This window comes from Streptomyces sp. NPDC042364, assembly GCF_056437585.1.
Genome location: NZ_JBWKAJ010000003.1, coordinates 113984 through 229326 on the forward strand (window position 1 = coordinate 113984; position 115343 = coordinate 229326).

The following is a 115343-nucleotide window of genomic DNA, read 5'->3' on the forward strand; positions in this document are numbered from 1 at the left end:
CGGGTTGTGCGCCGCGTCCAGCACGACCGTCGGGGACCGCCGTACGACCTCCAGCCGGCCCGGCGACGACACCGACGCGAACGCCTTGCGGACCGTCTCCGCGTCCAGCGGTTCCGGCCGCTGCGATCCGACGCCGAAGAACGCCTCGACGGCGGCGAGGGCGACGGCCGCGTTGTGCGCCTGGTAGGGGCCGTGCAGCGGGAGGTAGACCTCGGGGTACTCGCCGCCCAGCCCGCGCAGGGTGAGCATCTGCCCGCCGACGGCGACCTGCCGCGAGACGACCCCGAACTCCAGGCCCTCGCGGGCCACGGTCGCGTCGACCTCCACGGCCTTCTTCAGCATGACCTGCGCCGCGTCGACCGGCTGCTGCGCCAGGATCACGGTCGCGTCCTGCTTGATGATCCCGGACTTCTCGTCGGCGATCTCGGCGGGCGTCGTGCCCAGCCGGTCCGTGTGGTCCAGGTCGATGGGCGTGATGACGGCGACGTCCCCGTCGATGACGTTGGTGGCGTCCCAGGAGCCGCCCATCCCGACCTCGACGACGGCCACGTCCACCGGCGCGTCGGCGAAGGCGGCGTACGCCATGCCGGTGAGCACCTCGAAGAAGGAGAGCCGGTACTCCTGGGAGCCGTCCACCATCTCGATGTACGGCTTGATGTCCTGGTAGGTCTCGACGAAGCGCTCGGCGGAGATCGGCGCGCCGTCCAGGCTGATGCGCTCGGTGATCGACTGGACGTGGGGGGAGGTGTAGCGGCCGGTGCGCAGGTCGAAGGCGCCGAGCAGCGCCTCGATCATGCGGGCGGTGGAGGTCTTGCCGTTGGTGCCGGTGATGTGGATCGAGGGGTACGACCGCTGCGGCTCGCCCAGGACGTCCATCAGCGCGGCGATCCGCTGGACCGACGGCTCCAGCTTGGTCTCGCCCCAGCGGGTCGCGAGGTCGGCCTCGACCTCGCGCAGTGCCTTGTCGACCTCCGGGTCCTCGGGCCGCGAGGGTACGTCGGCCTGCGGGGCGCCGCCCTGCGCACGCAGGGTGCGGCTGCCGGCCTCGATCACCGCGAGGTCCGGGTCACGGTCCGTCTCGGCGGCGACGATCTCCTCGAAGGGGTCGATCGGCTCGGGCTCCTGGTCACTGCGTTCGCTCACGACGTCAGTCTACGGGTGGGGCTTCGCCGGGCCGGGGCGCCTCTCGGCTCGAGGATGCGGGTCGTGTGGCGGCCGCGGGCGCGTCACGGTTGCTCGCGCAGTTCCCCACGCCCCCGGTGTACGGCGGCTGCATGTCGCCCTGCTCAGCTGCGGGCAGTCGTGCCCCTGGGGTGGCCGGGGCGGGGCGCGGGCGGCGCCTCGTGAGCGTCCCGTTGCACGGCCCACCCCCGGCAAGCGGAAACCCCCGGTGCGCAGGAAGCACCGGGGGCCTTCGCCGCCTGCGAACGGCTACGCCTTCGGGAGGCGCTCCAGCTGCGCCTGGATGCGGGCGATGTCCTCCTCCGCCTTCGCCAGGCGGGTGCGGATCTTGTCGACGACGTGGTCGGGGGCCTTCGCCAGGAACGCGGCGTTGCCGAGCTTGGCGTTGGCCTGCGCCTTCTCCTTCTCGGCCGCGGCGAGGTCCTTGGCCAGCCGCTTGCGCTCCGCCGCCACGTCGATCGTGCCGGACAGGTCCAGCGCGACGACGGCCCCCGCGACCGGCAGGGTCGCCGTGGCCGAGAAGCCCTCGCCCTCCGGCTGGAGCCGCAGCAACTGGCGGATGGCCGCCTCGTGGGGAGCCAGCGCCGTACCGTCCAGGGTCAGCCTGGCCGGGACCCGCTGGCCCGGCTGGAGGCCCTGGTCGGCACGGAAGCGGCGGACCTCGGTGATGACGGACCGGAGGCTCTCGATCTCGCGTTCGGCGCCCTGGTCGCGGAACCCGCTGTCCGTCGGCCACTCGGCGACGACGACCGACTCGCCGCCCGTGAGGGTGGTCCACAGCGTCTCCGTGACGAACGGGACGACCGGGTGGAGCAGCTTCAGCGTGACGTCGAGGACCTCGCCGAGGACCCGCTTGCTGACCTCGGCCGCCTCGCCGCCCGCGGCGAACGTCGTCTTGGACAGCTCGACGTACCAGTCGAAGACCTCGTCCCACGCGAAGTGGAACAGGGCGTCCGACAGCTTGGCGAACTGGAAGTCGTCGTAGTAAGCGTCGACTTCGGCGACCACCGAGTTCAGCCGGGAGAGGATCCAGCGGTCCGTGGACGACATGGCCGACGGGTCCGGCAGCGGCCCCTCCACCGTCGCGCCGTTCATCAGCGCGAAGCGCGTGGCGTTCCAGATCTTGTTGGCGAAGTTGCGGGAGCCCTGGACCCAGTCCTCGCCGATCGGGACGTCGACACCCGGGTTGGCGCCGCGGGCCAGGGTGAACCGGAGCGCGTCGGAGCCGTACTTGTCCATCCAGTCCAGCGGGTTGACCGCGTTGCCGAAGGACTTCGACATCTTCTTGCCGAACTGGTCGCGGACCATGCCGTGCAGGGCGATGGTGTGGAACGGCGGGGTGCCGTCCATCGCGTACAGGCCGAACATCATCATCCGGGCGACCCAGAAGAAGAGGATGTCGTAGCCGGTGACCAGGACGGAGTTCGGGTAGAACTTCGCGAGCGACTCGGTCTGCTCGGGCCAGCCGAGCGTGGAGAACGGCCACAGGCCAGAGGAGAACCAGGTGTCGAGGACGTCGGTGTCCTGACGCCAGCCCTCGCCGCTCGGCGGCTCCTCGTCCGGTCCGACGCAGACGACCTCGCCCTGAGGGCCGTACCAGACCGGGATGCGGTGGCCCCACCACAACTGCCGCGAGATGCACCAGTCGTGGAGGTTGTCGACCCAGTCGAAGTAGCGCTTCTCCATCTCCTGGGGGTGGATCTTGACGCGTCCGTCGCGGACGGCGTCGCCGGCGGCCTTCGCCAGCGGGCCGACCTTGACCCACCACTGCAGGGAAAGGCGCGGCTCGATCGTCGTCTTGCACCGCGAGCAGTGGCCGACGGAGTGGACGTACGGCCGCTTCTCGGCGACGATCCGGCCCTCGGCGCGCAGCGCGGCGACGATCGCGGAGCGGGCCTCGAGGCGGTCCAGGCCCTGGAAGGGGCCGTGAGCGGTGATGACGGCGTGCTCGTCCATGATCGTGATGGACGGCAGGCCGTGCCGCTGGCCGATCTCGAAGTCGTTCGGGTCGTGCGCCGGGGTCACCTTGACGGCACCCGTGCCGAACTCGGGGTCGACGTGCTCGTCGGCGACGACCGGGATGGAGCGGTCGGTCAGCGGCAGCTTGACCAGCTTGCCGATCAGGTGCTTGTACCGCTCGTCCCCGGGGTGGACGGCGACAGCCGTGTCACCGAGCATCGTCTCGGCGCGGGTCGTGGCGACGACGATCGTCTCGTCCCCGTCGCCGTACTTCATGGAGACGAGCTCGCCGTCGTCGTCCTGGTACTCGACCTCGATGTCCGAGATGGCGGTCAGGCACCGAGGGCACCAGTTGATGATGCGCTCGGCGCGGTAGATCAACTCGTCGTCGTAGAGCCGCTTGAAGATGGTCTGGACGGCCTGGGACAGGCCCTCGTCCATGGTGAACCGCTCACGCGACCAGGCGACGCCATCTCCCAGGCGCCGCATCTGTCCGCTGATCTGCCCGCCGGACTCGCCCTTCCACTGCCAGACGCGCTCGACGAACGTCTCACGGCCCAGGTCGTGCCGGGACTTGTTCTCCTTGGCGAGCTCGCGCTCGACGACGTTCTGCGTGGCGATACCGGCATGGTCCATGCCGGGCTGCCACAGCGTCTCGAAGCCTTGCATCCGCTTACGGCGGGTCAGGGCGTCGATGAGCGTGTGCTCGAAGGCGTGCCCGAGGTGCAGGCTGCCCGTGACGTTCGGCGGCGGGATGACGATGGCGTACGGCGGCTTGTCGCTCTTCTCGTCCGCCTCGAAGTAACCACGCTCTACCCAGCGCTCGTACAGCGTCCCCTCTACGTCGGCCGGCGCGTACTGGGTCGGCAGGTCGGTGCTGGGCGCTGGAGGCTGCTGCTGAGCGTTCTCGGTCACGCGCTCAGTTTAGAGGTGTCACGGGGCGGTCCCGAAACCCGATTCTTCGGTAACGGTGTGACCCCCGGTGCGTGGGACCCAGCGACTTTGCGCCAGGATGTCAGGAACACATAAGCATCTGGAGGGGAACCCAGAAAATGAGTCACAACCAGCCGGGCCCGTACGGCGGGCAGCCCCAGCAGCCCGGGCCGTACGGTCAGCCGGGCCCCTACGGCCAGCAGCCGCAGGCCGCCCCCCAGCCCGGCTACGGCTACCCGCAGCAGGCTCCCCCGCAGCAGCCGGGCTACGGGTACCCGCAGCAGGCTCCCCACGGTGTTCCGCCCCAGACCCCGCCCTACGGCCAGCCGCAGGCGCCCTACGGCCAGCAGCCGGGCTACCCGACCGTGCCCCAGCCCCCGGTCGCCCCCGGCGGTGGCGGCAAGAAGGTCGGCATCATCCTGGGCGCGGTGGCCGTGGTCGCCGCGGTCGCGGTCGGCGCGTACTTCGTCTTCGGTGGCAGCGGCGCGGACATCGCGGACGACGGCCCGCACAAGCTGACGACGCCGGAGACGGTGCTCAGTGAGTACAAGAAGTCCTCGGACGGCGGCGACGGCATGACCGACGAGGAGCTCAAGGAGGCCGAGACCGCCACGGGCATCAAGGACGCCAAGGACGTCAGTGCCAACTACGAGGTGAAGAACGAGGCCAATCCGCTGGGCGGCAAGGCACTTACCTTCGGTGGCCTCTACGGGGAGATCGAGGATCCGGAGAAGGCGGTCGACGCGTTCTTCCTCTTCATGAAGCAGGACGTGGAGAAGGAGAGCGACGGGGCGGTCACCTTCAAGGGCAGCCCCAAGGAGTACACACCGGAGGCACTCGACGGCGCCATCCTGAAGTGCCAGGAGGCCGTGGTCGACAACTCCGAGAGCACGACGTCGGGCATGCCGAAGGAGATCAACGTCGTGTACTGCCTCTGGGGCGACTACAGCACGCTCGGCTTCGCCATGCCCATGGAGTACTCGGACGTCGCGGCGGGCAAGGCCTCCACTCCCGAAGAGGTGGCCGACATCACCGCCAAGCTTCGCAAGGAAGTCCGCGTCGCGGCCTGATTCCGCACCTCGGTGCCTGAGGGGCCCCGGTCGCCTGACCGGGGCCCCTCAGAACGTGCCTGTGCAGCCGACGCGTTACGCCGTCTTCTGCTCCCCCGGCCCCCGGCCGCGGGCGTCGCGGGGGATCAGGGTCGGGTTGACGTTCGAGTGGACGACGTCGGCGGTGATGACGACCCTCGCCACGTCCTTGCGGGACGGGACCTCGTACATGACCGACATCAGGACTTCCTCCATGATGGCGCGCAGGCCGCGCGCGCCCGTCTGGCGGAGGATGGCCTGGTCGGCGATGGCCTCCAGGGCCTCGCGCTCGAAGTCCAGCTCCACGCCGTCGAGTTCGAAGAGGCGCTGGTACTGCTTCACCAGGGCGTTGCGGGGCTCCACCAGGATCTGGAGGAGCGCCTCGCGGTCCAGGTTGTGGACCGAGGTGATGACGGGGAGGCGGCCGATGAACTCGGGGATCATGCCGAACTTCACCAGGTCCTCGGGCATGACGTCCTCGAACTGGTCCTTGGACTCCAGCTCCCGCTTCGAGCGGATCGTCGCGCCGAAGCCGATGCCCTTGGCACCCGCCCGCGACTCGATGATCTTCTCCAGGCCGGCGAACGCGCCGCCCACGATGAACAGGACGTTCGTCGTGTCGATCTGGATGAACTCCTGGTGCGGGTGCTTGCGGCCGCCCTGCGGCGGGACCGAGGCCGTGGTGCCTTCGAGGATCTTGAGCAGCGCCTGCTGGACGCCCTCGCCGCTCACGTCCCGCGTGATCGAGGGGTTCTCGCTCTTCCGCGCGACCTTGTCGATCTCATCGATGTAGATGATCCCGGTCTCGGCCTTCTTGACGTCGTAGTCGGCGGCCTGGATGAGCTTCAGGAGGATGTTCTCCACGTCCTCGCCCACATAGCCCGCCTCCGTCAGCGCCGTCGCGTCCGCGATGGCGAACGGGACGTTCAGCATGCGGGCCAGCGTCTGGGCGAGCAGGGTCTTGCCGGAGCCGGTGGGGCCGAGGAGCAGGATGTTGGACTTGGCCAACTCGATGGCGTCCTCGCGGCTTTGGCCGCCGCCGTTCTCGCCGGCCTGGACGCGCTTGTAGTGGTTGTACACCGCGACCGACAGGGCCTTCTTGGCGGCCTCCTGGCCGACCACGTACCCCTCGAGGAACTCGTAGATCTCGCGGGGCTTCGGGAGTTCCTCCCAGCGGACCTCACTGGTCTCCGCGAGCTCTTCCTCGATGATCTCGTTGCAGAGGTCGATGCACTCGTCGCAGATGTACACACCGGGCCCTGCGATGAGCTTCTTGACCTGCTTCTGGCTCTTGCCGCAGAACGAGCACTTGAGCAGATCGCCGCCGTCACCGATGCGTGCCACGGTGTGCTTCCCCTTCGCCTGGGAGACGCCTGGACGATTGGAATCCAGCGGCTCCTGGTGCTGCCTTATGTCGACGGTACCTTGCCGGGCCCCCCGTTCGGGCCCCCCTTGGCACGGTTCGCTTTGACGTGCACCTTGTCGTGCACTGGGTCAAACGGTGCCAACCATGCCAAGGGGCGGCGAACAATACAGGCTTTCCGCCGTCAGCGGACGCTGTTGTTGTTCATCTTCCGCGTGGAGATGATCTGGTCGATCAGGCCGTACGAGAGCGCGTCCTCGGCCGTGAGGATCTTGTCGCGCTCGATGTCCTCGCGGATCTTCTCGATCGGCGTGGTGGAGTGCTTGGCCAGCATCTCCTCCAGCTGCGCACGCATCCGGAGGATCTCGTTGGCGGCGATCTCCAGGTCGGAGACCTGGCCGCGGCCGGTCTCGCTGTACGGCTGGTGGATCAGCACGCGCGCGTTCGGCAGCGCCATGCGCTTGCCGGGCGTGCCGGCGGCCAGCAGGATCGCGGCGGCGGAGGCCGCCTGGCCCATGCAGACCGTCTGGATGTCCGGCTTCACGAACTGCATCGTGTCGTAGATCGCGGTGAGCGCCGTGAAGGAGCCGCCGGGGCTGTTGATGTAGACCGAGATGTCACGGTCGGGGTCCATCGACTCCAGGCACAGCAGCTGCGCCATGACGTCGTTGGCGGAGGCGTCGTCGATCTGGACGCCGAGGAAGATCACCCGCTCCTCGAAGAGCTTCGCGTACGGGTCGTACTCGCGGATGCCCTGCGAGGTGCGCTCGACGAAGCGCGGGATCACATAGCGGGACTCGGCCGTGGGGCCGGTGTACTGGGAGCTCGCACGGTCGTAGAGGCCGTGGCCGGGAAAGTCGTTCACTGTGGGTCTCCTGGGAGCCTGAGAGGGGCTGAGGCGGTCGGCTGGGGCTGTTCGGGGGGTGTGGGTCGGCTGCCGCCGGGCTGTGTGCCGCCGTACGTCCGTGACGGCCGTCGCACGGCCGCCGTACGCCTCGTACGGTGCCCGGAGCCGCTCCCTCCGCCGCAGGCCCTCGTACGGGCTCCTACGGCGGTCGGGCGCGGCCGGGCTCGCGCACGGCGGCGCGCGGCACGGCGGGTGCCGTTACGCCTGCCCGGCCCCGGTGCCGCCGCCGCCCGGCATGCCGGCGGCCGTGGCGATGACGTCGTCGATGAGGCCGTACTCCTTGGCCTCGAAGGCGTCGAACCAGCGGTCGCGGTCCGAGTCGCGGGTGATCTGCTCGACCGACTGGCCGGTGTGCTGCGACGTGAGCTCGGCCATGCGCTTCTTGGTGTGCAGCAGCCGCTCGGCGTGGATCTTGATGTCCGAGGCCGAGCCGGCGAGGCCGGCGGAGGGCTGGTGGATCAGGATCTCGGCGTTCGGGAGCGCGAAGCGCTTGCCGGGCGTGCCCGCGCTGAGGAGGAACTGACCCATCGAGGCCGCGAGGCCCATGGCGATGGTCACCACGTCGTTCTTGATGTACTGCATGGTGTCGTAGATCGCCATGCCGGCCGTGATCGAACCGCCCGGGCTGTTGATGTACAGGTAAATGTCCTTGTCCGGGTCGGCGGCAAGGAGCAGCAGCTGTGCGGTGATCTTGTTCGCGATGTCGTCGTCGACCGGCTGGCCGAGGAAGATGATCCGCTCGTTGAGCAGCCGGTTGTAGACATGGTCGCCGAGGCCACCGCCGATGGAAGGTTCGCCGGCGGCGGAGGGCATCAGATTCGTCACGTATCCACCTGCTCGTCTTACGACGGCGCCGGGCCGTCTCACGTTTCCCTGCGGGGGCCTCCGGCGGTTTCGCCGAGTGCTCCGGCCCCGTATTCATGGACCCTAACGCGGAGGCTCCGCCGGGGAATCCCGCAAAGGGAACTGTTCGCTGTCAGCGCATGCGCTCCGCTGGTGGAGCGGGGGCGCCGTGTCACCCCCGGCCCCCAGGGGCGCGGGGAACTGCGCGACCGGGCCGTGAAGAGCCGCACTCGCCGATCGGCCCGGCGCGGCAGGGGTGACTGCGGCCCGTCCGTGGCCGGTGGCGCAGTTCCCCGCGCCCACCGGGTAGACCGACGGGCCCCCGGATCACAAGTGATCCGGGGGCCCGTCGTGGCGTTACGAGCGGAGCGCTCAGGCCTCGTTCTTCTCCTCGGCGGCGGCCTCGGGGGCCTCCTCGGAAGCCTCGGCCGCAGCCGGGGTCTCCTCGGCGGAGCCCTCGGCGGTCTCGTCCTCGTCCTCGTCGTCGAGGTCGACGAGCTCGCCGTTGGTGTCCTTCACCGTGGAGGCCTCGACGACCAGGGCCAGGGCCTTGCCGCGGGCGACCTCGCCGACCAGGAGCTGGACCTGGTTGTTCTGGACGACGGCCTGGGCGAACTGGTCGGGGGACATGCCGGAGGAGGCGGCGCGGCGCATGAGGTGCTCGGTGAGCTCCTCCTGGTTGACGCTCAACTTCTCCTTGGAGACCAGCTCGTCGAGGACGAACTGGGTCTTGATGCCCTTGATCGCGGCCTCGCGCGTCTCGGTCTCGAACTCCTCCTCGGTCTTGCCCTGGATCTCCAGGTACTTCGCGAGGTCGAGGCCCATCTGGCCGAGCTGGTGGTGCTCCAGGTTGTGCTTGCGGGTGTTGATCTCGTCCTCGAGCAGCTTCTCGGGGACGGGCACCTCGACCAGCTCCAGCAGCTTCTCCAGGACGCGCTCCTGGGCCTGCGTGGCCTGGTCGTACTGCTTCATGTTCTCCAGGCGCTTGCGGCTGTCCGCGCGCAGCTCCTCGAGGGTGTCGAACTCGGAGGCGAGCTGGGCGAACTCGTCGTCCAGCTCCGGCAGCTCACGGGCGGCGACCTGGGTGACCTTGACGGTGACCTCGGCCTCCTTGCCCGCCGCCGAGCCGCCCTTGAGCTCGGAGGTGAAGGTGGCCTCGACCCCGGCCTCCAGGCCCTTCACGGCGTCGTCGATGCCGTCCAGCAGCTCACCCGAGCCGATGGTGTACGAGACGCCCTCGGCGACACCGTCCTCCAGGACCTCACCGTCGACCTTGGCCTGCAGGTCGATCGTGACGACGTCACCGTCCTCGGCGGCGCGCTCGACCGGGGAGGTGGAGGCGAAGCGCTCACGGAGCTGCTCGACCGCCTTCTCGATGTCCTCGTCGGTGACCTCGACGGCGTCGACCTCGACCTCGATGCCGGAGAAGTCCGGGATCTCGATGGTCGGGCGGACGTCGACCTCGGCGGTGAAGTTCAGCGTCTCGCCGTCCTTCAGCTCCGTGATGTCGACCTCGGGCTGACCGAGGACGTTGAGCTCGGCCTCGTTGACCGCCTCGGTGTAGAGCTTCGGAAGCGCGTCGTTGACAGCCTCCTCGAGCACGGCGCCGCGACCGAACCGCTGGTCGATGACCCGGGCCGGGATCTTGCCCTTGCGGAAGCCCTTCACCGTGACCTGCTGGTTGATCTTCTTGTACGCCGCGTCGAGGCTGTCCTTGAGCTCCTCGAAGGGCACCTCGACAGTGAGCCGAACCCGAGTCGGGTTCAGGGTCTCCACGGCGCTCTTCACGGTTCGGTCTCCTTGTGGCTGACTTCTTGGGGTTCTGCTGGGCCCCCTGCCGGGATCCGGCAGAGCCTCAGCGGATTAGCGGCCCTTGAGAGACGTGAGAGTGCAGACACACGGGCGCGCAGCTTGCATAGTAACCGCAGGCGGTACACGCCCCAAAAGGTGATCTTGAGACACCGGGTGCCCCGCGGGTCGTGCCCTGGCAGGTCCCGGCCGGGTGGCCCGGCGGGTTCCGGCTGGTGGTCGGGGTGGCGGGATTTGAACCCACGGCCTTCCGCTCCCAAAGCGGACGCGCTACCAAGCTGCGCCACACCCCGTCTGGTGCGACACGTAGGGTACATGCCCGGGGCCAGGGGAGCCGCAGTATTCGCCGAGTGCGCGGGCGCGTACGCGGGCGGACATGCGGGTCGGCCCGGAAGGGGTGTGCGACGAGGGCGTCCGACCCGCTACGATGCCTTCTGTGCCGCGGTCTCCCGACCTGCGGCGCGACCTGTGCGGGCGTAGCTCAATGGTAGAGCCCTAGTCTTCCAAACTAGCTACGCGGGTTCGATTCCCGTCGCCCGCTCTGTACGACTCAGGGCCAGGTGAGAGGTTCAGTCCTCCGCCTGGCCCTGATCGTTTTCCGAGGGCTTCGACCAGCCCGCCGAGCACCCTCCGGCGCTCGCTGGTCCCCATGGCCCCGTGAGCCGCCTTCCGGCCCGCCACGCGTGATCACCGGGCACAGGCCGACGGGGGGGCCGGGGCGCGGTCGCGTGTCGCGCCGGCAGCGGGGCCGAAGTGGTGGTTCGCCGGTCGCGGCCCTAGAACTGGATCGAGTTGATCGTTTCCGCTATCGAGTTCAGGAAACGCTGGATGTCGTCGGCCATGCCGGTGGAGGCGAGGAAGAAGCCGAAGAGAATGGCGACCACGGCCGGGCCGGCCTTGATCGTCCCGCCTCGCATCAGGACGACGAGGATGATCCCCAGCAACAGAACCACTGACAGCGAAATGGCCACAACAGATCACACCCTCGGTCGGTCCGCACTCCCGGCCCGGGGCGCCGACCCCACGCGCACCCCGCCAGAACCATCGTGCCACCAACCAGGCCGTCCTATGCGGCAGGTGAGGCAACGTCGGCCACAGCGACGCCGAACCGTAGCCGGGCCGGGGACCGGCAAGAGCGCGCCGGGACGGAATTCACCGTGATCGTTTCCGTGCACACACATCCCGTTCGCAGGTAATTCGAATTGTTGCCACAGACACATCAAGGGCCTTGCGGAGAACGGTAATCAACCGGACATTCCACCGGAGTCGCCCGAGCATGTTATGCACCGTTTAGTCCGGATGAATACGGACAGAAGGTACCGGCGTCGCGCTCCTCGATGTACGGACGGTCACGCTCTGACTGATGCTCACTTCACCGAATCCGGGGTACCCGGAGAGCAGACGCAGTCCCCAATACGGGATTAACGTCGATGGTTTTACTGAATCGCACAGACAACGCTAGGGTGCCTCAGATGTTCACCGCTGCCTCGTCCCCCCCTTGCGCAGCGAGTGCTCGGACCGGCCCGCGCAGTTACCGGCGGGAGGGTCCGTGACGAACTCGCTGCGACCGCACGGCCACACCAGCGCGCCGCTCCCCCCGGCACAGCCGCCGGCGGACGGAGTGCCGAGTCCGCGCTCGCTGAAGTCCTCGTCCCCCCACACAGCCCCGAGCGGGCCCACCCCGGACACCAGACCGGCCAGACAACGCGACGCGTTCTTCGACAACGCCAAGTACCTGGCCATCGTGCTCGTCGCGATGGGCCACGCCTGGGAGCCGCTGACCGACCACAGTCGCGCCGCCGAGGCCCTGTACATGGTCGTCTACACCTTCCACATGCCGGCGTTCATCATCATCTCCGGCTACTTCTCGCGCAGTTTCGACATGCGCCCCGACCGGCTGCGGCGGCTGGTCACCGGAATCGCCGTACCGTACGTGCTGTTCGAGATCGCGTACTCGGTCTTCAAGCGGTACGCCGACGACGACCCGTCGCACCCGATCAGTCTGCTCGACCCCTGGTACCTCACCTGGTTCCTGATCGCGCTGTTCGTCTGGCGGCTGACGACGCCGCTGTGGAAGGTCGTGCGCTGGCCGGTGCCGCTCGCGCTCGCCATCGCGGCGCTCGCCTCCGTGTCGCCGGACATCGGTGACGACCTCGATCTGCAGCGCGTCCTGCAGTTCCTGCCGTTCTTCGTGGTGGGCCTGTTCATGAAGCCGGCGCACTTCCAGTTCATGCGCCGCCGTGAGGTGCGGGTCCTGTCCGTGCCGGTGCTGGCGAGCGCGCTGGCGATGGCGTACTGGCTGGGCCCGGACATGAACTCGGCCTGGTTCTACCACCGGGACAGCGCCCAGGAGCTGGGCGCCCCGTGGTGGGCCGGTGTCGTGATGACCTTCGCGCTGTTCGGCTGCTCCATGGTGCTGACCACGTGCTTCTTCGCCTGGGTGCCCCGGCGGAAGATGTGGTTCACCGTGCTGGGCGCGGGCACCCTGTACGGCTACCTGCTGCACGGGTTCCTCGCGAAGGGCTCGCGCTTCTGGGACTGGTACGACCTGCACGCGTGGATCTACCAGCCGCTCGGCGAACTCTTCGTCACCTTCTTCGCGGCCGCCGTCATCACCGTGCTGTGCACGCCGCCGGTGCAGCGGATGTTCCGGTTCGCGATGGAGCCGAGGATGGAGTGGGCCTTCAAGCGGGACGCGACCGAGCTGGCCCGCGAGCGTGGGAAGGCCGGCGCCAGGACCTGAGTCCTCAGCCGTCGCCGTTGTCCGTGACCTCCTCGGTCGCCGGTTCGTCCGGCAGACCGAGGAGGTTTCGCATGTGGGCGTACTTGTGGGTCAGCCGGGCGCGGGTGAACTCGTCCAGCACGGCCAGACGGGCCGGGTTCGCGTTGTGGGCGAGGTCGGACTGCTTGACGAGGAGGGCGCCGGGGGTGGCGAGGATGCGCGCCGCGTACGCCTCGGGGTCTTCTCCGGGACGCTTGGTGAGGGCCAGCACGATGTTCTTCGTACGGGCGGTGAGGGGGGCCTCGGCGAGCCAGTCCTCGGTGAGGGCCTCGTCCTCGATGGCGTCGTGGAGCCACGCCGCGGCGATCTGGTCCTCGTCGCCGCCGCGGGCGGCCACGCCGTGGGCCACCGCCTGGAGGTGCTCGGTGTAGGGGCGGCCCGCCTTGTCGGTCTGGTCGGCGTGCGCGCTGCGGGCGAGGGCCTCTATGTCCGGGAGAGGGAGGGGCATGGGGTGGGCTCCTGTGGCGTGTTCGAGCGGGCGGGATCGGGTGGTCGGCCGCTGGGTCCCCGCGCCCTCGGGGACGCTCACCGTCACTTCGGGGCCGTGGGGCCCTCTCGGCAGATCAGGAGCAGGGCACGGTCGTCGTTCACGTCCTTGGCCACCGCCTCGATGAGATGCCAGGCGGCGCCGTGGAAGCCGCCGGGGACGTAGCGGTCGGCTTCGCCGGTCAGGCGGTCGATGCCCTCGACTATGTCGCGGTCGGAGGTCTCGACGAGGCCGTCGGTGAACAGCATGAGGACGTCTCCGGGGCGCAACGAGCCCTTCACGGGGTCGAACTGGGCACCGTCGTAGACGCCGAGGAGCGGGCCCTCGGCGGCCTTCTCCTCCCAGCGGCCGGTGCCGGCGCTGAGCTGGAGGCCGGGCGGGTGGCCGGCGGAGAAGAGTTCGTAGTCGCCGGAGTCGAGGTCCAGGACGAGGTGGATGGAGGTCGCGAAGCCCTCGTCCCAGTCCTGGCGGAGGAGGTAGCCGTTGGCCGCCGGGAGGAACGCGTGCGGTGGGAGCGATCCCAGCAGCCCGCCGAAGGCGCCGGAGAGAAGGAGGGCGCGGGAGCCGGCGTCCATGCCCTTGCCGGAGACGTCGGTGAGGACCACTTCGAGGGTGCGGCCGCCGTTCGTACGGGCCGCGACGACGAAGTCACCGGAGAACGACTGGCCGCCCGCGGGGCGCAGCGCCATCTCGCGGTGCCAGCCCGCGGGCAGCTGCGGCAACTTGCTCTGTACCCGGATGCGTTCGCGGAGGTCGAAGAGCATGGTGCCGCCGCGGCGCCAGGGGACGCCGACGCGGCTGCGGAACTGGGCGATGAGCAGGCCGAAGAAGCCGCAGGCGGCGACCACGAGCACTATGCCGGGCGTCACTCTGGCCGGGCCCTCGGTGTAGGGGCCGAGCTGCACGGACTCGACGATCAGCGCGGTGGCGGCGGCCGCGTACAGGCCGAGCAGGCTGGCGGGTCGCAGCAGGAGGCCGCCCGCGACGATGGGCAGGACCAGCGCGGCGGGTGAGAACCACACCGGGTCGATCATCGTGAGCATCGCGATGAGGGGGATCATCAGCAGCAGCGCGGCCAGCGCGACCCAGTCGGAGCCGTCGCCCCGGAAGTAGTCGACCGCGGATTTGCGCATGCCGGTGCGGGCCCGGTGAACCAGCTTCTTCATCCGGGCCGTGAACGTATCGGCCGCCGCGCGCCGCTCTCGTCCTGCTGCCATTGTTCGGGACCTTATCCATCGGACCAGCCCCTGTGCACAGGAGGTCCTACTTGTCCCCCTTCCGAGGGCCGGTTCACGACGAATCTCACACAGATCTCACACGGGAGCCCGGTCCTGCGGCTCTCGCGCGGCACCTGTGAAGGATCCCACGACGTGCCCGCACGGGACGGGGAAATTCACTCGCTCGTATCGAATCGCGCTGCTACGCATGGCACATGACGACTGAGCTGCGGGCGCTGCGCAAGGACGACTGGAATGTCTGGTACGCGAATCTCCTCCGTGCCTTCGGAGGGATGCAGGCGCCGGCCGAGGAGCGCGACCTCGACGAGTCGCTCATCGACCACGACCGTGCGCTCGGCGCCTGGGACGGCGGCCAATGCGTGGGTTCGGCCGCGGCGTTCGACTTCCGGATCACGGTGCCCGGCGGCGCGTCCGTCCCGGCGGCGGGCGTCACGATGGTGGGCGTCGCGGCGACACACCGGCGGCGCGGGGTTCTGACCTCCATGATGCGGCGGCAGTTGGCGGACGTCCGCGCCTGGGGTGAGCCGCTGGCCGTGCTGGTCGCGTCGGAGCCGGCGATCTACGGCCGCTTCGGGTACGGCGTCGCCACGCAGCGGCTCGGCGTCGACATCGACACCACTCGGGTACGGCTGTCCGTACCGCCCGGCACCGATGACGTACGGCTGCGGTACGCCGACCCGGCCGAGGTCCTCGACGCGTGTGAGGCGGTGTACGCGCGCCGGGTGCCGGAGCGGCCGGGGATGCTGGTGCGGCGGCCGGGCTGGGAGCAGGTGGAACTGCTCGACACGGACCGGCACCGGGCCGGTGGCTCGCCGTTGCAGTGCGTGGTGGCCGAGCGGGGTGACGGGGACGAGGGACTCGTCGGGTACGCGCGGTTCCGGATCAAGCCGGACTGGGGGCCGAGCGGTGCCGCGGGGGTGGTCCGGCTGAGCGCGCTGGAGGCAGTGGATCCGGCCGCGCACGCCGCGTTGTGGCGGTTCCTCCTCGACATCGACCTCACGTCGTCGGTCGTCGCGCACCGGCGGCCCGTGGACGAGCCGTGGCTGCACATGGTGTCGGACGTGCGGCGGTGCGGGCTGCGGGTGCAGGACGATCTGCACGTACGGCTCGTGGACGTCGGCGCGGCACTGCGGGCGCGGACGTACCAGGCGCCGGTGGATGTGGTGTTGGAGGTCGAGGACGCCTTCTGCCCCTGGAACGCGGGGCGTTGGCGACTCGTCGGCGATGCGAAGGGGGCGAGTTGCGAACGGTCCGAGGAGGCCGCCGATCTCGCCCTCTCGGTACGGGAGTTGGCGTCGGCGTATCTGGGCGGGGTGAGCCTCGCGTCGCTGGGGGCGGCCGGGAGGGTACGGGAGCTGCGGGAGGGGGCGCTCGCGGAGGCGTCCCTGGGGTTCCTCTCGTCGACCGTGGCGCCCTGGTTGCCGCACTCGTTCTGACGCCGGGTGCCCTCCGGCTCCGTCAGCCGTGCTGGCAGGTCGGGCACCAGAAGAGGTTGCGGGCGGCGAGACCGGCGGTGCGGATCTCGCCGCCACAGATGTGGCAGGGCAGACGGGCCCTGCGGTACACGTACACCTCGCCGCCGTGGTCGTCGACGCGGGGCGGACGGCCCATGGCTTCCGGGGTGTGTTCCGGGCGGACGGTGTCGATGCGGTTGTTGCGGACGCCCTCGCGCATGAGGGCGACGAGGTCGGCCCAGATCGCGTCCCATTCCGCCGGGGTGATGTCCTTGCCGGCGCGGTACGGGTCGATGGCGTGCCGGAACAGGACCTCCGCGCGGTAGACGTTGCCGACGCCCGCGATGATCTTCTGGTCCATGAGGAGCGCGGCGATCGTCGTACGGCTGCGGGAGATACGGGCGTACGCGAGGGCCGGGTCGGCGTCCGGGCGGAGCGGGTCCGGGCCGAGGCGGGCGTGCACGGCCTGCTTCTCGGCGTCCGTGATCAGGGCGCAGGTCGTGGGGCCGCGGAGATCCACGTACGACGTGTCGTTCCGCAGGCGGAGACGGACCGTGTCGGTGGGCGGGGGCGCGGGTGCGGGGCCGAAGTCGACCTTGCCGAAGAGGCCGAGGTGGATGTGGACCCAGTCCTCCGCGTCGGGGGCGCCGAAGTGGAGGAAGAGGTGCTTGCCGTGGGCCTCGGCGGCGGTGAGCGGGGTGCCGGTGAGGAGGGCGGCGGCGTCGGCGAACTTGCCCTGGGGGCTGGTGACATGGGTGGCCGTGCCGTTGCCGAAGTGGGTGAGGTAGTCCTCGGCCAGGCGATGAATCGTGTGGCCTTCCGGCACGGGGCCCTCCGGGGGTGGGGCGGGGCGCCTGGGAGTGGGGGGCGCGGGGGGCGTTGGCGGGTGCGGGTGGGTGGGGGTTGTTCGCGCAGTTCCCCGCGCCCCTGAAGGCTGGGCCTGGCGGCCAGCCTTCATCCTGAATGCCCGCACCCCGAGTTGTCAGGCGTCCTACGGCTGGGGGTGGTGCGCCGGGATCGGCGGGAGGTCGCCGGTCGTCTCGTACGCCGCCAGCATGTCGATGCGGCGGATGTGACGCTCGTCACCGGAGAACGGCGTGTTGAGGAACGTCTCGACGAACTTGGTCGCGTCCTCCTGGGAGTGCATACGCGCCCCGACGGCCACGACGTTGGCGTTGTTGTGCTCGCGCCCCAGCGCGGCCGTCTCGGCGCTCCACGCGAGCGCGGCCCGCACCCCGGCCACCTTGTTCGCGGCGATCTGCTCCCCGTTGCCGGATCCGCCGATGACGATGCCCAGGGAGCCGGGGTCGGCGGCCGTGCGCTCCGCCGCGCGGAGGCAGAACGGCGGGTAGTCGTCCTGGGCGTCGTAGATGTGGGGACCGCAGTCGACGGCCTCGTGACCGGCGGCCTTCAGCCACTCGACGAGGTGGTTCTTGAGTTCGTATCCGGCGTGATCGGAGCCGAGGTAGACGCGCATGGTCCGAGTGTGACACGCCCGTTCCGTCGCGGCGCGATGGGGGGCCGGGCCTCATAAAGAGTGAGCCACACCACGGAACCTCAAGTAAACCTCAAGTAACAATCTGGATTCAAAGGTTCAGGATTGCTTTCACCTCCGATTCACTGGACCGATCTTTACGGAGGCTCACGCGGCACCCCGGCCGCCTCTCGTGTCCCGCTCTCACGAGAGTCATCGGGGGAATGCGTGGGCAGACGCACGGAAGTCCCCACGACGGCGCAAAGGAAACTCCCCCATGACCTCGCAGCCGACTCTGCCGGCCGACACCGGCACAGGCTCCTCCTCTCCCCCCTCCCCCGGCCTCCACGCCGGTCTCAAGAACCGCCATCTGTCGATGATCGCGATCGGAGGTGTGATCGGGGCGGGTCTCTTCGTCGGGTCGAGCTCCGGTATCGCGACCGCCGGTCCCGGCATCCTGCTGTCCTACGCCCTGGTCGGCACGATGGTCGTGCTGGTCATGCGGATGCTCGGTGAGATGTCCGCGGCGAACCCCACCTCCGGGTCGTTCTCCGCGCACGCCGACCGTGCGCTGGGGCGCTGGGCCGGCTTCTCGATCGGCTGGCTGTACTGGTTCTTCTGGGTCGTCGTCCTGGCGGTGGAGGCGACCGCGGGCGCGGTGATCCTGGAGGGCTGGATCCCGGCGATACCGCAGTGGGGCTGGGCTTTGATCGTCATGGTGGTGCTGACCGCCACCAACCTGGTCTCGGTGGGCTCCTACGGTGAGTTCGAGTTCTGGTTCGCCGGCATCAAGGTCGTCGCGATCGCCGCGTTCATCGTGGTGGGCGGGCTGGCCGTGTTCGGCGTGCTGCCGGGTGTGGAGGCGGAGAAGGCCGGTCTGGCGAACCTGACCGACCACGGCGGGTTCCTGCCCAACGGTCCCGGCGCCATCCTCATCGGCGTGCTGCTGGTGGTCTTCTCGTTCATGGGCAGTGAGATCGCCACGCTCGCCGCCGGGGAGACGGAGGACCCGCAGAAGGCCGTCACGAAGTCGACGAACAGCATCATCTGGCGTATCGGCGTGTTCTACCTGGGCTCGATCTTCGTCGTGGTCGCCCTGCTGCCGTGGAACGACCCCTCGATCAAGGAGAAGGGTTCCTACGTCGCCGCGCTGGACTCGCTCGGGATCGCCCACGCGGGGCAGATCATGAACTTCATCGTGTTGACGTCGGTGCTGTCCTGCCTCAACTCGGGCCTCTACACGGCCTCCCGGATGGCGTTCTCCCTGGGCGAGCGCGGGGACGCGCCGCGGTCGTTCGGGCGGACCACGTCGCGGGGCGTACCGATGACGGCGATCCTGGCCTCGGTGGTCTTCGGCTTCGTCGCGGTGATCTTCAACTACTTCTTCCCCGAGGGCGTGTTCCTGTTCCTCGTGAACTCCTCCGGCGCGGTCGCCCTGTTCGTGTGGCTGGTGATCTGCTTCTCCCAGCTGCGGATGCGCAGGATCATCGAGCGCGAGACCCCGGAGAAGCTCGTCGTGAGGATGTGGCTGTACCCGTATCTGACGTGGGCCACCATCGGGCTGATCCTCTTCGTCCTCGCGTACATGCTCACCGACACGGAGCACGGCAACCGGGAGATCCTGCTGCTCTCGCTGCTGGTCGCGGCCGTCGTCGTCGGCATCTCCCTGGTCAAGGAGAAGATCAGCGGGCGGACGGCGGACGCCACGGCCGAGGTCGCCGACAAGGTGCGGTGAACGGCTCGCCCGCGGTTCCTCGTGGGCGGTGCGCGGTTCGTTGCCGGTGATCGGCGGTTCGTCGAGAAGGGCTTCACAGGGGTGTGAAGCCCTTCTCGACCTTTTTGTAGACGGGGAGGGCCCGGTCCTCGATGTCGGGGTGGTACCAGGTGGTGAGCTGGTAGGACTTGCCGCCGGTGTTGAAGCCCAGGGAGCGGACGTGCCACGGGAGTCCCTGGGCGGTGACGGTGTACTCCCAGACGACGGCCGGCTTGCCGCGGAACTCGGTCTCCGCCAGGCGGATCCTTTGGTAGCCGGGGCCCTTGCCGGTGCTCTCCTCCTTCTTCTTCCACTGGTCCATCAGGTCACCGCGGGCGAGGGATGCCTTGCCGACGATCTCCTGGCGGCCGTCCGGCGAGGTGTAGTGGACCTCGGCACCGGCATGCACCTCGCGGGAGAAGCCGTCGGGCGGGACCCAGGCGAAGACCCCGGCCTCGGTACGGGCGCCCGGCGGGAGGGTCGGAGGGCGTGAGGTGCCGGCGACGGTGGGGGACGCACTGGACTTCGTCGAGGGGGGCGCCTGCTTCCTGTAGTCGGACGATGCGCCGAGCGTCGGCACGAGCACGGCCGCGAGGACTCCGGCCACGGCCGCCCCTGCGGCCGCGGTCAGCACCGTACGGCGCCTGCTCCGCCGGGGTTCGGCGGGTCTGGCCGGGATCGGGGGGCCGAGCAGGTCGCCCGGGGGCGCGGGTGCGGGCCGGGGCCGGGTGGGGAGTTCGGGGGTGTTCGGGGACGGTGCCCCGCAGGAGGCTTCGGGTTCGTGATCCGGCTCCGGCGGCGTCTGGGAGGCGTTCCGCTCCGTCGGCGTCGGCCGGACGGGGGCGGGCGTCCCTACGAGTGTGGGTTCGTGCAGGGGCTGCGACGGGGTCACCGGGGTCTCCTCGACGGCCTCCTCCGTCGCCGCCTCCGGGCTGTCGGGCCCCGGCTGCCCCGCGGCGGCCTCGGCGTCCTCCCCTGTCCCGTCCGGAGGTTCCGGGACGACCGTCCCGACGACCGGCGGTCCCGGACCGAGCCTCCCGGTCTCCCGCGGATCGGTGGCGTCCGCCCCGGCGGCCCGCGGGTCGGCTCCGTCCCTCCCGGCCCCCGGTGGACCGGCTCCGGCCGTCCCGGCGGCCCGTGGGTCGGCTCCGGCCGGTGCCGCGACGCGTGGACCGGATCCGTTCCTGCCGGCGGCCGGTGGACCGGCGCCGTCCGCCCCGGCGGCCCGTGGACCGGATCCGGTCGTCCCGACGACCTGCGGGTCGGTGCCGTCCGCCCCGACCGCCCGCGGACCGGCTCCGGCCGCCCCAGCCCCCCGCGGACCGGCGCCACCCGTCCCGACCACCGGCGGTTCCGGACCGAGCCTCCCCGTCCCCCGCGGATCAGCGGCGTCCGCCCCGACCGCCCGCGGACCGGCTCCGGCCGTCCCGGCGGGCCGTGAACCGGCGCCACCCGTCCCGACCACCGGCGGTTCCGGACCGAGCCTCCCCGTCCCCCGCGGATCAGTGGCGTCCGCCCCGACCGCCCGTGAACCGGCTCCGGCCGCCCCGGCCCCCCGCGGACCGGCGCCACCCGTCCCGACCACCGGCGGTTCCGGACCGAGCCTCCCCGTCCCCCGCGGATCAGTGGCGTCCGCCCCGACCGCCCGCAGACCGGCTCCGGCCGTCCCAGCCCCCCGCGGACCGGCGCCATCCGCCCCGGCGACCCGCGGACCTGCTCCGACCTCCCCCGCGACGCGCGGATCGGCGCCCCGGGGCTCCGGGGTTGCACTCCGTGCGGCCGGGGGCTTCGGGGCGGGCGCTCCCGTGGCTGGGGCGGGTGGGGGCGTCGCGATGGTGTGGAGGGCTGCCGTCAGTTCGGCCAGGCCGGGGCGTAGGCCCGGTTCCTTTTCCAGGAGGGCGGCGAGGACTTCGCGCAGGTCTCCTGCCGAGGCCGGGAGTTCGGGCTCCTCGTAGAGGACGGCGTGCAAGGTGGCGAGGGTCGTGGCGCGGGAGAAGGGGGAGCAGCCGCCGAGGGCGGCGCAGAGGGTGGCGCCCAGGGACCAGAGGTCGGAGGGCGGGCCCTGGGGGCGGCCGGAGATCCGCTCGGGGGCCATGTAGTCGGGGGAACCGACGAGCATGCCGGCCATGGTGAGGGCTTCGGTGTCCTGGATGGCGGCGATGCCGAAGTCGGTGAGGACGACGCGGCGGCCACCCGCGCGCCGGACGAGGACGTTGGCCGGTTTGATGTCGCGGTGCAGCACGCCCTGCGCGTGCACCTGCCCCAGCGCGTCGACGAGTTCGAGGCCGATGCGGGCCGTCTCGCGCACGTCCAGGGGGCCGTCCTCGGACACCAGCCGCTCCAGGGAGCGTCCGTCGACCAGTTCCATGACGATCCAGAGCCGCTCGCCCTCGTCGACGACGTCGTAGACGCGGACGACATGGGGGTGGTCGATGCGGGCCGTGGCCCTGGCCTCCCGCAGGGTCCGCTCGCGTCGGGTGCGGCTGTCCTCCGGGTCGAGGCCGTCGATACGCATTTCCTTGACCGCTACCTGTCGGTCGAGCATTTCGTCGGCGGCGCGCCACACCCGCCCCATTCCGCCCTGGCCAATGCTTTCGACCAGCGTATAACGGCCGGCCACCACAAATCCCGGCTCACCGCCCCTCGATATTCCCGGCACCCCCATGCCCCCCTTCGAACGACACGTGCCCACATCCGCAACAGCCGAACCGAAAAGTCGCGCATTGGTCACACTTCTCGCCGCTCCAGCATAGTGGCGAGAAATCTTGTGGTACCTCTTCAATGGCCGTGAATTCAGGCACGGCCAGGGGGACGCAAGGGGGATGGAACATGAGTTCTCGTCGTGGGACGGCCAGGACGCACAGGACGGCCGTCGCGGGGTCGCTGCTCACCGCGGCGTTCTCGTCGGTGATGGTCCTCGGCTTCACGGCCTCGGCGGATGACGAGGGGGGACTGAGTGATCACGGCGGAAAGGCAGTCGACGCGGCACCGGCGGGCGTGAAGCTGTCGACACTGCTGTCCAAGGAGATCAAGGTCGACAACAGCTCCCAGGAAACGGAGATCACCGGGGTCGTGAAGAACGAGGGAAGCAAGGCGAGCGGGAAAATCCGCCTGCTCGTGGTCGGTTTCGACGGTCTGACGGTCAAGAATGTCGAAGGCTGCACGGAAATCACGACGGGCGATCTTCCCGACGGGGCCAACAGTGGTTTCGCCTGCGCGATCGACGATCTGGCGGCCGGAAAGTCGAAGACTTATGCGATCGACGCCACGTACGACCTGAAGAAGAGGGGAAACATCTGTCTGCCGGTGCAGAACGCCGACGGCTCGAAGACGTTCTGGCAGCAGGGACCGGTGCCGTTCGGCACGACGAACCAGTCGCCCAACGAGCCGGCCACTCCGCTGCTTCTCGGCACCGACAACAGCCCGGTCACGCCGGGCGGCGGTGACGGAGGCGCCGGGGACGGCGGGGACGGCAAGGACGACAGGCCCGAGCAGTTGCCGCAGACCGGTCCCGCCGACCGGGTCCTGCCGTTCGGCATGGTCGGCGCCGCGCTGATCTCGGCCGGTGCGACGGGCCTGTGGTGGAACCACCGGGGCGCACGGCGGGAGGTGTGACGCGTCGGCAGATGACCGGCGGTGCGCCTCACCCGGCCCCTGGGTGGTTCGCCGTGTCCGCGGAGTGCCTCCGCGGTGCGTCCGCCCTCGGCCACGGAGGCACCGTCTGCGTCCGGGGCCCGAAAACCTGACGGAAGGTGTCATGTAATCCGGGCACAGTCTCCGCCGCAGGAGCGACCCACGGCGGAGGAGACCCTTGAACGTGCGAGAACTGAAGGCGGCGGGCCGGCTGGTGCTGGTGCCCGGTGACGCCGGCTACGAGGAGGAGGTCGCCGGATTCCAGACCGGGTTCGCCCGGCGGCCGGACGTGGTCGTCGGGGCGTCCTCGACCGCCGACGTGGTGGCGGCCGTGACGTACGCGGCCGGAGCGGGGCTGCCCGTGGAGGTGCAGGCGACCGGGCACGGGACGCCGGGGCCGTACGAGGGCGGCATGCTGATCACGACCCGGCGGATGGACGGCGTGAGCGTCGACCCGGTGACGCGAACCGCCCATGTCGGGGCGGGAGTCCGCTGGGGGCAGGTCGTCGCGGCGGCCGGGCCTCACGGCCTCGCCCCGCTCAACGGCTCGTCGCCGGGGGTGGGCGCCGTGGGCTACACCCTGGGCGGCGGACTGGGCATCCTGGCCCGGGAGTTCGGGTACGCGGCGGATCATGTGCGCGCGCTCGACGTCGTGACCGCGGAGGGCCGGGCACGACGGGTCGCTCCCGAGTCGGAGCCCGGGCTGTACTGGGCGCTGCTCGGCGGCGGCCACAGGCTGGGGATCGTCACCGGGATGGAGATCGGGCTCGTACCGGTGGCCCGGCTCTACGGCGGCTCGCTCTCCTTCGACGGGCGCGAGGTCGACCCGGCGGCGGTGCTGCGGGCGTACGAACGCTGGACGCGGACCGTGCCGGACTCGCTGACCTCGTCGTGGGCGGCGGTTGCGTACCCGGACGCGCCCGGGCTGCCGGAGCGGCTGCGGGGACGGTATGTGATCTCGGTCCGGGTGGCCCACACCGGCGGCGACGGGGACCGGCTGGTCGCTCCGCTGCGGAAGGCGGGGCCCGTGTGCGCGGACACACTGCGGGAGATGCCGTACGGCGAGAGCCACACCATCCACAACGACCCGGATGTGCCGCACGTCAACCACGGGGACAGCGCGGTGCTGAGCGAGCTGGATGTCGACGCCGTGGCACGGGTGCTGGGGCGTACCGGGCCGGGGGCGGACGCGATGTGCGTCGCGCAGGTCAACCATCTGGGCGGGGCGCTCGCGAAGGGCGCGCCCAACGCGGTGCCGTACCGGGACGGGAGGTTCCTGATGCGGCTGGTGGCGATGGCCGGGCGGGAGAAGGCCCGGACGATCCTCGACCCGGCGTTCGCGCTGCTGAGCCCCTGGACGCTCGGGCGCACGGTCAACTTCGCGTTCGGGGCGGGCGATCGCCCGGACGGGCTGCACGACGCGGAGACGCGCGAGAGGCTCGCCACGGTGAAGTCGGAGTACGACCCGGCGAGCCTCTTCTGGGGCGGTGGCGTCACGGCGTGAGCGACGCCCCCGCCGGGGGTCACGACGTCACTTGCCGAGCAGCTTCCACGCGGTGGGCAGCGCGCCCATCGCCAGCGCGGCCTTGAGGGCGTCGCCGATCAGGAACGGGGTGAGGCCGACCGCGACGGCGGTGGTCAGGGTGATGTCGGCGGTGGCGGCGAGGTAGGGGACGCCGACGGCGTAGATGATGGCCTCGCCCACGAGCATCGTGCCGGCCATGCGCGGCACGGAGCGGTCGGCACCCCGGCGGGCGAGGGCACCCACGGCGGCGGAGGCGAGGATCATGCCGAGGATGTAGCCGAAGGAGACGCCGACGCCGGAGGTGCCGTTCGCGAACCACGGGACACCGAGGAGACCGGCGAGCGCGTACAGGGCGAGGGAGGCCACACCGCGGCCGGCGCCGAGCGCGGTGCCCACGAGCAGCGCGGCGAAGGTCTGGCCGGTCACCGGGACCGGGGAGCCCGGCACGGGCACGGCGATCTGCGCGGCGAGTCCGGTGAGGGCGGCGCCGCCGGCCACCAGCGCGATGTCCCGTACACGGGAGGCGGGAAGCAGGTCGGCGAGGACCTGACCGGTGCGGGCGGGGGCGACGGCCGTACTCATGGGGACTCCGCGAGGGTTGAGGGTGAAGAAGGGTGTACGTGGCATCGAACACGGTGACGCTATCCCAGCGGTCATGAACAGGACACCGTCAGCCGTCCACAAAGGAGGGAACGACCGCGTGGTGGGCTTTCGACAATGACCTTGGGTTACACCGGGCGCGGCGTGACGCCGGTCACGAGGTGGAGTGGCTTTCGCCACGCTTGCAGGACCCGTCGGATCTGTAGGGTTTCACCAATCGGGTGGTGGGGATGGACAGGTGCCGTCTCGCCCGTCGGTCGCCGTCTGGGCAGAGGTTGGCCGTTTTGCTAGCTTCGAGCGCATGGTTGCCCAGGCCCGGTACTTCTCGTCGCGTCGCTACGTCGACCTGCGACGCGTGGGCACGGCCACCTGTCGCCGCCCCGGGTGAGGCGGCTCCGGCGCGCCTCCCCTCTCACGACGGCGCAGTGTCGGACCCGTACCCGAGGATGATCGCGATGCCCAGTACCGCGGCAGCACCCACTCTTCCCCTTTCCGTTCCCCGTCGCTCCCCTGCTCCCTCCCCCGCTCCCTCCCGTTCCTCTCCCGTGCCCCGCGCCGCCGACAGCGACCGGCGGCGGACCAGTGCCAGCGTCGTACTGCGGTCCGTGCTGGAGCACGGACCGGTGGCGCGCAGCACCATCGCGCGGGTGACGGGGCTGTCGCCGGCCTCGGTGACCGACCACTGCGCCGGGCTGGCGCGGCTGGGTCTCATCCGCGAGGCCGAACCGCCCCGGCAGTCCAAGGGGTCCGGGCGCCCGCACGTACCGCTCGACCTGGACGGCTCGCGGTTCGCGGTGGCCGGGGTGCATGTGGCGGTGCCCTACACCACGGTCGCGCTGCTCGATCTGCGCGGACGGGTGCTGGCCCAGCGGGAGATGAAGCACGCGGGCACCACCGATCCGGCCGTGGTGCTGGCACGCGCCGCCGAGGGGATCGCGGCGCTCTCGGCGGACCTGCCGGGGCGCCGGGCCCTCGGGGTCGGGTTCGCGGCCGGCGGCTGGGTGGACCGGGAGACCGGGACCGTGGTGGAGCATCCGATGCTCGGCTGGCGCGAGGTGCCGGTGCGGGAGGTGCTCGGTGCCCGCACGGGGCTGCCGGTTCATGTGGACGGGCACGCGCGGGCGTTGGTCGGCGCGGAGCGGCTCTTCGGGCGGGCCCGGGGCAGCCGGAGCGTGCTGCACCTGTTCGCCGGGAACGTGGTGGACGCGGCGTTCGCGACCAACGACGAGGTGCACCACGGTCCGCGCTCCCAGTCCGGGGCGATCGCCCATCTGCCGCTGCCCGGCGGCACGGAGCCCTGCGACTGCGGGCGGACCGGCTGCCTCCAGGCGGAGTTGAGCGAGCGGACGCTGTGCCGGCGGGCCCGGCAGGCGGGCGTCATCACCGGGGTGAACCCGACGCATGTGGTGGACGCGGCCGCCGGCGGCGACCCGGTGGCCGTACGGCTGCTGGTGGAGCGGGCTCGGTCGGTGGGGCGCGCCGTGGGGTTGCTGCTCGACGTGCTGAACCCGGAGACCGTCGTCGTCACCGAGATCGGGGTCGTCGCCCGCGAGGACTGTCTCGCCGCGCTGCGGGGCGCGGTCGCGCACGACCGGGCGGCGGACGTACGGCCGACGAGCTTCCCGAACGCCGTGCCGGCCACGGCGGGCGGCGCGGTGGCGCTGGACGTGCTCTATCGCGATCCGCTGGCCGCCGCGTCCCGGTGAATTAATTCAGAAACTCCGAATGTTGACAGCCATGACGCGGGACCGGGAACATCATTTCCATGCTTCTCACGACCTGTCGCACCCTCTGTTGCTGACACGTTGACGCGCCCCGGGCGCGTTCTTCCTCCTGTGTGGACGCCCTCTTCTCCGGCCTTCTCCCGCAGTGAGTTCTTCCTTTCCGGCGTCCCCTCGCCGTGATTTTCCGTGTGCGTTCCGGCATCGCACTTTTCCTGTGAACCCCAGGGGGTCCTCCCATGCCTTCCTCCGCCCTGCCCGGTCTCGACCGGCGCCTCTTCCTCACCTCCCTGCTCGGCGTCGGCGCCGCCGCCGTCGGGCTGAGCGGCTGCGCCGACAGCAGCGCGGCGACCGCCGACGCCGCCGCGGACACGCCGCTGGCGACCAAGGTCCCCCCGGGCACCCGCCTGAAGATCGCCTCGTTCCAGGACCAGCAGCAGCTGCAACTGAAACTGGCGGGGCTGGACGATCTGCCTTTCAAGGTGAGCAGTTGGGCGAACATCGGGGCCGGCCCCGATGTCATCAACGCCTTCCGCTCGGGTTCCCTGGATGTCGCCAACAACGCGGGAATTCCGCCGATCCAGGCGCATTACCAGGGTTACGACGCGAAGATTGTCGCGATCAACATCACCCGCAAGCCGAACTATCTCTTCGCCACCAAGCCCGGCAGCGACATCGGCTCCGTCAAGGAATTCAAGGGCAGGAAGCTCGCCTTCTCCCAGGGTCAGGCGCAGGGTGTCGTCCTGCTGCGGGCGTTGAAGAAGGCGGGGATCGCGTACGACGACGTGAAGCTCGTCCCGCTGACCAGCAACCAGTTCCTGACGGCCCTCCAGTCCGGCCAGGTGGACATCGCGCCGCTCGGCAACCAGCAGGCGCCCGCCTATCTCCAGCAGTACGGGGCGAAGGGCGCCCGCACCATCACGACCGACGTGGTGGACCTGCTCAACCTGCTGTGGGCGCCGACGTCCGTGCTGGCCGACTCGGCGAAGGCCGCGGCGGTTGCCGCGTACATCCCCTACTGGGCGAAGGGCGCCGTCTGGCAGTACGAGCACCCGGAGATCTGGAACGAGGAGTTCTACGTCAAGACGCAGAACCTGACCGCAGCCCAGGCCGAGTCGATCAGCGATCTGGCGAACAAGCCGCTTTTCCCGCCCCGTTGGGACGAGGCCATCAGGTGGGAGCAGGAGACGGCGGATCTGCTCGCGGAGGGCGGCTTCGTGAAGAAGTTCGACGTCGGCACGCTCTTCGACCGCCGCTTCGAAGCCATCGCGGCGAAGTCCGTGCCCGCGGAGTACCGGAGGTGACGGCCATGACCACCAGCGCCACGAGAACAACGACCACCACGAACACCACGTCCACCACGAGTACGGCGAGTACGGCGAGTACGGCGAAGAGGGCGAACGCGGCGGGTTCGGCCGACACGGCCGGGGCCACGGCGGACGAGGTGACCGCGCAGGACACGGTCGCCGCGCCCGACGCGGTCGGCCCGCCCGTCCCCGTCGCGGAGGCGGCCCAGGTCCGCAGGCGTCGCCGGCTCTCCCCCGGCAGGCGGCTGCCCGCCTCCCGGCTCGTCGGCCCGTTCCTCTTCCTCGCCCTGTGGGCTGCGGCCTCCGCCGCCGGGCAGCTGGACCCGGCGGCGATCCCCGCCCCGTGGACCGTGCTGGAGACCGGTGTCCGCCTGTGGACCGACGGGACCCTGCCCACCGACGTCCTGACCTCGCTGCGACGGGCCGGGGCCGGGTTCGCGATCGGGCTGACCGCCGGGATCGCACTCGCCCTGGCCTCGGGGCTCAGCCGGGTGGGCGAGGCGCTGATCGACGGGACGGTGCAGCTGAACCGGGCGATTCCGACCCTCGGCCTGATCCCGCTGTTCATCCTCTGGCTGGGCATCGGCGAGACCTTCAAGATCGCGATCATCGCCATCGTCGTCTACATCCCGATCTATCTGAACACGCATGCCGCGCTGGCCGGCATCGACAGCCGCTTCGTGGAACTCGCCGAGGTGCAGGGCCTGTCGCGGCTCCGGTTCGTCCGGGAGATCGTCGTCCCCGGCGCGCTGCCCGGCTTCTTCGTCGGACTGCGGCTCGGGGTGACCGGCTCCTGGCTGGGCCTGGTCGTGCTGGAGCAGATCAACGCCACCAACGGACTCGGCTACATGATGTTCCAGGCCCAGAACTACGGCCAGAGCGACGTCATCCTCGTCGGCCTGGTCGTCTACGGGATCTTCGGCCTGGTCTCCGACAGCGCGGTCCGTCTCATCGAACGGAGGGTGCTGTCATGGCGACGCACACTGAGCAGCTGACGACCACCGGCGCGGCGGCGACCGCCACGGCCGAGCGGAGCGCCGTTCGGCTGCGGGGACTGACCCGGTCGTTCGACGGGCGGGCGGTCCTCGACGGTATCGACCTCGACATCCCCGCCGGGCAGTTCGTGGCCCTGCTCGGGCACAGCGGCTCCGGCAAGAGCACCCTGCTGCGGGCGGTCGCGGGCCTCGACCACGAGGTGACGGGCAGCGGCGGGCTCACCGCGCCGCAGCGGGTGTCGGTGGTGTTCCAGGACTCCCGGCTGCTGCCCTGGCGGCGGGTGCTGGACAACGTGCTGCTGGGCACCGAGGGCGAGGAGAAGGGGCGGGCCGCCCTCGCCGAGGTGGGCCTGAAGGGCAGGGAGCGCGCCTGGCCCAACGAGCTGTCCGGCGGTGAGGCCCAGCGTGCCGCGCTCGCCCGCTCCCTCGTCCGGGAGCCGGAACTGCTGCTGGCCGACGAGCCGTTCGGCGCGCTGGACGCGCTGACCCGGATCAGGATGCACGCCCTGCTGCGGGAGCTGTGGGAGCGCCACCGCCCCTCCGTCCTGCTCGTCACCCACGACGTCGACGAGGCGATCGTGCTCGCCGACCGGGTGCTGGTGCTGGAGCACGGCCGGATCGGCCTCGACCTGGCCATCGACCGCCCGCATCCGCGCTCGTACCGCGATCCGCTGCTGGGCGAGTACCGGGAGCGGCTGCTGGCCGCGCTCGGGGTGACCGAGAGCCCGGACGGGTCCACGGAGGCCGGCCGGTGAGCGCGGAGGACCGGCCGGCCGCCCGCCATGGACCAGTGGCGGCCGCCGAGGACCGGGCGGCGAGCGCCACGAACCCGACAGGGACCGCCGAGGACCGGAAAGCGACCGCGGAGGACCACCCAGTGACGTCGAAGGACCACCGATGACCACCAGACAGCTTCACCTGAACGCGTTCCTGATGAACACCGGCCACCACGAGGCGTCGTGGCGGCTGCCCGAGAGCGACCCGTACGCGCATGTCGAACTGGACCACTACGTCCGGCTCGCGAGGACCGCCGAGCGCGGCACCTTCGACTCGCTCTTCCTCGCCGACAGCCCCCAGCTGTGGGGAAACCTCGCGCAGCGTCCCGCCGGGGCACTGGAGCCGCTCACCCTGCTGACGGCCCTGGCGACGGCGACCGAGCACATCGGTCTGATCGCCACCGCGTCGACCTCCTACAACTCCCCCTACAACCTGGCCCGCAAGTTCGCCTCCCTCGACATCATCAGCCGGGGCCGGGCGGGCTGGAACATCGTCACCACCGCGGGTGCCGAGGCGGCCCGCAACTTCGGCCTGGACGCCGAGCCCGCCCACGCCCAGCGGTACGCCCGGGCGGCCGAGTTCCTCGATGTGGCGCTGAAGCTGTGGGACAGCTGGGAGGACGACGCCATCGTCGCCGACAAGGCGGCCGGCGTCTGGGGCGACGACGCCAAGATCCATCCGCCCCGGCACAAGGGGACGTACTTCAGCGTCGAGGGCGCCCTCAACGTGCCGCGCTCCCCGCAGGGCTACCCGCTGCTCGTGCAGGCCGGGTCCAGCGAGGACGGCAAGGAGTTCGCGGCCCGGTACGCGGAGGCGGTGTTCACCGCCCAGCAGACGATCGAGGACGCGCAGGGCTTCTACGCCGACCTCAAGGCCCGTACCGCGGCGGCCGGCCGCGACCCGGATCACATCAAGGTGCTGCCCGGCATCGTGCCGGTGCTCGGCTCCACCGAAGCCGAGGCGCTGGCGAACGAGCAGGTGCTGGAGGACCACATCGTGTACGCGCACGGGGTGGGCCGTCTGGAGGCGCTGCTCCAACTGGACCCCGGGACTCTGGAGTTGGACTCGCTCCTGCCGGACGGTCTGCCGCCGGAGAGCGCCGTCGAGGGCGCCAAGAGCCGCTACACGCTCGTCGTCGAACTGGCCCGGCGCGAGCGGCTCACCGTACGGCAGCTGATCGGGCGGCTCGGTGGCGGGCGCGGCCATCTGACCTTCGCCGGGACGCCCGAGCAGGTCGCCGACGAGATCGAGACCTGGTTCACGCGGGGCGCCGCCGACGGCTTCAACATCATGCCCGCGGTCCTGCCGTCCGGCCTGGACGCCTTCGTCGACCACGTCGTCCCGATCCTGCGCGCCCGCGGTCTGCTCCGCACGGAGTACGAGGACGGGCCGCGCCAGACCCTGCGGGAGCGCTACGGCCTCCCGCGCCCCGCCAACCAGTACGCCGGCCCCGCCCGGGAAACCGCCCTCGTCTGAAAGGACCCGCACATGTCCGACCTCCAGATCCGCAAGATCAGCGGGAACATCGGCGCCAAGGTGGCCGGGGTGGACATCGCCCGGCCGCTCGACGACGGGACGGTCACCGCGCTCCGGGAGGCCCTCAACGTCCACAAGGCCCTGGTGTTCGACGTGGTGAACCTCGACGACGAGAGCCAGCAGGCGTTCGTCCGCCACTTCGGCGACATCACCACCGCCCATCCGACCGTGCCGTCCGTCGACGGCACCCCGAACGTCCTGCCCGTCGACAGCGAGCGGGGCCGCGCCGCCAACCACTGGCACACCGCGCGGTGCCCGAGGAGGCCGTCGACGAGCAGCGGGCCGCCGCCCGCGCCCAGTTCACGTCCGTCAAGTACCGCACGGTCCACCCGATCGTCCGCGTCCACCCTCCCCCACTTCTCGGCTTCGCTCGAAGCGGGGGGACCCCCATCCGGCGAACGCGGGCTGTTCATCGGCGGGTTCGCGCAGCGGATCGTCGGACCGCCGCCGGGCGAGTCCCGCAAACTCCTCGACCTGTTCCAGGCGTACGTCACCCGCCCGGAGAACGTCCTGCGCCACCGCTGGTCGGAGAACCAGCTCGTCATCTTCGACAACCGCATCACCCAGCACTACGCCATCGACAACTACGACGGTCTGCCGCGCCGGCTGCACCGGGTGACCGTCGCCGATGACGTGCCGGTGGGCGTCGAGGGGAAGGAGAGCCACTCCATCGAGGGGGACGCGGCGCACTACACCCCGGCGGCCGCCTCCGTAGCCGCCTGACCACCCTGCGTGCCGGACGCGTCCGGATAGCGGACGGCCCCTTCGTGCGCACGGAGGGGCTGTCCAGACTGTGGGCGTTTTTGCCCTCTCACGCATTGGACGAGCCGCGCCCATGCCCAGCAGCACCGTCAAGGCTCCACAGGAGCAGGACGCCTCCCTGTCCCACGGCCTCAAACAGCGCCACTTGTCGATGATCGCCCTCGGCGGGGTGATCGGCGCGGGGCTCTTCGTCGGTTCCGGGGCGGGAATCGCCGCCGCCGGTCCGTCGATCGTCCTCGCGTACGCCCTCTCCGGGCTCCTCGTGATGCTGGTGATGCGGATGCTCGGCGAGATGTCCGCCGCGTATCCCTCGTCGGGCTCCTTCTCGGCACACGCCGAACGCGCCGTCGGCCCGTGGGCGGGCTTCACCGCCGGCTGGTCGTTCTGGGTGCTGCTGTGCACCGCCGTCGGCCTGGAGGGCATCGGCGCCGCGAAGATCGTGACCGGGTGGCTGCCCGGGACGCCCGAGTGGGCCTGGGTCGCGCTGTTCATGCTGGTGTTCCTCGGCACCAACCTGGCGGCCGTGAAGAACTTCGGCGAGTTCGAGTTCTGGTTCGCCGCCCTGAAGGTCGGCGCGATCACCCTGTTCCTGGTGCTCGGCGTGCTGGCCGTGGCCGGGGTCCTCCCCGGCGGCGACACGCCCGGCCTCGCCAACCTCACCGGCGAGGGCGGCCTGCTGCCCAACGGCACGGACGGCCTCGTCGTCGGCCTGCTGGCCTCGATCTTCGCGTACGGCGGTCTGGAGACCGTGACGATCGCGGCGGCCGAGTCGGAGAACCCCGTGAAGGGCGTCGCGACCGCCGTCCGCACGGCGATGTGGCGCATCGCCGTCTTCTACATCGGCTCCATGGCCGTCATCGTGACGCTGGTCCCGTGGGACTCGAAGGCGGTCGTCGAGAAGGGCCCGTACGTCGCCGCCCTCGACCACATCGGCATCCCCGGCGCCGGACAACTGATGAACGTGGTGGTGTTCGTGGCGCTGCTGAGCGCGATGAACGCCAACATCTACGGCTCCTCGCGCATCGCGTACTCCCTGGTGGAGCGCGGGCAGGGTCCGAGGTTCCTCGGCCGGGTCTCGGGCGGGGTCCCCCGGGTCGCGGTGCTGGCCTCCAGCGTCTTCGGTTTCCTCTGCGTCGTGCTGAGCTACTGGCGGCCCGACGACGTCTTCGCCTGGCTGCTGAACATGATCGGCGCGGTGATCCTCGTCGTCTGGATCCTCATCGCCGTCTCGCAGTTGCTGCTGCGCCGCCGCATCGAACGCGAGGCCCCCGAGCGGCTCGTCGTCCGCATGTGGGCGTTCCCCTGGCTGACGTGGGTGGCGCTGGCCGGAATGGCGGCGGTGTTCGTCCTCATGGCACGGGAGCCGGAGACCCGGGTGCAGTTGTACGGGTCGGGCGGGATGACGGCGGTGCTGGCGGCCGTGGGGTACGGGTGGCAGCGGGCGCGCGCAGACCGCTGACGCGCCCTCGCCGACGCAGGGCCCTCGCACGGAGGACGGACGGTCCGGTGCGAGGGCCCTTTCGCGTGCCCGGGCACGCGACACCATCCTCTTGCTGTTAGCGTGCAGTTGCAAGTAAATTGCAATAAGAGGTCGGAGGGGACCCGCCATGCCCGTCTACACGCTTCCTGAACTGCCGTACGACTACGCGGCGCTCGCGCCCGTGATCAGCCCGGAGATCATCGAGCTGCACCACGACAAGCACCACGCGGCGTACGTGAAGGGGGCCAACGACACGCTGGAGCAGCTGGCGGAGGCGCGGGACAAGGAGTCGTGGGCGGCGATCAACGGCCTGGAGAAGAATCTGGCCTTCCATCTCTCCGGGCACATCCTGCACTCCGTCTACTGGCAGAACATGACGGGTGACGGCGGCGGCGAGCCGCTGGCCGTGGACGGGGTGGGCGAGCTGGCTGACGCGATCACCGAGTCGTTCGGGTCGTTCGCCGCCTTCAAAGCGCAGCTGTCGAAGGCGGCGGCGACGACGCAGGGCTCGGGCTGGGGTGTGCTGGCGTACGAGCCGCTGAGCGGGCGGCTGATCGTCGAGCAGGTCTACGACCACCAGGGCAACGTCGGGCAGGGGTCGACGCCGATCCTCGTCTTCGACGCCTGGGAGCACGCCTTCTACCTGCAGTACCGGAACCAGAAGGTCGACTTCATCGAGGCGATGTGGCAGGTCGTCAACTGGCAGGACGTGGCCAGGCGGTACGCCGCCGCGAAGTCCCGCGCGGACGTGTTGCTGCTGGCCCCCTGAGACGGGGTTCCCGGTCTCCTGCTCGTGATCGTCTTCTCACCGTTCACCGGGCAGGCGGAGGAAGGGAGGTCCCCCGCGAGGACGTGACTCGCGGGGGACCTCCTGCTTCGGGGGGTCTTTCGGCGCAGGCTCTTCCGTTAAAGGCGGTTTCAGCGCAATTCTTGGGGGATGGCGACGCCGAGACGACTGACCTGCCAGACCTGCCGCTCCGAGGAACCGCACGAGCCGCTGACCCCCAAGGAACGCGACTGGCTCCAGGGACAGCTGGGCAACCGGGTCCCGGACAACTACTACAAGTGCGTCAACAACCGCCCCGACGGCAGGGTCTGTCTCAACCTGCGCACCCACGGCAACGAGAAGCACTTCAGGCTGACCAAGCGCCTGCCCGACGACCTGGAGTGAGCCGTACGGAGTGAGCCGTCTGGAATGAGCCGCAGGTCAGGGCGCGTTGTCAGACCCCGCTGTCACTCTTCACCCCATGGACGTGAACGAGTTCTGGAGCATCGTCGACGAGGCGCGCCGCACGGCAGTCGCCCCCGAGGGGCCGGACGGCGCCGAGGCCGTCGCCGAGCGGGCCGCCGCGCTGCTGGCGGCCCGGCCGGCCGCCGAGATCGTGGCCGCGCAGCAGATCCTGTGGGACCTGCTGGGCGCGTCGTACCGCGCTCCCCTGTGGGCCGCGGCGTACACGATCAACGGCGGTTGCTCGGACGACGGCTTCGACTACTTCCGGGGCTGGCTCGTGCTCCAGGGCCGCGCGGTCTTCGAGCGTGCCGTCGCCGACCCCGACTCCCTCGCCGAGCTGCCCGTCATCCGGCGGGCGGCCGAGGAGTGGACCGAGGTCGAGTGCGAGAGCACGCTCGGGATCGCCTGGGACGCCCACCGCGAGGCCACCGGCGAGGACCTGCCCCCTGACAGCTTCCGCATCCGCTACCCGGAGCTGGACCCGTCCTGGGACTACGACTTCGGTGACTGGGCGGAGACGGAGCGCCGGCTGCCCCGGCTGACCGCCCTGTATGCCAAGCACCTGGCGCGGTGAAGGCGGCCCTGCCCCCCCGGCCGCGGTCGGGTCGGGGGCAGGTCCGGTCCGGTCCGGTCAGACCAGGTTGCTGAAGTCGGGGCCCTTGGTGCGGGTGCGCTTGATCTCGTAGAAACCCGGGACCGAGGCGACGAGGAGGGTGCCGTCCCAGAGCTTGGCGGCCTCCTCGCCCTGCGGGGCGGGGGTGACGACCGGGCCGAAGAAGGCGATCTGCCGGCCGTCGGGGCCGGGGACCGCGATGACGGGCGTGCCGACGTCCTGGCCGACCTTCTCGATGCCCTCCTTGTGGGAGGCGCGCAGCTGCGGCTCGTACGGGGTGGAGTCCCAGTGGTCCATCAGGGAGTCGGGCAGCCCGACCTCCTTCAGCGCCGCGGCGACGACCTCCTTGCCGGCGCCCTCGCCCTGGTTGTGGGCGCGCGTGCCGATCGCCGTGTAGAGGTCGCCGAGGACCTCGGCGCCGTGCTCCTCCTGGGCGGCTATGACCACGCGGACCGGGCCCCAGGCCTTGGTCTCCAGCAGCTCGCGGTATTCCTCGGGGAGTTCGTCCAGCTTGTTCTCGTTGAGGACCGCGAGGCTCATCAGATGCCAGCGCACCTCGATGTCCCGCACCTTCTCCACCTCCAGGACCCAACGCGAGGTCATCCACGCCCAGGGGCACAGGGGGTCGAACCAGAAGTCGACGGGAGTCTTGCCGGAGGTCTGCTCGGACATGGTTCTCCTCGGAAAGAGCAAGGTGCGGTGGTCGGTTTACAGCGCAACAACCCGCAACACCGGCGACCGCTCGCCTCATTCCCGGCTGCCGGGCGTCAGGAGCACATGGCAGGATCGGCCCTGTCCGCATACTGAACACCACCCCCGAGGGAGTGCCGCCCGTGCCCGGTGAGAATCTGTCCCGCGACGAGGCCCAGGAGCGGGCCGCGCTGCTGTCCGTCGACGGCTACGAGGTCTCCCTCGACCTGCGGTCCGCCGTCGGCGACCGGGGTGACGAACCGCGGACCTTCCGCTCGGTGACGACCATCCGCTTCCGGTGCGCCGACCCCGGCGCCACCAGCTTCGCCGACCTGGTCGCGCCGAGTGTGACGTCGGTCTCCCTCAACGGCAAGGACCTCGACCCCAGCGAGGTCTTCGACGGCTCCCGGATCGTCCTGGACGACCTGGCCGCCGAGAACGAGCTGGTGGTCGACGCCCAGTGCGCCTACTCGCGCACCGGCGAGGGCATGCACCGCTTCGTCGACCCGGAGGACGGCGAGGTCTACCTCTACACGCAGTACGAGCCCGCCGACTCCCGCCGGGTCTTCGCGGGCTTCGAGCAGCCGGACCTCAAGGCCCCGTTCCGCTTCGAGGTGCGGGCGCCCGAGGACTGGGTGGTGTGGAGCAACGGGGTCGGCGAGCGGACCGACGGGGTGTGGCGCTTCGCGGAGACCAAGCCGATCTCGACCTACATCACCGCCGTGGTCGCCGGCCCGTACCACTACGTCACCGACTCCTACGAGCGGGTCCTCGCGGACGGTACACGGCTGGAGATCCCCCTCGGCGCGATGTGCCGCAAGGGCCTCGCCCCCTACTTCGACTCCGACGACGTCTTCGCGATCACCAAGCAGGGTCTGGACTTCTTCCACGACCACTTCGACTACCCGTACCCGTTCGGGAAGTACGACCAGGCGTTCGTGCCCGAGTACAACCTCGGCGCGATGGAGAACCCCGGGCTCGTCACCTTCCGCGAGGAGTTCATCTTCCGCGGGAAGGTGACCCGGGCGTCGTACGAGCGGCGGGCCAACGTCATCCTGCACGAGATGGCGCACATGTGGTTCGGCGACCTCGTGACCATGGTGTGGTGGGACGACCTGTGGCTGAAGGAGTCCTTCGCGGACTTCATGGGCTCCTTCTCGATGGTCGAGGCCACCCGCTTCACCAACGGCTGGGTCACCTTCGCCAACAACCGCAAGTCCTGGGCGTACCGCGCCGACCAGCTGCCCTCCACCCACCCCGTCACGGCGGACATCCGTGACCTGGAGGACGCCAAGCTCAACTTCGACGGCATCACCTACGCCAAGGGCGCGTCCGTCCTGAAGCAGCTGGTGGCGTACGTGGGGCGCGAGGCGTTCCTGGAGGGCGCCCGCCGCTACTTCAAGCGCAACGCGTACGGCAACACCCGGCTCGGTGACCTGCTGTCGGTCCTGGAGGAGACCAGCGGCCGGGACATGGCGGCCTGGTCGCGGGCCTGGCTGGAGACGGCCGGGGTGAACTCCCTCACACCGCAGGTGCTGCTCGACGCCGAGGGCAGGATCGACGAGCTGGCCGTGGTGCAGGAGGCCGCAGAGTCCCACCCGGAGCTGCGGCCGCACCGGGTGGCGATCGGGCTGTACCGGCGCGGCGGCGACGGAGCGCTGGAGCGGTACGCGCGGGCCGAGGCGGACGTCGACGGGGCGCGCACGGTCGTGACCGAGCTGGCCGGGGCCGAGGCGCCGGAGCTGGTGCTGGTCAACGACGACGACCTCACGTACTGCAAGATCCGCTTCGACGCGGGGTCGCTGGACACGCTGCGGGCCGGGCTCGGTGACATCTCCGACCCGCTGGCGCGCGCGCTGTGCTGGTCGGCCCTGTGGAACCTCACCCGGGACGCGCTGCTCCCGGCGCGGGACTTCGTCGACCTGGTGCTGCGGTTCGCCGGCCGGGAGTCCGACATCGGCGTCCTGCAGATGCTGCACGCCTGGGCGAACTCGGCCCTCACCTTCTACGCGGCGCCCGAGTGGCGGGAGACCGGCGCCCGGCTGCTGGCGGAGGGTGCCCTGCGGGAGCTGCGGGCCGCCGAGCCCGGCAGCCAGCACCAGCTGACCTGGGCGCGGTTCTTCGCGGCGGTGGCGTCCGGCGAACCCGACCTCGGGGTGCTCCAGGGGCTGCTCGCCGGGACCGAGAAGGTCGACGGGCTGGAGGTCGACCAGGAGCTGCGGTGGGCGCTCCTGGAGCCGCTCGCGACCTACGGGGTGGCCGGTGAGGGGATCCTCGCGGCGGAGCTGGCCCGGGATGACACGGCGTCCGGCAAGCGGCACCAGGTGCGGTGCCTGGCGGCGCGGCCGTCGGCCGCGGTGAAGGCTCAGGCGTGGGCGTCGGTGGTGGAGTCGGACGTGCTGTCGAACGCGCTGGTGGAGGCGACCATCGCGGGGTTCGCGCGGCCGTCGCAGCGGGAGCTGGTGGCGCCCTACGCGGAGCGGTACTTCGAGGTGATCGAGCGGGTGTGGGCCGAGCGGTCCATCCAGATCGGGATGGATGTGGTGCGGGGGCTGTTCCCGTCACTGCAGGACTCCCCGGCGACCCTGGAGGCCACGGACGCCTGGCTCGCCGCCCACGAGGGAGCGGCGCCCGCGCTGCGCCGACTGGTGGTGGAGGCCCGCGACGACCTCGCGCGGGCACTGCGGGCGCAGGCGTGCGATGCGGAGGCGGGGACGGGGACCGCGGGGTAACCGCCGCCGCACCGCCTCGGTGTCTCGCACCCGGCTGCCGCCGCAGGGCGGGGCCGGGTGCCCCCACCGGCGCTTGCGGGATGCCGCCGCACCCGAACTCGCCCCCGGCCGGGCAGCCACATGCCGTCCGCCGTCGCCGTACGACGCCGTGTCTCCGAATTCATCGGCGTCAACTCCACTCCCCTGATTCCGCGTTACGAAATTCGGGTAGTCGGAGCCGTAACCTTTTCCGATCAGCGGGTGGACCAGCGACTATCGACAGTCGAACACATGTCCTTTAGTGCAGGGTTGTCCGGATTTGTCGACAGCTCTGTAACAGGGGTTCAGAGGCGCTGACAGCGCGGGAACCTCCGGTCATGAACCACAACACCCCGCTCTCCTCCCGCGCCCTCCGCCGGCTCACGGACGTGCACCGCCGCGTACTGACAGCCGCGCAGTTGCGCGCGCAGGGTGTCACCCCGGCCGAGACGAACGAGCAGTGCCGGCAAGGTGGTCCCTGGCAGCAGCTCCTGCCCGGCGTCTATCTGCTGCACCCCGGCCCGCCCACCTCCGAGGAGCGGCTGCACGCCGTCCTGTCGTACGCGGCCCGCACCCCGTTCCGCGAGGCGGCCACCGGCGTCCCGGCGCAGCCGAACGCCGAGGGCCCCCGCGCGACACCCCGCTACCCGGACGCCGTGATCACGGGCCTCGCGGCCCTGACGCTGCACGGTTTCTCGTCCACGCCCCCGCTGCTGTCCCTGGACACCATCGACGTCCTGGTCTCGCGCCTGCGCCGGCTGCGCACCGTCGGTTGCGCCCGCGTCATCCGCACCGCGACCGTACCGGCCCCGTCGTACGTGACCGGTCTGCCCGTGGCCCCCGTCCCGCGCGCCCTGGCCGACGCGGTGGCTGAACTGGCCGACGCGGACTCCGTACGCCGACTGCTGACGGAGGCGGTACGCGGTGGCCACGCGGAGCCGGCGGCGGTCGTGCGGGAGCTGACGCAGGCGCGGCTGCTTGACCGTCCCCATGTCGTGGAAGCGGTGGACTCGCTGCTCGCCGAGGGACGGGCGATCGCGGAGGACGATCTGTACCTGATGGTCAGGGAGTTCGGCCTGCCCGACCCGGTCTGGAACGTGGACCTCCGGCTCCCCGGCGGTCCGCACCTCGGCGGACTCGACGCGTACTGGCCGGAACAGGCCGTCGCGGTGGAGCTGGACACACGGACCCCGCGGCAGGAGGACGACGCGCTCCGGTCCGAGTACGCCCGCAAGCGCGAGACGCTGGAACGGCTCGGCATCACCGTCGTCCACATCACTCCCCGCAGGCTGAACGACGCCCTGGAGCAGCAGGCGGCGGTCGTCCGCACCGCGCTGATGGCGTCGTCCGACCGCGATCCGGCCGCGTACGTGGTGGTGCTTCCCCGGTAATCCGGGACCCCGCCCACACCGGGGCGGGTCCGCAGGAGGGGAGAGGAAGGGCCGCCGCTCACGGCGGCCCTTCCTTGTGTCCGGGGCCCCGCGCATGCCCCCTGCCGTGCCCGGCGGCCTACTTGCCGCAGAACTCCGCCTCCACGATCGCCTCGCTGTTCCCCGTCCAGTCGCTGTTCAGGTTGAAGGTGAGGGAGTGCCGGCCGTCGGGGGTGGTGACGGACTCGGAGAGGGAGCCGTGGATGCCGCCGCTGTGGCCCCACAGTCGCACGCCGCAGGAGAGCTTGTGCTCGATGAGGCCCAGGCCGTACCCGCCGAGTCCCTCGACGGAGGTCGTCGTCTTCATCGCGTCGAGCTGCTTCTTCGGCAGCAGCCGGCCACGCAGCAGCGCCGAGTAGAAGCGGTTCAGGTCGGCGGGGTTGGACACCAGTTCACCGGCGGCCCCCGCCACGGAGGGGTTGAGCTTCGTGACGTCGTACGTCCTGCCGTCCGCGGTCTCGGCGAGCTTGGAGTAGGCGCGGCTGTGCGGCCCCGGCAGGGTGGGGGCGGTGCCGGGCACCTTCGTGCCGCGCAGACCGAGGGGTTGGATGATGCGGTCGCGGACCTCGTCGCCGTACGGGTTGCCCGTCACCTTCTCGATCACCAGTCCGGCGAGCAGGTAGTTGGTGTTGGAGTAGTTCCACGACGTCCCGGGCGCGAAGTCCGGTTTGTGCTTCATGGCGACGGCGATCAGCTGCCGAGGCGTCCAGGTGCGGTAGCGGTTCTTGAGGAAGCCCTCCGCGAGGAAGGCGTCCCGGCGCAACCGCTCGTCGGATGTGTAGTCGAAGATCCCGCTGGTGTGGTTGAGGAGCTGCCGGACCGTCACCCGGCGGCCGTCGTGGCCGTTGCCGCGGACCAGGCCGGGCAGCCACCTGTCCACCTTGTCGTCCAGGGACAGCCTGCCCTCGGCTTCCAACTGGAGCAGGACCGTCGCCACGAAGGTCTTCGTGATGCTGCCCGCGCGGAAGCGGTCCTGGGCACTGCGCGGCCGGCCCGTCCTCAGGTCGCCCACGCCCGCCGTCGCCTTCCACACGCCGTGGGCGTCCTTCGCCTGGAGGGCGATGCCCACGACGCCGTCCTTCACATTGGCGTCCATCGCCGCGCGGGTCGCGCCGTGGCCGCCTCTCGCGGAGGCGGGCTCGGCCGCCGCCACCGGGGCGGCGAGCGCCACCGCCGCGACCACCGCGGTCGCCGCCACCAGACCCGTACGTACTGTCATCGTTCCCCCTGTGTCCGAGAAGATCATCCGGTCACGGAGGAGGACCACGGCGATCCGGCCGGGGTTGACAGCCGCACTCGCGTTGAGCGGATTTCAGCCCTTCCGGAGTACCAGCTCGGCATTGCGGTCACCTGGGGTTCCGGTGAGGGTGTCACGGCGGCCCGGCGCGTTGAACGACAGCTCGCGGTACAGGGCCGCCAGCCCGGTCTGGCTGAGGTCCGTGAAGCTGGTGGAGTGCGGGGCGGCCGACTCGATCAGGGTCGTGAACAGGGAGATCGTGCCGTCCTTGTTGTCCACCAGCTCGATCACCCGCGCCAGCTGGGGGAAGTCGATGTGGGAGGCGGTCGAGATCTCCCAGAACGAGCCGCCGCCGGCGTACCGGTGCGGGGTGATGCGGTTGCGGTGGCTGTGGCCGTTGACCCAGGCCAGGACGTTGCGGTGGCGGCCCAGGAGGGCCAGCACCTCGTCGCCGCCGTGCCGGGCCTCCTTCGGGCGGGAGGGGTCCTTGCGGAGGTTGCGCATGGTCCTGCTGGTGTGGTGGCTGAAGACCACGGCGTAGGTGCCCTTCCTGCCGTGCTCCTTCAGCGTCCGTTCCAGCCACTTCAGTTGGGCCGTGCCGAGCGAGCCCTCGTAGTGGCCGCCGGGATCGGTGGAGTCGAGGCTGATTCCGATGACGTCGTCGGCGATCCGGAAGACGTAGTACTGGGTGCGGGCGTCGAGGTTGGCCTGCGAGTAGCCGTGACCGACGGGCCCGGCGCCGGTGCGGGCCGGGTCGAGGTGGGCCTTCAGGTACTCCAGGGGCGTGAAGGGTGCCCGCCCCTCGTCCGGGGTGACCGAACGCATCCTCTTCGCCTGGGACTTGAGCACGGCCTTCCAGTCGGCTCCGCGAGGGTCGCCGCCGCTCCTCACGTTGTCCCAGAGGGCCTTGCCGACCTGCTCGTCCAGGGTCATCAGCTTCCTGCCGCCGACCGCGAAGTCGGCGAAGAAGGAGTCGCCGGGCGCGTAGCAGCCGCCGGGGAGTGAATCGTGGTTGCCGACCGTGGAATACCAGGGGACGTTCAGGCCGGGGCTGTTGACCTCACGGATCGCGGCGGCGAGGAAGCCGTTCAGACGGGGGAAGCCGAGCTTCTTGTCGGCGTCGCGAAGGGTGGAGTCCGGCTGCCAGTACAGCTTGAGGCCGCTGTCCTGGACGCCCTCGTAGCGGCGCGGGTCACCGGAGTTGGGGGTGACACGGCCACCGCTCATCACCTTCAGGAACCAGTCCAGTTCCGTCCTGGAGTTGTTGTCGGTGTTGTCGCCGGTCGTCATCACGAAGTGCAGCGGCGAGCCGGTGACGGGGGCGCCCCGCAGCGAGTTGACCCGCTCGACCAGCGAGACCGCCCCGGCCACGGAGAGGGCCTCCTGCGGACGCCAGGCGCTGGCGGTCTGGGCCCGCAGATACTCGTAGCGCAGCGGGTGCTGCACGTCGACGACATGCAGATCGGTGAACTGGACGAAGGAAGCGAGAGCCGTACGGCGCTTCTCCCGGCCGGACTTGGGCGTCGCGAGGTCGGAGCGCACGACCCGCTTCCAGGCGGGTCCGTCGCCGAGCCGGCGGTATCCGGAGGCGTTGCGCGGCGCCGCGACCGAGGCGAGGGTGGTGCCCCGTGTGTACGGCGCGAGCGGGGCGGCCGGGGCCTTTCGGTTGGAGAGGTTCGCCAGGGGGACCTCGGTGGCGTTCTCGGCGGCAGCGGCGGCGTGGGCGTCCGTCTCCGGCCGCAGGGCGATCCCGATGCCCGCCGAGAGGCCGACCGCGCCGGTGGCGGCGAGAAAGGCGCGGCGGTCAGGGTTGGTGGCGGCGGCAGCGACTGAGCGTATGCGCGACATGGCGCGGTCTCCCCGAGTGCGAACGCGTCGGCAGTGGTCGCGGGGCCGCTCCGCGGTGGGGGCCGGAGTGGGGTTCCCGCTCGTACTGAATGCTTGGCAGCCGGGGTGACCTGGACGTTAACGAGGTGGCAACGGGCGGCGCCGATCACCGTACGTGGATCTTCGCGAGCGCCGGGTGTTCGTCGGGGGTTGCCGAAGGTAAGGGCAACCGAGGGGAAGTGGTCACTCCTCGTTCATGTGAGGGGGTAGGGCATGTATTCGCCGCGCGGGCTCGCCTGGTCGGGTGCCTCCAGGTGCGTCGTGTCTCGTCGGGCGGCTCCCCGCGCAACTAAGGGTTGTCCCGTAATTCCCCGGCGGGCGCGCGACGCCCGGGATTACGGGACGACCCTTAGAAGGCGACCGGCGGTTCCAAGTGGCCGTTGGGCGGGCGCTCCTGCCACAGGGTCAGGCCCACGTCCACCAGACCGACCCGGTCCAGGTTCGGGACCTCCTCCAGGGGGTGCCACGCGGCCATGTCCGTCGAGCCGTTGGTCTCGTGGCGCAGGGTGCCGCCCGTCACGCGGGCCTCGTAGACGAGGCGGAGACTGTGGAAGGCGGCGCGGGAGCCCAGGCGCCGGGAGCGGTCCTCGGTGACGGAGTCGACGCCGAGGAGGGCGGTCGGCTCGACGGTGTAGCCGGTTTCCTCGTCGGCCTCGCGGATGACGGTGTCGTAGGGGTCCTCACCGTGGTCCATGCCGCCGCCGGGGAGGGTCCAGCTCCTGGTGCCGTCCCGGGCGACCCAGCGGGCCAGCAGCATCTGTCCGTCCCGTACGCACACGGCGTAGGCCGCCACCCTCAAGTCCTCGCGCATGAGGAGACGTTACTCAACGGATGCGGAGAGGGGGCGGGTGCTCCCCACGTGGCACCCGCCCCTGGCGACGGGGGGGCGCTCGGCGCGACGGCCCGTCCCCCCGTTGGACGGGCCGCCGCACATCAGTGCGTTGCGCCCCTTGATCTTCGGCCGGGTCCCCACCGGAACGCCAGGGGCGAAGCATGGCCGCAAAGCGCCATGGCACCGTCGTGCCTGCCCTGTAGCCTTCGCCACAAGACCCCAGATCCACCGCGAAATCGGCATGGATCGAACTAGGATTCCACTCCGGGGGATGAGGGGGTGAGGAGGGCGAAAGGGCCGACCGTGCTGGACGAATTCCTGGAAGCGGACACCGAGGCCGTCCGCGTCTACCGGAGTCTGCTCACCAACCCGGCCTGGACCCTCCACGACGTCCAGCGGCACACCGGCCTCACCGAGGACGAGGTGCGGGCGGCCGTGGACCGGCTCGCGGACCTCTCCCTGCTGAGCCCGGTCACGGACACGACGTTCCTGCCGATGAACCCCGAGACGATCCTCGGGCCGGCGCTGCGCCGCCGTGAGGCCGAACTCGACTCCCAGCGGGCGCATCTGTCACGGCATCAGGCGGTGGTGGCCGAATTCACCAAGGAGTACGCCGCGTTGGGGCTGCGGCACACCGGGGGCGCCGAGCATCTGGTCGGCGTGAACGCGGTCCGCGCCCGGCTGGAGCAGCTGTCACGGGACGCGGTGCAGGAGGTCTGTACCTTCACACCGGGCGGCGCCGTGAGCGCGGCCGGCCTGGAGTCGGCCCGCCCCCTGGACCAGGAGTCCTTCGACCGGGGCGTGCGGATGCGCTCCGTCTACCTCGACAGCGTCCGCAACGACCAGCCCACCTCGGACTACGCGACCTGGCTCACCTCCATGGGCGGACAGGTGCGCACCGTGCCCGCCCTTCCGATGCGGATGATCATCTGCGATCGTGAGGTCGCGGTCGTGCCGGTGAACGCCGAGGACAGCCGCCAGGGCGCGCTCGTCGTCCGCTACCAGGGCGTCGTGCAGGCCCTCGCCGAGCTGTTCGAGCTGGTCTGGGCGCAGGGCGTGCCCCTGGGCGCGGAGGCCCCGGCCGCGGTGGGCGACGGGGCGAGCGAACGCGACCGGGTGCTGCTGAAGCTGCTGTCCGAGGGGATGACCGACCAGGGGATCGCCCGCAAGCTGGGGCTGTCCGTGCGTACGATCAGACGGCTGATGTCCGACCTCATGAAGCGGTTGGACGCGCAGAGCCGGTTCGAGGCGGGCGCGGAGGCGGTACGGCGGGGCTGGCTGTAGCGCCGGCGAGAGGGCGGACCGGGCACCGCGACGCCACGGGATACGCCGGAAGGGCTCTAATCGCCGACGTGGTGGCCCCGTCCTGCCATGGCCGCAAGCGGCCATCGTGAGCACCTGCGTTTCGGACTCCGATCAACCATGATCGGTCATGGCTCTTCACAGAGCCCTCACCTGTAGCCCCTCACGAAAGAGGAACGGTTGTGCATTCCTCGACGCGCTCCCGGCGCATCGGTGTCCTCGCCCTCCTCGGTCTGGGTTCCGCCGCGGCGGCCCTCGTCCTCGGCACCGCCGTGGACGCCCCGGCGGGCACGCGGCTGGCCGCGGACGACGCCGTGACGGAGGTCGTCGTGCCGGCCAAGTCGGCCAAGGGCGGCGGCGTGCAGCCCGGGGTGGTCGTTCCCGGCCACAAGGAGACCTGGACCTGGGACGACCAGGACTGACCGGCCCGCCGGTCCCCCTCGTCGTACACCAGGCTGGAAGGCACCCCGGGATCCGGAGGATCCGGTCCGGGGTGCCCGGCGGTGCCGTCGCCGCTCAGGCCCGCCGGAATACGGCCCGCCGGTTGTCCGGCGGGCCGTATTCGTGCGCGCCCTCACTCACATGTCACGCCCTGCGCACCCGGCAGCGCGTCCTCGATCCAGGCCCGGTCCCGGGCGATGTCGGCCGGGTCCGTGGTCCACAGGTCCGGTTCGGCGCCGTCGCGCGGGATGCCGACGAGGACGCGGTCGCCCTCCCTCAGAGCGGGGTCGGCGTCCTGGTACATGGGGAAGACGATCTCCTTCCCGCCCTTGTCCGGCTTGTAGTAGCGGTCGACGTCGAGGGTGACGCGGTCCCGCTCGGTGCCGGGGACGGGTTCGACGGAGACGACGGTGCCCTCCACGATGAGGCGGGCGCAGGAGACGTAGCCCTGGCGGCTGACCTTGCCGTCGCTGTCGCTGTTGCCCCCGCTCTGCGGGGCGTCGTGCAGGCCGCTGTCCTTCTGGCCGGCGGCGCTGCTGGACTCGTCCGACGAGTTCCCGGCACCCGACTGGACGACGACGGCGCCCAGGCCCACGGCGACGGTCGCGGCGGCCGCGGCGGCGAGGGCGCCGAAGGCGACGGTCAGGGCCCGGCGGTGCCTCCGGGGGCGGGCCGGCCACGTCGGCAGGGGCCTCACCGGCGCGACGGGGGCCGTCTCGGGCTCGGGCTGCCGCCCGGCGACCGTCTCGGCACCGGCCGCGTCCCCCGGCCGCGCGGCCACGGGTCGCCCCGGCGGCGCGCCGGTCTCCGCCTCCCGGGTGCCCGCACCGGTTTCGGGCCCGGCCAGGGCGTCGCCGATCAGTCCCAGCTGCTCGCGCAGCAGCGCCACATCGGCGGCCGCCGCCCGCCGGGCGGCCATGAACTCGCCGTCGGCGAGCGCCTCCTCCGGCAGCGGCTCGTCGAGGAGCGCGGCCATCAGGGCGTCCACACCGCCGTACTCGGTGCCTTCGAACACGGCTCCCTGGGCATCGGCTCCCCCGGCATCGACGCCCTCGGCCGAGACGCCCTCGAACGCGAGATCCTCGAACATGACGTCGTCGGGTTCGGTGTCGTGCCGGTTGTTGTCCCGGGCGGCCATGTCACACCACCTCGTCCTCGTGCAGGCGGGCGCGCAGGGCGCGGACCGCTGAGTGGAGCCTGCTCTTGACCGTGCCCTCGGGGACGCCGAGCTCGTCGGCGATGTCCCGTACCGGCAGGTCGGCGTAGAAACGCAGGACGAGAACCTGACGCTGGGCGTCGGGCAGCTCGTCCAGGCCGCGGGTGACGGCGAGCGAGAGCACGCTGGAGTCCTCGCCGGAGGGGTGCTCCAGCTGACGCAGCGAGGCCAGGCGCTCGCCGAGGCGCTCCTGGCGGCGCTTGGCACGGTGCCAGTCCATCGCCAGGTTGGAGGCGACCACCGCGGCCCACGCGGACACGTCCCGCGGTGCCTCACGGCCGCTCGCGGCCCGTTCCAGCAGCCGCAGCCGCACCTGCTGCACCCCGTCCGGCAGGTCCGACTGCGGCACCCCGCCGAGCGCGAGCACCGCGCGCACCCGCCGCTCCTGGGCCGCGTCCAGCGGATCCGCCCCCGTGTCCCCCGCTGCCGCCGGGCCCGCGACGGCGGCCGGCGGTTCACCCCCGCCGCCCGTGGCCCCCGTGGCCGACCGGCCGCCGGCCACCCGCAGCGGATCGTCCACCTCCTGGACGCGGCGCGTCTTCCTGCGCAGCACAGCCACCCCTCCCCTCCCGCGTTTCCCCTACGACGCCGGGGCGGGCCGAAACGTTCGGAGCGTGTCCCGACTTCCCCCCGCGCCGCAGAGGCGTACGTCACACCTTCGCGTGCGTGCGGGGCGGGCGGGCAGGGGGAAGGCAGCACAGCTTGCGGCGCCGAGCCCCCGCAGGGCGAATATCTCCAGCTCAGACGGGGTGGCGACCAAAGAACCGGATACGGTGTCGCCGTCCCCGGTGTCCCATGGTGCGAGCGGCGCGGTCAAAGGATTGGACAGGCGGACCGGGGCTCACCGCATGATGGAAATGCCTCGGTCATGCTGCAGACACAGACAAGCCACGTAAAAGGAGTCACCGTGAGGGTCGGAATCGTCGGAGCCACCGGTCAGGTCGGCACGGTCATGCGCAGGATCCTCACGGAGCGGAACTTCCCGACGGACGAGCTGCGGCTGTTCGCCTCCGCCCGCTCGGCCGGTTCGGTCATCGACGGGGTGACCGTGGAGGACGCGGCGACCGCCGACTACTCCGGCCTCGACATCGTGCTCTTCTCCGCCGGTGGCGCGACCTCCCGCGCGCTGGCCGAGAAGGTGGCCTCCCAGGGCGCGGTCGTCATCGACAACTCCTCCGCGTGGCGCCGCGACCCCGAGGTGCCGCTGGTGGTCTCCGAGGTGAACCCGCACGCGATCGCCGACCGCCCCAAGGGCATCATCGCCAACCCGAACTGCACGACGATGGCCGCGATGCCGGTCCTGCGTCCGCTGCACGAGGAGGCGGGCCTGGAGGCGCTGGTGGTCGCCACCTACCAGGCGGTGTCCGGCTCCGGTCTCGCGGGCGTCGCCGAGCTGCACGGCCAGGTCCAGAAGGTCGTCGCCGACGCGGACAAGCTGACCCACGACGGCGCGGCGGTCGACTTCCCCGAGCCGCAGGTCTACCAGCGCCCCATCGCCTTCAACGTGGTCCCGCTCGCCGGCTCCGTCGTCGACGACGGCCTGAACGAGACCGACGAGGAGCAGAAGCTCCGCCACGAGTCCCGCAAGATCCTGGAGATCCCCGGTCTCAAGGTCTCCGGCACCTGCGTCCGCGTCCCGGTGTTCTCCGGGCACTCCCTCCAGGTCAACGCCCGCTTCGCGCGTCCGATCTCCGTGGAGCGCGCGACCGAGCTGCTCGCCGGCGCGCCGGGGGTCGCCCTCTCCGACATCCCGACCCCCCTCCAGGCCGCCGGCCAGGACCCCTCCTACGTGGGCCGCATCCGCGCCGACGAGACCGTCGAGCACGGCCTGGCCCTCTTCGTCTCCAACGACAACCTGCGCAAGGGCGCCGCGCTGAACGCCGTCCAGATCGCCGAGCTGGTGGCGGCGGAGCTGAAGGGCTGACACGGCAGCCACCCGGCCGCGCCCGCCGCCGGGCGGGCCGTGCCTCCACGCCGACGGGGCGGTCACTCCACGGGGAGTGACCGCCCCGTCGCGTGCCGGGCGCGGGGTCCGGCACGGGCGGGGTCCGGCCGATCCGGCGCGGTCGTGTTCCCGGCACGGCACCCGCGCTCAGGGCCGCCGCACCTCGTACAGGAAGCAGCCGTACTCGACGGCCCGGACGTGGACGAGGGCAACCTCGGGGTCCGCGAAGGCCTCGGTGAGGGCCGTCGCATGGTCCGCGGGCTCCTCGACGAGCCGTCCGCCGAGGATGCGGCCGTCGGCGGCGTAGCGGCGGAGGACGCGGTGGCTGTTCGTGAACGGCAGCCGGTCGTCGCCGGCCGGTCCGGGGCACTCCTCGGCGTGGATGAACACGGGGCCCTGCTCGTCGTAGGCGCCCGGGTCGACGCCGGTGGCGGCGGCCCAGCGGCGCAGCGGCGCGTAGGACACGAGAGCGATCGGCTCACCCGGCCGGCCGTGCCGCAGACAGCAGCGCAGCGGGGCGCCGCCCGCGGTGTCGGTGACGGCTGTCGGGGGCCGGCCGGCGTCGTCCGCCGTCCGCAGCTGCCGCAGGGTGAGGGCGTCCAGGGGGCGCGCGATGTGGGTCGTCATGCCCCTCAGCGTGGTGCGTGCCGCGCCGGACGACCGGCGGTTTCCGGACCTGGTGGTGCCGGTGAACCTGGTCGTCGCCCAACTCCCCGTGCCGTGGAAGGATGACCGAACCCACACATAACGAGGAGATGACCGCGTGCCTGGCACAAACCTGACCCGCGAAGAGGCTCAGCAGCGGGCGGAGCTGCTCAGCGTTGACTCGTACGAGATCGAACTCGACCTCACCGGCGCGCAGGGTGGGGGCACCTCCCGCTCGAGCGAAGCCGAGAGTGGGGGAGGCACCTACCGGTCCGTGACCACGGTGCGCTTCGACGTCGCCCGGGGCGGCACGGAGACCTTCATCGACCTGGTGGCTCCGACGGTCCACGAGGTGACCCTGAACGGCGAGGCGCTCGACCCGGCGGAGGTCTTCGCGGACTCCCGGATCACGCTGCCCGGCCTGCTCGAAGGGCGCAACATCCTGCGGGTCGCGGCGGACTGCGCGTACACGAACACGGGTGAGGGTCTGCACCGGTTCGTCGACCCGGTCGACGACCAGGCGTACCTGTACACCCAGTTCGAGGTCCCGGACGCCCGCCGGGTGTTCGCGAGCTTCGAGCAGCCGGACCTGAAGGCCACCTTCCAGTTCACCGTGAAGGCGCCGAGCGGCTGGACCGTCATCTCCAACTCGCCGACGCCGGAGCCCAAGGACGACGTCTGGGTCTTCGAGCCGACGCCCCGTATCTCCACGTACATCACGGCGCTGATCGTCGGCCCGTACCACTCGGTGCACAGCGTGTACGAGAAGGACGGGCAGAGCGTGCCGCTGGGCATCTACTGCCGGCCGTCGCTGGCCGAGTACCTCGACTCGGACCACATCTTCGACGTGACCCGGCAGGGCTTCGAGTGGTTCCAGGAGAAGTTCGACTACGCGTACCCGTTCAAGAAGTACGACCAGCTGTTCGTACCGGAGTTCAACGCGGGCGCGATGGAGAACGCGGGCGCGGTCACCATCCGCGACCAGTACGTGTTCCGGTCGAAGGTGACGGACGCGGCGTACGAGATGCGCGCCGAGACCATCCTGCACGAGCTGGCCCACATGTGGTTCGGCGACCTCGTGACGATGGAGTGGTGGAACGACCTGTGGCTGAACGAGTCGTTCGCCACGTACACGTCGATCGCCTGCCAGGCGGCCCACCCCGAGTCGCGCTGGCCGCAGGCCTGGACGTCCTTCGCCAACTCCATGAAGACCTGGGCGTACCGGCAGGACCAGCTGCCGTCCACGCACCCGATCATGGCGGAGATCCGCGACCTGGACGACGTCCTCGTCAACTTCGACGGCATCACGTACGCCAAGGGCGCGTCCGTGCTGAAGCAGCTCGTCGCGTACGTCGGCGAGGAGGAGTTCTTCCGGGGCGTGCAGGCGTACTTCAAGAGCCACGCCTACGGCAACACGCGTCTGTCGGACCTGCTCGGCGCCCTGGAGGAGACCTCCGGCCGCGATCTCAAGACCTGGTCGAAGCAGTGGCTGGAGACGGCCGGCATCAACATCCTCCGCCCGGAGGTCGAGACGGACGAGGACGGCGTCATCACCTCCTTCGCGATCCGCCAGGAGGCCCCCGCGCTGCCGGCCGGCGCGAAGGGCGAGCCGACGCTGCGGCCGCACCGCATCGCGGTCGGCCTGTACGAACTCGACGAGGCCGGCGGCAAGCTGGTCCGCGACGAGCGGGTCGAGCTGGACGTGGACGGCGAACTGACGGCCGTGCCGCAGCTGGTGGGCAAGCGCCGCCCGGCGGTCGTCCTCCTCAACGACGACGACCTGTCGTACGCCAAGGTGCGCCTGGACGAGCAGTCCCTCGCCTTCGTCACCGAGCACCTGGGCGACTTCGCGTCCTCCCTCCCCCGCGCCCTGTGCTGGGCCTCGGCCTGGGACATGACCCGCGACGCCGAGCTGGCCGCCCGCGACTACCTCTCCCTGGTCCTGTCCGGCATCGGCAAGGAGTCGGACATCGGTGTCGTCCAGTCGCTGCACCGCCAGGTGAAGCTGGCGATCGACCTGTACGCGGACCCCGCGGGCCGTGAGGCGCTGCTGACCCGCTGGACGGACGCGACCCTCGCCCATCTGCGGGCCGCGGAGCCGGCCTCCGACCACCAGCTCGCCTGGGCCCGCGCGTTCGCCGCGACCGCCCGCACCCCCGAGCAGCTGGACCTCCTGGAGGCGCTGCTGGAGGGGACGCAGACGATCGAGGGGCTGGCCGTCGACACCGAGCTGCGCTGGTCGTTCGTCCAGCGGCTCGCGGCGGTGGGCCGCTACGACGAGACGGAGATCGCCGGCGAGTACGAGCGCGACAAGACCGCGGCCGGTGAACGACACGCGGCCGCGGCCCGCGCCTCCCGTCCGACCCCGGAGGCCAAGGCCGAGGCCTGGTCCCAGGTCATCGAGTCGGACAAGCTTCCGAACGCCCTCCAGGAGGCGGTCATCGGCGGCTTCGTCCAGACGGACCAGCGCGAGCTGCTCGCCCCGTACACGGACAAGTACTTCGAGGTCGTCAAGGACATCTGGGAGTCCCGCTCGCACGAGATCGCCCAGCAGGTCGCCATCGGCCTCTACCCGACGGTCCAGGTCTCGGACGAGACGCTCCGCAGGACGGACGCCTGGCTCACCTCGGCCGAGCCCAACGCGGCCCTGCGGCGCCTGGTCTCCGAGGCCCGCTCGGGCGTCGAGCGTGCCCTGAGGGCCCAGGCCGCGGACGCGGCGGCGGCCTCGGCGGAGTAACCGGCGGGGACGCGCTCCCCGGCGACACGTCGCGCGGCCCGTCGTACGGGAACAGGGGCGCCCGGTGGTCTCCACCGGGCGCCCCTGTCGTGCGCCGGGCCCCGTCAGGCCGTGCGGGCGGTGTCGCGCGCCAGGGGGGCCGGGTGGTCTCCGGGCTCCTCGGGCTTCGCCGGTCGCCGGTCCGTACCCGGCCGGAGCTGGCCGACGACGGTCGCGGCGAAGGCGATGGCCATCCCGAGGAGCTGGAGGGGGGTGAGGGCCTGGCCGAGGGCGGCCCAGCCGATGACGGCGGCGGTCAGCGGGGAGAGGGGGCCGAGGAAGGTGACCTGAGTGGCGGAGAGCCGGCCGATGCCGCGGAACCAGAGCCAGTAGGAGACGGCGGTGTTGGCGAGGGCGAGGTAGAGGTAGCCGCCGATCGCGCGGCCGTCCAGCGCGGGCGGCGCGCCCTCCACGAGGAGGGCGATCGGCGCGATGAGCAGGCCGCCGGCGGTCAGCTGCCAGCCGGTGAGGGCGAGCGGCCCCACCCCCTCGGGGCGGCCCCACCGCTTGGTGAGGACCACTCCCGCGGACATGGAGGCGGTCGAGCCGAGCGCCGCGATCACGCCGACCGGGTCGAGCGCCCCGGCCGCCTTCAGCACGACCAGACTGACGCCGAGCGCCGCGGCGATCCCGGTGAGCAGGGTCCGCGCGGTCGGCCGCTCGCCCAGCAGCAGGGCCGCGAGGCCGGCGACGAGCAGCGGCCCCACCGACCCGACCACCGCCGCCATACCGCCCGGCAGCCGGTACGCCGAGAGGAACAGCAGCGGGAAGAAGGCGCCGATGTTCAGCGCGCCCAGCACCGCCGCCTTCCCCCACCAGGCGCCGCGCGGCAGTGTCCGGGACAGCGCGAGGAGCAGCAGCCCGGCGGGGAGCGCCCGCATCAGCCCCGTGAACAGGGGCCGGTCGGCCGGCAGGAACTCCGTGGTGACCGCGTAGGTCGTGCCCCAGGAGATGGGTGCGAGGGCGGTCAGGGCTATGAGGGGAAGACGCTTCGCTGTCATGGGACACGCCCTTCGCGCTCGGCTGGGTGGGGGACGGTCGAGGCCACACGGCGACGGGAAGCATCGCCAGCATTACCTTGCTTGCGATTAGCTTAGCGCTAAGCAACTTTCCGTCAAGCCACTTTCTTGCGACCGACCGGCTCGCATCCGATACTCGGCCCATGACTGTGCGCCCCGAGCCCGAGATGTCCCCGCGCGACCCGGTCGACGCGATCGTCGACCAGTGGGCGGTCGTGCGCCCCGACCTCGACACCACCGCGATGGAGGTCTTCGGGCGCGTCTACCGGCTGTCGCGCACGCTGGGGGACCGCATGGACAAGGCGTACGCGCGGTTCGGCATCTCGCGCGGTGAGTTCGACGTGCTCGCGACGCTGCGCCGGTCCGGCGAGCCGTACACCCTCTCGCCCCGGCAGCTCTCGGGGACCCTGATGCTCACCACCGGCGGGATGACCGGACGCCTCGACAAACTCGAACGGGCGGGTCTGCTGCGCCGTTCACCCGACCCGCACGACCGCCGCGCCTTGCAGGTCACCCTCACGGACGAGGGCCTGCGCCTGGTCGACCAGGCGGTGGCGGCGGGGCTCGCCGTCCAGGCGGAGGCGCTCTCCCACCTGGACGAGGAACAGGCCGGTCAACTGTCCGACCTGCTGCGGCGGCTGGTCGTGGCCACGGGGTCCTGAGCGACGGGGCCGCCCGGAGACACGACGAGGGCACCCTCGGCGCACCGGTGTGCGGAGGGCGCCCTCGGCGGAACGCCGTCAGCGGGGGGCGGTCAGGCCTTCGCCTTGGCCTTGGGCTCGCGGTCCGTCGACCGGTCCAGGACCATCACCAGGCCGGCGATGACCGCGAACAGCACGATCGGCGCCACGACGAAGAGGCCGAGCGTCTCGATCACACTGAGGCCCGGACCCGGGTCGTCTCCGTCGTCGGGCGTCAGCGCGAGCGCGGGGGACGACATGAGCAGCATCATCAGCGTCGTACCGGCGGCCAGGGCGCCGGCGCGCAGGGCGTTCTTCTTGTCCACGGGGCCAACGTATCTAACGCGGGTGAGGTGTGCGCGGCCGGGGGTGCGGTTGCGGTGGGGGCCGGGCTTTCGGGTGCGGGTAGTGCTTTTCGATGAAGGGCGGGCCGCAGGCCCAGCCCTTCAGGGGCGCGGGGAACTGCGCGAGAAGCCACGACGCACCCGCACCCGCCGACGAGAGGCGCACCCCCGAGCTCCTGGGTGCCCCAGCCCCCTCCCCTACGCGCCCCGCAACACCTCCACCAGCGCATGCAGCCGAGGTGACCCCGCGAGGTCCTCCAGGGTCACCGGCCGGCCCGCCGCGTCGGCGATCGGCAGACGCCAGTTCGGATACTGGTCCCACGTGCCGGGCAGGTTCTGCGGCCGCCGGTCCCCGACCGCATCGGGGAGCCAGAGGCCGATCATCCGGGCCGGGGTCCGCAGCAGGAACCGGTGGACGGCCCGGATCTCGGCCTCCTCGGAGACCGCGGACAGGCCCCCGCTCGCCCCGTTCAGCAGGCCCAGCCTCCTCAGGACCGCCAGCCACTCGCTCGCGTCGGCGGCGGCCTCGGCCCGCTCCTCCGCCAGGGGGCGGGTCAGCAGGCCGAGCCGGTGGCGGAGGTCCACGTGCTCCCCGGTGAGCCGGGACGCGGTCGGCGGCAGGTCGTGCGTGGTGGCCGTGGCCAGGCAGTTCGCCCGCCACCGCTCGGGCGGGAGCGGGCGCCCGCCGCCCTCCCAGTCCCGCTCGAACCACAGCACCGACGTGCCCAGCACACCCCGCTCGTCGAGCGCCTCCCGTACGCCCGGCTCGACGGTGCCGAGGTCCTCTCCGATCACCAGCGCGCCGGCGCGCGCCGCCTCCAGCACCAGGATCGCGAGCATGGCGTCGGCGTCGTAGCGGACGTACGTGCCCTCCGTCGGCGGTCGGCCCTGCGGGACCCACCACAGCCGGAACAGGCCCATGACGTGGTCGATGCGCAGGGCGCCCGCGTGGCGCAGGAGGGCGCGCAGAAGGCGGCGGTAGGGGGCGTAGCCCGACTCGGCGAGGCGGTCGGGGCGCCAGGGCGGCAGGCCCCAGTCCTGGCCACGGGAGTTGAACGCGTCGGGGGGCGCGCCGATGGACATGCCGGCCGCGACGTACCGCTGCTGGGCCCAGGCGTCGGCCCCGCCGGGGTGGACGCCGACCGCGAGGTCGTGCACCAGGCCGATCGGCATGCCGGCGTCGCGCGCGGAGCGCTGCGCGGTGCCGAGCTGGGCGTCGGTGAGCCAGGCGAGCCGGGTGTGGAAGTCGACGCGGTCCATGAGCTCGGCGCGGGCCCGGGCGGTCTCGGCGGAGCGCGGGTCGCGCAGGCCCGCCGGCCACCGGTGCCAGTCGGAGCCGTACACCTCCGCGAGCGCGCACCAGGTGGCGTGGTCCTCCAGTGCCTCGCCCTCCTCGGCGAGGAAGTCCCAGTAGGCGGCCAGCCGACCGGGGCCGAGCGGGACGGCGCGCACCCGCTCCAGCGCCTCCCGCTTGAGCTCCCACACGGCGTCGCGGTCGATCAGCTCGCCTAGGTCGAGCACGGACTCGCGCAGCCGTGCCGCCCGCTCCGGCAGCGTGCGGAGGAGGTCGCCGTCGTCGGCGGCGAGGGCGTACGGGTACTCCGGGATGTCCTCGACGCGCAGATGGACCGGGTCGGGGTAGCGGCGGGAGGAGGGGCGGTACGGGGAGGGGTCGGTGGGGGCGCCGGGCACGGCCGCGTGCAGCGGGTTGACCTGGATGAATCCGGCGCCGAGGGCGCGTCCGGCCCAGGCCGTGAGTTCGGCGAGGTCACCGAGGTCGCCCATGCCCCAGCTGCGCCGGGAGAGCAGGGAGTAGAGCTGTACGAGGAGGCCGTGGGCGCGGCCGGGCGGGGCGGGGAGCCGGGGCGGCGCGACGACGAGGTGGGCCTCGGCGGCGCGGCCGTCCGGGGCGGTGGCGTGCAGGGCGTGCACACCGGGCCGCAGATCCTGGACGGCGGTCCGCACGTGCTCCTGTTCGATCTCGACGCGTTCGCCCTGCTCGGTCTCGACGCGCAGCCGGGTGCCGTCCGGGAGGGCGGTCAGGGCGGCGGGGGGCTCGCCGCCGCCCCAGTGCACCAGCGTCGGCGGCAGCAGGCGGGCGGCCAGCCACCGGTCGCGGTCCGCGAGGGCCGCTTCGACGGCCTCGGGTGTGCTCGCGTCCACGTCCAGCGCCGCGAGGGCGGCGACGACCGCGCCGTCCGAGGCGGCGACCGTGCGGTCCGGGGAGGGGCGGTAGGAGGTGGCGACCCCGTAAGACGCGGCGAGCCGCGCCAGCGGGGCCGTGTCCGACGGTTCCGCGAGGGCGCCGGACGCTGGTGGTTCTTCTCCCGGGTCGGCCGGGCGTGGTGGCATCTAGACCCCCGATGCGGCGCCGTTGGACGTTGGTTCGCTGGTGAGGGGTGCCGCGTCCGCGAGGGGCGGCTCGCTGGTCAGCGGCTCGGCGTTCGGCAGGGGCGGCTCGCTGGTCAGCGGCGCCTCGGCGCAGGGGCCCTCCGCGCTGAACACGCAGACATGGGGTTCGACGAGACGGTGGGGCTCGTGGATGCGTTTGGAGCGGGCCTGGGTCGGAAGGTGTACCGGTGCGGCCACGGCGGGCCTCCTTGTCGTCGTACGACGGTGGATGTGCGGGTCCGGGGTACTCCAGCCCTACCCAGTGGAGGCCGTCGCAGACGTGGGTGGGCGGACATCGTGGCCGGGGTCACGCCGAACGCCCTAGTGCGGGGCCCCGTCCGGCCCACTATTCACTCAGTACATGTACTCAGTGCATACTGATCTCCATGAGCACCCGTCACATCCTGTTGGGGCTGCTCGCCAGGGGGCCGAGCCATGGCTACGACCTGAAGCGACGGCACGACGAACGCTTCCCGCAGGCTCGTCCGCTGGCCTACGGCCAGGTCTACACGACCCTCCAGCGGCTGGTCCGCGACGGCCTCGCCGAGGTCGACGGCACGGAGGCGGACAGCGGCCCGGAGCGGACCGTGTACCGCTCGACTGGCGAGGGGGCGCGCGAGCTGGCCAGGTGGGCCGGTGAGATCGCGCCGCCCGTGCCGTTCGTGACGAACGAGATCTTCGCCAAGCTCGTCGTGTCGATCCTCGCCGACGGCGACCCGGCCGCGTATCTCCGGGCGCAGCGCACCGCCCACATGGAACGGATGCGCGAGCTGACCGCTGTGAAGACCGCGCCGTCGGCCGACCTCGCGAGCGTGCTCTCGGCGGACTACGCCCTCAACCATCTCGACGCCGATCTCCGCTGGATGAACACCACCGCGGCCCGGCTCACCAACCTGACCGCGGAGGTCGATCCGGCATGAGCGAGAACAACCCGGGCCCGGTGCCGCTCCTCGCGGCCCGCGGCCTCGTCAAGGCGCACGGCAGGACGCAGGCCCTGCGGGGCGCCTCGCTGGAACTGCGTGAGGGCGAGATCCTCGCCGTCACGGGGACCAGCGGAAGCGGCAAGTCCACGTTGCTGCACTGCCTGGCGGGGATCGCCCGGCCGGACGAGGGCTCGGTGGCGTACGCGGGGAAGCGGCTGGACCGGCTCCCGGAGAAGCAGCTCAGCGAGCTGCGCCGGACGGACTTCGGGATCGTCTTCCAGTTCGGGCAGCTGATCCCGGAGCTGACCGCCGTGGACAACGTGGCGCTGCCGCTGCTCCTGGCCGGCACCGCCCGCGGCGAGGCGCGGGCGCGGGCCGGTGAGTGGCTGGAGCGGTTCGGTGTACGCGGCCAGGAGGAGCAGCGGCCCGGCGAGCTGAGCGGCGGCCAGGCCCAGCGGGTGTCGCTGGCACGGGCCCTGGTGACGGGGCCGAGGGTGGTGTTCGCGGACGAGCCCACCGGGGCGCTGGACTCGCTGGCGAGCGAGCAGGTGATGGCCGCGCTGGTGCACACGGCCCGGGAGGCGGGTACGTCGGTGCTGCTGATCACGCACGACGCGCAGACCGCGGCGTACGCGGACCGCGAGGTCACGCTGGAGGACGGCGTCGTGGTCTCCGAGGCCGGGGCGCCGCTGGGGGTGTCGCGTTGAAGGCCCTCGCGAACGACGTCCGCCTCGCCGTCCTGCTGACGCGGGGCTCGGACCGCCGGGAGTGGTGGCGGGTGACCCTGACGGCGCTCGGAGCCGCGCTGGCGACGGGTCTCGGGCTGGCGGCGGCCGTGCTGGCCTCCCTCCAGGGGCGCTACCGGGTTCCGGTGACCGAGGGGCTGCTGAACAACCCCGGCGAGCGTTCCGGAGTGATCCTGACGCTGCTGCTCCTGCTGGTCCCGGTGCTCGGATTCCTCGGCCAGTGTGCCCGCGTGGGCGCCGTGCACCGGGACCGGCGGCTGGCGGGGCTGCGGCTGGCCGGGGCGTCGGCGGGGCAGGTGCGCCGGATCGCGGCGCTGGAGACCGGGATCGCCTGTCTGATCGGCTCGCTGGTCGTCACCGTCTTCTTCGTGCTGGCGCTGCTGCGCGAGTGGCGGAGCCCTTCCGCCCTCGCCTGGGCGGGGATCGTCCTGGTCTCGCTGGGCGTGCCCGTCGTGGGCGCACTGGTGAGCGTGCTGGCGCTGCGCCGTGTGGTGGCCTCCCCGCTGGGCTGGGTCCGGCGGGTGGGGCCGAGCACGGGCCGGGGCCCGCAGTGGGTGTTCCTGGGGGCGATGGCACTTCTGGTGCTCGTGGCGCTGGCCGCCGTCGCCTTCACCTACATGGACATGCCGGAGGACACCTTCAAGTCGGCACCGCTGACGTTGTTCGGTGCGCTGCTGACGGTGGGCGCGGGCGCGGTGCTGCTGTCGGGCGGGGTCTCGAAGCTCACCGGCAAGGTGCTCTCCGGCCGCACCGGGAACCCGGCGGTGCTGATCGCCGCCGAGCGGCTCCGCCAGGACCCCTGGTCGGCGGCCCGCACCCAGGCGGCGGTGATGATGGGGACCGTCGTCGGCAGCGGGTTCGTCGGGGTGCGCGCGGCGCTGCTCGCGCACATCGAGAAGTACGAGTATCTGTCGGAGCGGGACGATTTCTACATCACCGGCCTGAACCTCACCGCCGCCGCGATCGTCCTCGGCTTCGCCATCACCTTGCTCGCGCTGGCCGTGGGCACCGCCGAGTCGCTCGCCACCCGGCGCCGGGGTCTCGCCGCCCAGGTCGCCGCCGGGGTGCCGTACGAGGTGCTGGGGCGCGCGGTGCTCCTGGAGACGGCACTGCCGCTGGTGCCGTCGCTGCTGGTGGCCGGGGTCGGCGGCACGGGCATCGCCTTCGCCTACGCCATCGTCATGGGCGGCGCCTCGGTCCTGCCGTTCGGCGCGCTGCTCGTCCCCGTCGTGGTGTTCGGCGCCTGCCTGCTGGCGGCGGCCACGTCGCTGCCCCTGCTGCGCCGGTCGGTGCGGCCGGGCGAGCTGCGGTACGCGTAGCGGCAGAGGCCGCGGCGGAGACCGTGCGAGGGGCGGCCGTCGATGCGGTCCCGTCGCCCGCTCACGCCCTGGGAGGTACGGGGGTCCCCCCGGGGCGTGGCAAAGCAGTGGGGGCGCCCGGATTTCTCCGGGCGCCCCCACTGTCGTACACGAGCGGGCGCGGGCCGCCGGGCGACCGCGGCGCGTCGTGCGCCTACTTCGTCGGCACTCCCGACGGCGTGATCGGCGTGGCCCGCTCCGACTGGGGAGAGGCCGAGTTGGCGTACACCGACGGGGGCGAGACGGCGGCCGCAGGATCGTCGGCCGGGCCGTCCGGCTGTGCGGGTATGCCGCCGACGATGCGGATGTCGGCGGCGTCGAAGGCCTTCTTGATGCGCCAGCGCAGCTCGCGCTCGATGGTGAGGGCCTTGCCCGGCATGGTCTTGGCGGAGACGCGGACGACCATCGACTCCAGAAGCACGTCGTCCAGGCCGAGGACCTCGATCGGGCCCCACAGCAGCTCGTTCCAGGGCTCTTCCTTGCTCATCGCCTCGCCGACCTCCATGAGGGTGCGGCGGACCCGGTCGAGGTCCTCGTCGGCGCGGACCGTGACGTCGACGCCGGCGGTGGCCCAGCCCTGGGAGAGGTTGCCGATGCGCTTGACCTCGCCGTTGCGGACGTACCAGATCTCGCCGTTGTCGCCGCGGAGCTTGGTGACGCGCAGGCCGACCTCGATGACCTCGCCCGACGCGACGCCCGCGTCGACGGTGTCGCCGACGCCGTACTGGTCCTCCAGGATCATGAAGACGCCGGAGAGGAAGTCCGTGACCAGGTTGCGGGCACCGAAACCGATCGCGACGCCCGCGACACCGGCGGAGGCCAGCAGCGGGGCGAGGTTGATCTCGAAGGTGGCGAGCACCATCAGGGCGGCGGTGCCCAGGATCAGGAAGGACGCCACCGAGCGCAGCACCGAACCGATGGCCTGGGAGCGCTGGCGGCGGCGCTCGACGTTGACCAGCAGCCCGCCGAGGGTGGAGCCCTCGGCGGTCGGCACGGAGCGGTTCATCCGGTCGATGAGCTTGGTGATCGCCCGCCGGACCACCACTCTCAGCACCGCCGCTATCACCACGATCAGCAGCACGCGCAGACCGATGGCCAGCCATGTGGACCAGTTCTCCTCCACCCAGCTGGCGGCGTTGGTCGCGCTCTCCTGAGCGTCCTCCAGGGTGGGCACCGCGGGGGTCGTCGGCGTCTCCGAGGGGGACGGCGACGGCGATGCGGCGGCCGGTAGGAGGGGCAGGGACGAAACGGGCGACACGGCGGGTACCTCCAGGTGCGTTATCCGCCCCCCGGTACGGCGGTCAAGATCAATCAGGTCACGGATAGGTCACCGGAGGGGCAGACCCACCACACTAACGGGGCATTGTGTGGAGGTCGTAGCGACGTTCGAGGGAGACAGGGCGCTCACCAGGGAGTGAAGGGCGCACGCAGCGGGGGATGAATCCACGTGTGGTCGAAAACACTCCCAGCCCGTTACCGGGACATGGTGGCGCTTCCACCAGGCCGGAGGGGAGACTGACTACGGATCGTCCACGGCGCGAGCCACGCGCCGCCGGCGTACAAGGAGGCATCCGTGCCGCATGTCCTGGTCCTCAACGCGTCGTACGAGCCGCTCGGCGTCGTACCGCTCCGCCGCGCGCTCGTCCTCGTCCTGGAGAACAAGGCCGTCTCCTTGGAGGAATCCGGCGCCTTCATGCACAGCGCGACCGTCACAGTCCCCGCACCCAGCGTGGTCCGGCTCAAGCGATTCGTCCGGGTCCCCTATCGGGGGCCCGTTCCTCTGACCCGTCGGGCGCTGTTCGCGCGTGACGGGGGCCGGTGCATGTACTGCGGTGGCGTCGCAACCAGCGTCGACCACGTCATCCCGCGCAGCCGCGGGGGCAAGCACGTCTGGGACAACGTCGTCGCGTCATGCCGTCGCTGCAATCACGTCAAGGCCGACCGCCATCTCGTCGAGATCGGCTGGCGGCTGCGCCACAAACCGGCTCCGCCCACCGGCCTGGCCTGGCGCATCATCGGGACCGGCCACAGGGACCCGCGCTGGCTGCCCTACCTCCAGCCGTACGGCGCGGACGACGCTCTGGCCCGGATCGACGGCATCTCCGCCTGACGGTCCGGGCCTTCGCATCGCCGGACGCCCCCGCCGGACAGCCGGCCGAGGGGCGTCCGGCGCGCGGATGCCGCCACCCCTTCCGGAACGCCCGCGTCCGCGTCCGCGTCCGCCTGACCGGGCGTTCCACCCCCGTCTTCACAGGTATCCCGCATTCCCCACGTATCGGTGATCGTTTAGTGTCACCCCAACGGCGGACCCTTGTTCTGGAGCGCAACGCCCGGGGGTCCGCTCCGATTGTGGGGAATTCATGCGAAAGCTCGCCATAGGTGCCGTCGTTTCCGGCGCCCTGGCTCTCACCGGCCTCGCCGCGCCCGCCGCCCTGGCCGACTCGCCGGACCTGAGCTTCGGCGCCGTCACGGTGAACAACGGCAAGCCGATCGTGGTCGGCACGCAGGACACGGTGACCGTCCCGGTCGCGTACAGCTTCACCCGCCCGTCGGACCTCGTCATCGACTACGAGAAGAACTTCCTGGGCATCGCCCTGTACCGGGGCCGGCTCGCGAGCCCCGCGAACGGGCTGGACGGCTCCGCGAAGCAGCCCGTCTGCACCACCACGGCGACGACGGAGACCACGGTGACGCAGTCCTGCGCGACCAAGGTCACCATCGACCCGCGCGAGAGCCTGATGAGCGCCGCGGACGCCACCACCTGGAAGGTCGCCGCCGTCTACGGCCACACGTCCGTCGACGAGGACGACTCCGACGACCACATCAGCTTCGAGAACGGCTTCGACGTCTGGGGCAACCTCGGCACCGCCAAGCTCCAGCGCGCCGCCAGGCTCACCGTGAACGCCGCCCCGGAGCCGGTCGCCAAGGGCGGGACCCTGACCGTCAAGGGAGCCCTGACCCGCGCGAACTGGGAGACCGGAAGCTACACGGGCTACCGGGACCAGAAGGTGACGCTCCAGTTCAAGGCGAAGGGCGCGACCGCCTACACCGACGTGAAGACGGTGACCTCCGGCACCGGTGGCGCCCTGTCCACCACGGTCAGGGCCGCGAAGGACGGCTCCTACCGCTACACGTTCGCGGGCACGTCGACGACCGCGGCCAAGACGTCCGCCGGCGACTACGTCGACGTGCGGTAACCCCCGTCCCGCGTCGCGGGCACCGCCCCCGGGCAGCAACGACTCCGTTGCCCGGGGGCCCTTTTTCTTCCGGCCCCCATTGACTCCCCCCTGGTCTAGTCCTATCTTCCTGACATCCGATAGGAAACCTTCCTAATAGTTCGGCGGTGACGCTCCCCATGGCTGGAACCCCTCGCGTACTGCGCGCCATGAACGACCGCGCCGCGCTCGACCTGCTGCTGGAGCACGGGCCACTGTCGCGGACCCGGATCGGCAGGCTCACCGGGCTGTCGAAGCCCACCGCCTCGCAGCTCCTCGCCCGACTGGAGGCCGCCGGGCTGGTCATCGCCACCGGCACCGACGGCCCCGGCGACAGCGCCTCCGGCGCGGGCCGGCCCGGACCCAGCGCCCAGCTGTACGCGGTCAACCCGACCGCCGCGTACGCCGCCGGCCTCGACGTCACCCCCGAGCGCGTCCTCGCCGCCGTCGCCGACATCACCGGCCGCACGGTGAGCGAGCACGCCGTCCCCACCCCCGGACGGCGCCCGGCCGAGCCCGTCGTACGCCAGGTCACCGCCGCGCTCGACGGGGCGGTCAAGGCCGCCGGGCTCGTGCGATCCGACGTGCGCCGCCTGGTCATCGGCACGCCCGGCGCGTTCGACCCCACCACCGGTCGGCTGCGCTACGCCTCGCACCTGCCGGGCTGGCACTCCCCCGCACTGCTCGACGACATCGCCGCCGCGCTCCCGATGCCGGTGGAGTACGAGAACGACGTCAACCTCGTCGCACTCGCCGAACAACGGCTGGGCGCGGCCAGGGGCCACGACGACTTCGTCCTGCTGTGGAACGAGGGCGGCATCGGCGCGGCGGTCGTCCTCGGCGGACGGCTGCACCGCGGGTTCACCGGCGGTGCCGGGGAGGTGGGCTTCCTGCCCGTTCCCGGAGTGCCGCTGGTCCGCCATGTCACCAAGGCGAACAGCGGGGGCTTCCAGGAGCTCGCCGGTTCGCAGGTCATCCCCCGGCTCGCCCGGGAGCTGGGCATCACGCCGGTGCCGGACGGGTCGTACGCCGAGGTCGCGGCGGAACTCGTGGGACGGGCCGCCGACGTGGACTCCGGTCCGCACCGGCGGCTTCTGGCCACGTACGCGACACGCGTCGCGACCGGGCTGGCCTCAGTGGTGTCCGTGCTCGACCCCGAGCTGATCGTCCTGAGCGGCTCGGCGCTCACCTCCGGCGGGGAGCGCCTGCGCGCCCTCGTCCAGGGCGAGCTGGGCGAACTCGCCGCGTCCCGGCCGCGGCTCGTCCTCGGTGACGTGCTCGAACGTCCCGTGCTGCGGGGGGCGTTGGAGAGTGCGCTCGCCACCACTCGGGACGAGGTCTTCGACACGTTGACGCTCCGCTGAATACACCGGCCCCCGAGGCCACCCGACAGCTACCGGCCGGCCCCGAGGCCCCCGACAGCCACGGGCCGACCCCGAGGCCGTCCGACGGCTGAGGGCTCGCCGCCGGTCGCACCGTGCGGCGGGGCCGCACATCCCCGCAGCCCCGCGCCCCCTCACAGCCCGCGTCCCCGCAGGGACTCCCGGCCCGCTCCTCCCTTCCCTTCCCCTCTCTCCCACCTCCCTTCCCCTCGCCCACTCCTTCCTCAGGAGGCCCCTCCATGCCCGGAATATCCAAGAACGCGGCGATCGCTCTCGCCACCTCCGCCTCCCTCGCCCTGCTCGCCACCGCCTGCACCGGGCAGTCCCCGGCCGGCGCGAACGACGACCCCGACGCCAGGACGACGATCACCTTCTGGCACGGCTGGAGCGCGCCCGCCGAGGTCAAGGCGATCCAGCAGAACGTGGACCGGTTCGAGAAGGCGCACCCGAACATCACCGTCAAGGTCGTCGGGAACATCAACGACGACAAGCTCAACCAGGCGCTGCGGGCGGGCGGTTCGAACGGGCCGGACGTGGTGTCGTCGTTCACCACGTCCAACGTCGGCAAGTTCTGCTCGTCCGGCGCGTTCCTCGATCTGAAGCCGTTCATCGAGAAGTCGAAGCTCGACCTCGACAAGATCATCCCGAAACCGATGCTGGACTACACGCAGTTCGAGGGCACCCGGTGCGCCCTGCCGCTGCTGGGTGACGCCTACGGGCTCTACTACAACAAGGACGCGTTCGAGAAGGCGGGCATCACGTCGCCGCCGAAGACCTGGTCGGAGTTCGCGAAGGTCGCCAAGAAGCTGACCAGGCCCGAGGGCGACGGCTACGCGCAGCTCGGTTTCATGCCGAACTACCACGGCTACGAGACGGTCGTGGACCACTACATGTCCCAGTGGGACCACGCCTACTTCGACGCGGACGGCAAGTCGAACATCGCCAGGGACCCGGCGTTCGCGGAGATGTTCACGTACCAGAAGAGCCTGGTGGACTCGCTGGGCGGCTTCGCGAAGCTGGAGAAGTACCGCAACACCTTCGGCGACGAGTGGGGCGCCAAGCACCCCTTCCAGACCGGGCAGGTGGCCATGCAGCTGGACGGTGAGTGGCGGCTCGGAATGGCCGAGGCCGCCGGGGTGGACTTCGAGATCGGCACCGCGCCCCTGCCGGTGGCGGACGACGAGGTCGACGAGTACGGCAAGGGCTTCCTCTCCGGCACGATCATCGGCATCGCCCCGCAGAGCCGGAGGCAGAACGCGGCCTGGGAGCTGGTGAAGTACCTGACGACGGACACCGAGGCCGTGGTCTCCTTCGCCAACGCCATCCACAACGTGCCCTCCACCTACGCGGCGCTGAAGTCGCCGGAGCTGAAGGCGGACCCGGGCTTCAGGACGTTCCTGGACATCGCCCGGCACCCGGAGTCGAACACGCCGCCGGCCTCCGTCAACGGCTCGACGTACCAGACCACGCTGCAGGACTTCGGCTACCGGTACGAGTCCGGCAAGGTGAAGGACCTCCAGGAGGGGCTGGAGAAGACCGCCGAGCAGATCGACACCGACATCGAGCAGGCGAAGTAGCCTCCGATGGCCACGCACACGCCCGCCCACACGCCCCGCCGCACCCCCGCGCACACCCCGCACGCGTCCACACGCACGCTCCGCGCGAAGCACCGCAGGTCGGCGCTTCGGACGGTGGCCTTCCTGTCACCTTGGCTGATCGGGTTCGGTGTCTTCTTCGCCTATCCGCTGGTGTCCACCGTGTACTTCTCGCTGATGAGGTACGACGGTTTCGGGACGCCCGTCTTCCGCGGCCCGGGCAACTGGGCCTACGTCTTCGCGGACTACCCCCTCTTCTGGCCGGCCCTGCGCAACACGCTCTGGCTGGTGCTGGTGATGGTGACCTGCCGGGTGGTGTTCGGCCTCGGCGTCGGCCTCCTCATCACGAGGATCAGGACCGCCACGGGCGTCTTCCGGACCCTCTTCTATCTGCCCTACCTCGCTCCGCCGGTCGCGGCGACGCTGGCCTTCGTCTTCCTGCTCAACCCGGGCACGGGGCCGGTCAACTCCCTTCTCGACGGGCTCGGGCTGCCGACGCCGGGCTGGTTCACCGACCCCGCCTGGTCCAAGCCGGCGCTCACCGCGCTCGCGCTGTGGGGGGTCGGCGACCTCATGGTCGTCTTCATGGCCGCCCTGCTCGACGTGCCGAAGGAGCAGTACGAGGCCGCCGAGCTGGACGGGACCTCGGCGTGGCAGCGGTTCCGGTACGTGACGCTGCCGAACATCTCGCCGATCGTGATGTTCGCCGTGGTCACGGGCGTGATCCAGACCATGCAGTACTACACGCAGCCGCTGGTGGCCGGGAAGGTGGCCTCCGGGATCATCGGCGGCTCCGGGCAGCAGTTCGAGCCGGGTTACCCCGACAAGTCGACGCTGACCCTGCCCCAGCTCGTCTACAACCTCGGGTTCCAGCGCTTCGACTACGGCGCCGCCTGTGTGGTCGCGCTGGTGCTGTTCGCGCTGTCCATAGCGTTCACCGCGCTGCTGATGCGGCGCCGGGGCGGACTGATCGGAGCGGCCGACTGATGTCCCGGGTACTCGACAAGCCCGTCCGCGTGGACGCGTCCACGACCAGGTCCCAGGGCACCGGGAGCGAACGCGGGGCCCGCCGCCGGGCGATGCTGGAGTGGATCGCCGTGCACTCGCTCGGCGTCGCCGCCGCGCTCTTCTTCACCCTGCCCTTCGTGTTCGTCGTCCTGACGTCGCTGATGAGCGACCAGCAGGCGCTCACCCGGGATCTCGTCCCGGACACCTGGGAGTGGGGCAACTACCGGCAGGTCCTCGGCACCCCCGGCTTTCTGACCTTGTGGCGGAACACCCTGGTCTACGCGGGCCTCGGCACCGTCCTCACCGTCGTGTCGTCCGTCCCCGTGGCGTACGCGCTCGCCAAGTTCCGCTTCCGGGGCCGCGGTCTGGCGCTGATGCTGGTCATCTCGATGATGATGCTGCCGCCGCAGGTGGTCGTGATCCCCATGTACCTGTTCTGGGCCAGGCAGCTCGACCTGTCGGGGTCGCTCTGGCCGCTGATCATCCCGATGGCGTTCGGGGACGCGTTCTCCATCTTCCTGCTGCGGCAGTTCCTGACGACAATCCCGAACGAGTACCTGGACGCGGCCCGGGTGGACGGCTGCGGCGAGCTGCGGACCCTGCTGCGGGTCGTCCTGCCGATGGCCAGACCGGGCATCGCGGCCGTGGCCCTCTTCCAGTTCTTCTACGCCTGGAACGACTACTTCGGCCCGCAGATCTACGCCTCCGAGAACCCCGCCGCCTGGACCCTGTCCTACGGCCTGGAGTCCTTCAAGGGCGCGCACCACACCGACTGGAACCTGACCATGGCCGCGACCGTCCTGGTCATGGCCCCCGTGATCCTCGTGTTCTTCTTCGCCCAGAAGGCGTTCGTCGAGGGCGTCACCCTGACCGGAGTAAAGGGTTGATACGCATATGAAGCTCACTGTGGTCGGCGGAGGGTCGACCTACACACCCGAACTCGTGGACGGGTTCGCCCGGCTCCGGGACACCCTGCCGATCGAGGAGCTGGTGCTCGTCGACCCGGCCGAGGAGCGCCTGGAGCTGGTGGGCGGCCTGGCCCGCCGGATCTTCGCCCGTCAGGGGCACGGCGGCCGGATCGTGACGACCGCCGACCTGGACCGGGGGGTGGAGGGCGCCGACGCCGTCCTGCTCCAGCTCCGGGTGGGCGGGCAGGCCGCCCGCGAACGGGACGAGACCTGGCCGCTGGAGTGCGGTTGCGTCGGCCAGGAGACCACCGGCGCCGGCGGCCTCGCCAAGGCGCTGCGCACGGTCCCGGTCGTCCTGGACATCGCCGAACGGGTCCGCCGCACCAACCCGGCCGCCTGGATCATCGACTTCACCAACCCCGTGGGCATCGTGACCCGCGCCCTGCTCCGCGCCGGGCACAGGGCGGTCGGACTGTGCAACGTGGCGATCGGACTCCAGCGGAAGTTCGCCGCGTACCTGGGCGTCGCCCCGGCCGCCGTCCGTCTGGACCACGTGGGCCTCAACCACCTCACCTGGGAGACCGGTGTACGGCTCGGCGGGCCCTCGGGCGAGGACGTCCTCCCGAAGCTGCTGAGCGACCACGGCGACGCCATCGCCGCCGACCTCCGCCTCCCCCGCCCCCTCCTCGACCGCCTCGGCGTCGTCCCCTCCTACTACCTGCGCTACTACTACGCCCACGACGAGGTCGTGCGGGAGCTGCGCACGAAGCCGTCGCGCGCCGCCGAAGTAGCGGACATGGAGCGCCGGTTGCTCGGCATGTACGCCGACCCGGCCCTCGACGAGAAGCCGGCGCTGCTCGCGAAGCGCGGCGGCGCGTACTACTCGGAGGCCGCGGTGGACCTGGCGGCGGGCCTGCTGGGCGGGAGCGGCAGCCCGTACCAGGTGGTGAACACGTACAACTCCGGGACGCTGCCCTTCCTCCCCGCCGACGCGGTGATCGAGGTCCAGGCGGCCGTGGGCCCGATGGGCGTCGCCCCACTGCCCGTCCCGCCCGTGGACCCGCTGTTCGCCGGCCTGATGGCGAACGTGACCGCGTACGAGGACCTGGCCCTCGACGCGGCCCTGCTCGGCGGCCGCGACCGTGTCTTCCGCGCGCTGCTGGCCCACCCCCTGATCGGCCAGTACGCCTACGCCGACACCCTCACCGACCGGCTGATCGCGCACAACAGGGAGCACCTCGCGTGGGCGTGAGCGACGGAGGAGCGGGGGGCGGGGCGGACGCGGGCCCGGGCGCTGTCGCGAGCGCGGTCGGCGGCGTGGCCCGCGGCCGGGGGCGGGCCGGTGTGCTGGCCGTCGACGCCGGCAACAGCAAGACCGATGTCGCGGTGATCGGGTCCGGCGGGGAGGTGCTGGCGACGGCGCACGGGGGCGGGTTCCAGCCGCCGGCCGTGGGGGTGACCGCGGCTGTGGACGCCCTCGCGGAGGTGGTGCGGGAGGCGTTCGCCGCGGCCGGGGTCACGGCGGTCGGCCATGTGTCGGCCTGCCTCGCCAACGCGGACTTCCCCGTCGAGGAGGAGCGGCTGGCGGCCGCGCTGCACGCGCGTGCGTGGGGCGCGTCCGTGGAGGTCCGCAACGACACGTTCGCCATCCTGCGGGCCGGTGTGGCCGAGCCGCGGGGCGTGGCCGTGGTGTGCGGCGCCGGCATCAACTGCGTCGGCATGCGCCCCGACGGCCGCACCGCCCGCTTTCCCGCGCTCGGCCGCATCTCCGGTGACTGGGGCGGCGGTTGGGGCCTGGCAGAGGAGGCGATGTGGCACGCGGCCCGAGCCGAGGACGGCCGGGGCTGCCCGACCGCGCTGGCGGTGACCCTGCCGGCGCACTTCGGTCTGGAGTCCGTGTACGCCCTGATCGAGGCCCTCCATCTGGGGCGCATCCCGAACCGCCGCCGCCACGAACTGACCCCGGTCCTCTTCGCCACGGCCACGGCCGGCGACCCGGTCGCCGGCTCCCTGGTCGACCGGCTGGCCGAGGAGGTGGTCTCCATGGCCACGGTGGCACTCACCCGCCTGGACCTCCTGGCCGAGCAGACCCCCGTCCTCCTCGGCGGGGGCGTCCTCGCCGCCCGCCATCCCCGCCTCGACGCCCGGGTGCGCGACCTGCTCTCCGCCGCCGCCCCCAAGGCGGTCCCCCACGTGGTCACGGCCGCACCGGTTCTGGGCGCCGCGCTGCTCGGCCTGGACCGGCTGGGCGCGGAGGAAGAGGTGCACGCGCGCGTGCGGGCCCACTTCGAAGGCCGGTGAGGCGCCGCGCCCAAGCCCCCTTGAGTCACCGCTCCACCGCCGTGGTCCGCCCCCGCACCCCTCCCCGAACACGTTCGAACCCTGCGGGAACCGAACCCATCCGGCAGGCGTATTCATGTGCGGGGGGTGGTGCGGGAAGCCTTCCGTCACGCAGGATTTCGCCCGGCGCAGCATCCAAGACACGATCGGGGAACAAGATCGAGTCAGGGCCTGTGCGGATGTCGGTCCCGGCGGCGATACTTGCGGCCGTGCACCTCTGCCCGTGTCCCGGGCGGAAGTGATGGACGGATGACCAGGGGGAGGTCGGGTGACATACACGCCGAAGGGCAGCGCGCCGCCGCCGGCACCGCCCGCGGGCCCGGGTCCGAGCCCCTCCGTGCCGCCGCAGGCCGCACCCGCGTCCAGGTCCCCGCTGCCGTCCCCCGTGCCGGACGGCGGCCCGCCCCGCCGCACGGCGTTCGCCGAGGGTCTCGACCGGCTGCGCGCCGCCGCGACGACCGAACCCGGCAGGCTGCGCATCATCGGCGCCGTACTCGCCCTGCTGGTCGTCGCGTTCGGCTCCGTCACCGCCTGGCAGATGAACGACCGCGCGACGGCCGCCGATGACGTACTGACGAGCAGCCAGCCCCTCAGCTCCGCCGCCGCCGGCGTGTACAGCTCCCTCGCCGACGCCAACACGGCGGCCTCCAGCGGATTCCTCGCGGGCGGCCAGGAGACACCGGAGTCGCGCGCCAGATACGAACGGGAGATCGGGGAGGCCGCCGACGGCCTCGCCACCGCCGCCGCGGCCTCGGAGCCGGGCTCCGAGTCGGCGAAGCGTGTCGCCGAACTGAACGCCCTGCTGCCGAAGTACAAGGGCCTGATCGAGCGGGCCCGCGCCAACAACCGGCTGGGTTACCCGCTGGGCGGCGCGTATCTGCGGTACGCGAACAGCATCATGCAGGACCGGATGCTGCCGAAGGCCCAGAAGATCTACGACAACGAGAACCGGCGGCTGCGCGACGACTACGCCGACGCGACGTCGTACCCGTGGGCCGCGATCGCCCTCGGCGCCGTCGCCCTCGGCGCCCTCGTCTGGGCGCAGCGCCGCAACTACCGGCACACCAACCGGGTGCTGAACCACGGTCTGGTCGCGGCGACGGCCGCATCCACGGTCGTCCTGCTGTGGCTGGTCGCCGGCCACACCCTCGCCCGCTCCGGCCTCCACGACTCCTACGACCACGGCGTACGGTCCCTGACCGTGCTGAACGACGCGCGTATCGCCTCCCTCAAGGCCCGCGGCAACGAGAACCTGACGCTGATCAGCCGGGGCGCGGAGACCGAGGAGACCGAGAAGGGTGTCGTCGTCGACAAGTTCGACCACAGGTTCACGGTGGAGATGAAGGCGCTCGCGTCACGGCTGGCCGCCGCCGGGAGGCTCGCCGACGACGACAAGGGCGCACAGCCCGTGAAGGCCGCCGTCGCCAACATGGAGGTGTGGCAGGACCGCCACGGCAGCGCCCGCACGGCCGACGAGGAGGGCAAGTACCAGTGCGCCCTCGACCAGGTGATCGGCGGCACGGCGACACCCGACTGCGAGGCGGGCGACAAGCCGACGGGTGAGTGCTTCGACAAGGTCGACGACAACCTGAACACGGCACTCGGGCATGAGAAGAGGGAGTTCGAGCAGGCGGCCAGGGGAGGTCTGGACGCGATGACCGGGCTCCCCGTCGGCGCCGCCGTCCTGGCCGTGCTCGGCGCGGCGGGCGCGGTGCTGGGCATCGGGCGCAGGCTCTCGGAGTACCGGTGAGACCGACGGGAGGGGACACGGTGGAAGGAGGAGCGATGGAAGCGGTACGACGCCTGCGGGCAGGCCTCAGGGGCTGGGGCGGCGTGGGCGCGATGGCGGTCCTCTGTGCCCTGACCGTGATCTTCGCCCTGGTGCTGCCGGTGAGCGGGACCCGCGCCGGCGGCCCGGCCGGCACCGGCGGCCAGGGCGTCGCCCACGGCGAACAGGCCCGGGCGGACGACTGCAAGGTCAAGCGCGACCCCCAGAACCGCAGCCTCAGGCCCTCGTCGGACGAGTCCGGCCGCACGATCACCAGGATCAAGAAGAACGGCTTCATCACGGTCGGCGTCGACCAGAACAGCTACCGCTGGGGCTACCGCGACCCGAACAACGTCGAGGGCAAGGCCGAGTTGGAGGGCTTCGACATCGACATCGCGCACCGCATCGCCGAGGAGATCCTCGGCGACGAGACGAAGGTGCGCTTCCGCGCGATCCCCACCAACCAGCGTGTCAAGGCGATCCAGGACGGGCAGGTCGACATGGTGGTCCGCACCATGACGATCAGCTGCGACCGGATGAAGGACGTCGCCTTCTCCCAGCCGTACTTCAGGACCGGCCAGCAGGTCCTGGTCCCCAAGTCCTCGACCGTCAAGGGCTATGACAAGACGCTGGCGGACAAGAGGATCTGCTCGGCCAGCGGCTCCACCGCGCTGGAGACCCTGAAGGCCGACCAGGACTCGGGCAGGCTCGTCGCGTCCGCCGACATCACCTCCGTCAACCCGCCCAACCAGCTCGACTGTCTGGTGAGGCTCCAGCTCGGCGAGGTCGACGCGGTGGTGACCGACGGGGCGCTCGCCGCGAGCCAGGCGGCGCAGGACCCGACGGTCAAGCTGATGGGCACGCCGTTCACCACGGAGTACTACGGCGTGGCGATGAATCTCGAGGCGGAGGATCTGGTACGCCGGGTCAACCAGGTTCTGGAGGACTACCTCAAGGACGGCTGGCAGAAGTCGTACGACGACTGGCTGTCCGCGACCCTGGGCGACGACTCGACGGGGTCCCGTCCACCGGCCGGCCAGAAGTACCGGGACTGACAAGGCAAGTTGACCGACACCGACAGCAGCGAGAGGTGATCGATGGGCGTCGCGGGATCCACCGGGCCGGTGATGGACCGGGACGAGGTGGACCGTGCGCTGGCGCGGCTCGGCGCTGAGCACGAGGCCATCGAGACCTCGCTCCTCGCCCTCCAGGACCACGCGGGCCGCAGACTGCTCGAGGGCGCAGAGCTGACCGGTGTCACCAAGGAGCGCTGGGAGTCCACGGAGGCGTCGATCACCCTGCTGTGGGCGTACTTCGACGCGTACTCGGACGCGCTGCGCAGCGCCCGCGAGATCCGTTCGCGCCGCCGCTGGTCCAGCCGTGAGGACCTGGTGGAGCTGACGGAGCTGCTGCGCGGGGAGGCCGTGACCGTCGCGGGCTCCACGACCGCCATGGCGAACGCGCCGGCGCTCCGGGGAAACGGCCGGCTCAGCGAGCAGTTCTCCCTGTCCGCTCTGGTGGACCGGATGAACGGCCTGTACGCGTCGTCGCTGGACATGGTCGTCGCCGCGGACGCGGTGTGGTCCGCGCTGCCCGCCCGGATCGATTTACTGGCCGCCGAGCTCCAGCGCACCCGCCAACTCGCGCACTCCGTGGGCGTACGCCCCGGCGAGCACCCGGCGGGCGACGACCTGGAGCGGATCACCCGCACCCTGACCAGGCTGCGCGAGGAGGTCATCTCCGACCCACTGGCCTACTGGCTGCCGGCACCGGGGAGTTCTGCTCCCGGCGGCGGCCGCCCGGACACCTCGACGTACGACCGTGAGGCGCGCGCCCTGGACGACGTACGGCGGGAGATCGAGGCCGTACTGACGGTCCGGCAGGACGCGGAGGCGCGGCTGGTGAAACTCCGGGACGTGCTGAGCCGCGCGGACCGTACGCTCGCCGAGGCGCGCAGCGCACGCGGTGAGGTACTGGCGAAGATCGCGGCGACGGAGGTGCCCGTGGTGAGCGGTCCGCCGACGGTGCTCCAGGAGCAGTTGGCGCTGGCGGCCGAGTACCGCAGACACGGGCAGTGGCACCGTCTGTCCCCGCTCCTGGAGTCCCTGGAGCAGAAGGCGGACGACGAACTGCTGCGGGCCCGCGAGTCGTTGACCGCGGTGACCGCGCCGCTGGCGGTCCGCGCCGAGCTGCGCGGGCGGCTCGACGCGTACAAGGCGAAGGTCGCCCGGCACGGCCTCGCGGAGGACTCGCTGCTGGTGGAACGGTACGACGCGGCGCGTCGCATGCTGTGGAGCGCGCCCTGCGACCTGCGCGTCGCCGAGCAGGCGGTGCTGCGCTACCAGCACGCGGTGGCGGAGCTGCTGGGCGCGCCGGTGGCCGGCCGGCCGGAGCCCCAGGACCGGGCAGGGGAGGAAGCGTGAGTCAGCCAGGCGGAGAGGGTCAGCAGCAGTCGTGCCAGCGGCCCGGTTGCTCGGGGTCGTACGAGGACATGGGCGGCGGCGAGCTGTACTGCGACACCTGCGGTCTGGCGCCGGTCGTCTCGGCCGGCGGCATGGTCTCCTCCCCGGCCACCGGCATCACCGGGGGCCGGGGCTCGCGCGGCTCGGGTTCCAGTTCGCGTTCCTCGCGGTCGTCCGCGCGCTCCGCGCAGTCGCGGCGTTCGGTCTCGGGCCGGCTCTCGCGCGCGCTGTCGGGCGCGTCGACGGGCCGCTCGGTGTCGGTGCGCAGCTCGGGGAAGACCACGAGTTCCTCGGGGCGGGCCCGGCTCGGGGTGGGTCTCGTCCAGGTGCCGGACGTACCGCGCCCGGACCCGCGCTCGATGGTCCTGGAGACCGCCGAGGTCCCGGAGCGGAAGCGGTTCTGCTCGCGTTCGGACTGCGGTGCGCCGGTGGGGCGGGCCCGCGGCGACCGGCCGGGACGCACGGAGGGTTTCTGCACCAAGTGCGGCCACCCGTACTCGTTCGTGCCGAAGCTGCACGCCGGTGACATCGTGCGCGGCCAGTACGAGGTCGTGGGCTGTCTCGCGCACGGCGGTCTGGGCTGGATCTATCTGGCCATAGACCGCGCGGTGTCGGACCGCTGGGTCGTGCTGAAGGGTCTGCTCGACACCGGGGACCAGGACGCGATGGCCGCCGCGATCTCCGAGCGGCGCTTCCTCGCCGAGATCGAGCACTCCAACATCGTCCGCATCTACAACTTCGTCGAGCACCTCGACCAGCGCACCGGCTCGCTGGACGGGTACATCGTCATGGAGTACGTCGGCGGCAAGTCGCTGAAGGAGATCGCCAACGGCCGCCGCACCCCGGACGGGCGCCGCGATCCGCTGCCGGTCGAGCAGGCCTGCGCGTACGGCATCGAGGCGCTGGAGGCCCTCGGCCACCTCCACAGCCGCAACCTGCTGTACTGCGACTTCAAGGTCGACAACGCGATCCAGACCGAGGACCAGCTGAAGCTGATCGACATGGGCGCGGTACGCCGGATGGACGACGACGAGTCGGCCATCTACGGCACGGTCGGCTACCAGGCGCCCGAGGTCGCCGACGTCGGCCCGTCCGTGGCCTCCGACCTCTACACGGTCGCCCGTACGCTCGCGGTGCTGACCTTCGACTTCCAGGGCTACACGAACGTCTTCGTGGACTCCCTGCCCGACCCGGACACCATCGAGGTCTTCCGCCAGTACGAGTCCTTCTACCGGCTGCTGGTCCGGGCCACCGACCCCGACCCGGCCCGCCGGTTCGCCTCCGCGCAGGAGATGTCGGAGCAGCTCACGGGTGTGCTCCGGGAGGTCGTGTCCCTCCAGACGGGCCGCGCCCGCCCGGCGCTGTCGACGCTCTTCGGCCCGGAAGTGAAGGTCACGGACACGGAGTTGTTCGCGACGCTGGACGGGGACGTGTCCCGCCTGGGGACGCGGCCGGTGCCGTCGGGGAGGGTCCCGAGGCCGAGCAGGGCGGCCGCGGGGAACGGAGGTTCCGCCTCCGGTACGCCTGCCCTACTCACCGCCGGCCCGCACCTGCCCGCCTCCACACGGCTCACCAAGCCCCTGGACACCGCCGCCGCGGCACTCGCGCTGCCCGTCCCGCGGGTGGACCCGGGGGACCCGAACGCCGGGTTCCTGGCCGGCCTCATGACCTCCGCCCCGAGCGAGCTGATCACGGCGCTGCACGCGGCGCCCACCGGCTCGCTGGAGCTGCGGCTGCGCGAGCTGCGGGCCCGCCTGGAGATGGGCGAGTTCACCATCGCGCTGGCCACGCTGGACGCCCTGGAGCGGGACCACCCCGACGACTGGCGGGTGGTCTGGTACCGGGGCGTGGCCGCGCTCGCGACCGGCGACCACGAGAACGCCGCGCTGTCCTTCGACGCGATCTACGACGCCTTCCCGGGCGAGCCGGCCCCCAAGCTGGCCCTGGGCCTGTGCGCGGAGGTCCTCGGACAGCTCGACAACGCCGCCGAGTACTACCGGCTGGTGTGGACGACCGACCCCGGCTTCGTCAGCGCCGCGTTCGGGCTCGCCCGGGTGCGGCTGACCGCCGGGGACCGGCAGAACGCGGTGCTCGTCCTGGAGTCCGTGCCGGAGGCGTCCATCCACTACACCGCCGCCCGGGTCGCCGCCGTCCGGGCGCGGCTGAGACACCGTACGGAGCCGGCGCCCGCGTCCGGGGCCGCCCCGGGCGCGCCGTTCCTGGACGACCTGACCGCCGCCGCGGGCCAGGTCGAGGCGCTCGGCGGGTACGGTCTGGACGCGGTGCGCCGCGAGCAGTTGTCCACAGAGGTCCTCGGCTGCGCCCTGGACTGGGTACTCTCCGGTAGCCAGGGTTCCGTACCCCCGGCCGGCGGCGAGCGGACGCTGCTCGGCAGCGCACTGGACGAGCGTGGCCTCCGCTTCGGACTGGAGCGGGCGTACCGCACGCTGGCCCGGCTCGCGCAAGGCGGCGAGGAGAGGATCGACCTGGTGGAACGTGCCAACCGTTACCGCCCCCGGACGTGGGTGTAGTTCATGTCGCAGATGCCCCAGCCGACCGCGCTGACGAAGTGCCCGATCTGCGAGTGGCCCCTCGCTTCGGACGACCGCTTCTGCGGTGCGTGCGGCCATGACCTCTCGGCGGTGCCGGCACCGCCGGAGGACCACCCGACGCTCACGATGAACGGGACGGCCGGCGACGTGCCGGACGGGGCCGCGTCCGTGGCCTGGCCCGTCGCGTCCGAGCCCGGCTCCGACACGCCCCCGCCGGTGGTCCGCCCCACCGACATCCCGGGCACCGACTCCGGCGGCGGCGAACTGTCCGGCCCCGGCCGCGGCGTACGTTTCGACCGGCCCAGCGAGCCCGACGAGTACCCGCTGGCCGCGCCCCTGCCGCCGGACCCCCGCGCCACCGACCTCGCCACCCCGCCGGCCGGCATGAAGCTGTGCGTGGCCTGCCGCGCGGGCCATGTCGACCGGGACGGCTACTGCGAGAACTGCGGGCACGCCCAGCCGCGTGAACGCGACCACATGGAGCAGGAACTGGGCGCGGTCGCCGCGGTCAGCGACCGGGGGCTGCGCCACCACCGCAACGAGGACGCGTTCGCCGTCTCCACGACCGCGCTGCCCGACGGTTCCCCCGCGGTCGTCGCGATCGTCTGCGACGGTGTGTCCTCCGCGACCCGCCCCGACGACGCCTCGCTCGCCGCGGCCCGCGCCGCCAACGAGACGCTGCTGGAGTCCCTGCCGCGCGGCACGCACCCGCAGCAGGCGATGCACGACGCGATCGTCGCCGCGTCCAAGGCGGTGAACGCCCTCGCCGAGGAACCGGAGACGGCCGAGGAACACGCCCCGCACCAGAACGCGCCGGCGTGCACCATCGTCGGCTCCGTCGTGACTGCGAATCTGCTCGTCGTCGGCTGGGTCGGCGACAGTCGCGCCTACTGGGTGCCGGTGGACCGCGGGGCTCCCTCGGCCAGGCTCACCGAGGACGACTCGTGGGCCGCGCAGATGGTGGCGGCGGGGCTGATGAACGAGGCCGAGGCCTACGCCGACGAGCGCGCCCACGCGATCACGGGCTGGCTCGGCGCGGACGCCTACGAACTGGAGCCGCACACCGCTTCCTTCAAGCCCGACCGGCCGGGTGTGGTGGTGGTGTGCACCGACGGGCTGTGGAACTACGCGGAGGCCGCCGAGGAGATGGCCGAGGCCGTCCCCCTCGACGCGGCCCGGCGCCCACTGCACTGCGCACAGGTCCTGGTCGGCCGGGCCCTGGACGGTGGTGGCCACGACAACGTAACAGTGGCCGTCCTGCCGTTCCCGGCCCCGTCCCAGGGGGCAGGATCGGCCTGAGGACGCTCGCGGGGCGGGGACTCGCGGGCGCCTCGGCGGCCGGACGGGAACGGCCGGCGGACCGGAGGGGACCGGTCCGTGCACAGGCACGCACAGTCATCACCCCACGTGCTGTGGGGCCGCTAGGGGGATCAGAGTAGGCATGGCCAATTTCTCGAAGTCGAACGTGCCGCAGTTCTCGGTGGACGTGTACCAGAACGAGTACCTGCCGGAGGGCGGCCGCGAGGTCAACGCGATCGTGACCGTGAGCGCGACGGGCGGCGGCACCGTCGGCAACGCGGTCACCGCGCCGCACCTCTACACGCCCGGCCAGGGCCCGTCCGCCGCTGTGGCGATCATGGTCGACTGCTCGGGGTCGATGGACTACCCCCCGACCAAGATGCGCAACGCCCGCGACGCCACGGCCGCCGCGATCGACACCCTGCGCGACGGAGTCCACTTCGCGGTGATCGACGGCACCCATGTGGCCCGTGAGGTCTACCCCGGCGGCGGGCGGCTCGCCGTCGCCGAGCCCGCCACCCGGGACCAGGCCAAGCAGGCGCTGCGCAGGCTCAGCGCGGGCGGCGGGACCGCGATCGGCACCTGGCTGAAGCTCGCCGACCGTCTGCTTGCCTCCGCCGACGTCGAGATACGCCACGGCATCCTGCTCACCGACGGCCGCAACGAGCACGAGTCTCCCGAGGATCTGCGGGCCGCGCTGGACGCCTGTGCCGGACGGTTCACCTGTGACGCGCGTGGAGTGGGCACCGACTGGGAGGTCAAGGAGGTCACCGCGATCGCCTCGGCCCTCCTCGGCACCGCCGACATCGTCGCCGACCCGGCCGCCCTGTCCGCGGACTTCACCCAGATCATGGAGGCGACCATGGGCAAGGAGGTCGCGGACGTCGCCCTCCGGCTGTGGACGCCGGTCGGCACGCAGATCAGGTTCGTGAAGCAAGTCGCCCCCACCGTCGTGGACCTGACGGACCGTCGCGCCGAAGCCGGCCCGCGCGCCGGCGACTATCCGACCGGCTCGTGGGGGGACGAGTCCCGTGACTACCACGTGTGCGTCGAGGTCCCGGCCGCGTCCCTCGGGCAGGAGATGCTCGCGGCCCGTGTGTCGCTGGTCGTTCCGCAGCCCGACGGCGGCGCGCAGAACCTCGGCGCCCAGGGTCTGGTGAAGGCCGTGTGGACCGACGACATGGCCGCGTCCACCTCGATCAACCCCCAGGTCGCCCACTACACCGGCCAGGCCGAACTGGCACAAGTCATCCAACAGGGTCTGGACGCCCGCAAAGCGGGTGATATCGACGGAGCGACGGCCAAGCTGGGGCGGGCTGTCCAGCTCGCGAGCGCGTCGGGGAACGCGGATACTGCGAAACTGCTTGCGAAGGTGGTGGACGTGGTCGACGCGGCGACAGGTACTGTGCGACTGAAGGCGAAGGTCACGGAGGCCGACGAGATGACGCTCGAGACCCGGTCCACAAAGACTGTTCGTGTAAAGAAGTAGTAGAAGAGACAGCCGAGAAGTACCGGAATACCGAGTAGTACCGCTGCGAGAGCGCCTGGTTCCCCACCCGGGGGTCCGGACACCATCGGCCATACCGGCCCGTTGCGGCCACAGGACCCGGCCCGAGGGCCGGAAAGGAGAGGGGGAAGCGCCGACATGCCGACCTGCCCGAACGGACACCAGTCGGGTTCCGACGACTGGTGCGAGGTCTGCGGTCACCGTATGGCCGGTGCCGTGCCCCCGCCGCCGCCACCGCCGCCCCCGGGCGCCGGTTACGGATACCCGCCGCCCGGCTCGCCTCCCCCGCCTCCGGGCGCGGGCGGCCCTGGCGGTCCCGGACGCCCGCACCTCGCCGAGCCGGAACTCTGCCCGCAGTGCCGCACGCCCCGCGAGGGCGGCGCGCCCTTCTGCGAGGAGTGCCGGTGGAACTTCCTGACCAACACGGCGACCACGTACACACCGGCCGCGCCGCGCCCGTCGGCACCCGGCCCCGGGCCCGGTGGACCGGGCCCTGGCGGCTCCGGTCCCGGTGGTCCCGGTCCCGGTGGTCCCGGCCAGGGCCCGGGCGGGAACCCGGCGCTCCGCTTCCAGCAGCCGCCCCCGCCCTCCTACGGCGGCGGTGACGCGTACGACTACCAGAGCTCGCGCCCCTCGCAGATGAACCGTCCCGCCGAGCCCATCCCCCCGGGCCCGCCGTACGGCTCCGAGCCGGGGCCGGGAAGGCCTGGTGGACCGGGTGGTGGTCCTGGCCGCCCCGGTGGGCCCGGCGGCCCCGGCGGTTCCTCGGAACCCGGTGGTCCCGCTCGGCCGGGCGGCCCGTCCGGCTTCGGTGGCGGGCCTTCGGGTCAGCCCGGACAGCCCGGCCCCTCCGCGTTCGGCGGCGACCCGTCGCGTCCCGGCCCTTCGGCCTTCGGCGGCGCCCCCTCACGGCCGGTTCCGCCGCCGCCCGGGCCGACCCCGGGTGGACCGGGTGGACCGGGTGGTCCCGGTCTGAGCAGCCCCGGGGGCCCCGGTCTCACGGGGCCAGGAGGCTTCGGCGGCCCAGGCGGCCGTGGTCCCGGTGGTCCGGGTGGGCCCGGCCCCGGTGGCGGCCCCGGTGCCGGTGGGGCACCCCAGGCGTTCCAGCAGCAGGGCCCCCCGGCTCCCCCCGCCTTCCCGCAGGAGACCGGACGCCCTCAGCCGGGCGGTCCCGGTGGCCCTGGCGGTCCCGGTGGGCCGGGCGGCCCGGGTCGTCCCGGTGGGCATCCGCAGTCGGGTGGCCCCTCCTTCGGAGGCGACGACGACTGGGTGATCTCCCCGCCCTCCTCGGCCGGCCCAGGCGGCTCCCGCGGCCCGGGCGGGCCTTCGGGTCCCGGCGGCCCCGGCGGTGCGGGAGCGCGCCCCGGCGGCTACGGCTACCCGCAGCCCGCCGTCACCCAGGCCCCGCCCGGCACCTCGTACCCGCAGGCACCGGCGACCTGGAGCGCGACCATCGGTCCGGACCGCGAGTACTTCATGGCGATGATGCAGCGCTCGGGCCCCGAGGCCGCCGGTCTGAACCTGCCCGCGTACTCCCCCGAGCAGCGGCGCACCCTCACCGGCAACCAGATCACCATCGGCCGCCGCCGGCACTCCACCGGCGACACCCCCGACATCGATCTGTCCGTGCCGCCGGAGGACCCGGGTGTCTCGCACCAGCACGCGATGCTGGTGCAGCAGCCGGACGGCACCTGGGCGGTCGTCGACCAGAACTCCACCAACGGAACGACGGTCAACGGCTCCGAGGAGCCCATCCAGCCCTTCGTGCCGGTCCCGCTCCAGGACGGCGACCGGGTCCACGTGGGCGCGTGGACGACGATCACGATCCGCCGGGGCTGAACAGCGAGGACGGGATGACCGGGGCCGGCCGACCTGTTCGGCCGGCCCCGGTCGACCGGCCCCCCGTTCGACCGGCGCCGTTCGACCGCCCGGGGCACCGCCGGCCCGGTCCGGGTGCTCACCGCAGAGGCCAGGCGTACGGCCCCTCCGGGTCGTCCAGCCAGGTCCATTCCCGGTCTCCGCTGACGGTGATCCCGTAGCGCTCGCGCGACGGCATGCCCTCGCGCTGCCACAGTGCGAGCGCCTCGTGCGGGTCGAGGCTGCCCTCCGTCAGGGTCAGCAGGAACCGGAAGAGCTCGTGGTCCCGGGCCTGCCGCGGCAGCCCGCCCAGATGCGGGTGCACGCCCTCCGGCTCCCCGCTGCCGCGCAACGGCACGAAGTACGCCGCCGTGTGCAGGAACCGCCCCTCCGCGTGCTCGGCGTCCGCCACACGCAGCCCCACCAGTCCCGTCGCCATCGGGGTCAGGATGCGTCCACCGGGCACGCACTGGGCGAGCCAGGCGCGCGGGATCGAGTGGAGCGTGCAGGTCGCGATGATCCGGTCGTACGGGGCATGTTCGGGCACCCCACGCGCCCCGTCCCCGGTGACGACGGCCGGGTGGTACCCGGCGGCGTGCAGATGGGTTCGCGCCGCCTCCGTGATGTCGGCGTCCAGGTCGACGGTGGTGACCAGGTCGTCGCCCAGCCGGTGCGCGAGCAGAGCGGCGTTGTAGCCGGTCCCCGCGCCGATCTCCAGGACCCGGTGGCCGTCCGCCACCTCCAGCTCGGCCAGCATCTGCGCCATCAATGAGGGCTGGCTGCTGGAGGAGATCAGCTTCCCGTCCCGTACCCGAGTGGCCAGCGGGGCGTCCGCGTACGCGCCCCGCACCCATCGCTCGCGCCGCCTCGGGTCGCGCTCCTCGCCCCACAGCCGCTCGAAGCCGCCCACGACTCCGACGTAGTAGTACGGGACGAAGAGATGCCGCGGGACCGCCTCGAACGCTTCCCGCCAGACCGGGTCGGCGTCCCAGGCCCCGCTCCGGTCGATCTCGCGCACCAGCGCCGACCGCGCCTCCGCGGCGATGCGTTCCAAGTCGTGGTCCACAGCGTGCGTGCCCATGTCTCCACTGTGCTGCCGGACGCCCCCGGAGGCGAGTGTCACAGCACACGGGTCCGGAATCCACCGGTCCCCGCCTGTGTCTGTCACCCGGAAGGCGCCGCAGGGCCGGGCGCGGTGCCCTCAGGCCCCGGAATCTCCATGGTCCTAAGCCTTGAGTCCTCCGTCCCCCTGTCTGAGACCATGGGACACGTGAAAGAGATTCGGCGCGGCACGCTGCAGGAGCAGACCTTCTACGAACAGGTCGGTGGCGAGGAGACCTTCCGGCGCCTCGTGCGCCGCTTCTACGAGGGGGTCGCCGAGGACCCGATCCTGCGGCCCATGTATCCCGAGGAGGATCTGGGCCCGGCGGAGGAGCGCCTGGTGCTGTTCCTGATCCAGTACTGGGGCGGCCCCACCACCTACAGCGAGAACCGCGGCCATCCCCGTCTGCGGATGCGCCACGCCCCGTTCACCGTCGACCGGGCCGCGCACGACGCCTGGCTGAAGCACATGCGCGTCGCGGTCGACGAACTGAACCTCTCCGAGGAACACGCGCACACGCTGTGGAACTACCTGACGTACGCGGCGGCCTCGATGGTGAACGCTCCCGACTGAGCCCTTGAGCGGGGGGTCAGCGGACGCTGACCTCCAGCGCGCCGAGTCCCGCGCGCCGTACGGCGATCGACCCGTACGGCGTGCGCAGGCGCAGCCACGCGCCCGACGAGAACAGCACCGGCTCCTGCTCCTCGGCCGGCCGTCCCTTCGCAGGCCGCAGGAAGCCGAGCGACTGGGCGGCGTGCGCGGCCCGGACGGGCAGGGCGGTGTCCCCGATCGGCCGGGACCAGATCTCCCTGCCGATCCTGTCCAGTTCGGCCCGGGTGCGCTGCTCTGGCCCCAGCTCCCGCGTGCGGGAGCGGAACTCGGCGACGGCCTCGGCGACCCTGGCCCGTACCGCGTCCTGGGCGGGCAGCCCCGGCTCACGGCGCCAGCCGCCGCGCGGGGGCAGCACCCCCGCCCAGGGCGGCCCGGTGACGGCGGCGGGCACGTGAGCGGTGGCCGCCGACTCGTCGATCGACTCCAGCAGTTCACCGGCCGACACGGTCACGTCGAGCGTGACGTCCAACCCGTTCTCGTACGGCTTCGCCAGCCGTACCGCCCGGATCGCCAGCACCTCGAAGGACGGCGGCCTGCCGAAGACGGCGAGTGCGGTGCCGGCGGCCTGGAGACGCACCGCGGCACCGCGGTCGTAGTGGAGCAGCCGGGAGAGGAAGGCCGCGAGGTCCGCCGCCTCCCCCTCGTCGGCGAGGTGGAGCACCGTCATGCGGCGACGGCCCCCTCCTCGGCGTCGTCCCGGTACTCCTCCAGGAACTCGCGTTCCTCCGCCGTGAGCCGACGGGGCCGCTGGGCCTCGAAGTCGAACGGCACTATCACCGTGGAGGCCGTGACGTAGACCTGCTCGGGGTCCTTGACCTCGTAGCTGATCGTGAAGGATGCCGCTCTTATCTCCGTGATCCACAGCTCGATGTCCACCGGCTTGTGCCGGTGGACGAGCTGCCGCCGGTAGTCGATCTCATGGCGTGCCACCACGGACCCCTGCTTGAAGTCCTTCTCCGGGCGGAACAGGAAGTCGATACGGGCCTCCTCCAGGTAGCGGAGGAAGACCACGTTGTTGACGTGGCCGTACGCGTCCATGTCCGCCCAGCGCAGTGGGCAGCGGTAGATGTGCCGCAAGATCAGCCCCGAGTCAGCTTCTTGTAGGTGGCACGGTGCGGACGGGCGGCGTCCGGGCCGAGACGCTCGATCTTGTTCTTCTCGTACGACTCGAAGTTGCCCTCGAACCAGAACCACTTGGAGTCGCCCTCGTAGGCGAGGATGTGCGTCGCCACGCGGTCGAGGAACCAGCGGTCGTGGGAGACGACCACGGCGCAGCCGGGGAACTCGAGGAGCGCGTTCTCCAGGGACGACAGGGTCTCGACGTCGAGGTCGTTGGTCGGCTCGTCGAGGAGCAGGAGGTTGCCGCCCTGCTTCAGGGTGAGCGCCAGGTTCAGGCGGTTGCGCTCACCACCGGAGAGGACACCGGCCGGCTTCTGCTGGTCGGGGCCCTTGAAGCCGAACGCGGAGACATAGGCGCGGGAGGGCATCTCGACCTGGCCGACGTTGATGTAGTCCAGTTCGTCGGAGACGACGGCCCACAGCGTCTTCTTGGGGTCGATGTTCTCGCGGCTCTGGTCGACGTAGGAGATCTTGACGGTCTCGCCGACCTTGATGGAGCCGGAGTCCGGCTGCTCCAGGCCCTGGATCATCTTGAACAGGGTGGTCTTGCCCGCGCCGTTCGGGCCGATGACGCCCACGATGCCGTTGCGCGGCAGCGTGAAGGACAGATCGTCGATCAGGACCTTCTCACCGAAGGCCTTGCTGAGGTTGTTGACCTCGACGACCACGTTGCCCAGACGGGGGCCCGGCGGGATCTGGATCTCCTCGAAGTCCAGCTTCCGCATCTTCTCGGCCTCGGCGGCCATCTCCTCGTAGCGGGCCAGACGGGCCTTGGACTTGGCCTGGCGCCCCTTGGCGTTGGAGCGGACCCACTCCAGCTCCTCCTTGAGGCGCTTGGCGCGCTTGGCGTCCTTCTGGCCCTCCACCTTGAGGCGGGACTGCTTGGTCTCCAGGTACGTCGAGTAGTTGCCCTCGTAGCCGATGGCACGGCCGCGGTCGAGCTCCAGGATCCAGCCGGCCACGTTGTCCAGGAAGTACCGGTCGTGGGTGATGGCCACGACGGTGCCCTTGTACTGGGCGAGGTGCTGCTCCAGCCAGTTCACCGACTCGGCGTCGAGGTGGTTGGTGGGCTCGTCGAGGAGCAGCAGGTCGGGGGCCTCCAGCAGCAGCTTGCAGAGGGCGACGCGGCGCTTCTCACCGCCGGAGAGCTTGGTGACGGCCCAGTCGCCGGGAGGGCAGCCGAGGGCGTCCATCGCCTGCTCCAGCTGGGCGTCCAGGTCCCAGGCCTCGGCGTGGTCCAGCTCCTCCTGGAGCTTGCCCATCTCCTCGAGGAGCGCGTCCGAGTAGTCGGTGGCCATCTGCTCGGCGATCTCGTTGAACCGGTCGAGCTTGCCCTTGATCTCGGCGACGCCCTCCTGGACGTTCTCCAGGACCGTCTTCGACTCGTTCAGCGGCGGCTCCTGGAGGAGGATGCCGACGGTGTACCCGGGAGAGAGGAACGCGTCACCGTTCGACGGCTGCTCCAGGCCGGCCATGATCTTGAGGACGGTGGACTTACCCGCACCGTTCGGACCGACCACACCGATCTTCGCGCCGGGCAGGAAGCTCAGCGATACGTCGTCAAGGATCACCTTGTCGCCGTGCGCCTTGCGCGTCTTGCGCATGGTGTAAATGAACTCAGCCAAGAGAAACCGTCCGGCAACTTGAAATCTGGCAGTGGGCAGTACCACCCATCTTGCCGCACGGCCAGCCCTCGACGGAAACCGGATGGTGAGCCCCCGGAAAGAGTGGCGCGGCCCCGGCGCCAGAGGGGCGTACCGGGGCCGGGTCGCTCGCGGATGTCACCGCGCGGTCACTCGCTGTTGAGTTGCCAAGGAACTCTTCTTCGTCCGGACTACTGCTTCTCCTGCTCCCGCTTGCGCAGGACGATCATCACGGCGCCGCCGACCACGACCAGGGAGATGGCGAGACCCCCGATCACCGGGGTGGCGCCGGAGCTGCCGGTCTCGGCGAGGTCGCCGTCGGAGTCGCTGACGGTGTTGCCGCCCACCGTGGCGGGGCTCGGCTCGCTCAGCGTCTGCACGGACTCGCCGGCCGCGCCGGCCTCGGTCTCCGTCCGGCAGTCGAGGACGCCGCGGAACTGCTTCGCGAGGCCGTTCGCTCCCTTGATCGTGAAGTCGTAGGCCTGGTCCTCCTGGAGCGGGATCGTCACCGTCCGGGTCTCGCCCGCCTCGATGCCGTACTCGATCCCCATCAGCTCGAAGGTGAAGGGCTCGTCCCCGGGGTTGGCCACGGTGAGGTCGAGGCCGCCCTCGGCGCAGTTCTTCTCGGCGGACAGTGCGGGTATCGCACCGGCCGTGGCCCAGGTCGCCGTGGCCGTCGCGGAGACCGTGGACGCGCTGGAGCCGGCGAGGATCTGGGTCTGGCTTCGGGTCTCGGAGGCGAAGGCACGGCCGACCGGCACGGTGGTGGAGGCCTCGACGGACAGCTCGGCCGAACCGTCCTCGCTGTCCTCGGGCACCTCGAAGTACAGCTCGCTGCCGTCACGCGCCGAGGTCACGGCCTCGCCGTCCGCGTCGACGACCTTCACCCCGGCCGCGGTGGCGTCCGACGGCGGGGTCACCGTCACCCCGTCGGCGTTGGTGCGCACCTTGACCGGCCCGAGCCGTTCGCCCGCCCGGCCGGAGACCGCCGGCGGGTCGAGGGTCAGCGAGGCCGCCGGCTCGGCGAGGTTCCGGGCGTTCTTCTCCAGGTAGTCCGCAAGCTTCTCGGCTTCCGGGTCGAGTGCCGTCACCTCGGCCCCGTCGGAGTACCGCCAGATCGCCACCTGGGTACCGGCCGCCGCGTCCTGCTCGGTGAGCCCCTTGGCGCCCGCCTTGCCGGCGAGGGCCGCGAGGTCGTTCACCTGCGGGTAGGAGTTCTGCAGGATCCAGTTGATTCTGCCGGCGTTCTTGTTGTGCCCCAGGGAGGTGCCGCTCCAGGCCGTCTCCCGGTACTTTGCGTCCTTCTGCGTCGGGTTCTGGACGTCGACGCAGTAGGTCTGCAGAGTGCCGCCGCCGTCGACGAACATCTCGAAGAGGCCCGCGGGCAGCTGCTGTTCCTCACCGTCGGTGCGGATCACGGCCGTCCCGTACGTCTTCAGGCCGCCTATGGTGGCCGTCGCTCCGCCCGGGCTCTGCACCGTCTCCTCGTCGGCGACGGCCGCGCCCGCGGTGACGATCGCACCCGTGACGGCAAGGCAGGACGCGAGCGACACGGCGGCGAGACGGGCCGCCCCTCGTCTGCACACGGACCACCCGGACGACACGGAGAACGGCGCCGAGAACGAAGAAACCACAGAATTTCCCTTCGAGCAGGACCCGTTGACGTGGGGGGTTGTGGTCCCACCAGCAGAATCAGAAGCCCCGTGAGCTATGCCCGGCATCCTAGGGATGCGGCGCACCGCTCTTCCCGGTCGTATGGACGGACAACCGATCCGAATCGGAATCGTTATCGCCCACACAGCTCACGGACAGGACATATCGACAAATCGATGAGGTTTAGGTCCGGAGGGTTCACAACGGACCCGCCGATAAGCCGCAGTTCGACCAGGGCGAGTTCAGAGAACCGGACGGACCCGCCCTGATGCCATGTCACCCGTGCTGCGGTGACGGCACCCGTGAAGTGATGACAGGTCACTCTGGCGGTCACCCGTGAGGTGATGTCACGTCACTCCGGCCGGCTCCGGACGCAGTTCGGCCTCCGCGTCGAACTGACGGCCGGGAGGCGGTGTCTCCCAGTTCGGCTCCGGACGGGACGGGGCCTGCGCCGGCGTGTCCCCCCTGGACGCCCGCCGGAACGCCGAGGTGCCCCGCGACAGATCGTGGCCGATGGCCACCGCGTCGACGTCCGCCGAGACCCAGCTCTGCCCGTCCCGCTGCTCGGTGCGCACCTTCAACCGCCCGTGGACCACGACCGGGTCGCCCAGCGACACGGACGACGCCACGTTCGCCGCGAGGGTGCGCCGCGCCCACACCGTGAAGAAGTTGGTGTGGCCGTCGGCCCACTCGCTCTTCTCCCGGTCCCAGTACCGCGCGGTCACCGCCAGCCGGAACCGGGCCGAGGAACCCGTCGACAACTCGCGGCAGACCGGCTGGGTCGCCACGTTCCCCACCACGCACACCATCGTCTCGTTCATCTCGCGAACCCTCCCTCACACCGGCACCGACGCCGGCCGGATACGCGTACGGGCCCGTCCCGTACGACCACGTCCGTCGCGATGACCGCGCCGCCCCGCCCCCTCCGCTCCGTGGGAGGAGGCCGGTGCGTTGCGATCGCCGCGGATCCAGACTGCCGTCGTCGGGCCGGGCCCGCTGAGCGCTGTGCACTACCCGTGAGTTGTGGAGAACTCCGCCACCCCACCGGGTGAACGATGTCTGCGACGGCGGGAGCTCACCCCACCGGCGCCGCTCCCAGCACCCGGCCGTACTGCTCCCGCACCTCCCGATAGCGGAGCAGCTCGGCGGCCACCGGGTCCAGCACCCGTGCCCGGCCGCACCCGGCGGCCGCCTCCCACAGCCGCCGTTCCGCCTCCTGGCCGTAGCGCCGGGCCGGCCCCCGTGCCGCCAGCGTGCACGCCCACTCCACGAGTGGACCGCCGATGATGCCGATCACCATCAGCAGCGCCGGCACCCCCAGGTTCGGGGACATGACACCGATGATCTGGCCCAGCAGCCACAGGCCGCCGAGGACCTGAAGCAGCGTCATGGACGCCTGTACCAGCACCGCGGCAGGCCACCAGCCAGGTCGCGGCGGTCGTCCGGTGGGCGTTCCGACCCGTGCCGCCAGTTCGTCCAGCGCCTCGGGCAGCCCCTGCGCCCCGCGCGCCGCCGCCTCGCGCACCGCCTGGGCCCACGGTGCGGGAAGACCCGAGGCGGCGCGGTCGGACAGCATCCGTACCGCCTGTTCGACGCGCTGCCGCGCGGTGGCCTCCTCGTCCACGGGCGTCCTCAGGGCGTGACGCCCGGTCGAAAGGTCGCCCCGGCCCTGGTACCAGCGCCACAGTCGTAGCCACGGTGTGCCGCACGCGCGGTTGGCGTTGCGCAGCCAGGCCCGTTCGGCGGCCTCGCCGGCAGCCGTGGCGCCCACCGCGTCGGCGAGCCGGGCGGCGAACTCGTTCCGCGCCCGCTCGCTGAGCCCGGTGCGCCGCCCGGTGGCGTACACCGGCCGCAGCCGCGCCGCGGCCGCGTCGAGATCGGCCCGGACCCGGCGGGCCGGTGCCTCCCGCTCGGCCACGAACTGCCCCAGCGCCTCCCGCAGCTCCCCCACCCCGTCCCCGGTGAGCGCGGACAGGGCGAGCACCGTGGCCCCCGGTTCGCCGTACTCCCCCAGCGCGATCCCGTCCTCGTCCAGCAGCCGCCGCAGATCGTCGAGCACCTGGTGCGCGGCCTCCCCGGGCAGCCGGTCCAGCTGGTTGAGCACCACGAACATGACCTCGGCGTGCCCCGCCAGGGGCCGCAGATAGCGCTCATGGAGAATCGCGTCGGCGTACTTCTCCGGGTCGACCACCCAGATGACCGCGTCCACCAGCCCCAGGATCCGGTCGACCTGCTGCCGGTGCTGTACCGCCGCCGAGTCGTGGTCGGGCAGGTCGACCAGGACGAGCCCGCGCAACTGCGCTTCGGCCTCCGGACTCTGCAGCGGACGCCGCCGCAGGCGCCCCGGAATGCCGAGCCGGTCGATGAGGGTCGCGGCCCCGTCGCTCCAGCTGCACGCGATGGGCGCCGCCGTGGTGGGCCTGCGGACGCCCGTCTCCGAGATCGCGACACCCGCGAGGGCGTTGAAGAGGGTCGACTTGCCGCTGCCGGTGGCACCCGCGATGGCGACGACCGTGTGCTGCCCCGAGAGTTTGCGCCGCGCCGCCGCCTCGTCCAGCACCCGCCCCGCCTCGGCGAGCGTCCCGCTGTCCAGCCGCGTGCGCGACAGTCCGACGAGCTCCCGCAACGCGTCCAACCGCGACCGCAGAGCCGCGTCGTAGGCCAGCGGACTGACGGGCTGCGGAGTGGAGGCCGCCGGCTCCACCATCGTCACCGGGGCGACCCGCTCCGAGTCGCCCGTCTCGGGCACCCGCCGGGCGATGAGCCCGTCGTCCCAGGAGTCCTCGGACTCCGCACGGCCGCCGGACACTGCGGGCGCGCCTGGAGCGCCGGGAGCGCTACGACCGGACGGTGTCCCACCGGAGGCGTCATCGTCCCTCACATGCGCCTGGGCACCTTTTCCGCGGCCTTCCCCGCTACCTCTGTCCTCCCGGCTTCCCCTGTTCCACCAGCTTCCGCGCCTCTCCCGCTTCTCCCGCTTCTCGGGCTTCCCCGGCCTCTCGGGCTTCTCGGGCTTCTCCGGAGCTGCGCTCTCCGCGGTCCCTGCGCGCCCCACCCTCTCCGAGCTCTCTGAACTCTCCGAACCCTCCGAGTTCGTCGGCTCGCCGAAACCCATGCCCCGAACGACGCCTTGCCGCGCCTCCTCCCCTCCGACTCCGTCGGCCTCAGCGGTGCCCTCGGCCCCACCCACCCCCTGAGCCCCATCGGCCCCATCAGGCCCACCGGCCCGTTCGGCCCCATCGGCCCGCCTCGCCGCGCCCGCGCCCCCTGCGTCTCCGGGCTCCCAGCCCTCCGAGGGGGTCTGCGCGTCCATGTCTCCCGACTCGTCGTTCCCCGCCCCCGAGCGTTCTTCGTGGTCCCTGGGGCGCTGCTTGTCGGACATGTCGTCCACCGGGCGGCCGTTTTCCTGATCGTCGCCCTTGTCGGGGACACCGTCCCCGGCCTGATCCGCGTGGTCAGTGACGGCAGTCACGGCGGTCACCTCTCCTTCTGCAGTACGGACAGCGCGGCGATGAGTTCTGCCTGCGGCTCGGGGTGTACGTCCAGTGCCTCAAGGGGTGCGAGACGGCGATCACGCTCGGCGTCGAGGACCCCGTTGAGGCACTCGGTGAGCAGCCGCCCGGCGCGATCGCGCAGCCGCAGCGCACCGTGTGCCCCGATCCGCTCGGCGAGCCGCTCCCCCGCCGATCGGGCGCGGCGTCCACCCAGCAGGGCCGTCGCGACCAGGGCGGCCATGACCTCGGGGTCCGGCGCGACACCCCGGTCGAGGAGGCGCACTTCCTCCTCGGCGTACTCCTCGAGGACCCGCCGCCAGCGTCTTACGGTCATCCCGATGCGGTGCTCGGCGTTGCCCGGCTCCGACAGGCGGTCCATCAGCCCGGCCTCCACAGCGGCGGGTTCACGCCGCCAGGCCTCGCGGATGCGCTCGTCGGCGGCGGTGACGGCGCACATCAGCAAGGCCCCGAGGCTCTCCACGAGCGCGTCGAGCAGCTCACCGGCGGTGCAGTCGAGGGGATAGCTGCGCCATCGCTTCAGGGCGTCGCCCGCGAGCACGGCCCCGGACTGCAGCCGTCCCCTCACGCGCGCGTGCTCGCCGTCGAACGCCATGTCGACGGCCGCGGTGATCCGGAGCGCGGCCGAGTACTGCTGGGCGGCCGCGCTGGCCAGTTCGGGCATCCGGGTCCGCAACGAGTCGAGTACGCCGTGGGCGGTGCGGGCCACGGCCTGTTGCCGCGCGGCCGGGTCGGTCGCCTGCTCCGTGAGCCAGGCCAGCAGCGGCGCGACGGCGCTGGCAGGCAACAGCCCGCCGCCCCAGGCCGACTCGGGCAGCTCCGGCACGGTGAACCGGGGTACGTCGCCCAGCCCCGCCTTGGTCAGCAACGCCGCGTACTGCCGGGAGACCTCGGACAACACCTGATGGGGCACCCGGTCCAGGACGGTGACGAAGGTGGCCCGGTTCTCCTTGGCGGTGCGCAGCAGATGCCACGGCACGGCGTCGGCATACCGGGCGGCCGTGGTCACCATCACCCAGATGTCGGCGGCGCAGATGAGTTCGGCGGCGAGGACACGGTTCTGCGCGACGAGGGAGTCGATGTCGGGGGCGTCCAGCAGTGCGAGGCCGACCGGAAGGCTCTCCGCGGTCTCGATGCGCAGGAGGCGCTCGCCGTCCCGGAGCGAGGCACAGTGCTCGTCACCGAGACCCTGGCTCGGTTCCTGCTGCGGTACCCACGTGCGGGTCAGATTGGGCAGTACACGCATGCCGCTGAACCAGTGATGGTCCTCGGGGTGACACACGAGTACGGGCGTACGCGTCGTCGGCCGCAGCACCCCCGCCTCGCTGACCATCCGACCGACCAGGGAGTTGACCAGGGTGGACTTGCCGGCTCCGGTCGAGCCGCCCACAACGGCGAGCAACGGCGCTTCGGGCTCCCGCAGGCGGGGGACCAGATAGTCGTCGAGTTGTGCGAGCAGTTCGTCGCGGTTGGCACGCGCGCGCGGGGCCCCCGCCAAGGGCAGAGGAAAGCGCGCGGCGGCGACACGGTCGCGCAGGGTGGATAGCGCGTCGAGCAACTGAGGCCGTACGTCCAAGGTCACCACATGCGAAGAATGCCCAATTTTATGGACTTTCTGAAGCATATAAGCACGTCTGCGCGCCGACAGGACGCTCGGGGCGGAAGGGGCGAGAGGGGCGCAGGCATAACGAGTGCACAACACCCGAGGCGCGAGGCGCCAAAAAAGGTGCACGATTCGTACCTGCCTGCGATTATCAGGACCGCTTCACCGAACCTCCACATCGAGCCATGGAGGCGAAGCAGCAGGGACAAGGACCTGGGAGCCCTATCCTTGTCCCCGGCACCGTCACGGATCAGCCCACACCCGGGCCCCAGGACAGAGGCCAACACACCAGGCCCCCGTAGCTCAGTGGATAGAGCAGGCGCCTTCTAAGCGCTTGGCCGCAGGTTCGAGTCCTGCCGGGGGCGCCCATACCCCGCCCTCCTCCGGGAGGGCATTTTTGCTGGTCAGACGCCATATCGGGACCCGCCAGAAAGCCCCGGAGCGCCCTCCGTGACCGAGGGCGGGACTCCGGGGCTGTACGGCTGTCGCCGGGATTCTGCGGGTCGCCGTGCCGTATGCGTGTCGATGTTTTCGGCGCCGCCCAGGACTGTTTCCGGCGAGCGCCGGGGGAAAACAGCGCACTGATCTTCGACAGTGTCCGGCAGATCGCCAGCGGCTTCGAGTCGCCGTTTCCGGTCAGACAGCTGCCCGCCGATGCACCGGGCATAGGTGGCCGGCAGCACGGGCACACTGTTGCCGGCCCACTCGGCGACCTGAGCGGGCGGTATGCCCTCGTGGTCCGCCAGGCGGGACATGTGGCCCGCCGAACCGCGGTCACGCGGACGGTCCGGCGGAACGGCCCGTCATCCATGCCGGACCCACCGATTCACCCGTACGCGCTACGCGTACCGGTAGATGCGGCTCTGGTCCTCCATCGATTGAGGCGTCACGCCCCAGGGCGGCATCTTCTCGTTCCGGGCGACGACCCGGCCGCGCTGTGGGTTGCCAGGCGCCGGCGGTTTCGCCGGGAGATACCGGGCGCCCTTGTGCCGCCGCTGCCAGCGGGTCCAGAGAAGGTCGACGAAGGCGTGATGCATCAGGAAGACCGGGTCGTTGACGGACGCGCCACCCACCATGTGCCCGCCCACCCAGCGGTGGACCCTGTTATGGGTGCGCCACGAGGCGGGTCCCCGCCCCGGCCCCCATCCCTCCAGCTTGTTGCGGAACCCCTTCGCGGACGTGGAGTCCCAGGGAGCCGTGTCGTAGACGGGGTCGCTGAGGGCCCACTCCAGGTCCTTCTTCGTCGGCAGAGCGATCGGATCACGGGGGCGGCCCAGATCGCGCATGAGGTAGTCGGCGTCGGTGACACCCACCCTGATGGGCCAGCGCCCGTTCCGGAAGGCGAAGGGGCCGGTCATGACCTGCCGGTCGGAGCGCCGGCCGGTGCCGCCGAGCAGGTCGTCGGTCCACGGCGCCGCCGTCGGGGTGCGGTCGCGCGTCCAGTCCCAGTACGGCAGGGTCACCGACTCGTCCACCCGGCGCAGCGCGCGCTCCAGTTCCAGCAGGAACATGCGGTGCCAGGGCAGGAACGAGGGCGACATATGGGCGGCGCGCAGTCCGCGCCCGCCGTCGGGCACGTAGTAGTCGATGTGGATGCGCACGAACTCGTCGTACTCGCCGCGGCGTTTGACCTCCAGCAGCGCGGCGACGAACCGGCGCCGCTCGGTCCTGGTCAGCGTGCTGACGTCCTTACGCGTGTACACCACTGCCGTGGCCTCCCTCGGTTCCCTTGTGCCCACTCGGCGAAGCACCGTGGCCGGGTGCGCCCAGCCCCGTGGCGAGGCGCAGTTCGTCGACGGCAGCGCGCGCCGCGGCGAGCGGGGTCGGGTAGGACCCGTAGTGGTCGATCATGCTCATCCAGCTGCCGTCCGCCCGGCGCATCAGATGCAGCGGCTGCCCGTCCACGGTGACGCGCCACCCTCCGGAGGCGTCGCCCGGCAACAGGTCGGCGGGGTCCAGGGCGCCGACGATGCGGCGTCCGCCGTAGGTCACGTCGAAGCCCCGCTGCGCCGGATCGGCTGACCCGGACGCCCTCAGCGTCGGCGACAGCGCCAGTAGGGACCCGCACGCGAACAGCCCGTAGAGCAGCCGGCGCCGTCCGGTGGTCTTCCGGTGGCCGACGGCCGTGGGGGCGGCAGGATGCGGCGGTGACAGTGGGGGTGGCTGGCTTGTGGGCAATGCTCTGTCTCCTTACCCGTCCACGACGGGACGGACAGCCTGGGCAAAAGGCCGGGACCGCATCCACGGGAAACCGGGATGGATGAGAGCCGCAGCCGCTCGGTCCGGCAAGTGACTCCACCGTCACACCGCCTTCCCCGGCCGGGCGAGGAATTCCTTCGCGCACTCGGACGGGCGGAGCACGGAATGCCCGGTCCTCCCGTCGGCCGCCTTCACACGGTCTTTCGGCCGCCGAGCGGCGGCGCGACCCGGCGAGCCCGCCGGGCTCCGGTTCCCGGCCGGGCTCTCCACCGCTCCGACGAGGCCCTTCGGCGTGGCGCACCTGCTGGCGCGGTCCGCGACGGGCACGGCGGCACCGCGGACCACGACGGGACCGACGGGCACGGAGGCGGCCTGCGAGGACTTCATCGTGTTCCCTTCCCGGGCAACGCGGAAGCCACCAGCGGAATCACTTCGCCACCTTCAACGAGCTCCGGGCACCACGGAAACCCCGGGCAGGGGAAATACCCTCGCCTTCGGCGGGAACTCACCCGATTGAAGGCCCGTGTCGCACCGCATCCGGGCATTTCCCATTTCATATGAGCGAGGGCGGAGGTAATCCGCCCGGGACAAAAAGTGGTACCGACCCACTGGGGGTCGGCACGACACCGAGGACCGTGCGCCTGCTTCGCCTCAGGCACGCGGCCCGACACTCATGACTCCGCGGATGACTGCGCGGGCGGCAGGCCGGGGAGCGCTCCACCGAGGGAGGTCTCCGGGGAGGTAGGTGCGCCCCACCCTCAGTTCGGCGCCGCCCAGCCACCGGCGGAGCCCGTCCAACCGCCGCACGCCTTCGGGGCCGTAATGGAGATAGGCACCGATGGCCGGGAGCGGGGCGGGCACGTCGGAACGGGCAGGCGGTGCGGGGGAAGTGAACGACGCGCCCCCGGGTCGTCGCGGGCGTCGTCGGCTCCTTGGCAGCCGCCTCCGCCCCGGTACCCACCGCGTATCCCGGACCCGACAGCAGGGCGGCCGCTCCGGCGACACCGGCTTACGGCCTACACGGACGATCGGCTGCGGAGCCGTCGCTGAGTGGCCATGGCTGCTCATTCGTCTGCACGGCAGCAGCCGCAATGCGCGCCGCCCCGTTCGGTCGTGTGCGCTCCGCTGATCACACGTATGGATGTCCGCTGCACCGCGCACGGTGTGTGCCCGCGCCCGGTCGGCGACGCACTCGGGTGCCGGACGGTGTGCGTCCGGCACCCGGGGGATGAGGAGCCATTACCGGTGGGCGCCCCCGCGGCCCCTTCGGTACATGACGACTCCGCTTGTCAGCAGGATCGCGGCGAGGCCCGACGCCACGATCACCTGCTCCTCGCTGCCGGTGTCGGCGAGGGCCGGCGGCTTCGTCGGTGACGGGCTCGCGGGCGGGGTCGTCACCGGGGGGGTATGGGGCGGTGTCGCCGGAGGCGTCGTGACCGGCGGCGAAGTATCACCGTAGCCGGGCTCTTCGCCATAGCCGTCGTCGCCGTAGCCGGGCTCTTCGCCATAGCCGTCGTCGCCATAGCCGGCGTCCTCGCCGTAGCCGGGCTTCTCGCCGTAGCCTTCGTCCCCGTAGCCGGCCTCGTCGCCGTAGCCTTCGTCGCCGGCACGGCCTTCGTCACCGGCGTGGCCTTCGAGGTGACTCCGGCCGAAGTGCGTGTAGCCCTCGCTGGGGCCGAACTCGTGGGCAGCGCGCGGGTTGGGGCCGGCGTCGCAGTGCTTCTCAAAGGACCGGTCCAATGAGGCGACCTTGTCGCTTGAACTGCCACAGGCATGCCCGGCCGCGGAGTCCGCGAACGCGGGGACACCGTACAGGGGCAGGATGCTCGTCGCGGCGGCGGCCACGAACAATCCCCTGCTCAGGTTCTGTCGCAATCTCGTCGTCTTCCTGCTCGAAGAACTGGTGAAGGTCTTGTGGGTCGCACACCGGAATGAACCAGGGGCCCTGCAGCGGTAGCCGGAAGATCAGGAGCCGCGACGCGGTTCGGCCGGCCACACGCTCGTCACTTCTTCCCTCTCCTCCCACGATGGCGCCGGGAAGCGGCCTCACGCCGGCCGTAATTTCGCCGCCACTTGATTTTCTGGCTCGTCAGATGGTGCGATCCGGTGAAATGCCAGTACCGGCAGCACGGGCACTGATAGATTCGGTCCGGGATCCGCTCCAGTAGCGGCTGTCTGACCAACCACGCACGAGCCTCGCCCTCTGTACGGAACGAGGCCTTTCCCGTTTCCGGACAACGCGGCAGAATGATCGTGTCACTCATTTCCCCTCCGGTGTGCTCCTCGCATCATCGCCCGAGGTCCGGCGATTATGGTGACGACACTCCGTGAAACAGAAAGCGCCCCTCCTGCGGCGGATGAGAATGCTTCCCCATCCGCCGGTCAGGGAGAGACGCTTTCAGCTATAGTCACGAATCCTCGAAAATCGAGAATGGCTGCCCGTGACCGCCGAACGGTGCTCGGGAAGTCACCGTCCGAGCTCGGGGAGCTGCGTCAGTTACGCAGATGTCACGGAGTAGGCGGCGTGAGGAGACCACCCAGGTCAACCGCCACGTCGAGAGAGCTGGTCGCAGCAGCGGCAGCGTCGCTCTCGTTGTCGTTGACGTTGACGTTCTCGTTGTCGTTCTCGGACTCGAGGTCGTTGGTGTTGGTGTTGAAGATGTTGATGTCACCGAACTGGCAGTTCGGGACCGAGCCGTCGCCCGAGACGTCGCCGTCGGCCTCGGCCTCGGTGTTGCCGCAGACGTACGGGTCATCCGCCGTGTGACCGGCGCTGGCGCTGGCCGCCGTGGCAGAGCCGGCGACAATGGCCACCGCAGCGAGGGTCGAGGCGGCACCCAACTTCATGCTCTTACGCATTGAATTTCTCCGTTTCGGTCCTTCCCCGTTGGAAGAACGGAACCGATATTGCCCCAACTCCGAACCGCACACCACTTCAGAGGGCCTTGACCCCTCAACTTCATCCGGATGGCCCCGCATTGCGGGTGATATGAATTACATAAGGTGCAGGCCGCGGCACATTCGGACACCTTCGGGAGCCGTCGCACGCCATCTCCGCAACGGCGTTGAGTGGGCGTCTCATCTTTTTGGCACACCGGAAATACGCGGACCGGTCGGGCTCTGCGCAACAAGGCCGCCGCCGCCCGGTCCCGCGATGCGGGGACCGGGCGGCGGCGGCCGCACATCTCAGACTGGTGACGCGGACGGATGCCGGCGAGGCGGCGCCGTCAACCGCTGCAGATCGTCAGGCTCTTGCCACCGGTCCGCACCGTGGCACAGACCTCCTGCACCTTCGGCACGGTGACAGAGACGGTGCGCTGCACGTCCGCCTTGACGGCGAGATGGGCCTTCGCGAGCTGGGTTGTGCCCGAGGAGATCGTCACACGGACAGTCCGCGCCCTGGAACAGGTGACGTTGAGGTCGATCCTCGCGGTGTTCCTCTTGCCGACCTTCTCAAGACCGACGTCGCAGGGGAAGTTCTGCTGTACGGCAGCCTGAGCGGGCGCGACCGTCCACAGGGGTGCGGAAGCGAGGAGCGCGGTGGCCGCCGAACGAAGCATGAGGTGAGGCATGGGTCCTTCCACGTTGTCACAGGGGCGGACCGCCCACAGGCGACCCGCCCTCGATAAGGCGCCAGGAGATCCCTTTTGCGCCTTTCGAGAGATGCGACCACGGTGCCCTGGGCCCCGCAACGTGCCACGCCCAGCAACGTCGGTGCTCCGCCTACCGAGTGACGGAGCCGTCGTGACCTTCTCGCTGGTGTGTGCGGGGAGTCAGTCGCCGTACAGTGCCGCGATCTCCTTCGCGTACGCCTCCGTCACCGCATGCCGCCTGACCTTGAGGGACGGGGTGAGCAGCCCGTTGTCCTCGGTGAACTCGCCCTCGACGAGGCGGAATTCGCGGATGGACTCGGCACGGGAGACTGCCCGGTTCGCATAGTCCACGGCCTTCTGCACGTCGGCGCGCATCCGCGGGTCGCAGACGAGCTCGGTCAGCGGGGTGTCGGCGGGCATGCCGCGGACGTAGAGCCAGTGGGCGACGTCCTCGGGGTCGAGGGTGATCAGCGCGGCGACGAACGGGCGGTTGTCACCGACGACGATGCACTGGCCGATCGGCGGGCGGCTGCGGAGGCGGTCCTCCAGAACGGCCGGAGAAACGTTCTTGCCCCCGGAGGTGATCAGAATGTCCTTCTTGCGGCCGGTGATGGTGAGGTAGCCGTCCTCGTCGAGGGAGCCCAGGTCGCCCGTGGCGAACCAGCCGTCGGTCAGGACGGCGTCCGTGGCGGCCTGGTCGTTCCAGTACGAGCCGAAGACGATGCCGCCCTTGATGAGGACCTCGCCGTCGTCGGCGATCCGGACCGCGGTGCCGGGGACGGGCCGGCCGACGGTGCCCGGTCGGGGGCCCAGGGGCGGAACGATGGTGGCGGCGGCGGTGGTCTCGGTGAGGCCGTAGCCCTCGTAGACGAGGATTCCCGCGGCATAGAAGAAGAGGTTGAGGTCGCGGTCGAGCGGGGAGCCGCCGCTGATGGCATAGCGCGTACGGCCGCCCAGTTCCCTGCGGATGCGACGGTAGACCAGGAGGTCGTACAGCGCCCACGCGGCGTAGAGGGCGGGGCCGGGGCCGGGACCCCGGCCCAGGAACCTGTTCATGTGCGCCTCGCCGAAGCGGACGCCGACCCGGTGCGCGCGGTCGAAGGAGGCGCCGCGTCCGATCCGCTCGGCGGTGGCGCGCCCGGTGTTGTGGATCTTCTCGAAGAGATACGGCACGCCGACCAGGAAGGTGGGCCTGAACTCCTTCAGCTCCGGCCGGAGTTCGGCGGGCTTGAGGCTCGGGCAGTGGCCCATCTCGATGCGGGCCAGGAGGCAGGCGATCTGGATCGTCCGGCCGAGGATGTGGGCGAGCGGCAGGAAGAGGAGGGTGGAGGCGGCCTGGCCGGTGACCTCCTTGAAGACGGGGTGGAGCGACTCGACCGTGTTGGCGGCCTCCGCGTGCAGGTTGGCGTGGGTGAGCAGACAGCCCTTCGGCCGGCCCGTGGTACCGGAGGTGTAGCAGACGGTCGCGACGGTGCCGGGGGTGAGGGCGGCGCGGCGCTCGGCGACCTCCGTGTCCGGGACATCCCTGCCGAGAGCGGCCAGTTGGGACATGGCGCCCTCGTCGATCTGCCAGCAGCGCGGCGGCACCGGGTGGGCCGCGGTGCCGGCGCGCACGGCCGCGGCGTTCTCGGCGGTCTCCACGATCACCAGGTGTGCGCCCGAGTCCCGCACGATCCACTCGATCTGCTCGGCCGACGACGTGGCGTAGAGGGGGACGCTCTGACCGCCGGCCGCCCATATCGCGAAGTCGAGGACCGTCCACTCGTAGCGGGTGCGGGACATCAGCGCGACACGGCCGCCCGGTTCGAGGCCGGCCGCGATGAGTCCCTTCGCGGTGGCGGTGACCTCCCGGGCGAACTCGGCGGCCGTGACCGGACGCCAGGCGCCCGTCTCCTTGCGGCGGAGCACCACGGCCTCGGGAGCCTCGGTCGCGTTGATGAACGGAAGGTCGGCCATGCTTCCGGTGGCCGGCCGCGACGCCATGGCGGGAGTGCGTGCCTCGCGGACGACACCGTGGTCGTCCCTGATGACCTCGACCGTGACACGGCCTGCCAGGTCGCTGCGCTGCTTCGCCTGCTTCAAGTCCTTGCGTACGCCCATGACGGCTCCCGGTCGCGGCTGTGCCGGCGTGCTGCCTCATGCCTCGTGTGCTTGCCGGACAGATAACTTACCCGCAAGTAATGAATTTTCAATGCTTCGGTGCAGACCGCCCCAAGTGGCCCCTCCCCGGACAGGGGCCCCTTGGCGCGCGGGAGCGGGGCGCGGCGCCGTCGTTCAGCAGAGCGTCGGGGCGGGCGGCCGCGAGGGGGCGCGGGCCGCGGGCTCCTCGGCCGGGGGGCGGCGCACGACGCCTGGCGCGACGCGGCAGATGTTGTCGGCCCGGATGCCGGACGAGTCCTCGGTGACGTCGAAGAGCACCCGCTCACCCGCGAGGAGTGTGCGATCGGCGCGGCCGTGCACGGCGGAGCGGCTGGCGACGACGTCCGGTGCTCCGCCGTCCCGCGAGATGACACCCACGCCCCGGTCCTGGTCGAACCACTTCACGACGCCACTCGGCACAACAACCCCTTGCTTCCCGTGCGGTCGGACAGCGCGCGCACGCCTTGTCCTGGTCCCATGGAGGTCCGGCACACGAGACCTCCGAGTCGCGTCGCCGCCGCGAGTCACGGCCTCCCGACGCCCTCGGCCGGACCGGGGGCCGGACGACACCGACATGCTTGTCCGACGATCCCATGGCCCCGATCGGGGGACCCGTCCTCCTTCGATGCGGGCAATGCCGGGAAGCGCGCGTATCGCCCGACCCCGCAAGGGCATTGACGGAGACATGCATCGCACAGTCACCACAGAAGACCTCCTTCTCGAGCGTGAGGGCGAACCGGCCCCGCACGGGCCGCCTTTCAGAGCGTCCGCCGTGCATCCGCCCCACCCCGCCGCCCTCGGCACGCGCCGTCAGGCGGGCACCGGGCGGCTGTCGGCGCACGAGTGCACGGCGTGGCGCCGGCGGTGTCGCCGGCGGTGTGCGGCCAGGCCATCAGGCGCCCTGGCGGAGGCGCCGGAACCGGGCCGCCGGTCTGCCGGTGGCGGGGCGCGCCGGGGCTCCGCCGGTCCCGCCGCACGGCGTCGGCGGCGACCGGACCCGTCGTCGTCAGCCGGACCGGTCGCCGCTGAGCAGGCGGGCCTCCGCGGTCCGGGCTCCGCACACCGGGCAGCTGCGCCGCGTGGCGGCCTGTGCCGCGAGTGTGCCCAGCGCCTGCTGGAGGGCGGCTTCGACTGCGTCGGGGGCGAAGAGCGTTCCCCCGCCGTCGGGGCGGATCAGCCAGCGGAGGCGTCCCGACGCCCGGTGCGGGGCCGGCACCGTGATCCATGCGTCCTTGCCCAGGTATCTGACGTCCCTGCCGACCCAGCGGCCCGTGGGATCCGGTGGCAGGAAGAAGCCCACGCGGCCGGCGGCGGCGTCCGCCAGCACGGGGCCGGGCGCCCGTGGAACGCGCAGGAGGGCGTCCAGGGCCAGGACGCCCAACTCCTCCGGCACGCTCAGCACATCCCAGAACCGTCCGCAGGCGAGTACTGCGACGCCGCTTTCTCCGTGCCACCGCCTTTTGCAGTCGCGTGGATCGGTCGCGGCAGCGGCGAGCCACTCCGTGGCCTGCCCGCTGATGGTTCGCATGAGGTTCCTCCGGATCCGTCGGACGCGGCGTTCTCCCCCTCACAGCCAAGGCTGGTCAGACCCGGCCTGTTCATGCTGATGGATACCCGCGTCGGGCGGAAGGGGTGGCGTGCCATGGCGAATTCCCCTGGAGCGTTTGATATCGGGTTCACGCTCCTCTCTGCACTCTGAAGATCATCCAAGAATATGAATGAAACTTCCCTGTGGGCTCGGCTCCGTCGATCATGGCTGAGGGTCTGGCGAAAGGTCCGTGCGGTACCGCGTCGGCGCTCCGGTGGTGAGGCCCCTCTGGACGCCCTGGTGGAGACGGCACGGCGGCTCGACTACGGTGCCGGCCGGTGCGACGGCACCGACGACGCGAGCGGTGAGCGATGACGTGGCCCCGGTGTGCTCAGCGGCGCAGCGCGGCTGCCTTCTCGATGGCCTCCGCGAGGGCGCGCAGATCGCCGTCCTCATGGTCTCGTGCCAGCTCCCACGCCCGCTCGGCGAGCACTCCGAGTGGCGGCCGGCCCGGGAGCGCCGGCCCGAGGCCGGCACCGTCGCGCAGGGCGTCCGCGAAGTAGGCGGCGACGACGGCCACTTGAAGGCCCCGGGGGGAGGTCCACAGATCGCTGTGGAGGGCCGGGGCCTCGATGTCCGCGGATTCCTCGTGCGGGGTGCGGCTGTCGGGGTCGAGCCAGCGGACGGTGGCCGTCGCGAGGTGGCCGGCTTCGGCGCCCGCCCTGGTGCGGACGGCGTAGAGGGCTGTGACGGTATGGCCGGGGCCGACCTCGCCGCCGTCCACGGTGTCGTCGCGGAAGTCCTCGTCGGCGACCTGCCGGTTGTCGTAGCCGATGAGGCGGAACTCCTCGACCGTCGCCGGGTCGAAGGCGACCTGGGCCTTGGCGTCGCGGGCGGTGAGGTCGATGTGGCGCGGAAGTTGCTCGCAGAAGACCTCCTCGGCCTCCTTCTCCGTGGACACGTACGTGGTGTGGCCGTCGCCCCGGTCGGCGAGGCGTTCCATGAGGGCGTCGCCGTAGTCGCTGCCGACGCCGACGCCGAAGAGGGTGATGCCGTGTTCGCGGCGCTCGTTCCCGATGCGTTCGAGGATGGTGTCGGCGTCGGTCTCGCCGGTGTTGGCGAGGGCGTCGGAGAGCAGCACGACCCGGTTGGTGGCGCCTTCGCGCAGTCCCTCGACGGCGCTCTCGTATCCGGTCTCGACGCCCGCGCCGAGGTTGGTGGAGTCGGTGGGCTCCAGGCTGTCGACGGCGTCGTGGATCCTGGCCCGGTTGCCGTCGAGGCGGGTCATCGGCAGGACGGTCTCGGCGGTGTCGCTGAAGGTGACAAGGGCGACGGAGTCGTTGTCGCGGAGCCGGTCCGTCATCCTGCCGAGGGCGTCCTGGGCGAGGTCGAGCCGGCCGGGTTCGGCCATGGAGCCGGAGACGTCGATGACGAAGGTGAGGGCGGCGGGCGGTCGTTCGCGGTCGCTCTCCGCGGCGCGGGTGGCCAGGCCCACGCGGATCAGGGACCAGCCGTCGTCCCCGGTGCGGGCGCCGTCGACGGTGACCGAGAAGCCGTCGCCGTCCGGGCGCTCGTAGTCCTGGCGGAAGCTGTTGACGAACTCCTCCGGGCGGACGGTCGTCGGGTCGGGCAGGCTGCCGTCCTCCAGGGTGCGGCGGGCGTAGCCGTAGGAGGCGGTGTCGACGTCCAGGGCGAAGGTGGAGAGATGGTCGGGCGACGGGGCGATGTCGCGGGACTCGCCGTCCGGCTGCTCGCCGCGCCGCTCACCGGTTCCGTCGGGGGCGGGGGCCGGGAAGCCGTCGGCGGTGCGGCCGCCGCCCTTCGAGCGGTCGTATCCCGAGGAGTCGCCGTCGCCGCTGCGGCCGCAGCCGGTGAGGAGCAGGGCCCCGGCGGTGGCCAGGGCGAGGAGTGCGGTGGTCAGTCGTCGTGTCGTCCCTGTGCTGCCGTACGTGTGCATCGGGCCCCCTCGGCACGTCGTCCGTCGCCGCTGTCGTGGGCGACTGTTGTGACTGTGACGGCCGGAGGGGCCCGTTCGTGCGTTCCGGGGCGTTGCGGATGGGTCTCGAAGCGGCCACGACGGGGCCCGCCGAGACCGGTGGGTGATCCTCCGTTGACCTACGAGACCACGTCCTTGCGGGCGAAACCGCGGAAGGCCAGGGCGAACAGGACCAGCGCGTACGTTACCGAGACCGAGACGCCCTGGATCATGTCGGTGTAGTCGGGCTGCGGGCGGACGACGTCGAGCCAGGCGTACTGCCAGTGCGCGGGCAGGAAGTGGCGCCAGTCGCCGAGGGCGGTCACCTCGTCCAGGACGTTGCCGATGATGGTGAGGCCCACGGCTCCGCCGACCGCGCCGAGCGGGGCGTCGGTCCTGGTGGAGAGCCAGAACGCCATGCCCGCGGTGACCAGTTGGGACACGAAGACGTACCCGACGGTGATCACCAGGGCCTGGGCGGCGGCGCCCGGGGACAGTTCGCCGCCCGTGGGCAGTTCCAGCGGGCCCCAGCCGTAGGCGACCGTGCCGATGGCGAGGGCGACGACCGGGAGCAGCACCAGTGCCGCGAGGCTGAGGGTGAGGCCCACGACGAGCTTGGACCACAGCAGCCGGGCGCGGGGTACGGGCGCGGCGAGGAGGTAGCGCAGGGAGGACCAGCTGGCCTCCGAGGCGACGGTGTCGCCGCAGAACAGCGCGACCGGGATGACCAGCAGGAACCCGGCGGCGGCGAAGAGGTTCACCGCGGCGAAGTTGGCGCCGGACGCGGTCGCCGTGTCCATCAGGTTGACCCGGTTGTTGCCCTCGCCCGGGGTACCGCCGACCTGGAAGGCGATCACCAGGATGATCGGCAGGGCGAACAGGATGCCGCCCATGACCATCGTGCGCCGGCGCTTCAGCTGCCGGACCAGCTCGACCCGCAGGGGAAGGGTGCGCCCCGCGCGGTAGCCGTCGGCGACCTCGACGGGGGTCGTGTGCCCGGGTTCTGCGTGCTCGGCACGCTTCTCCAGCGTGCTCATGCGGACTCTCCGATCAGGGTGAGGAAGGCGTCTTCGAGGCGGCGGTGGGGGCCGACCGCGTCGACGGGGACCTCCAGCCTGACCAGCTCGGCGATCAGCCGCCGGGCGCTGCCGTCGGCGTCGAGGCGGACGACCAGTCCGCCGTCGGCGCGTACGGCCGAGTCGACGCCGGGCAGTGCCGCGATCTTTTCGACGACGGGGTCCTCCACGGGGGTGGAGGTGCCGACCAGCAGGGTGTCGCCGGAGCCGACGATCTCGCCGACCGGGCCCGCCTGGACGAGCTGTCCGTGGTCCATGACAACGAGGTGGGTGCAGGTCTGCTCGACCTCGGCCAGCAGGTGGCTGGAGACGATGACGGTGCGGCCGGCCGCCGCGTACCGGATCATGACCTCGCGCATCTCGCGGATCTGCGGCGGGTCGAGGCCGTTCGTCGGCTCGTCGAGGATCAGCAGGTCGGGCAGGCCGAGCATGGCCTGGGCGATGGCCAGGCGCTGGCGCATGCCCTGGGAGTAGGTGCGCACCGCGCGGGCGAGGGCGTCGCCGAGGCCGGCGATCTCCAGTGCCTCGTCCAGGTGGGCGTCCTCGGCCGGGCGGCCGGTGGCCCGCCAGTACAGCTCCAGGTTCTCCCGGCCGGACAGGTGCGGGAGGAAGCCCGCGCCCTCGACGAAGGCGCCGACGCGGGACAGCACGGGCGCGCCCGGCACGATCGCGTGGCCGAAGACGCGGATCTCGCCGCCGTCCGGCCGGATCAGGCCCATCAGCATGCGCAGGGTCGTGGTCTTGCCGGCGCCGTTCGGGCCGAGGAGACCGAGCACCTGGCCCTTCTCGACGCGGAAGGACAGGTCGCGGACGCTGTACCGGTCGCCGTTCTTGTACTTCTTGCTCAGATCGGTGATCTGGAGCGGGACCTCGGCGAGCGCCGGGTCGGGAGCGGGGGTCGTGATACGGCGGCGGCCGGTGACGAGCAGGGCGGCCGCGACGACCGCCCCGCCGATCGGCAGGTACCAGACCCAGGCGGGCAGGACGTCCGCGCGGTCGGCCCCGCCGAGCGGGGTCGGCACCTCCAGGTCCCCCTTCAGCGAGACGGTGTACGTCGCAGGGGCGGCCGGGGAGGCGTAGCCGAGGTCGGTGGAGGCGAGGACCAGGCGCAGGCTGTGGCCGTCGTCGAGTTCGTGGTCGATGGCCGGGAGGGTGAGCCTCACGTCCTTGCCGGACTTCGCGCCCCGGACCCGGACGGGCTCGACGAGCTGGGACGGCAGGACCTGGGAACGGCCGTCCGGGCCGACGTCGTAGACCTTGGCGAAGAGGACGGCGTCGTCGCCGGTGGACTTCACATGGACGGTGGCCGTGGGCGAGCCGGTGATCTGGAGGTCGTCCGTGACGGGCTTCGACTGGAACGCGGCGAACTGGCCGGGGAAGTCCAGCGAGAGGCTCACGCCGAGCGAGGACAGCTGGGTGAGGCCGCCGGTGGCGGCGCCGATGCCGGGCAGGGCCGAGACGGCGGGCGGGCTGGCGCCGGCGGGGTTCTCGAAGCTCTGCTCGCGTCCGGTGAGGGCGATGGACCGCCGGTCGCTCTCCAGGCCCGGGTAGCTGTCGTCGGTGGTGCCGCTCAGCCGGGGCTCGCCGTCGCCGGAGCCGGTGCCGAGGGTGCGGGTGACGCGGAACGCCGAGCCGGTGCCGGCGCTCTCGTCGCCCTTCAGATAGCGGTCGAACCAGGCGTTGACGCGGGACTGGACACGGCCGGTCTCCATGTCGCCGCCGTCGTGGCCGCCGGAGATCCAGTCGACGTCGACGGGCGCGCCGTTGGCCTTGATCGCCTTGGCGGCGGCGTCGGCCTGGCCGAGCGGGAAGAGGGAGTCGGTCTGGCCCTGGAGCAGCAGCGTGGGCACCTGGATGCGGTCGCCGACGGCCTCGGGGCTGCGCTCTTCGAGGAGCTTGACCGCCTCCGCGTCCGGCTCACCGGACTCGGCGACCCGCTCGTACATCGCGCACAGGTCGGCCTCGAACTTCGCGCAGCCGCCGCCGGTGTTGAAGAAGAGGCCGGCCCAGAGCTTCTTGTACACACCGTTCGGGAACAGGGCGTCCGCGAGGTTCCAGTACGTGATCGCCGGGGCGATGGCGTCGACCCGGTCGTCGTACCCGGCGGCCAGCAGTGAGATCGCCCCGCCGTAGGAGGCGCCGGCGGCGCCCACCCGCGGGTCGCCCTTCCTGTCCAGCCGGACCTCTGGGCGCTTCGCGAGCCAGTCGATCAGCCGGGAGACGTCGGAGACCTCGGCCTCGGGGTCGTTCAGCCCGATCTTTCCGGTGGAGTCGCCGAAGCCGCGCGCCGACCAGGTCAGCACCGCGTAGCCGTCGCGGGCGAGGTCCTCGGCCTGGCGCCGGACGTCCTTCTTGCTGCCGCCGAAGCCGTGCCCGAGCAGGACGGCCGGGCGGCGGCCGTCCGGGCCGGAGGTGAAGTACGAGGTGTCGATGCGTACGCCCTCGCCCATGGCCATGACCTGGTCCGTGCGCTTCACCGGCGCCGCTTCGTCCGAGGCGGTGGCCGTCCACGTGCCCGCGCCGGCGAGCACGACGACGGCGGCCGCGGCGGCGACGGTCCGCCGCGGACTCCGCCGCAGCGCGCCACGCAGTCGCAGTCCGGGCAGTCGAAGATCCATGCGTCAACGGTACGGGGCTCCGTCGGCACCCCACGGCAGCCTCCGGTCGGATCAGTGAGCCATCCCACAGTCGTACGGGCGGATTTCGCCATACAGCGGTCGCGGTACGCGGGGGCGCGGCGCGGACTGACAGCAACCTGATAAGCGGACCGCCGGCCCTCGGCCTGCCGGGGCGCCGAGCGGCCGCTTTTTCCAGTGGCGGGAGTGTCGGTGGGGCCGGATAGAGTCGCCCCTCACAACTGACACACATGTCCGGCAGGGGCAGGGATCTTCGGGGTGGGACACATGAAGCTGCGGCAGACCGCGGCCTGGGTGGGGGTCACGGCGACGGCGCTCCTGGCGGTGACGGCGTGCGGCGGCGCGGAGAGCGTCAGGCGGGCAGCCGAGACGGTCGACAAGTCCGACGCGATCCTGGCGGCGCTGACGCGGGCCACGGACCGGACCGAGGAGCTGGGCTCCGCCGAGGTGGAGATGACCGCCGACACGGGTGACGGCCCGGTCACCATGGAGGGCACGTACTCCTGGGGCGACGGCTACGCGTACGACATCGAGATGGACACCAGGGCCGCCGGGATGCAGGACCTGACGGACGACCCGACCATCCACGCCCTCTTCGTGGACGGCGCCTACTACTACAACGTCGACCCCATGACCTCCGGTCCCTACAAGGGCAAGGAGTGGCTGAAGGTCGACGGGTCGGTGGTGTTCGGCGAGAAGGGCGCGCAGGCCTTCAGCGGCGGCAGCGGGGCGAGCCCGGCGGCGTCCATGCGGAGCCTGAAGTACGCGAAGGGCTTCGAGGACCTCGGCGAGGAGCGCGTGGACGGGCGGTCCGCCACCCACTACCGGGCCGTGCTCGGCAGGGAGCAGATGGGCAGGTTCCAGGACGCCTTCTCCGGTGAGGGCAGCATGCTGGACTCGGTGACCGGGGGCGCCGACAAGGTCACGATGGACGTGTGGGTCGGCGCCGACGACCTGCCGGTCCGGCTGCGCCAGAAGATGGGCGCCATGACCGTCACCATGGACTTCGAGAAGTTCGGCGCCACCGCCGAGGTGAAGGTCCCGCCCGCCGGGGAGACCGCCGACGTCAGCGAGGCTCTGCGGGAGAACCTGGGGCAGCAGGGCTGACCCGGGGGCCCGGACGCGGCGGCCGGGGCCGGTCCCCGACCCGGACACGGCGGTGCCCCGCCCCTTCCCGCGAGGGTGGGGGCGGGGCACCGTACGGCCTCAGTGGTTGCGCGGGAAGCCCAGGTCGACGCCGGTCGGGCCGTCGGCCGGGTCGGGCCAGCGGGTCGTGACGACCTTGCCCCGGGTGTAGAAGTGGGTGCCGTCGTTGCCGTAGATGTGGTGGTCGCCGAAGAGGGAGTCCTTCCAGCCGCCGAAGGAGTGGTAGCCCACCGGGACCGGGATCGGGACGTTCACGCCGACCATGCCGGCCTCGACCTCCAGCTGGAAGCGGCGGGCGGCGCCGCCGTCCCGCGTGAAGATCGCGGTGCCGTTGCCGAAGGGCGAGGCGTTGATGAGGGCCATGCCCTCCTCGTAGGTGTCGACGCGGAGCACGCACAGGACGGGGCCGAAGATCTCGTCCTGGTAGGCCTTGGCCGTGGTGGGCACCTTGTCGAGGAGCGAGATGCCGATCCAGTGGCCGTCCTCGAAGCCGTCGACCGTGTAGCCGGTGCCGTCGAGGACCACCTGGGCGCCCTCGGCCGCCGCGCCCGTCACGTACGAGGCCACCTTGTCGCGGTGGACCTTGGTGATCAGCGGGCCCATCTCGGAGGCCGGGTCGTTGCCGGGGCCGATCTTGATCTTCTCGGCGCGCTCGCGGATCTTGTCCACCAGCTCGTCGCCGATCGCGCCGACCGCGACGACCGCGGAGATCGCCATGCAGCGCTCACCGGCCGAGCCGTACGCGGCGGAGACGGCGGCGTCCGCCGCGGCGTCCAGGTCGGCGTCCGGGAGGACCAGCATGTGGTTCTTGGCGCCGCCCAGGGCCTGGACGCGCTTGCCGTTCGCGGAGGCCGTGGTGTGGATGTAGCGGGCGATGGGGGTGGAACCGACGAAGGAGACCGCCTTGACGTCCGGGTGCTCCAGGAGGCGGTCGACGGCCACCTTGTCGCCGTGGACGACGTTGAAGACACCGTCGGGCAGCCCGGCCTCGGCCAGCAGCTCGGCGATCTTCATGGACGCCGAGGGGTCCTTCTCGGACGGCTTCAGCACGAAGGTGTTGCCGCACGCGATGGCGATGGGGAACATCCACATCGGGACCATCGCCGGGAAGTTGAACGGCGTGATGCCCGCGACGACACCCAGCGGCTGGCGGATCGAGGAGACGTCCACACGGCTCGCGACCTGCGTCGACAGCTCGCCCTTCAGCTGCACGGTGATGCCGCACGCCAGGTCGACGATCTCCAGGCCGCGCGCGACCTCGCCGAGCGCGTCCGAGTGCACCTTGCCGTGCTCGGCGGTGATCAGCTCCGCGATCGCGTCCCGGTTGGCGTCCAGCAGCGCGCGGAACTTGAACAGGATCGAGGTGCGCTGGGCCAGCGAGGACTGGCCCCAGGTGGCGAAGGCCTCCTTGGCGGTGCGTACCGCCGCGTCGACCTCGTCGACGGTCGCGAAGGCGACCTTGGTGGTGACCGCGCCGGTCGCCGGGTCCGTGACCGGACCGAACGTACCCGACGCGCCCTCGACGGTCTTGCCGCCGATCCAGTGGTTGACGATCTTCGTCATGCCGAAAGACTCCTTCTTACAGATGGCGGCGTCGGGTAGAGACGTGCCGGTCGTACTCCTCGCGTGCCTTGACCGCCGACGCTCGGGTCGCGGTCTCGGCCACAGGTACATCCCACCAGGCCTGCGCCGGGGGCGGGCCCGACACTGTGTCTGCGGTTTCGGTCTCCACGTAGACACAAGTGGGAGTGTCGGCGGCCCGGGCCTCGGCGAGGGCGGTCCGCAGTTCGCGGACGGTCTTGGCGCGCAGGACGCGCATGCCGAGGCTGGCCGCGTTGGCGGCGAGGTCCACGGGCAGCGGGGCGCCCGTGAACGTGCCGTCGGCGGGGTTGCGGTGGCGGTAGGCGGTGCCGAACCGCTCCCCGCCGACCGACTCCGACAGGCCGCCGATGGAGGCGTACCCGTGGTTCTGCACCAGCAGCATCTTGATCGGCACGTTCTCCTGCACGGCCGTGACGATCTCCGTCGGCATCATCAGATACGTGCCGTCGCCGACCAGCGCCCACACCGGGCGCCCGGGAGCGGCCATGCCGACACCGATCGCGGCCGGGATCTCGTAGCCCATGCAGGAGTAGCCGTACTCCAGGTGGTACTGGTCCCGCGACCGCGCCCGCCACAGTTTGTGCAGGTCACCGGGGAGGGATCCGGCCGCGTTGATGAGGATGTCGGACTCGTCGACGATCTCGTCGAGGAGGCCGAGGACCTGGGCCTGGGTGGGCCGGGTGTCCGGCTCCTCCGCCTCGTAGCAGGCGTCGACCCGGTGCTCCCAGCGCTGCTTGTCCTCGGTGTACTCGGAGACATACGCGTCCGCGACCCGGTGCCCGTGCAGTTCCAGCGCCTCGGCCAGCTCTTCCAGGCCGGCCCGCGCGTCCGCGATCAGCGGCAGCCCGGAGAGCTTGTGGCCGTCGAAGGGCGCGATGTTGAGGTTGAGGAAGCGGACACCGTCGGCGGCGAAGAGGGTGCCGGAGGCGGTGGTGAAGTCCGTGTACCGGGTGCCCACGCCGATCACCAGGTCGGCGGTGCGGGCGAGTTCGTTGGACGTCGCGGTGCCGGTGTGGCCGATGCCCCCGACGTCCTGCGGGTGGTCGTGGCGCAGGGAGCCCTTGCCGGCCTGGGTGGAGGAGACGGGGATGCCGGTGGTGGCGGCGAGTTCGGCGAGCGCCTCCTCGGCGCGGGCGTGGTGGACACCGCCGCCGGCGACGATCAGCGGACGGCGGGCCTCTCGGATCGCCCGTACCGCGTCGGCGAGTTCGGCCTGGTCCGGCGCGGGCCGCCGTACGTGCCAGGTGCGTTCGGCGAAGAACTCCTCCGGCCAGTCGTACGCCTCCGCCTGCACGTCCTGTGGCAGGGCGAGGGTCACGGCGCCCGTGTCGACGGGGTCCGCGAGCACCCGCATCGCCTGGAGGGCGGCCGGGATCAGCGCCTCGGGGCGGGTGACCCGGTCGAAGTAGCGCGACACCGGGCGCAGTGCGTCGTTGACGCTGATGTCGCCCGCGTACGGCACTTCGAGCTGCTGGAGGACGGGGTCCGCGGGCCGGGTCGCGAAGATGTCGCCGGGCAGGAGCAGCACCGGGAGGTGGTTGATGGTGGCGAGGGCGGCGCCGGTGACGACGTTGGTGGCGCCGGGGCCGATCGACGTCGTCACCGCGTGTGTGGACAGCCTGCCCGACTGCCGGGCGTAGCCGACGGCCGCGTGCACCATGGCCTGTTCGTTGCGGCCCTGGTGGTAGGGCATGACGTCGGTGTACTCGACGAGCGCCTGGCCCAGTCCCGCGACGTTGCCGTGGCCGAAGATGCCCCAGGTGGCGCCGATCAGCCGCTGCCGCTCGCCGTCGCGCTCGGTGTACTGGGCGGCGAGGAACCGCACCAGTGCCTGGGCGACGGTGAGCCGCGTGGTCCCGGTGGTCATCGGTACCCCTCCGTGTGATCGGGATGGAAGCAGATCCGCCACTGCCGCTCGCTGCCCGGACCGGCCATCACGTTCAGGTAGTACATGCTGTGGCCGGGCTGTGCGATGGACGGGCCGTGCCAGCCGTCGGGGACGAGGACGGCGTCACCCGAGCGGACCTCGGCGAGCACGTCGGAGCCGCCCTCGCGGGAGGGGAACACGCGCTGGTAGCCGAAGCCGTTCGGGCCGTCGATCTCGAAGTAGTAGATCTCCTCCAGCTCGGTCTCCTCCCCCGGCCGGTTCTCGTCGTGCTTGTGCGGCGGGTACGAGGACCAGTTGCCGCCCGGGGTGATGACCTCGACGGTGATGAGCTTGTCGCACTCGAAGGCGTCGGCGGAGGCGAAGTTGCGCACCTGGCGGGCGCAGTTGCCGCTGCCGCGGTCTTCGACGGGAACCTCCGGCGCGGGGCCGTAGCGGGCGGGGAGTCGTCGCTCGCACCTCGCTCCTGCCAAAGCGAAGCGGCCTCCCGCGCCGGAGGCGATCTGTACCCGGGAGTCGCGGGGCGCGTAGACGAAGTCGGAGACTCCGGCGAACACGTCCTCGCGGCCCAGGATGTCGAACTCTGCGGTACCGTCGCCGTCCGATGCGCTCGGATCCTCCGATACCCGCACCGTACAGGCGCCGTTGAGGGACAGCACGATCCACTCGCTGTCCCCGGCGGCGAAGGCGTGCGTGCCGCCCGGCTCCAACTCCACCACGCGCAGGCTGCTGTGGGTCCAGCCGGCCAGCTCGGGGTCGATGTCGAGGGTGTAGTCCCCCTGGGCGGTCGTCCCCTTGGGGACGTACAGCTCGGTCTTGTGTGTCATGCGGCCCTCACAGCAGTCCTACGGCGGTGTCCACGGCGGCGGTCACGTCGCCGTCCGCCGGGTAGAGCAACGAGCGGCCGACCACCAGGCCCTGGACGGTGGGCAGTTGCAGCGCGCCCCGCCACTTCTCGTACGCGCCCTCCTGGTCCTCGCCGACATCTCCGCCGAGGAGGACGGCGGGCAGGGTCGAGGTCTCCATGACGCGGGCCATGTCGTCGGGGTTCTCGGTGACCGGCACCTTCAGCCAGGTGTACGCGGAGGTGCCGCCGAGTCCGGCGGCTATGGCGATCGACCGGGTGACCGCGTCGGCGCTCAGGTCGTTCCTGACCCTGCCGGTGGCGGGGTCGCGGCGGCTGATGAACGGTTCGACAAAGACCGGGAGCCGCCGCTCGGCCATGGCGTCCACGGCGTGCGCGGTGGACTCCAGGGTGTCGAGGGAGCCGGGGTCGTCGTAGTCGACGCGCAGCAGCAGCTTGCCCGCGTCGAAGCGGAGGCGCTCGATGTCCTGGGGGCGGTGGCCGGTGAAGCGGTCGTCCAGTTCGAAGGAGGCGCCCGCGAGTCCGCCGCGGTTCATCGAGCCCATGACGACCTTGCCGTCGAGGGCGCCGAGGAGGAGCAGGTCGTCGAGGATGTCGGCGGTCGCCAGCACCCCGTCGACGCCGGGCCGGCCGAGGGCCAGGCACAGCCGTTCGAGGAGGTCGGCGCGGTTCGCCATGGCGAGCCTGCGGTCGCCGACGGAGAGGGCGCCGCGGGCCGGGTGGTCGGCGGCGACGATCATCAGCCGGCCGGAGTCGCCGACCAGGGGGCGGCGGACCCGCCGGGCGGCGGCCTCGGCGATCGCCTCGGGGTGGTGGACCCGGGTGCGGACCAGGGCGGAGACGTCGATGCTCACCGCACTTCTCCCGCCGTGACCGCGGCTTCGATCTCCTCGGCCGTGGGCATCGCCGAGGAGCACTCCAGGCGGGAGGCGACGATGGCGCCGGCGGCGTTGGCGTGCCGCATGATCCTCTCCAGGTCCCAGCCTTCGAGCAGGCCGTGGCAGAGGGACCCGCCGAAGGCGTCCCCGGCACCCAGTCCGTTGAGGACGTTCACCGGGAGCGGTGGCACCTCGGCCGTCCTGCCGTCGCGGTGCACGGCCAGTACGCCCCTGGGTCCCTGCTTCACCACGGCGAGTTCCACCCCGGCGGCCAGCAGGGCCTCGGCGGCGGCGTGCGGCTCGCGGACGCCGGTGGCGACCTCGACCTCGTCGAGGTTGCCGACGGCGACGGTGGTGTGGCGCAGGGCCTCCTCGTAGAAGGGGCGGGCCGCGGCCGGCTCGGTCCAGAACATGGGGCGCCAGTCGAGGTCGAAAACGGTTATGCCCGCCTTGGCCCGGTGGGCGAGGGCCGCGAGCGTCGCCGTGCGGCTGGGCTCCTCGCTCAGGCCGGTGCCGGTGACCCAGAAGACACGGGCCGCGCGGATGGCCTCCAGGTCCAGCTCGTGGGCGTCGATCTCCAGGTCCGGCGCCTTGGGGCGGCGGTAGAAGTACAGCGGGAA

91 protein-coding genes, 3 tRNA genes and 1 pseudogene (2 of these 95 running past the window's edge) are annotated in these 115343 nt (G+C 71.6%); 45 read left to right on the top strand and 50 right to left on the bottom strand.

Features of this window, described 5'->3' with window-relative positions; all coding sequences use genetic code 11:
• Both folC and AC067N_RS07065 read right to left on the bottom strand, forming a co-directional pair.
• A protein-coding gene (gene folC, locus AC067N_RS07060; protein ID WP_478677879.1) for a bifunctional tetrahydrofolate synthase/dihydrofolate synthase crosses the window boundary here: on the bottom strand, positions 1-1143 show its 5' portion. The gene continues 366 nt to the left of window position 1, outside the view; only the first 1143 of its 1509 coding nucleotides appear in the window; it begins with the start codon at positions 1141-1143; its stop codon lies beyond the left edge, outside the window.
• A gap of 288 nt (positions 1144-1431) precedes the next feature.
• Positions 1432-4056 (bottom strand): valine--tRNA ligase, encoded by a 2625-nt coding sequence (locus AC067N_RS07065; protein WP_478677880.1) that lies wholly within the window; start codon positions 4054-4056, stop codon positions 1432-1434.
• Positions 4057-4193: 137 nt separating this feature from the next.
• On the opposite strand from AC067N_RS07065, the gene AC067N_RS07070 reads away from it, so the two are divergent.
• Positions 4194-5144 carry a hypothetical protein gene (locus AC067N_RS07070; protein ID WP_478677881.1) on the top strand — a complete coding sequence of 317 codons (951 nt, stop codon included), beginning with the start codon at positions 4194-4196 and terminating at the stop codon, positions 5142-5144.
• 75 nt (positions 5145-5219) lie between these two features.
• Here AC067N_RS07070 and clpX read toward each other — a convergent pair whose 3' ends face one another.
• The 5 genes from clpX to AC067N_RS07095 all read right to left on the bottom strand — a co-directional run bounded on the left by clpX (position 5220) and on the right by AC067N_RS07095 (position 10377).
• Entirely contained in the window at positions 5220-6506 is a 1287-nt protein-coding gene (gene clpX, locus AC067N_RS07075) for an ATP-dependent Clp protease ATP-binding subunit ClpX (RefSeq protein WP_184894103.1), read from the bottom strand.
• A gap of 203 nt (positions 6507-6709) precedes the next feature.
• Complete coding sequence (locus AC067N_RS07080; RefSeq protein ID WP_478677882.1) at positions 6710-7390, bottom strand: ATP-dependent Clp protease proteolytic subunit; 681 nt, start codon at positions 7388-7390, stop codon at positions 6710-6712.
• A 240-nt stretch (positions 7391-7630) separates the two neighbouring features.
• Positions 7631-8245 (bottom strand): ATP-dependent Clp protease proteolytic subunit, encoded by a 615-nt coding sequence (locus AC067N_RS07085; RefSeq protein WP_055519442.1) that lies wholly within the window; start codon positions 8243-8245, stop codon positions 7631-7633.
• Between the two features lie 402 nt (positions 8246-8647).
• Positions 8648-10063 carry a trigger factor gene (gene tig / locus AC067N_RS07090; RefSeq protein ID WP_478677883.1) on the bottom strand — a complete coding sequence of 472 codons (1416 nt, stop codon included), beginning with the start codon at positions 10061-10063 and terminating at the stop codon, positions 8648-8650.
• Between the two features lie 237 nt (positions 10064-10300).
• Positions 10301-10377 (bottom strand) — tRNA-Pro (locus AC067N_RS07095).
• Between the two features lie 177 nt (positions 10378-10554).
• On the opposite strand from AC067N_RS07095, the gene AC067N_RS07100 reads away from it, so the two are divergent.
• Positions 10555-10625, top strand: a tRNA-Gly gene (locus AC067N_RS07100).
• Between the two features lie 235 nt (positions 10626-10860).
• On the opposite strand, the gene AC067N_RS07105 is transcribed toward AC067N_RS07100, so the two are convergent.
• Positions 10861-11055 carry a hypothetical protein gene (locus AC067N_RS07105; protein ID WP_286256627.1) on the bottom strand — a complete coding sequence of 65 codons (195 nt, stop codon included), beginning with the start codon at positions 11053-11055 and terminating at the stop codon, positions 10861-10863.
• Between the two features lie 578 nt (positions 11056-11633).
• On the opposite strand from AC067N_RS07105, the gene AC067N_RS07110 reads away from it, so the two are divergent.
• A complete protein-coding gene (locus AC067N_RS07110) occupies positions 11634-12827 on the top strand; it encodes an acyltransferase family protein (RefSeq protein ID WP_478677884.1) in 1194 nt (397 codons plus the stop codon).
• Positions 12828-12831: 4 nt separating this feature from the next.
• On the opposite strand, the gene AC067N_RS07115 is transcribed toward AC067N_RS07110, so the two are convergent.
• Together AC067N_RS07115 and AC067N_RS07120 are read right to left on the bottom strand one after the other, a co-directional pair.
• Positions 12832-13314 (bottom strand): HD domain-containing protein, encoded by a 483-nt coding sequence (locus tag AC067N_RS07115; RefSeq protein ID WP_478677885.1) that lies wholly within the window; start codon positions 13312-13314, stop codon positions 12832-12834.
• 83 nt (positions 13315-13397) lie between these two features.
• A complete protein-coding gene (locus AC067N_RS07120) occupies positions 13398-14570 on the bottom strand; it encodes a PP2C family protein-serine/threonine phosphatase (RefSeq protein WP_478677886.1) in 1173 nt (390 codons plus the stop codon).
• A gap of 215 nt (positions 14571-14785) precedes the next feature.
• Between AC067N_RS07120 and AC067N_RS07125 the strand changes: the two genes are divergently transcribed.
• Positions 14786-16027, top strand: coding sequence for a GNAT family N-acetyltransferase (locus AC067N_RS07125; protein WP_478677887.1), 1242 nt, complete (start codon positions 14786-14788; stop codon positions 16025-16027).
• Between the two features lie 22 nt (positions 16028-16049).
• Here AC067N_RS07125 and AC067N_RS07130 read toward each other — a convergent pair whose 3' ends face one another.
• Positions 16050-16871: an Fpg/Nei family DNA glycosylase gene (locus AC067N_RS07130; RefSeq protein ID WP_478677888.1), complete on the bottom strand. Its 822-nt coding sequence runs from the start codon at positions 16869-16871 to the stop codon at positions 16050-16052.
• Positions 16872-17036: 165 nt separating this feature from the next.
• A complete protein-coding gene (locus AC067N_RS07135) occupies positions 17037-17522 on the bottom strand; it encodes a ribose-5-phosphate isomerase (RefSeq protein ID WP_478677889.1) in 486 nt (161 codons plus the stop codon).
• Positions 17523-17796: 274 nt separating this feature from the next.
• Between AC067N_RS07135 and AC067N_RS07140 the strand changes: the two genes are divergently transcribed.
• Positions 17797-19254: an amino acid permease gene (locus tag AC067N_RS07140; RefSeq protein WP_478677890.1), complete on the top strand. Its 1458-nt coding sequence runs from the start codon at positions 17797-17799 to the stop codon at positions 19252-19254.
• Between the two features lie 73 nt (positions 19255-19327).
• Here AC067N_RS07140 and AC067N_RS07145 read toward each other — a convergent pair whose 3' ends face one another.
• Complete coding sequence (locus AC067N_RS07145; protein ID WP_478678285.1) at positions 19328-21847, bottom strand: serine/threonine-protein kinase; 2520 nt, start codon at positions 21845-21847, stop codon at positions 19328-19330.
• Between the two features lie 335 nt (positions 21848-22182).
• On the opposite strand from AC067N_RS07145, the gene AC067N_RS07150 reads away from it, so the two are divergent.
• Both AC067N_RS07150 and AC067N_RS07155 read left to right on the top strand, forming a co-directional pair.
• Positions 22183-22887, top strand: a complete 705-nt coding sequence (locus tag AC067N_RS07150; protein WP_478677891.1) for a cell wall protein — start codon at positions 22183-22185, stop codon at positions 22885-22887.
• A gap of 211 nt (positions 22888-23098) precedes the next feature.
• Positions 23099-24409 (top strand): FAD-binding oxidoreductase, encoded by a 1311-nt coding sequence (locus AC067N_RS07155; RefSeq protein ID WP_478678286.1) that lies wholly within the window; start codon positions 23099-23101, stop codon positions 24407-24409.
• A gap of 27 nt (positions 24410-24436) precedes the next feature.
• Here the strand turns inward: AC067N_RS07155 and AC067N_RS07160 are convergent, their stop codons facing one another.
• A complete protein-coding gene (locus tag AC067N_RS07160; RefSeq protein ID WP_478677892.1) occupies positions 24437-25012 on the bottom strand; it encodes a biotin transporter BioY in 576 nt (191 codons plus the stop codon).
• A gap of 473 nt (positions 25013-25485) precedes the next feature.
• Here AC067N_RS07160 and AC067N_RS07165 point away from each other — a divergent pair, with 473 nt between their 5' ends.
• The 10 genes and pseudogenes from AC067N_RS07165 to AC067N_RS07210 all read left to right on the top strand — a co-directional run bounded on the left by AC067N_RS07165 (position 25486) and on the right by AC067N_RS07210 (position 35413).
• Positions 25486-26736 carry an ROK family protein gene (locus AC067N_RS07165; protein ID WP_478677893.1) on the top strand — a complete coding sequence of 417 codons (1251 nt, stop codon included), beginning with the start codon at positions 25486-25488 and terminating at the stop codon, positions 26734-26736.
• 254 nt (positions 26737-26990) lie between these two features.
• Positions 26991-28055 carry an ABC transporter substrate-binding protein gene (locus tag AC067N_RS07170; protein WP_478677894.1) on the top strand — a complete coding sequence of 355 codons (1065 nt, stop codon included), beginning with the start codon at positions 26991-26993 and terminating at the stop codon, positions 28053-28055.
• A gap of 5 nt (positions 28056-28060) precedes the next feature.
• A complete protein-coding gene (locus AC067N_RS07175) occupies positions 28061-29053 on the top strand; it encodes an ABC transporter permease (protein ID WP_478677895.1) in 993 nt (330 codons plus the stop codon).
• A complete protein-coding gene (locus AC067N_RS07180) occupies positions 29029-29808 on the top strand; it encodes an ABC transporter ATP-binding protein (RefSeq protein WP_478677896.1) in 780 nt (259 codons plus the stop codon). Before AC067N_RS07175 ends, AC067N_RS07180 begins: the two co-directional genes overlap by 25 nt.
• Before the next feature lie 142 nt (positions 29809-29950).
• Positions 29951-31306 (top strand): LLM class flavin-dependent oxidoreductase, encoded by a 1356-nt coding sequence (locus tag AC067N_RS07185; RefSeq protein ID WP_478677897.1) that lies wholly within the window; start codon positions 29951-29953, stop codon positions 31304-31306.
• Positions 31307-31318: 12 nt separating this feature from the next.
• Positions 31319-32089, top strand: a pseudogene (locus AC067N_RS07190) (TauD/TfdA dioxygenase family protein).
• A 112-nt stretch (positions 32090-32201) separates the two neighbouring features.
• The gene (locus AC067N_RS07195; RefSeq protein WP_478677898.1) at positions 32202-33587 is read left to right on the top strand and encodes an amino acid permease; all 1386 of its coding nucleotides are present in this window, start codon (positions 32202-32204) and stop codon (positions 33585-33587) included.
• Between the two features lie 148 nt (positions 33588-33735).
• Positions 33736-34377: a superoxide dismutase gene (locus AC067N_RS07200; RefSeq protein WP_478677899.1), complete on the top strand. Its 642-nt coding sequence runs from the start codon at positions 33736-33738 to the stop codon at positions 34375-34377.
• A gap of 168 nt (positions 34378-34545) precedes the next feature.
• Positions 34546-34779, top strand: coding sequence for a hypothetical protein (locus tag AC067N_RS07205; RefSeq protein WP_478677900.1), 234 nt, complete (start codon positions 34546-34548; stop codon positions 34777-34779).
• Positions 34780-34855: 76 nt separating this feature from the next.
• Positions 34856-35413 (top strand): DUF4240 domain-containing protein, encoded by a 558-nt coding sequence (locus tag AC067N_RS07210; RefSeq protein WP_478677901.1) that lies wholly within the window; start codon positions 34856-34858, stop codon positions 35411-35413.
• A gap of 57 nt (positions 35414-35470) precedes the next feature.
• Here AC067N_RS07210 and AC067N_RS07215 read toward each other — a convergent pair whose 3' ends face one another.
• Complete coding sequence (locus AC067N_RS07215) at positions 35471-36124, bottom strand: mycothiol-dependent nitroreductase Rv2466c family protein (RefSeq protein ID WP_478677902.1); 654 nt, start codon at positions 36122-36124, stop codon at positions 35471-35473.
• Positions 36125-36285: 161 nt separating this feature from the next.
• On the opposite strand from AC067N_RS07215, the gene pepN (AC067N_RS07220) reads away from it, so the two are divergent.
• On the top strand, positions 36286-38874 hold the full coding sequence (pepN, locus tag AC067N_RS07220) for an aminopeptidase N (protein WP_478677903.1): 2589 nt from the start codon (positions 36286-36288) through the stop codon (positions 38872-38874).
• A 356-nt stretch (positions 38875-39230) separates the two neighbouring features.
• Positions 39231-40283 carry a hypothetical protein gene (locus tag AC067N_RS07225; protein WP_478677904.1) on the top strand — a complete coding sequence of 351 codons (1053 nt, stop codon included), beginning with the start codon at positions 39231-39233 and terminating at the stop codon, positions 40281-40283.
• Between the two features lie 118 nt (positions 40284-40401).
• On the opposite strand, the gene AC067N_RS07230 is transcribed toward AC067N_RS07225, so the two are convergent.
• The 3 genes from AC067N_RS07230 to AC067N_RS07240 form a co-directional block, all read right to left on the bottom strand.
• Complete coding sequence (locus tag AC067N_RS07230; protein WP_478677905.1) at positions 40402-41541, bottom strand: serine hydrolase domain-containing protein; 1140 nt, start codon at positions 41539-41541, stop codon at positions 40402-40404.
• Positions 41542-41634: 93 nt separating this feature from the next.
• Positions 41635-43407: a TIGR03767 family metallophosphoesterase gene (locus tag AC067N_RS07235; RefSeq protein ID WP_478677906.1), complete on the bottom strand. Its 1773-nt coding sequence runs from the start codon at positions 43405-43407 to the stop codon at positions 41635-41637.
• A gap of 388 nt (positions 43408-43795) precedes the next feature.
• Positions 43796-44257: an NUDIX hydrolase gene (locus tag AC067N_RS07240; RefSeq protein WP_478677907.1), complete on the bottom strand. Its 462-nt coding sequence runs from the start codon at positions 44255-44257 to the stop codon at positions 43796-43798.
• A gap of 324 nt (positions 44258-44581) precedes the next feature.
• On the opposite strand from AC067N_RS07240, the gene AC067N_RS07245 reads away from it, so the two are divergent.
• Positions 44582-45562 carry a LuxR C-terminal-related transcriptional regulator gene (locus AC067N_RS07245; RefSeq protein WP_478677908.1) on the top strand — a complete coding sequence of 327 codons (981 nt, stop codon included), beginning with the start codon at positions 44582-44584 and terminating at the stop codon, positions 45560-45562.
• Between the two features lie 200 nt (positions 45563-45762).
• Positions 45763-46002, top strand: a complete 240-nt coding sequence (locus tag AC067N_RS07250; protein ID WP_478677909.1) for a hypothetical protein — start codon at positions 45763-45765, stop codon at positions 46000-46002.
• A 152-nt stretch (positions 46003-46154) separates the two neighbouring features.
• Here AC067N_RS07250 and AC067N_RS07255 read toward each other — a convergent pair whose 3' ends face one another.
• Entirely contained in the window at positions 46155-47159 is a 1005-nt protein-coding gene (locus tag AC067N_RS07255; protein ID WP_478677910.1) for a hypothetical protein, read from the bottom strand.
• Position 47160: 1 nt separating this feature from the next.
• Entirely contained in the window at positions 47161-47637 is a 477-nt protein-coding gene (locus AC067N_RS07260) for an RNA polymerase sigma factor (protein WP_478678287.1), read from the bottom strand.
• A 507-nt stretch (positions 47638-48144) separates the two neighbouring features.
• Here AC067N_RS07260 and AC067N_RS07265 point away from each other — a divergent pair.
• Entirely contained in the window at positions 48145-49161 is a 1017-nt protein-coding gene (locus AC067N_RS07265) for an aspartate-semialdehyde dehydrogenase (RefSeq protein WP_478677911.1), read from the top strand.
• A gap of 168 nt (positions 49162-49329) precedes the next feature.
• On the opposite strand, the gene AC067N_RS07270 is transcribed toward AC067N_RS07265, so the two are convergent.
• Complete coding sequence (locus tag AC067N_RS07270) at positions 49330-49809, bottom strand: DUF1203 domain-containing protein (RefSeq protein ID WP_478677912.1); 480 nt, start codon at positions 49807-49809, stop codon at positions 49330-49332.
• 136 nt (positions 49810-49945) lie between these two features.
• Between AC067N_RS07270 and pepN (AC067N_RS07275) the strand changes: the two genes are divergently transcribed.
• Complete coding sequence (gene pepN, locus AC067N_RS07275) at positions 49946-52564, top strand: aminopeptidase N (RefSeq protein WP_478677913.1); 2619 nt, start codon at positions 49946-49948, stop codon at positions 52562-52564.
• 104 nt (positions 52565-52668) lie between these two features.
• On the opposite strand, the gene AC067N_RS07280 is transcribed toward pepN (AC067N_RS07275), so the two are convergent.
• On the bottom strand, positions 52669-53604 hold the full coding sequence (locus AC067N_RS07280; RefSeq protein WP_478677914.1) for an EamA family transporter: 936 nt from the start codon (positions 53602-53604) through the stop codon (positions 52669-52671).
• Positions 53605-53765: 161 nt separating this feature from the next.
• On the opposite strand from AC067N_RS07280, the gene AC067N_RS07285 reads away from it, so the two are divergent.
• Positions 53766-54284 carry a MarR family winged helix-turn-helix transcriptional regulator gene (locus AC067N_RS07285; RefSeq protein WP_478677915.1) on the top strand — a complete coding sequence of 173 codons (519 nt, stop codon included), beginning with the start codon at positions 53766-53768 and terminating at the stop codon, positions 54282-54284.
• A gap of 92 nt (positions 54285-54376) precedes the next feature.
• Here the strand turns inward: AC067N_RS07285 and AC067N_RS07290 are convergent, their stop codons facing one another.
• From AC067N_RS07290 to AC067N_RS07300, 3 genes are all read right to left on the bottom strand, one after another.
• Positions 54377-54628, bottom strand: coding sequence for a hypothetical protein (locus AC067N_RS07290; RefSeq protein ID WP_478677916.1), 252 nt, complete (start codon positions 54626-54628; stop codon positions 54377-54379).
• Positions 54629-54844: 216 nt separating this feature from the next.
• Entirely contained in the window at positions 54845-56998 is a 2154-nt protein-coding gene (malQ, locus tag AC067N_RS07295; RefSeq protein ID WP_478677917.1) for a 4-alpha-glucanotransferase, read from the bottom strand.
• The gene (locus AC067N_RS07300) at positions 56999-57235 is read right to left on the bottom strand and encodes a hypothetical protein (RefSeq protein ID WP_478677918.1); all 237 of its coding nucleotides are present in this window, start codon (positions 57233-57235) and stop codon (positions 56999-57001) included. It lies immediately after the preceding gene.
• A gap of 188 nt (positions 57236-57423) precedes the next feature.
• Between AC067N_RS07300 and AC067N_RS07305 the strand changes: the two genes are divergently transcribed.
• The 3 genes from AC067N_RS07305 to AC067N_RS07315 are packed head-to-tail and all read left to right on the top strand — an operon-like array spanning position 57424 to position 60025.
• Positions 57424-57957 carry a PadR family transcriptional regulator gene (locus tag AC067N_RS07305; RefSeq protein ID WP_478677919.1) on the top strand — a complete coding sequence of 178 codons (534 nt, stop codon included), beginning with the start codon at positions 57424-57426 and terminating at the stop codon, positions 57955-57957.
• On the top strand, positions 57954-58667 hold the full coding sequence (locus tag AC067N_RS07310) for an ABC transporter ATP-binding protein (RefSeq protein WP_478677920.1): 714 nt from the start codon (positions 57954-57956) through the stop codon (positions 58665-58667). The genes AC067N_RS07305 and AC067N_RS07310 overlap by 4 nt, the downstream gene beginning before the upstream one ends.
• Positions 58664-60025: an ABC transporter permease gene (locus tag AC067N_RS07315; protein ID WP_478677921.1), complete on the top strand. Its 1362-nt coding sequence runs from the start codon at positions 58664-58666 to the stop codon at positions 60023-60025. Before AC067N_RS07310 ends, AC067N_RS07315 begins: the two co-directional genes overlap by 4 nt.
• A gap of 193 nt (positions 60026-60218) precedes the next feature.
• On the opposite strand, the gene AC067N_RS07320 is transcribed toward AC067N_RS07315, so the two are convergent.
• A complete protein-coding gene (locus AC067N_RS07320) occupies positions 60219-61322 on the bottom strand; it encodes a mechanosensitive ion channel family protein (protein WP_478677922.1) in 1104 nt (367 codons plus the stop codon).
• 315 nt (positions 61323-61637) lie between these two features.
• On the opposite strand from AC067N_RS07320, the gene AC067N_RS07325 reads away from it, so the two are divergent.
• The 15 genes from AC067N_RS07325 (at position 61638) to AC067N_RS07395 (ending at position 81939) form a co-directional block, all read left to right on the top strand.
• Positions 61638-62174 carry an HNH endonuclease gene (locus AC067N_RS07325; RefSeq protein WP_055538384.1) on the top strand — a complete coding sequence of 179 codons (537 nt, stop codon included), beginning with the start codon at positions 61638-61640 and terminating at the stop codon, positions 62172-62174.
• Between the two features lie 250 nt (positions 62175-62424).
• Complete coding sequence (locus AC067N_RS07330) at positions 62425-63261, top strand: hypothetical protein (RefSeq protein ID WP_478677923.1); 837 nt, start codon at positions 62425-62427, stop codon at positions 63259-63261.
• 158 nt (positions 63262-63419) lie between these two features.
• Positions 63420-64643, top strand: coding sequence for an ROK family transcriptional regulator (locus AC067N_RS07335; protein WP_478677924.1), 1224 nt, complete (start codon positions 63420-63422; stop codon positions 64641-64643).
• A gap of 257 nt (positions 64644-64900) precedes the next feature.
• A complete protein-coding gene (locus tag AC067N_RS07340) occupies positions 64901-66238 on the top strand; it encodes an ABC transporter substrate-binding protein (RefSeq protein WP_478677925.1) in 1338 nt (445 codons plus the stop codon).
• 6 nt (positions 66239-66244) lie between these two features.
• Positions 66245-67243, top strand: coding sequence for a carbohydrate ABC transporter permease (locus tag AC067N_RS07345; protein ID WP_478677926.1), 999 nt, complete (start codon positions 66245-66247; stop codon positions 67241-67243).
• Positions 67243-68151, top strand: coding sequence for a carbohydrate ABC transporter permease (locus tag AC067N_RS07350; protein ID WP_478677927.1), 909 nt, complete (start codon positions 67243-67245; stop codon positions 68149-68151). Before AC067N_RS07345 ends, AC067N_RS07350 begins: the two co-directional genes overlap by 1 nt.
• Positions 68152-68158: 7 nt before the next feature.
• Positions 68159-69424 carry a 6-phospho-beta-glucosidase gene (locus AC067N_RS07355; protein WP_478677928.1) on the top strand — a complete coding sequence of 422 codons (1266 nt, stop codon included), beginning with the start codon at positions 68159-68161 and terminating at the stop codon, positions 69422-69424.
• A 92-nt stretch (positions 69425-69516) separates the two neighbouring features.
• Positions 69517-70473, top strand: coding sequence for an N-acetylglucosamine kinase (locus AC067N_RS07360; RefSeq protein ID WP_478678288.1), 957 nt, complete (start codon positions 69517-69519; stop codon positions 70471-70473).
• A gap of 307 nt (positions 70474-70780) precedes the next feature.
• Positions 70781-72262: a hypothetical protein gene (locus AC067N_RS07365; protein WP_478677929.1), complete on the top strand. Its 1482-nt coding sequence runs from the start codon at positions 70781-70783 to the stop codon at positions 72260-72262.
• A gap of 35 nt (positions 72263-72297) precedes the next feature.
• On the top strand, positions 72298-73335 hold the full coding sequence (locus AC067N_RS07370; protein WP_478677930.1) for a glutamate ABC transporter substrate-binding protein: 1038 nt from the start codon (positions 72298-72300) through the stop codon (positions 73333-73335).
• 42 nt (positions 73336-73377) lie between these two features.
• Positions 73378-74703 (top strand): hypothetical protein, encoded by a 1326-nt coding sequence (locus AC067N_RS07375; protein WP_478677931.1) that lies wholly within the window; start codon positions 73378-73380, stop codon positions 74701-74703.
• 68 nt (positions 74704-74771) lie between these two features.
• The gene (locus tag AC067N_RS07380; protein WP_478678289.1) at positions 74772-77273 is read left to right on the top strand and encodes a serine/threonine-protein kinase; all 2502 of its coding nucleotides are present in this window, start codon (positions 74772-74774) and stop codon (positions 77271-77273) included.
• A gap of 3 nt (positions 77274-77276) precedes the next feature.
• On the top strand, positions 77277-78593 hold the full coding sequence (locus AC067N_RS07385) for a PP2C family protein-serine/threonine phosphatase (protein ID WP_478677932.1): 1317 nt from the start codon (positions 77277-77279) through the stop codon (positions 78591-78593).
• A 142-nt stretch (positions 78594-78735) separates the two neighbouring features.
• Positions 78736-80082 (top strand): vWA domain-containing protein, encoded by a 1347-nt coding sequence (locus tag AC067N_RS07390; RefSeq protein WP_478677933.1) that lies wholly within the window; start codon positions 78736-78738, stop codon positions 80080-80082.
• 156 nt (positions 80083-80238) lie between these two features.
• Entirely contained in the window at positions 80239-81939 is a 1701-nt protein-coding gene (locus tag AC067N_RS07395; protein WP_478677934.1) for an FHA domain-containing protein, read from the top strand.
• A gap of 118 nt (positions 81940-82057) precedes the next feature.
• On the opposite strand, the gene AC067N_RS07400 is transcribed toward AC067N_RS07395, so the two are convergent.
• Complete coding sequence (locus tag AC067N_RS07400) at positions 82058-83038, bottom strand: methyltransferase domain-containing protein (RefSeq protein ID WP_478677935.1); 981 nt, start codon at positions 83036-83038, stop codon at positions 82058-82060.
• A 180-nt stretch (positions 83039-83218) separates the two neighbouring features.
• Here AC067N_RS07400 and AC067N_RS07405 point away from each other — a divergent pair, with 180 nt between their 5' ends.
• Complete coding sequence (locus AC067N_RS07405) at positions 83219-83632, top strand: globin (RefSeq protein WP_478677936.1); 414 nt, start codon at positions 83219-83221, stop codon at positions 83630-83632.
• A gap of 16 nt (positions 83633-83648) precedes the next feature.
• Here AC067N_RS07405 and AC067N_RS07410 read toward each other — a convergent pair whose 3' ends face one another.
• The 7 genes from AC067N_RS07410 to AC067N_RS07440 all read right to left on the bottom strand — a co-directional run bounded on the left by AC067N_RS07410 (position 83649) and on the right by AC067N_RS07440 (position 93222).
• Positions 83649-84338, bottom strand: coding sequence for a DUF8185 domain-containing protein (locus tag AC067N_RS07410; RefSeq protein WP_478677937.1), 690 nt, complete (start codon positions 84336-84338; stop codon positions 83649-83651).
• Positions 84335-84748: an acyl-CoA thioesterase gene (locus tag AC067N_RS07415; protein WP_478677938.1), complete on the bottom strand. Its 414-nt coding sequence runs from the start codon at positions 84746-84748 to the stop codon at positions 84335-84337. The genes AC067N_RS07410 and AC067N_RS07415 overlap by 4 nt, the downstream gene beginning before the upstream one ends.
• A gap of 2 nt (positions 84749-84750) precedes the next feature.
• The gene (gene ettA, locus AC067N_RS07420) at positions 84751-86415 is read right to left on the bottom strand and encodes an energy-dependent translational throttle protein EttA (RefSeq protein ID WP_478677939.1); all 1665 of its coding nucleotides are present in this window, start codon (positions 86413-86415) and stop codon (positions 84751-84753) included.
• Positions 86416-86624: 209 nt separating this feature from the next.
• Complete coding sequence (locus AC067N_RS07425) at positions 86625-88067, bottom strand: Cys-Gln thioester bond-forming surface protein (RefSeq protein WP_478677940.1); 1443 nt, start codon at positions 88065-88067, stop codon at positions 86625-86627.
• 366 nt (positions 88068-88433) lie between these two features.
• Positions 88434-88907: a single-stranded DNA-binding protein gene (locus AC067N_RS07430; protein ID WP_478677941.1), complete on the bottom strand. Its 474-nt coding sequence runs from the start codon at positions 88905-88907 to the stop codon at positions 88434-88436.
• Positions 88908-89161: 254 nt separating this feature from the next.
• On the bottom strand, positions 89162-90895 hold the full coding sequence (locus AC067N_RS07435) for a YfjP family GTPase (protein ID WP_478677942.1): 1734 nt from the start codon (positions 90893-90895) through the stop codon (positions 89162-89164).
• Positions 90896-91563: 668 nt separating this feature from the next.
• Positions 91564-93222 (bottom strand): dynamin family protein, encoded by a 1659-nt coding sequence (locus AC067N_RS07440; RefSeq protein ID WP_478677943.1) that lies wholly within the window; start codon positions 93220-93222, stop codon positions 91564-91566.
• A gap of 271 nt (positions 93223-93493) precedes the next feature.
• On the opposite strand from AC067N_RS07440, the gene AC067N_RS07445 reads away from it, so the two are divergent.
• Positions 93494-93566, top strand: a tRNA-Arg gene (locus AC067N_RS07445).
• A 474-nt stretch (positions 93567-94040) separates the two neighbouring features.
• Here the strand turns inward: AC067N_RS07445 and AC067N_RS07450 are convergent.
• The 11 genes from AC067N_RS07450 to AC067N_RS07500 all read right to left on the bottom strand — a co-directional run bounded on the left by AC067N_RS07450 (position 94041) and on the right by AC067N_RS07500 (position 108329).
• A complete protein-coding gene (locus AC067N_RS07450) occupies positions 94041-94907 on the bottom strand; it encodes a tyrosinase family protein (RefSeq protein ID WP_478677944.1) in 867 nt (288 codons plus the stop codon).
• Positions 94891-95379 carry a tyrosinase family oxidase copper chaperone gene (locus AC067N_RS07455; RefSeq protein WP_478677945.1) on the bottom strand — a complete coding sequence of 163 codons (489 nt, stop codon included), beginning with the start codon at positions 95377-95379 and terminating at the stop codon, positions 94891-94893. Before AC067N_RS07455 ends, AC067N_RS07450 begins: the two co-directional genes overlap by 17 nt.
• A 1260-nt stretch (positions 95380-96639) precedes the next feature.
• Positions 96640-97245, bottom strand: coding sequence for a hypothetical protein (locus AC067N_RS07460; protein WP_478677946.1), 606 nt, complete (start codon positions 97243-97245; stop codon positions 96640-96642).
• A gap of 663 nt (positions 97246-97908) precedes the next feature.
• Positions 97909-98259 carry a hypothetical protein gene (locus tag AC067N_RS07465; RefSeq protein ID WP_478677947.1) on the bottom strand — a complete coding sequence of 117 codons (351 nt, stop codon included), beginning with the start codon at positions 98257-98259 and terminating at the stop codon, positions 97909-97911.
• A 368-nt stretch (positions 98260-98627) separates the two neighbouring features.
• Positions 98628-98972 carry a hypothetical protein gene (locus tag AC067N_RS07470; RefSeq protein WP_478677948.1) on the bottom strand — a complete coding sequence of 115 codons (345 nt, stop codon included), beginning with the start codon at positions 98970-98972 and terminating at the stop codon, positions 98628-98630.
• A gap of 201 nt (positions 98973-99173) precedes the next feature.
• A complete protein-coding gene (locus AC067N_RS07475) occupies positions 99174-101093 on the bottom strand; it encodes an AMP-dependent synthetase/ligase (RefSeq protein ID WP_478677949.1) in 1920 nt (639 codons plus the stop codon).
• Between the two features lie 174 nt (positions 101094-101267).
• Entirely contained in the window at positions 101268-101552 is a 285-nt protein-coding gene (locus tag AC067N_RS07480; protein ID WP_478677950.1) for a cold-shock protein, read from the bottom strand.
• A 586-nt stretch (positions 101553-102138) separates the two neighbouring features.
• Complete coding sequence (locus AC067N_RS07485) at positions 102139-102660, bottom strand: hypothetical protein (protein ID WP_478677951.1); 522 nt, start codon at positions 102658-102660, stop codon at positions 102139-102141.
• A 391-nt stretch (positions 102661-103051) separates the two neighbouring features.
• Positions 103052-104617, bottom strand: a complete 1566-nt coding sequence (locus tag AC067N_RS07490) for a vWA domain-containing protein (RefSeq protein WP_478677952.1) — start codon at positions 104615-104617, stop codon at positions 103052-103054.
• Positions 104618-104775: 158 nt separating this feature from the next.
• Positions 104776-105672 carry an ABC transporter permease gene (locus AC067N_RS07495; protein ID WP_478677953.1) on the bottom strand — a complete coding sequence of 299 codons (897 nt, stop codon included), beginning with the start codon at positions 105670-105672 and terminating at the stop codon, positions 104776-104778.
• The gene (locus AC067N_RS07500; protein WP_478677954.1) at positions 105669-108329 is read right to left on the bottom strand and encodes an alpha/beta fold hydrolase; all 2661 of its coding nucleotides are present in this window, start codon (positions 108327-108329) and stop codon (positions 105669-105671) included. Before AC067N_RS07500 ends, AC067N_RS07495 begins: the two co-directional genes overlap by 4 nt.
• A 285-nt stretch (positions 108330-108614) precedes the next feature.
• On the opposite strand from AC067N_RS07500, the gene AC067N_RS07505 reads away from it, so the two are divergent.
• A complete protein-coding gene (locus AC067N_RS07505) occupies positions 108615-109454 on the top strand; it encodes an SCO4651 family lipoprotein (RefSeq protein ID WP_478677955.1) in 840 nt (279 codons plus the stop codon).
• A gap of 99 nt (positions 109455-109553) precedes the next feature.
• Here AC067N_RS07505 and mmsA read toward each other — a convergent pair whose 3' ends face one another.
• The 5 genes in view from mmsA to iolC are tightly spaced (at most 16 nt apart) and all read right to left on the bottom strand, a layout consistent with a single transcriptional unit that may run on beyond the window.
• Complete coding sequence (gene mmsA / locus AC067N_RS07510; RefSeq protein ID WP_478677956.1) at positions 109554-111056, bottom strand: CoA-acylating methylmalonate-semialdehyde dehydrogenase; 1503 nt, start codon at positions 111054-111056, stop codon at positions 109554-109556.
• A gap of 16 nt (positions 111057-111072) precedes the next feature.
• The gene (gene iolD / locus AC067N_RS07515) at positions 111073-112962 is read right to left on the bottom strand and encodes a 3D-(3,5/4)-trihydroxycyclohexane-1,2-dione acylhydrolase (decyclizing) (RefSeq protein ID WP_478677957.1); all 1890 of its coding nucleotides are present in this window, start codon (positions 112960-112962) and stop codon (positions 111073-111075) included.
• Complete coding sequence (gene iolB, locus AC067N_RS07520) at positions 112959-113807, bottom strand: 5-deoxy-glucuronate isomerase (RefSeq protein ID WP_478677958.1); 849 nt, start codon at positions 113805-113807, stop codon at positions 112959-112961. The genes iolD and iolB overlap by 4 nt, the downstream gene beginning before the upstream one ends.
• 7 nt (positions 113808-113814) lie before the next feature.
• Entirely contained in the window at positions 113815-114699 is an 885-nt protein-coding gene (locus AC067N_RS07525) for a Cgl0159 family (beta/alpha)8-fold protein (protein ID WP_478677959.1), read from the bottom strand.
• Positions 114696-115343, bottom strand: partial view of a 5-dehydro-2-deoxygluconokinase gene (gene iolC, locus AC067N_RS07530; protein ID WP_478677960.1) — the 3' portion only. It continues 303 nt past the right edge of the window; 648 of the gene's 951 nt are visible here — the last part of the coding sequence; its start codon lies beyond the right edge, outside the window; the stop codon is at positions 114696-114698. The genes AC067N_RS07525 and iolC overlap by 4 nt, the downstream gene beginning before the upstream one ends.

Excerpts from the sequence above, each read along its gene's own strand:
- AC067N_RS07120 (WP_478677886.1), bottom strand. The coding sequence starts at position 14,570 with ATGGCAGCAGGACGAGAGCGGCGCGCGGCGGCCGATACGTTCACGGCC.
- AC067N_RS07335 (WP_478677924.1), top strand. The coding sequence starts at position 63,420 with ATGGCTGGAACCCCTCGCGTACTGCGCGCCATGAACGACCGCGCCGCG.
- AC067N_RS07470 (WP_478677948.1), bottom strand. The coding sequence starts at position 98,972 with ATGCCTCACCTCATGCTTCGTTCGGCGGCCACCGCGCTCCTCGCTTCC.
- AC067N_RS07280 (WP_478677914.1), bottom strand. The coding sequence starts at position 53,604 with ATGACAGCGAAGCGTCTTCCCCTCATAGCCCTGACCGCCCTCGCACCC.
- AC067N_RS07500 (WP_478677954.1), bottom strand. The coding sequence starts at position 108,329 with ATGGATCTTCGACTGCCCGGACTGCGACTGCGTGGCGCGCTGCGGCGG.
- AC067N_RS07485 (WP_478677951.1), bottom strand. The coding sequence starts at position 102,660 with ATGCGAACCATCAGCGGGCAGGCCACGGAGTGGCTCGCCGCTGCCGCG.
- AC067N_RS07180 (WP_478677896.1), top strand. The coding sequence starts at position 29,029 with ATGGCGACGCACACTGAGCAGCTGACGACCACCGGCGCGGCGGCGACC.
- AC067N_RS07395 (WP_478677934.1), top strand. The coding sequence starts at position 80,239 with ATGCCGACCTGCCCGAACGGACACCAGTCGGGTTCCGACGACTGGTGC.
- AC067N_RS07380 (WP_478678289.1), top strand. The coding sequence starts at position 74,772 with ATGGGCGGCGGCGAGCTGTACTGCGACACCTGCGGTCTGGCGCCGGTC.
- AC067N_RS07210 (WP_478677901.1), top strand. The coding sequence starts at position 34,856 with ATGGACGTGAACGAGTTCTGGAGCATCGTCGACGAGGCGCGCCGCACG.
- malQ (WP_478677917.1), bottom strand. The coding sequence starts at position 56,998 with ATGCCACCACGCCCGGCCGACCCGGGAGAAGAACCACCAGCGTCCGGC.
- AC067N_RS07195 (WP_478677898.1), top strand. The coding sequence starts at position 32,202 with ATGCCCAGCAGCACCGTCAAGGCTCCACAGGAGCAGGACGCCTCCCTG.
- AC067N_RS07170 (WP_478677894.1), top strand. The coding sequence starts at position 26,991 with ATGCCTTCCTCCGCCCTGCCCGGTCTCGACCGGCGCCTCTTCCTCACC.
- AC067N_RS07225 (WP_478677904.1), top strand. The coding sequence starts at position 39,231 with ATGAACCACAACACCCCGCTCTCCTCCCGCGCCCTCCGCCGGCTCACG.
- AC067N_RS07175 (WP_478677895.1), top strand. The coding sequence starts at position 28,061 with ATGACCACCAGCGCCACGAGAACAACGACCACCACGAACACCACGTCC.
- AC067N_RS07410 (WP_478677937.1), bottom strand. The coding sequence starts at position 84,338 with ATGACGGTGCTCCACCTCGCCGACGAGGGGGAGGCGGCGGACCTCGCG.
- iolB (WP_478677958.1), bottom strand. The coding sequence starts at position 113,807 with ATGACACACAAGACCGAGCTGTACGTCCCCAAGGGGACGACCGCCCAG.
- AC067N_RS07310 (WP_478677920.1), top strand. The coding sequence starts at position 57,954 with ATGAGCGAGAACAACCCGGGCCCGGTGCCGCTCCTCGCGGCCCGCGGC.
- AC067N_RS07370 (WP_478677930.1), top strand. The coding sequence starts at position 72,298 with ATGGAAGCGGTACGACGCCTGCGGGCAGGCCTCAGGGGCTGGGGCGGC.
- AC067N_RS07505 (WP_478677955.1), top strand. The coding sequence starts at position 108,615 with ATGAAGCTGCGGCAGACCGCGGCCTGGGTGGGGGTCACGGCGACGGCG.
- AC067N_RS07475 (WP_478677949.1), bottom strand. The coding sequence starts at position 101,093 with ATGGGCGTACGCAAGGACTTGAAGCAGGCGAAGCAGCGCAGCGACCTG.
- AC067N_RS07350 (WP_478677927.1), top strand. The coding sequence starts at position 67,243 with ATGTCCCGGGTACTCGACAAGCCCGTCCGCGTGGACGCGTCCACGACC.
- AC067N_RS07125 (WP_478677887.1), top strand. The coding sequence starts at position 14,786 with ATGACGACTGAGCTGCGGGCGCTGCGCAAGGACGACTGGAATGTCTGG.
- AC067N_RS07465 (WP_478677947.1), bottom strand. The coding sequence starts at position 98,259 with ATGCGTAAGAGCATGAAGTTGGGTGCCGCCTCGACCCTCGCTGCGGTG.
- AC067N_RS07115 (WP_478677885.1), bottom strand. The coding sequence starts at position 13,314 with ATGCCCCTCCCTCTCCCGGACATAGAGGCCCTCGCCCGCAGCGCGCAC.
- AC067N_RS07215 (WP_478677902.1), bottom strand. The coding sequence starts at position 36,124 with ATGTCCGAGCAGACCTCCGGCAAGACTCCCGTCGACTTCTGGTTCGAC.
- AC067N_RS07070 (WP_478677881.1), top strand. The coding sequence starts at position 4,194 with ATGAGTCACAACCAGCCGGGCCCGTACGGCGGGCAGCCCCAGCAGCCC.
- AC067N_RS07145 (WP_478678285.1), bottom strand. The coding sequence starts at position 21,847 with ATGGGGCGGGTGTGGCGCGCCGCCGACGAAATGCTCGACCGACAGGTA.
- AC067N_RS07405 (WP_478677936.1), top strand. The coding sequence starts at position 83,219 with ATGGGACACGTGAAAGAGATTCGGCGCGGCACGCTGCAGGAGCAGACC.
- AC067N_RS07305 (WP_478677919.1), top strand. The coding sequence starts at position 57,424 with ATGAGCACCCGTCACATCCTGTTGGGGCTGCTCGCCAGGGGGCCGAGC.
- AC067N_RS07490 (WP_478677952.1), bottom strand. The coding sequence starts at position 104,617 with ATGCACACGTACGGCAGCACAGGGACGACACGACGACTGACCACCGCA.
- iolD (WP_478677957.1), bottom strand. The coding sequence starts at position 112,962 with ATGACCACCGGGACCACGCGGCTCACCGTCGCCCAGGCACTGGTGCGG.
- AC067N_RS07390 (WP_478677933.1), top strand. The coding sequence starts at position 78,736 with ATGGCCAATTTCTCGAAGTCGAACGTGCCGCAGTTCTCGGTGGACGTG.
- AC067N_RS07270 (WP_478677912.1), bottom strand. The coding sequence starts at position 49,809 with ATGACGACCCACATCGCGCGCCCCCTGGACGCCCTCACCCTGCGGCAG.
- AC067N_RS07140 (WP_478677890.1), top strand. The coding sequence starts at position 17,797 with ATGACCTCGCAGCCGACTCTGCCGGCCGACACCGGCACAGGCTCCTCC.
- AC067N_RS07495 (WP_478677953.1), bottom strand. The coding sequence starts at position 105,672 with ATGAGCACGCTGGAGAAGCGTGCCGAGCACGCAGAACCCGGGCACACG.
- AC067N_RS07285 (WP_478677915.1), top strand. The coding sequence starts at position 53,766 with ATGACTGTGCGCCCCGAGCCCGAGATGTCCCCGCGCGACCCGGTCGAC.
- AC067N_RS07330 (WP_478677923.1), top strand. The coding sequence starts at position 62,425 with ATGCGAAAGCTCGCCATAGGTGCCGTCGTTTCCGGCGCCCTGGCTCTC.
- AC067N_RS07230 (WP_478677905.1), bottom strand. The coding sequence starts at position 41,541 with ATGACAGTACGTACGGGTCTGGTGGCGGCGACCGCGGTGGTCGCGGCG.
- AC067N_RS07255 (WP_478677910.1), bottom strand. The coding sequence starts at position 47,159 with ATGGCCGCCCGGGACAACAACCGGCACGACACCGAACCCGACGACGTC.
- AC067N_RS07355 (WP_478677928.1), top strand. The coding sequence starts at position 68,159 with ATGAAGCTCACTGTGGTCGGCGGAGGGTCGACCTACACACCCGAACTC.
- AC067N_RS07135 (WP_478677889.1), bottom strand. The coding sequence starts at position 17,522 with ATGCGCGTCTACCTCGGCTCCGATCACGCCGGATACGAACTCAAGAAC.
- AC067N_RS07085 (WP_055519442.1), bottom strand. The coding sequence starts at position 8,245 with ATGCCCTCCGCCGCCGGCGAACCTTCCATCGGCGGTGGCCTCGGCGAC.
- AC067N_RS07165 (WP_478677893.1), top strand. The coding sequence starts at position 25,486 with ATGCCCAGTACCGCGGCAGCACCCACTCTTCCCCTTTCCGTTCCCCGT.
- AC067N_RS07385 (WP_478677932.1), top strand. The coding sequence starts at position 77,277 with ATGTCGCAGATGCCCCAGCCGACCGCGCTGACGAAGTGCCCGATCTGC.
- AC067N_RS07375 (WP_478677931.1), top strand. The coding sequence starts at position 73,378 with ATGGGCGTCGCGGGATCCACCGGGCCGGTGATGGACCGGGACGAGGTG.
- AC067N_RS07150 (WP_478677891.1), top strand. The coding sequence starts at position 22,183 with ATGGTCCTCGGCTTCACGGCCTCGGCGGATGACGAGGGGGGACTGAGT.
- mmsA (WP_478677956.1), bottom strand. The coding sequence starts at position 111,056 with ATGACGAAGATCGTCAACCACTGGATCGGCGGCAAGACCGTCGAGGGC.
- AC067N_RS07200 (WP_478677899.1), top strand. The coding sequence starts at position 33,736 with ATGCCCGTCTACACGCTTCCTGAACTGCCGTACGACTACGCGGCGCTC.
- AC067N_RS07235 (WP_478677906.1), bottom strand. The coding sequence starts at position 43,407 with ATGTCGCGCATACGCTCAGTCGCTGCCGCCGCCACCAACCCTGACCGC.
- AC067N_RS07240 (WP_478677907.1), bottom strand. The coding sequence starts at position 44,257 with ATGCGCGAGGACTTGAGGGTGGCGGCCTACGCCGTGTGCGTACGGGAC.
- AC067N_RS07160 (WP_478677892.1), bottom strand. The coding sequence starts at position 25,012 with ATGAGTACGGCCGTCGCCCCCGCCCGCACCGGTCAGGTCCTCGCCGAC.
- AC067N_RS07205 (WP_478677900.1), top strand. The coding sequence starts at position 34,546 with ATGGCGACGCCGAGACGACTGACCTGCCAGACCTGCCGCTCCGAGGAA.
- AC067N_RS07400 (WP_478677935.1), bottom strand. The coding sequence starts at position 83,038 with ATGGGCACGCACGCTGTGGACCACGACTTGGAACGCATCGCCGCGGAG.
- AC067N_RS07185 (WP_478677897.1), top strand. The coding sequence starts at position 29,951 with ATGACCACCAGACAGCTTCACCTGAACGCGTTCCTGATGAACACCGGC.
- AC067N_RS07345 (WP_478677926.1), top strand. The coding sequence starts at position 66,245 with ATGGCCACGCACACGCCCGCCCACACGCCCCGCCGCACCCCCGCGCAC.
- AC067N_RS07430 (WP_478677941.1), bottom strand. The coding sequence starts at position 88,907 with ATGAACGAGACGATGGTGTGCGTGGTGGGGAACGTGGCGACCCAGCCG.
- AC067N_RS07340 (WP_478677925.1), top strand. The coding sequence starts at position 64,901 with ATGCCCGGAATATCCAAGAACGCGGCGATCGCTCTCGCCACCTCCGCC.
- AC067N_RS07440 (WP_478677943.1), bottom strand. The coding sequence starts at position 93,222 with ATGCTTCAGAAAGTCCATAAAATTGGGCATTCTTCGCATGTGGTGACC.